The organism is Pedococcus soli (assembly GCF_054782575.1).
On the sequence record NZ_BAAGSF010000006.1, the window covers coordinates 683,230 to 796,345 of the forward strand.

Annotated in this window: 105 protein-coding genes (2 of these 105 running past the window's edge); 42 read left to right on the forward strand and 63 right to left on the reverse strand. The window is 70.9% G+C overall.

The window, feature by feature from the left end:
- On the reverse strand, positions 1 to 484 hold the start of the coding sequence (locus tag ACYVKF_RS18540) for a cytochrome P450 (RefSeq protein ID WP_460968400.1). Its footprint begins 722 nt before the window's first position; 484 of the gene's 1,206 nt are visible here — the first part of the coding sequence; its start codon is at positions 482 to 484; the stop codon falls past the left edge of the window.
- A 151-nt stretch (positions 485 to 635) separates the two neighbouring features.
- Positions 636 to 1,310 (reverse strand): YdeI/OmpD-associated family protein, encoded by a 675-nt coding sequence (locus ACYVKF_RS18545; RefSeq protein ID WP_460968402.1) that lies wholly within the window; start codon positions 1,308 to 1,310, stop codon positions 636 to 638.
- Positions 1,311 to 1,955: 645 nt separating this feature from the next.
- Here ACYVKF_RS18545 and ACYVKF_RS18550 point away from each other — a divergent pair.
- Entirely contained in the window at positions 1,956 to 2,288 is a 333-nt protein-coding gene (locus ACYVKF_RS18550) for a hypothetical protein (protein WP_460968404.1), read from the forward strand.
- 284 nt (positions 2,289 to 2,572) lie between these two features.
- A complete protein-coding gene (locus ACYVKF_RS18555; protein WP_460968406.1) occupies positions 2,573 to 4,048 on the forward strand; it encodes a hypothetical protein in 1,476 nt (491 codons plus the stop codon).
- A gap of 388 nt (positions 4,049 to 4,436) precedes the next feature.
- On the opposite strand, the gene ACYVKF_RS18560 is transcribed toward ACYVKF_RS18555, so the two are convergent.
- A complete protein-coding gene (locus ACYVKF_RS18560; protein ID WP_460968407.1) occupies positions 4,437 to 4,865 on the reverse strand; it encodes a DUF1810 domain-containing protein in 429 nt (142 codons plus the stop codon).
- A gap of 145 nt (positions 4,866 to 5,010) precedes the next feature.
- Between ACYVKF_RS18560 and ACYVKF_RS18565 the strand changes: the two genes are divergently transcribed.
- Positions 5,011 to 6,138: a hypothetical protein gene (locus ACYVKF_RS18565; RefSeq protein ID WP_460968409.1), complete on the forward strand. Its 1,128-nt coding sequence runs from the start codon at positions 5,011 to 5,013 to the stop codon at positions 6,136 to 6,138.
- Between the two features lie 592 nt (positions 6,139 to 6,730).
- On the opposite strand, the gene ACYVKF_RS18570 is transcribed toward ACYVKF_RS18565, so the two are convergent.
- The 4 genes from ACYVKF_RS18570 to ACYVKF_RS18585 all read right to left on the reverse strand — a co-directional run bounded on the left by ACYVKF_RS18570 (position 6,731) and on the right by ACYVKF_RS18585 (position 10,820).
- Positions 6,731 to 7,945, reverse strand: a complete 1,215-nt coding sequence (locus ACYVKF_RS18570; protein ID WP_460968411.1) for a GAF domain-containing sensor histidine kinase — start codon at positions 7,943 to 7,945, stop codon at positions 6,731 to 6,733.
- Between the two features lie 166 nt (positions 7,946 to 8,111).
- A complete protein-coding gene (locus tag ACYVKF_RS18575) occupies positions 8,112 to 8,813 on the reverse strand; it encodes a histidine kinase dimerization/phospho-acceptor domain-containing protein (protein ID WP_460968413.1) in 702 nt (233 codons plus the stop codon).
- Between the two features lie 611 nt (positions 8,814 to 9,424).
- Complete coding sequence (locus ACYVKF_RS18580) at positions 9,425 to 9,853, reverse strand: nuclear transport factor 2 family protein (RefSeq protein ID WP_460968415.1); 429 nt, start codon at positions 9,851 to 9,853, stop codon at positions 9,425 to 9,427.
- Between the two features lie 184 nt (positions 9,854 to 10,037).
- Positions 10,038 to 10,820, reverse strand: coding sequence for an alpha/beta fold hydrolase (locus ACYVKF_RS18585; protein WP_460968416.1), 783 nt, complete (start codon positions 10,818 to 10,820; stop codon positions 10,038 to 10,040).
- 184 nt (positions 10,821 to 11,004) lie between these two features.
- Between ACYVKF_RS18585 and cysM the strand changes: the two genes are divergently transcribed.
- Positions 11,005 to 11,919 (forward strand): cysteine synthase CysM, encoded by a 915-nt coding sequence (cysM, locus tag ACYVKF_RS18590; RefSeq protein WP_460968418.1) that lies wholly within the window; start codon positions 11,005 to 11,007, stop codon positions 11,917 to 11,919.
- A gap of 91 nt (positions 11,920 to 12,010) precedes the next feature.
- Here the strand turns inward: cysM and ACYVKF_RS18595 are convergent, their stop codons facing one another.
- Positions 12,011 to 12,376 (reverse strand): hypothetical protein, encoded by a 366-nt coding sequence (locus tag ACYVKF_RS18595; protein ID WP_460968420.1) that lies wholly within the window; start codon positions 12,374 to 12,376, stop codon positions 12,011 to 12,013.
- A gap of 277 nt (positions 12,377 to 12,653) precedes the next feature.
- Here ACYVKF_RS18595 and ACYVKF_RS18600 point away from each other — a divergent pair, with 277 nt between their 5' ends.
- The 4 genes from ACYVKF_RS18600 to ACYVKF_RS18615 all read left to right on the forward strand — a co-directional run bounded on the left by ACYVKF_RS18600 (position 12,654) and on the right by ACYVKF_RS18615 (position 17,148).
- Positions 12,654 to 13,268, forward strand: a complete 615-nt coding sequence (locus ACYVKF_RS18600) for a hypothetical protein (RefSeq protein WP_056918015.1) — start codon at positions 12,654 to 12,656, stop codon at positions 13,266 to 13,268.
- Positions 13,269 to 13,515: 247 nt separating this feature from the next.
- Positions 13,516 to 14,685: a low temperature requirement protein A gene (locus ACYVKF_RS18605; protein WP_460968422.1), complete on the forward strand. Its 1,170-nt coding sequence runs from the start codon at positions 13,516 to 13,518 to the stop codon at positions 14,683 to 14,685.
- Between the two features lie 1,057 nt (positions 14,686 to 15,742).
- A complete protein-coding gene (locus tag ACYVKF_RS18610; protein ID WP_460968424.1) occupies positions 15,743 to 16,381 on the forward strand; it encodes a DUF6308 family protein in 639 nt (212 codons plus the stop codon).
- Between the two features lie 176 nt (positions 16,382 to 16,557).
- On the forward strand, positions 16,558 to 17,148 hold the full coding sequence (locus ACYVKF_RS18615) for a DUF6642 family protein (RefSeq protein WP_460968426.1): 591 nt from the start codon (positions 16,558 to 16,560) through the stop codon (positions 17,146 to 17,148).
- A 194-nt stretch (positions 17,149 to 17,342) separates the two neighbouring features.
- Here ACYVKF_RS18615 and ACYVKF_RS18620 read toward each other — a convergent pair whose 3' ends face one another.
- Positions 17,343 to 18,890 (reverse strand): hypothetical protein, encoded by a 1,548-nt coding sequence (locus ACYVKF_RS18620; RefSeq protein ID WP_460968428.1) that lies wholly within the window; start codon positions 18,888 to 18,890, stop codon positions 17,343 to 17,345.
- 532 nt (positions 18,891 to 19,422) lie between these two features.
- On the opposite strand from ACYVKF_RS18620, the gene ACYVKF_RS18625 reads away from it, so the two are divergent.
- Positions 19,423 to 21,270, forward strand: coding sequence for a hypothetical protein (locus tag ACYVKF_RS18625; RefSeq protein WP_460968430.1), 1,848 nt, complete (start codon positions 19,423 to 19,425; stop codon positions 21,268 to 21,270).
- Between the two features lie 262 nt (positions 21,271 to 21,532).
- Here the strand turns inward: ACYVKF_RS18625 and ACYVKF_RS18630 are convergent, their stop codons facing one another.
- Positions 21,533 to 21,928: a hypothetical protein gene (locus ACYVKF_RS18630; RefSeq protein ID WP_235529028.1), complete on the reverse strand. Its 396-nt coding sequence runs from the start codon at positions 21,926 to 21,928 to the stop codon at positions 21,533 to 21,535.
- 204 nt (positions 21,929 to 22,132) lie between these two features.
- Positions 22,133 to 23,371, reverse strand: coding sequence for a sigma-54-dependent transcriptional regulator family protein (locus ACYVKF_RS18635; protein ID WP_460968432.1), 1,239 nt, complete (start codon positions 23,369 to 23,371; stop codon positions 22,133 to 22,135).
- Positions 23,372 to 23,504: 133 nt separating this feature from the next.
- Between ACYVKF_RS18635 and ACYVKF_RS18640 the strand changes: the two genes are divergently transcribed.
- Positions 23,505 to 25,295 carry an NAD(P)-binding domain-containing protein gene (locus tag ACYVKF_RS18640; protein ID WP_460968434.1) on the forward strand — a complete coding sequence of 597 codons (1,791 nt, stop codon included), beginning with the start codon at positions 23,505 to 23,507 and terminating at the stop codon, positions 25,293 to 25,295.
- A 106-nt stretch (positions 25,296 to 25,401) separates the two neighbouring features.
- Here ACYVKF_RS18640 and ACYVKF_RS18645 read toward each other — a convergent pair whose 3' ends face one another.
- Positions 25,402 to 26,361, reverse strand: coding sequence for an SDR family NAD(P)-dependent oxidoreductase (locus ACYVKF_RS18645; RefSeq protein ID WP_460968436.1), 960 nt, complete (start codon positions 26,359 to 26,361; stop codon positions 25,402 to 25,404).
- 61 nt (positions 26,362 to 26,422) lie between these two features.
- Here ACYVKF_RS18645 and ACYVKF_RS18650 point away from each other — a divergent pair, with 61 nt between their 5' ends.
- The 3 genes from ACYVKF_RS18650 to ACYVKF_RS18660 all read left to right on the forward strand — a co-directional run bounded on the left by ACYVKF_RS18650 (position 26,423) and on the right by ACYVKF_RS18660 (position 28,857).
- Positions 26,423 to 26,767: a nucleoside triphosphate pyrophosphohydrolase gene (locus ACYVKF_RS18650; protein ID WP_460968437.1), complete on the forward strand. Its 345-nt coding sequence runs from the start codon at positions 26,423 to 26,425 to the stop codon at positions 26,765 to 26,767.
- Between the two features lie 25 nt (positions 26,768 to 26,792).
- Positions 26,793 to 27,356 carry a DinB family protein gene (locus ACYVKF_RS18655; RefSeq protein ID WP_460968438.1) on the forward strand — a complete coding sequence of 188 codons (564 nt, stop codon included), beginning with the start codon at positions 26,793 to 26,795 and terminating at the stop codon, positions 27,354 to 27,356.
- Positions 27,357 to 27,471: 115 nt separating this feature from the next.
- Entirely contained in the window at positions 27,472 to 28,857 is a 1,386-nt protein-coding gene (locus tag ACYVKF_RS18660) for an HNH endonuclease signature motif containing protein (protein ID WP_460968440.1), read from the forward strand.
- Between the two features lie 89 nt (positions 28,858 to 28,946).
- On the opposite strand, the gene ACYVKF_RS18665 is transcribed toward ACYVKF_RS18660, so the two are convergent.
- The 6 genes from ACYVKF_RS18665 to ACYVKF_RS18690 all read right to left on the reverse strand — a co-directional run bounded on the left by ACYVKF_RS18665 (position 28,947) and on the right by ACYVKF_RS18690 (position 37,742).
- Complete coding sequence (locus tag ACYVKF_RS18665; protein WP_460968442.1) at positions 28,947 to 29,666, reverse strand: hypothetical protein; 720 nt, start codon at positions 29,664 to 29,666, stop codon at positions 28,947 to 28,949.
- Between the two features lie 126 nt (positions 29,667 to 29,792).
- The gene (gene acnA, locus ACYVKF_RS18670) at positions 29,793 to 32,585 is read right to left on the reverse strand and encodes an aconitate hydratase AcnA (protein ID WP_460968444.1); all 2,793 of its coding nucleotides are present in this window, start codon (positions 32,583 to 32,585) and stop codon (positions 29,793 to 29,795) included.
- A 104-nt stretch (positions 32,586 to 32,689) separates the two neighbouring features.
- Entirely contained in the window at positions 32,690 to 33,244 is a 555-nt protein-coding gene (locus ACYVKF_RS18675) for an acyl-CoA thioesterase (protein ID WP_460968447.1), read from the reverse strand.
- A gap of 81 nt (positions 33,245 to 33,325) precedes the next feature.
- Positions 33,326 to 34,441 (reverse strand): MFS transporter, encoded by a 1,116-nt coding sequence (locus tag ACYVKF_RS18680; RefSeq protein WP_460968449.1) that lies wholly within the window; start codon positions 34,439 to 34,441, stop codon positions 33,326 to 33,328.
- A 50-nt stretch (positions 34,442 to 34,491) separates the two neighbouring features.
- A complete protein-coding gene (locus tag ACYVKF_RS18685; RefSeq protein WP_460968451.1) occupies positions 34,492 to 35,787 on the reverse strand; it encodes a class I SAM-dependent RNA methyltransferase in 1,296 nt (431 codons plus the stop codon).
- Positions 35,784 to 37,742, reverse strand: a complete 1,959-nt coding sequence (locus ACYVKF_RS18690) for an APC family permease (RefSeq protein ID WP_157581555.1) — start codon at positions 37,740 to 37,742, stop codon at positions 35,784 to 35,786. Before ACYVKF_RS18690 ends, ACYVKF_RS18685 begins: the two co-directional genes overlap by 4 nt.
- A gap of 151 nt (positions 37,743 to 37,893) precedes the next feature.
- On the opposite strand from ACYVKF_RS18690, the gene ACYVKF_RS18695 reads away from it, so the two are divergent.
- Positions 37,894 to 38,562, forward strand: a complete 669-nt coding sequence (locus ACYVKF_RS18695; RefSeq protein ID WP_056917145.1) for a potassium channel family protein — start codon at positions 37,894 to 37,896, stop codon at positions 38,560 to 38,562.
- Between the two features lie 14 nt (positions 38,563 to 38,576).
- Positions 38,577 to 39,260 carry a potassium channel family protein gene (locus ACYVKF_RS18700; RefSeq protein ID WP_460968453.1) on the forward strand — a complete coding sequence of 228 codons (684 nt, stop codon included), beginning with the start codon at positions 38,577 to 38,579 and terminating at the stop codon, positions 39,258 to 39,260.
- Positions 39,261 to 39,262: 2 nt separating this feature from the next.
- Here the strand turns inward: ACYVKF_RS18700 and ACYVKF_RS18705 are convergent, their stop codons facing one another.
- From ACYVKF_RS18705 to ACYVKF_RS18725, 5 genes are read right to left on the reverse strand one after another with little or no spacing between them, the layout of a single operon-like run.
- Positions 39,263 to 39,997 (reverse strand): DUF3159 domain-containing protein, encoded by a 735-nt coding sequence (locus ACYVKF_RS18705; RefSeq protein ID WP_460968455.1) that lies wholly within the window; start codon positions 39,995 to 39,997, stop codon positions 39,263 to 39,265.
- Positions 39,987 to 40,415, reverse strand: coding sequence for an OB-fold nucleic acid binding domain-containing protein (locus ACYVKF_RS18710; RefSeq protein WP_460968457.1), 429 nt, complete (start codon positions 40,413 to 40,415; stop codon positions 39,987 to 39,989). The genes ACYVKF_RS18705 and ACYVKF_RS18710 overlap by 11 nt, the downstream gene beginning before the upstream one ends.
- A gap of 5 nt (positions 40,416 to 40,420) precedes the next feature.
- Entirely contained in the window at positions 40,421 to 41,263 is an 843-nt protein-coding gene (locus ACYVKF_RS18715) for a DUF3710 domain-containing protein (protein WP_460968459.1), read from the reverse strand.
- Positions 41,264 to 41,271: 8 nt separating this feature from the next.
- On the reverse strand, positions 41,272 to 41,751 hold the full coding sequence (gene dut, locus ACYVKF_RS18720; protein ID WP_157581557.1) for a dUTP diphosphatase: 480 nt from the start codon (positions 41,749 to 41,751) through the stop codon (positions 41,272 to 41,274).
- A 32-nt stretch (positions 41,752 to 41,783) separates the two neighbouring features.
- A complete protein-coding gene (locus tag ACYVKF_RS18725; protein WP_056883993.1) occupies positions 41,784 to 42,083 on the reverse strand; it encodes a DUF4193 domain-containing protein in 300 nt (99 codons plus the stop codon).
- A gap of 433 nt (positions 42,084 to 42,516) precedes the next feature.
- Between ACYVKF_RS18725 and ACYVKF_RS18730 the strand changes: the two genes are divergently transcribed.
- Complete coding sequence (locus tag ACYVKF_RS18730) at positions 42,517 to 42,702, forward strand: hypothetical protein (protein ID WP_056914835.1); 186 nt, start codon at positions 42,517 to 42,519, stop codon at positions 42,700 to 42,702.
- Between the two features lie 126 nt (positions 42,703 to 42,828).
- Here the strand turns inward: ACYVKF_RS18730 and ACYVKF_RS18735 are convergent, their stop codons facing one another.
- From ACYVKF_RS18735 to ACYVKF_RS18745, 3 genes are read right to left on the reverse strand one after another with little or no spacing between them, the layout of a single operon-like run.
- Positions 42,829 to 43,689 (reverse strand): inositol monophosphatase family protein, encoded by an 861-nt coding sequence (locus ACYVKF_RS18735; protein WP_460968461.1) that lies wholly within the window; start codon positions 43,687 to 43,689, stop codon positions 42,829 to 42,831.
- A gap of 2 nt (positions 43,690 to 43,691) precedes the next feature.
- A complete protein-coding gene (locus ACYVKF_RS18740) occupies positions 43,692 to 44,843 on the reverse strand; it encodes a ferrochelatase (protein ID WP_235529030.1) in 1,152 nt (383 codons plus the stop codon).
- Positions 44,840 to 45,475, reverse strand: a complete 636-nt coding sequence (locus tag ACYVKF_RS18745) for a trimeric intracellular cation channel family protein (protein WP_056914837.1) — start codon at positions 45,473 to 45,475, stop codon at positions 44,840 to 44,842. The genes ACYVKF_RS18740 and ACYVKF_RS18745 overlap by 4 nt, the downstream gene beginning before the upstream one ends.
- 94 nt (positions 45,476 to 45,569) lie before the next feature.
- On the opposite strand from ACYVKF_RS18745, the gene sepH reads away from it, so the two are divergent.
- Complete coding sequence (gene sepH / locus ACYVKF_RS18750) at positions 45,570 to 46,886, forward strand: septation protein SepH (protein ID WP_460968464.1); 1,317 nt, start codon at positions 45,570 to 45,572, stop codon at positions 46,884 to 46,886.
- Positions 46,887 to 46,891: 5 nt separating this feature from the next.
- Here sepH and ACYVKF_RS18755 read toward each other — a convergent pair whose 3' ends face one another.
- The 6 genes from ACYVKF_RS18755 to ACYVKF_RS18780 all read right to left on the reverse strand — a co-directional run bounded on the left by ACYVKF_RS18755 (position 46,892) and on the right by ACYVKF_RS18780 (position 54,237).
- Positions 46,892 to 47,566: a thymidine kinase gene (locus ACYVKF_RS18755; RefSeq protein WP_056914839.1), complete on the reverse strand. Its 675-nt coding sequence runs from the start codon at positions 47,564 to 47,566 to the stop codon at positions 46,892 to 46,894.
- Positions 47,567 to 47,577: 11 nt separating this feature from the next.
- Entirely contained in the window at positions 47,578 to 48,798 is a 1,221-nt protein-coding gene (locus tag ACYVKF_RS18760; protein ID WP_460968466.1) for an alkaline phosphatase family protein, read from the reverse strand.
- 66 nt (positions 48,799 to 48,864) lie between these two features.
- Positions 48,865 to 49,467 carry a DUF5998 family protein gene (locus ACYVKF_RS18765; protein WP_056914841.1) on the reverse strand — a complete coding sequence of 201 codons (603 nt, stop codon included), beginning with the start codon at positions 49,465 to 49,467 and terminating at the stop codon, positions 48,865 to 48,867.
- Positions 49,468 to 49,552: 85 nt separating this feature from the next.
- Positions 49,553 to 52,219 (reverse strand): bifunctional acetate--CoA ligase family protein/GNAT family N-acetyltransferase, encoded by a 2,667-nt coding sequence (locus ACYVKF_RS18770; protein WP_056918032.1) that lies wholly within the window; start codon positions 52,217 to 52,219, stop codon positions 49,553 to 49,555.
- Positions 52,220 to 52,288: 69 nt separating this feature from the next.
- A complete protein-coding gene (locus ACYVKF_RS18775) occupies positions 52,289 to 53,719 on the reverse strand; it encodes a WD40/YVTN/BNR-like repeat-containing protein (RefSeq protein WP_460968469.1) in 1,431 nt (476 codons plus the stop codon).
- On the reverse strand, positions 53,716 to 54,237 hold the full coding sequence (locus tag ACYVKF_RS18780) for an RNA polymerase sigma factor (protein ID WP_200947694.1): 522 nt from the start codon (positions 54,235 to 54,237) through the stop codon (positions 53,716 to 53,718). The genes ACYVKF_RS18775 and ACYVKF_RS18780 overlap by 4 nt, the downstream gene beginning before the upstream one ends.
- A gap of 99 nt (positions 54,238 to 54,336) precedes the next feature.
- On the opposite strand from ACYVKF_RS18780, the gene ACYVKF_RS18785 reads away from it, so the two are divergent.
- The 8 genes from ACYVKF_RS18785 to ACYVKF_RS18820 all read left to right on the forward strand — a co-directional run bounded on the left by ACYVKF_RS18785 (position 54,337) and on the right by ACYVKF_RS18820 (position 63,520).
- Complete coding sequence (locus ACYVKF_RS18785; RefSeq protein WP_460968472.1) at positions 54,337 to 54,984, forward strand: nitroreductase family protein; 648 nt, start codon at positions 54,337 to 54,339, stop codon at positions 54,982 to 54,984.
- Positions 54,985 to 55,049: 65 nt separating this feature from the next.
- Positions 55,050 to 57,494 (forward strand): DNA gyrase/topoisomerase IV subunit A, encoded by a 2,445-nt coding sequence (locus tag ACYVKF_RS18790; RefSeq protein WP_460968474.1) that lies wholly within the window; start codon positions 55,050 to 55,052, stop codon positions 57,492 to 57,494.
- A gap of 131 nt (positions 57,495 to 57,625) precedes the next feature.
- Positions 57,626 to 58,555: a sucrase ferredoxin gene (locus ACYVKF_RS18795; protein WP_460968476.1), complete on the forward strand. Its 930-nt coding sequence runs from the start codon at positions 57,626 to 57,628 to the stop codon at positions 58,553 to 58,555.
- A 174-nt stretch (positions 58,556 to 58,729) separates the two neighbouring features.
- Positions 58,730 to 59,998 carry an ABC transporter substrate-binding protein gene (locus ACYVKF_RS18800; RefSeq protein ID WP_056918036.1) on the forward strand — a complete coding sequence of 423 codons (1,269 nt, stop codon included), beginning with the start codon at positions 58,730 to 58,732 and terminating at the stop codon, positions 59,996 to 59,998.
- 155 nt (positions 59,999 to 60,153) lie between these two features.
- Positions 60,154 to 61,239, forward strand: a complete 1,086-nt coding sequence (locus tag ACYVKF_RS18805) for a carbohydrate ABC transporter permease (protein ID WP_082552796.1) — start codon at positions 60,154 to 60,156, stop codon at positions 61,237 to 61,239.
- A gap of 1 nt (position 61,240) precedes the next feature.
- Entirely contained in the window at positions 61,241 to 62,155 is a 915-nt protein-coding gene (locus tag ACYVKF_RS18810; protein ID WP_056914849.1) for a carbohydrate ABC transporter permease, read from the forward strand.
- 27 nt (positions 62,156 to 62,182) lie between these two features.
- Positions 62,183 to 62,407, forward strand: coding sequence for a hypothetical protein (locus tag ACYVKF_RS18815; protein ID WP_056914850.1), 225 nt, complete (start codon positions 62,183 to 62,185; stop codon positions 62,405 to 62,407).
- A gap of 18 nt (positions 62,408 to 62,425) precedes the next feature.
- Complete coding sequence (locus ACYVKF_RS18820; RefSeq protein WP_082580559.1) at positions 62,426 to 63,520, forward strand: LacI family DNA-binding transcriptional regulator; 1,095 nt, start codon at positions 62,426 to 62,428, stop codon at positions 63,518 to 63,520.
- 48 nt (positions 63,521 to 63,568) lie between these two features.
- Here ACYVKF_RS18820 and ACYVKF_RS18825 read toward each other — a convergent pair whose 3' ends face one another.
- Entirely contained in the window at positions 63,569 to 65,005 is a 1,437-nt protein-coding gene (locus ACYVKF_RS18825) for an APC family permease (RefSeq protein WP_460968479.1), read from the reverse strand.
- Positions 65,006 to 65,110: 105 nt separating this feature from the next.
- On the reverse strand, positions 65,111 to 67,258 hold the full coding sequence (locus ACYVKF_RS18830) for a DNA gyrase/topoisomerase IV subunit B (protein WP_056914852.1): 2,148 nt from the start codon (positions 67,256 to 67,258) through the stop codon (positions 65,111 to 65,113).
- A gap of 381 nt (positions 67,259 to 67,639) precedes the next feature.
- On the opposite strand from ACYVKF_RS18830, the gene ACYVKF_RS18835 reads away from it, so the two are divergent.
- Positions 67,640 to 67,861, forward strand: a complete 222-nt coding sequence (locus ACYVKF_RS18835) for a DUF7455 domain-containing protein (protein WP_056914853.1) — start codon at positions 67,640 to 67,642, stop codon at positions 67,859 to 67,861.
- A 23-nt stretch (positions 67,862 to 67,884) separates the two neighbouring features.
- Positions 67,885 to 68,367, forward strand: a complete 483-nt coding sequence (locus ACYVKF_RS18840; RefSeq protein WP_460968482.1) for a DUF456 domain-containing protein — start codon at positions 67,885 to 67,887, stop codon at positions 68,365 to 68,367.
- Positions 68,368 to 68,370: 3 nt separating this feature from the next.
- Here the strand turns inward: ACYVKF_RS18840 and ACYVKF_RS18845 are convergent, their stop codons facing one another.
- The 6 genes from ACYVKF_RS18845 to ACYVKF_RS18870 form a co-directional block, all read right to left on the reverse strand.
- Entirely contained in the window at positions 68,371 to 68,805 is a 435-nt protein-coding gene (locus ACYVKF_RS18845; protein ID WP_460968483.1) for a DUF3040 domain-containing protein, read from the reverse strand.
- 191 nt (positions 68,806 to 68,996) lie between these two features.
- Complete coding sequence (dinB, locus tag ACYVKF_RS18850) at positions 68,997 to 70,274, reverse strand: DNA polymerase IV (RefSeq protein WP_460968485.1); 1,278 nt, start codon at positions 70,272 to 70,274, stop codon at positions 68,997 to 68,999.
- The gene (locus tag ACYVKF_RS18855) at positions 70,271 to 71,098 is read right to left on the reverse strand and encodes a methyltransferase domain-containing protein (RefSeq protein WP_460968487.1); all 828 of its coding nucleotides are present in this window, start codon (positions 71,096 to 71,098) and stop codon (positions 70,271 to 70,273) included. The genes dinB and ACYVKF_RS18855 overlap by 4 nt, the downstream gene beginning before the upstream one ends.
- A 1-nt stretch (position 71,099) precedes the next feature.
- Positions 71,100 to 75,230, reverse strand: coding sequence for a DNA polymerase III subunit alpha (locus ACYVKF_RS18860; protein WP_460968489.1), 4,131 nt, complete (start codon positions 75,228 to 75,230; stop codon positions 71,100 to 71,102).
- On the reverse strand, positions 75,227 to 75,712 hold the full coding sequence (locus tag ACYVKF_RS18865) for an SAV_6107 family HEPN domain-containing protein (protein ID WP_162246802.1): 486 nt from the start codon (positions 75,710 to 75,712) through the stop codon (positions 75,227 to 75,229). Before ACYVKF_RS18865 ends, ACYVKF_RS18860 begins: the two co-directional genes overlap by 4 nt.
- 1 nt (position 75,713) lies before the next feature.
- The gene (locus ACYVKF_RS18870) at positions 75,714 to 76,094 is read right to left on the reverse strand and encodes a DUF6504 family protein (RefSeq protein WP_082552798.1); all 381 of its coding nucleotides are present in this window, start codon (positions 76,092 to 76,094) and stop codon (positions 75,714 to 75,716) included.
- A gap of 312 nt (positions 76,095 to 76,406) precedes the next feature.
- Between ACYVKF_RS18870 and ACYVKF_RS18875 the strand changes: the two genes are divergently transcribed.
- On the forward strand, positions 76,407 to 76,943 hold the full coding sequence (locus tag ACYVKF_RS18875) for a YbaK/EbsC family protein (protein ID WP_056914858.1): 537 nt from the start codon (positions 76,407 to 76,409) through the stop codon (positions 76,941 to 76,943).
- 34 nt (positions 76,944 to 76,977) lie between these two features.
- On the opposite strand, the gene ACYVKF_RS18880 is transcribed toward ACYVKF_RS18875, so the two are convergent.
- On the reverse strand, positions 76,978 to 77,367 hold the full coding sequence (locus ACYVKF_RS18880) for a VOC family protein (RefSeq protein WP_157581320.1): 390 nt from the start codon (positions 77,365 to 77,367) through the stop codon (positions 76,978 to 76,980).
- A 95-nt stretch (positions 77,368 to 77,462) separates the two neighbouring features.
- On the opposite strand from ACYVKF_RS18880, the gene ACYVKF_RS18885 reads away from it, so the two are divergent.
- Positions 77,463 to 78,272 (forward strand): HAD-IIA family hydrolase, encoded by an 810-nt coding sequence (locus ACYVKF_RS18885; RefSeq protein ID WP_056917152.1) that lies wholly within the window; start codon positions 77,463 to 77,465, stop codon positions 78,270 to 78,272.
- Here the strand turns inward: ACYVKF_RS18885 and ACYVKF_RS18890 are convergent.
- Entirely contained in the window at positions 78,269 to 78,637 is a 369-nt protein-coding gene (locus tag ACYVKF_RS18890) for an ArsR/SmtB family transcription factor (RefSeq protein WP_460968493.1), read from the reverse strand. The genes ACYVKF_RS18885 and ACYVKF_RS18890 overlap by 4 nt on opposite strands.
- 117 nt (positions 78,638 to 78,754) lie before the next feature.
- Here ACYVKF_RS18890 and ACYVKF_RS18895 point away from each other — a divergent pair, with 117 nt between their 5' ends.
- Positions 78,755 to 80,023, forward strand: coding sequence for an MFS transporter (locus ACYVKF_RS18895; protein WP_460968495.1), 1,269 nt, complete (start codon positions 78,755 to 78,757; stop codon positions 80,021 to 80,023).
- Between the two features lie 156 nt (positions 80,024 to 80,179).
- Here the strand turns inward: ACYVKF_RS18895 and metF are convergent, their stop codons facing one another.
- A complete protein-coding gene (metF, locus tag ACYVKF_RS18900) occupies positions 80,180 to 81,097 on the reverse strand; it encodes a methylenetetrahydrofolate reductase [NAD(P)H] (protein WP_056914860.1) in 918 nt (305 codons plus the stop codon).
- 82 nt (positions 81,098 to 81,179) lie between these two features.
- Between metF and ACYVKF_RS18905 the strand changes: the two genes are divergently transcribed.
- Positions 81,180 to 82,265, forward strand: coding sequence for a polyprenyl synthetase family protein (locus tag ACYVKF_RS18905; RefSeq protein ID WP_056917154.1), 1,086 nt, complete (start codon positions 81,180 to 81,182; stop codon positions 82,263 to 82,265).
- Positions 82,266 to 82,346: 81 nt separating this feature from the next.
- On the opposite strand, the gene ACYVKF_RS18910 is transcribed toward ACYVKF_RS18905, so the two are convergent.
- Entirely contained in the window at positions 82,347 to 82,730 is a 384-nt protein-coding gene (locus tag ACYVKF_RS18910; RefSeq protein ID WP_056914861.1) for an Rv2175c family DNA-binding protein, read from the reverse strand.
- Between the two features lie 174 nt (positions 82,731 to 82,904).
- On the opposite strand from ACYVKF_RS18910, the gene ACYVKF_RS18915 reads away from it, so the two are divergent.
- From ACYVKF_RS18915 to ACYVKF_RS18925, 3 genes are all read left to right on the forward strand, one after another.
- A complete protein-coding gene (locus ACYVKF_RS18915; RefSeq protein ID WP_460968498.1) occupies positions 82,905 to 84,224 on the forward strand; it encodes a LysM peptidoglycan-binding domain-containing protein in 1,320 nt (439 codons plus the stop codon).
- A 69-nt stretch (positions 84,225 to 84,293) separates the two neighbouring features.
- A complete protein-coding gene (gene pknB, locus ACYVKF_RS18920; RefSeq protein ID WP_460968500.1) occupies positions 84,294 to 86,264 on the forward strand; it encodes a Stk1 family PASTA domain-containing Ser/Thr kinase in 1,971 nt (656 codons plus the stop codon).
- Between the two features lie 51 nt (positions 86,265 to 86,315).
- Positions 86,316 to 87,230 carry a DMT family transporter gene (locus tag ACYVKF_RS18925; protein WP_056914865.1) on the forward strand — a complete coding sequence of 305 codons (915 nt, stop codon included), beginning with the start codon at positions 86,316 to 86,318 and terminating at the stop codon, positions 87,228 to 87,230.
- 48 nt (positions 87,231 to 87,278) lie between these two features.
- Here the strand turns inward: ACYVKF_RS18925 and ACYVKF_RS18930 are convergent, their stop codons facing one another.
- On the reverse strand, positions 87,279 to 87,665 hold the full coding sequence (locus tag ACYVKF_RS18930) for a VOC family protein (RefSeq protein ID WP_369818748.1): 387 nt from the start codon (positions 87,663 to 87,665) through the stop codon (positions 87,279 to 87,281).
- 111 nt (positions 87,666 to 87,776) lie between these two features.
- Here ACYVKF_RS18930 and ACYVKF_RS18935 point away from each other — a divergent pair, with 111 nt between their 5' ends.
- The gene (locus ACYVKF_RS18935) at positions 87,777 to 88,244 is read left to right on the forward strand and encodes a methyltransferase family protein (RefSeq protein WP_460968503.1); all 468 of its coding nucleotides are present in this window, start codon (positions 87,777 to 87,779) and stop codon (positions 88,242 to 88,244) included.
- Positions 88,245 to 88,264: 20 nt separating this feature from the next.
- On the opposite strand, the gene ACYVKF_RS18940 is transcribed toward ACYVKF_RS18935, so the two are convergent.
- From ACYVKF_RS18940 to ACYVKF_RS18960, 5 genes are read right to left on the reverse strand one after another with little or no spacing between them, the layout of a single operon-like run.
- Entirely contained in the window at positions 88,265 to 89,326 is a 1,062-nt protein-coding gene (locus tag ACYVKF_RS18940) for a threonine aldolase family protein (RefSeq protein WP_460968505.1), read from the reverse strand.
- A gap of 8 nt (positions 89,327 to 89,334) precedes the next feature.
- Positions 89,335 to 90,732 carry a class II 3-deoxy-7-phosphoheptulonate synthase gene (locus ACYVKF_RS18945; protein WP_082580563.1) on the reverse strand — a complete coding sequence of 466 codons (1,398 nt, stop codon included), beginning with the start codon at positions 90,730 to 90,732 and terminating at the stop codon, positions 89,335 to 89,337.
- A 34-nt stretch (positions 90,733 to 90,766) separates the two neighbouring features.
- Complete coding sequence (locus ACYVKF_RS18950) at positions 90,767 to 91,462, reverse strand: response regulator (protein ID WP_056914869.1); 696 nt, start codon at positions 91,460 to 91,462, stop codon at positions 90,767 to 90,769.
- On the reverse strand, positions 91,459 to 92,658 hold the full coding sequence (gene macS, locus ACYVKF_RS18955) for a MacS family sensor histidine kinase (protein ID WP_460968508.1): 1,200 nt from the start codon (positions 92,656 to 92,658) through the stop codon (positions 91,459 to 91,461). The genes ACYVKF_RS18950 and macS overlap by 4 nt, the downstream gene beginning before the upstream one ends.
- A 22-nt stretch (positions 92,659 to 92,680) precedes the next feature.
- The gene (locus ACYVKF_RS18960) at positions 92,681 to 93,589 is read right to left on the reverse strand and encodes a lysophospholipid acyltransferase family protein (RefSeq protein ID WP_082552801.1); all 909 of its coding nucleotides are present in this window, start codon (positions 93,587 to 93,589) and stop codon (positions 92,681 to 92,683) included.
- Between the two features lie 112 nt (positions 93,590 to 93,701).
- On the opposite strand from ACYVKF_RS18960, the gene ACYVKF_RS18965 reads away from it, so the two are divergent.
- Both ACYVKF_RS18965 and ACYVKF_RS18970 read left to right on the forward strand, forming a co-directional pair.
- Positions 93,702 to 94,457 carry an alpha/beta hydrolase gene (locus tag ACYVKF_RS18965; protein WP_200947695.1) on the forward strand — a complete coding sequence of 252 codons (756 nt, stop codon included), beginning with the start codon at positions 93,702 to 93,704 and terminating at the stop codon, positions 94,455 to 94,457.
- Positions 94,458 to 94,492: 35 nt separating this feature from the next.
- On the forward strand, positions 94,493 to 94,984 hold the full coding sequence (locus ACYVKF_RS18970) for a hypothetical protein (protein WP_056914872.1): 492 nt from the start codon (positions 94,493 to 94,495) through the stop codon (positions 94,982 to 94,984).
- A 42-nt stretch (positions 94,985 to 95,026) separates the two neighbouring features.
- On the opposite strand, the gene ACYVKF_RS18975 is transcribed toward ACYVKF_RS18970, so the two are convergent.
- From ACYVKF_RS18975 to ACYVKF_RS19005, 7 genes are read right to left on the reverse strand one after another with little or no spacing between them, the layout of a single operon-like run.
- Positions 95,027 to 95,728: an endonuclease/exonuclease/phosphatase family protein gene (locus ACYVKF_RS18975; protein ID WP_460968511.1), complete on the reverse strand. Its 702-nt coding sequence runs from the start codon at positions 95,726 to 95,728 to the stop codon at positions 95,027 to 95,029.
- Positions 95,725 to 96,690, reverse strand: coding sequence for an ROK family glucokinase (locus ACYVKF_RS18980; protein WP_460968513.1), 966 nt, complete (start codon positions 96,688 to 96,690; stop codon positions 95,725 to 95,727). The genes ACYVKF_RS18975 and ACYVKF_RS18980 overlap by 4 nt, the downstream gene beginning before the upstream one ends.
- On the reverse strand, positions 96,687 to 97,643 hold the full coding sequence (locus ACYVKF_RS18985) for an ROK family glucokinase (protein WP_056914875.1): 957 nt from the start codon (positions 97,641 to 97,643) through the stop codon (positions 96,687 to 96,689). Before ACYVKF_RS18985 ends, ACYVKF_RS18980 begins: the two co-directional genes overlap by 4 nt.
- Entirely contained in the window at positions 97,640 to 98,173 is a 534-nt protein-coding gene (locus ACYVKF_RS18990) for a hypothetical protein (RefSeq protein WP_460968515.1), read from the reverse strand. Before ACYVKF_RS18990 ends, ACYVKF_RS18985 begins: the two co-directional genes overlap by 4 nt.
- Positions 98,166 to 99,401, reverse strand: coding sequence for an ArsA family ATPase (locus ACYVKF_RS18995; protein ID WP_460968517.1), 1,236 nt, complete (start codon positions 99,399 to 99,401; stop codon positions 98,166 to 98,168). The genes ACYVKF_RS18990 and ACYVKF_RS18995 overlap by 8 nt, the downstream gene beginning before the upstream one ends.
- Positions 99,402 to 99,425: 24 nt before the next feature.
- Positions 99,426 to 99,872 (reverse strand): SRPBCC family protein, encoded by a 447-nt coding sequence (locus tag ACYVKF_RS19000; RefSeq protein WP_056914878.1) that lies wholly within the window; start codon positions 99,870 to 99,872, stop codon positions 99,426 to 99,428.
- Between the two features lie 10 nt (positions 99,873 to 99,882).
- The gene (locus tag ACYVKF_RS19005) at positions 99,883 to 100,233 is read right to left on the reverse strand and encodes a hypothetical protein (RefSeq protein ID WP_460968519.1); all 351 of its coding nucleotides are present in this window, start codon (positions 100,231 to 100,233) and stop codon (positions 99,883 to 99,885) included.
- A gap of 130 nt (positions 100,234 to 100,363) precedes the next feature.
- Here ACYVKF_RS19005 and ACYVKF_RS19010 point away from each other — a divergent pair, with 130 nt between their 5' ends.
- Both ACYVKF_RS19010 and ACYVKF_RS19015 read left to right on the forward strand, forming a co-directional pair.
- Complete coding sequence (locus tag ACYVKF_RS19010) at positions 100,364 to 102,163, forward strand: AMP-dependent synthetase/ligase (protein WP_460968521.1); 1,800 nt, start codon at positions 100,364 to 100,366, stop codon at positions 102,161 to 102,163.
- Positions 102,164 to 102,179: 16 nt separating this feature from the next.
- Positions 102,180 to 103,556, forward strand: coding sequence for a hypothetical protein (locus ACYVKF_RS19015; protein ID WP_460968523.1), 1,377 nt, complete (start codon positions 102,180 to 102,182; stop codon positions 103,554 to 103,556).
- Between the two features lie 3 nt (positions 103,557 to 103,559).
- On the opposite strand, the gene ACYVKF_RS19020 is transcribed toward ACYVKF_RS19015, so the two are convergent.
- From ACYVKF_RS19020 to ACYVKF_RS19035, 4 genes are all read right to left on the reverse strand, one after another.
- Positions 103,560 to 104,249, reverse strand: coding sequence for a snapalysin family zinc-dependent metalloprotease (locus ACYVKF_RS19020; RefSeq protein WP_056914882.1), 690 nt, complete (start codon positions 104,247 to 104,249; stop codon positions 103,560 to 103,562).
- Positions 104,250 to 104,417: 168 nt separating this feature from the next.
- Positions 104,418 to 104,933 (reverse strand): NUDIX hydrolase, encoded by a 516-nt coding sequence (locus ACYVKF_RS19025; protein ID WP_056914883.1) that lies wholly within the window; start codon positions 104,931 to 104,933, stop codon positions 104,418 to 104,420.
- Positions 104,930 to 106,141, reverse strand: coding sequence for a hypothetical protein (locus ACYVKF_RS19030; protein WP_460968526.1), 1,212 nt, complete (start codon positions 106,139 to 106,141; stop codon positions 104,930 to 104,932). The genes ACYVKF_RS19025 and ACYVKF_RS19030 overlap by 4 nt, the downstream gene beginning before the upstream one ends.
- A 189-nt stretch (positions 106,142 to 106,330) precedes the next feature.
- Positions 106,331 to 106,552 (reverse strand): hypothetical protein, encoded by a 222-nt coding sequence (locus ACYVKF_RS19035; RefSeq protein WP_056917156.1) that lies wholly within the window; start codon positions 106,550 to 106,552, stop codon positions 106,331 to 106,333.
- Between the two features lie 196 nt (positions 106,553 to 106,748).
- On the opposite strand from ACYVKF_RS19035, the gene ACYVKF_RS19040 reads away from it, so the two are divergent.
- The 3 genes from ACYVKF_RS19040 to ACYVKF_RS19050 all read left to right on the forward strand — a co-directional run bounded on the left by ACYVKF_RS19040 (position 106,749) and on the right by ACYVKF_RS19050 (position 111,788).
- Positions 106,749 to 108,464: a DEDD exonuclease domain-containing protein gene (locus ACYVKF_RS19040; RefSeq protein WP_056914886.1), complete on the forward strand. Its 1,716-nt coding sequence runs from the start codon at positions 106,749 to 106,751 to the stop codon at positions 108,462 to 108,464.
- Positions 108,465 to 108,499: 35 nt separating this feature from the next.
- Positions 108,500 to 108,784 (forward strand): Lrp/AsnC family transcriptional regulator, encoded by a 285-nt coding sequence (locus ACYVKF_RS19045; RefSeq protein ID WP_056914887.1) that lies wholly within the window; start codon positions 108,500 to 108,502, stop codon positions 108,782 to 108,784.
- 160 nt (positions 108,785 to 108,944) lie between these two features.
- The gene (locus ACYVKF_RS19050) at positions 108,945 to 111,788 is read left to right on the forward strand and encodes an SCO7613 C-terminal domain-containing membrane protein (protein ID WP_460968528.1); all 2,844 of its coding nucleotides are present in this window, start codon (positions 108,945 to 108,947) and stop codon (positions 111,786 to 111,788) included.
- Between the two features lie 33 nt (positions 111,789 to 111,821).
- Here ACYVKF_RS19050 and trpD read toward each other — a convergent pair whose 3' ends face one another.
- Positions 111,822 to 112,880 carry an anthranilate phosphoribosyltransferase gene (trpD, locus tag ACYVKF_RS19055; protein ID WP_200956851.1) on the reverse strand — a complete coding sequence of 353 codons (1,059 nt, stop codon included), beginning with the start codon at positions 112,878 to 112,880 and terminating at the stop codon, positions 111,822 to 111,824.
- A 5-nt stretch (positions 112,881 to 112,885) separates the two neighbouring features.
- Positions 112,886 to 113,116, reverse strand: partial view of a response regulator transcription factor gene (locus tag ACYVKF_RS19060; protein WP_056914889.1) — the 3' portion only. Its footprint extends 222 nt past the window's final position; the window shows 231 of its 453 coding nt (coding positions 223–453); its start codon lies off the right edge, out of view; its stop codon occupies positions 112,886 to 112,888.

Below are 113,116 nucleotides of genomic sequence, written 5' to 3' on the forward strand. Positions count from 1 at the left end.
CTCGACCGAACGTGTCCATGCGTTCGGCCAACCAGGGCTGCTGGCTTTTCGGCACGCCAAGGATCTGACAGATGACGGCGAACGGGAGGGGGTGAGCGAACGTGGTCACGATGTCCACTGGCCCGGTGGCTGGCAGAGCCTCGAGCAGCTCGGCGGCGGTGGCTTGGATCTGTGCGCGGTACCGCTCAACTCGTCGTGGCGAGAACAGGCCGCTGAACGCCTTTCGAGACGCCGTGTGACGCTCGCCGTCGACGCGCGACATGAACCGTGCGGCGACCTGGAACATCAGATCCTCCGACGGGGGTATGGGTGTCGCCATCAGCCGCCGGTCGTGGAGTGCCTCCGTCACGAAGGCATAACTGCATCCGGCCACCGGCACCGAACGCGCCGTGGCCGCCGGGTCGCTCCGTCCGTCCGGGCTGAAGAGCGCACCCATGAGCGCCCTCTCAGCTTCGAGGGCCGGGTCCTGCACCTCATCGCTCACACTCCGATGGTGGAACGGCGGATCCCTCAGTGCAACGACCACCTGAGTCAGCAGCAGAGATCGACGCTGGAGGGTCCGCCCTCCAGGCGTACCCCCCTAGCGGCGACGTGACGCAGGCCGACCTGAACTCACTCGCCGCGGCTTCCGCCAGCTACCTCGAATCGACGTCGTCAGGAATTTCCGCTCGGTCATGGGCGACCCCATCGACGGGCGTCACGTGTTGGCCTGCCCGCCCGGGGTGACCTGCCTTCTGCGGATGGAGCGACTCGCCGCGCGCCAGCATTTCCACCATCTCGGTGATCTTGCGGGTGCGGCTCTCAGGGCGCTTCATGCTCTCGACGCGATGGATCAGCGCGAACCGGTTGGCGCTCGTGAGCACGTCGAACATCGCCTGCGCGTCCGGCGCCGCCGCTATCGCCTTCGCTAGGTCGTCTGGCGCCCGGCGGGTCGCCGGTCCGGCGTACGCCGCGTCCCACCGCCCATCGGTGCGCGCGGCCTCGACCACCGCGCGACCGGCGTCGGTCATCCGTCCCTGCTCCTCGAGCTTCGTCACGAGCGCGACGTTTCGCTGGGACCAGCTGCCCTTGGACCGGCGCGGAGTGATGCGCACGGTGTAGCTGTGCTCGTCGCGCTTGCCAGTCTGGCCATCGATCCAGCCAAAGCAGAGCAACTCCTCGACCGCGCTCGCCCACGTGATCGTGGTGTCCGAGCCGCCCTTCTTGGTCAGCACCAACCGCACGCCGAGCGAAGTCGCGTGGTGTTCTTCCAGCCATGCTCGCAACGCGGCCCGGTCAGTCACGAGCAGCTCGGGCAGCAGGGTTGCCATGCGCAACACGCTAACCGTGTCCGCCGACACCTGCGTCGCTCAGATGGCGAACCGGGAGGCGGCCAGGTGGGTGATGGGAAATGCACCGCCCACTTGGCCCAGGACGGTCCGCTCGCGGCGGAGAGACGCACGCCTGAGCAGGGCTGATCGGATATGCGAGAGGGACATTGCTCCATTCCCACTGTGGGGGCCAGAGCCAGTACCAGCTGCGATTACGCCTCTGGTGCGTCACGTTTGACGGTTCTACGATGGCGAGCAAGGAGGGGTCATGGGTCCAGATCGAATGACTTCAGCACGTCGCCTAGGGCTAGCCTCCTTCCTGCTCGCCGGCGTGTTCGAAGCCACCGCGCGGTACGTGGACAGCGAATTCTGGAGCGCCGTTTCGCATTTTGCCGCCGCTGTGGCTTTGCTGATCGCGGCCCTGGCGCTGATGGCGATCTCAATTCTGGCTCTAGGGAGACTCGGACGAGCTCTCGCACGCGTCGCGGCTACCGGAGGCTTGAGCCTTCTGAGGTCCGACGATGACCTCGAGTCGCTCTCGAGAGAACCGGCACCGACCTCATGGAGGGCGATCCTCAGTTCCGGTGGTCTCAGCCTTCTGCGCGACGAGCCCATGGGGACACTGGCTATCGCTGAGGACCGCGCGTGATGGCGCGTGTTGCTGAGGGCAACACATTGGCACCCCCGTTGGTGTTCCTGTGGGGCTGTTTGGGCGGGCTCTTGGCTTACATCGTGCTGTTCGCGTTGCCGGAACTGCTGCGGGCGTACTACACAACAAAGGCCAACAAGACCCCCCTCAGAAAAGTCGTGATAGCGGGTCTCATCGGGCTGTTCTTCATTGCCCTTGGAGGCGGAACGGCCCTTCTTCTCGGAGACGTCAATGGGGCACAAGAAGCCATCGCCTACGGACTTGCCGGCGAGGGCCTGATTGCCGGAGGCTTCAAGGGCATCGTCGACAGCGTTCGCCCGCATGTGTGAGGGCATGGCCGTCCGGGGGGCTCTGGCTTGCTCCGCGTTTGGACTCCAGTGATCGGTCAGAGCCTCAGGACGAGACCCGTGACCGGGGCTCGCTCATATGCATGGGCGGTCCTGATCGGTCCCCGCCTCGCGGCGGTAAGGGTCATGACCGTCAGGTCGTAGATCGATCCGTGCGGGTGCTCGTTGTTGAACAAGGGAACCGCCACGAAGAACGAGCCGCGACGAAGTCTCGGGCAGGCCTGGGAAGGCTCATTTGGCCGCTTCTGTCTGTGTAGGTTCTGGCTGTGTCCTCTCATCCCGGAGCGTCCGCCCTATCTGCGCTGCAACAGTGTCGTGAGTTCTGCGGGACCGACGGACCCGATCTGGCCCGGGCTGTTGAGGGCCTCCCGCTCGACGCCGTCGACCGGCTCGCCGAGGGGATCGTCGGGGAGGCGGCACGGGTTGCTGGCCAGGCTGAGCAGACGCGCCCCGGCCAGGCTGACCGTCCGGAGAACGAGCTGTGGCCCCTGGTGAACGCGCGGGCATCGATGCTTTCGCGGGGAGCGGGCGCCGGAGGGATGGCTACTGCCGTGCAGGGCGCTGGTCCGTCTGGGGTCAACATCATGGCGGCGATGAGTCCGCGAGACATCGGCGGCAACACGTTCTCAGCGGGCGTGATGCGAGCGTTGCTGTACAGCCACGGGCTAGTGCTGGAGGACCCGCTGGCGATGGCAGCTGAGCTGCATCATTTGGCGCCTCGCGAGACCAGGCCGTACTCACAGCTGTTCGTGCACGCGGCGTTGACGTCGCTGCTCGAGATAGCGGAGTTGCTTGATGCCGGCGTGGTGGAGACCTACTTCGTGCCGACAGACGTGCGGCGCCAGACCCGCCTCGCCGAGGTGATGCGGGCCGGCTTGGACGAGGGTCCACTCAGCGTCGACGACGTGTGGGACGCGTTCGAGGCCAACTACATCGAAGGACTCAAGCCGTCGTTGCGCGAGTTGTGGCGACGCATCCGCAGTGGGGACCGCAACCCGGACAGGGGAATAACTGAGCAGGCGGCGCGCGAGGACGCGGACATGCTGCGCATCTTCGTCGACGTGGTGTCGTCGATTCGGCCCGCGGCCGTCATCGACAACACGGTGGCGATTGTGGCCTCCGCTCTCGAAGACGTGGGCATGCTCAGGGGTCGCGCGGACGTGCTGTGCAACTCCCGGCTCCATGCGCAGTTGCTGTACCTGGGGACCGACGACCCGGTAGTACGCCAACGCGTCGAGGAGTTGGCCGCCGTTCAGGTCCCGCGCCTGGATGGCTTGGCGGTCAGCGACGTGGTGAAGATTCGTCGCCTCAGCGACGCCTTCGAGCAGTGGCGAACCGACTTGAGCCTGGGTCTGGACCGGGCGCACACGATGCGAGCCGAATTGGGCGACGGCGTCGAGGTGGCACCCCTGGTCGCCGAGACGCTGCGAGTGGCGCGACGTGGACTCACCGACGAGGCCAAGCACCTGAGGCCCCAGGGGTCCGGATTGGTGGCGTTCGCAGCAGGAGCACTCGGCGGTGCCGTCGGCGGCCTGCTCGACGGAGCGATGGGCGCAGCAGTTGGGGGAGCAGGCAGTATCGCAGCCAGCGTGGTCGCGCACGCCGGCGATGCAGCAGTGGGCGCTTGGGGAAGCGGGGCCGGTTCGAAGGACGCGCGCGGGGTCTTGCGCCGGCACTACGTGGTGTTCGATCGGGTGGGAGTGGCGGACGAGTCGGCACAGGCGGGCCGATCCTGGTCTTGAGGTAGCGCTGCGAGACGACCTGGAACAAGTGTGGAGGCGGCTTCGCCGGGAACTGCACGGCCGGTCGACCGGGACGGGTAGCGGCGGTAAGACGCACGGTCGCCTCGGGAGCGTGGGTCCCCTGAGTTGATCCCCTGGCGCGGCTCCGTGGATGGCTCGGCCCGTGGTCGGGACGAGTGACGGGTATCGGTCGAAGTAACTGTCGACCATCACCCGAACTGTCAGGCTTTGACTAGAGACCAATGTCCAGCATCCGGCGAAGTCAGACAACGTGGCGGTGCTCGACAGATTCAACCTGCCGACCACCTGCTTCAAGTTTCCGAATCAGGCTCCGAGTCGACCTGGATTGCTTTGCGACGCAATGGGTTTCATGCTGAACCAACGAACCTCAAAGTCGGCTGACCGTTTCCGGGTCTTCGTGGCCACCGAAGTACTGCTCGAGGACAGCGCAGAACACCGCGCGTTCCTCATCGCTTTCCGCTGCATGCTTGAAGAGGGTCATCGATGAACGGAGCTTCTGGGCGTCGACGTCGCCCAGGACCACTGAGGGATCGTCGCCGGGTAGGTCCCGCAGCGCGTTGGCGCACTCGACCAGCCGTGGGCCCAGGACCGCGTGATCGAGGTAGGCCCGGGCCTGGTCGAGTCCTGAGATCGCGTAGAACTGCGACGTCGGGCTGTTGCCGAGCCCGGCGATCTGTGGAAAGACGAACCACATCCAATGACTGCGCTTGCGCCCCGCGCGCAGTTCAGCCAGCGCCGTCGGGTAGGTGCTGCGTTCGTCGTGGGCGGTCAGGAAGCGACTCGGATCCAAAGCCATCCCCACATGCTGCACGATCCGGTATCTGTGCGCTGACTGTTCACCCGCCGCACTAGTAGTGGTCTGAGTGGATGTCTCCCGCGTTGACGCATTGCTATCTTCCGAAGGACAGACGTCACCTAGGAGGGGTTGCGGGATGGGGCCGATGGAGCACCAACGCTCTTATCAACCGCGAGCGGCGCCGCTGTCCGAGGACGATCCGGTGGTGCAGTGGCTGCTGCGGGGCGATCCAGCGATCCGCTGGCAGGTGCTGCGTGACCTCGTGGATGCCTCCGAGACCGTGGTGGCGACCGAGCGCGCGCGTGTCGGGCACGAGGGCTGGGGCGCCCGGCTGCTGGCCTTGCGGGCACCTGATGGCCAGTGGGCGAACGGGGCATGCTTTCCCGGTACCGCGACATTCGCAGAGGCCACCGCGCAGGCCCTGGCTGCCGGTGAGCCGCCGCCGCCCTTCCCGTCCACCGACGCGGAGCCGGCCGAGGTACCGAGCGATGGGTCGGGTGCCGAGCCGGGCCAGCCTTGGACCGCGACGTACCCGGTGCTTCTCGACCTGTGCCACCTGGGCGCACCACCCAGCAGTCCGGTGATGCAGGAGACCGCGCGCTTGGTGGCTCGTAACTGCCGCTGGGAGTATGACGGGCTGCCGTTCTTCGACGGTGAGGTGGACTGCTGCATCAACGCCGGCACGATCCTGATCGGTACCTACCTGCGCGTCAACATCGACCGGCCGGTGCATCGGCTCGTGGCTGACCAGATGCCTGATGGTGGCTGGAACTGCTGGCCCACGACGCGCACATCGCCGTCATCTTTCGCCAGCACCCTGGATGTGATCGACGCTCTGCTGCGGTGGGAGCGCCAGACGGGCGGATCCGAAGAGGTCCGTCGAGCTCGCCAGGCGGGAGAGGAGTACCTGCTCCGGCGCAACCTCCTCCGGTCATTGCGCACGGGCGAGGTGGTCAACCCGCAGTGGGGACTGTTCTCCTACCCCCCACGCTGGTACTACGATCTGCTCAAGGCCACGGAGTACTTCGCGCGGCGTGGGGGCACTCCGGATCCGCGGGTGGACGAAGCGGTCGAACACGTCCGCGCCAAGCGCCAGCCCGACGGGCGTTGGCTGCTCGAGAACACCCATCCCGGCGAAGTCCACTTCCGGTTCGAGGAACCCGACGGCGGACCTAGCCGGTGGAACACCTTGAGGGCGCTGCGGGTGCTGCGCTGGTACGACGCGTCCGCCCACTCTGTCAGCGCGGGCCCCCCTTCACACCGCAGACACTGATGCCTCGCTGGTGAGATACCAACGCTTCTCGTACCCGGGTGATCCGTCAAGAGGCGGGCGACACCACTTCCTTGACTGACCTGCTGCCGTGGTTCTCGCCGAGCTCGTTCCTGAGCATGACCGCCCCTCCTTGGGAATCGGATCTTCTCCTCCCCCGATCAGTTCATCGTGCGAATCGAAACGAATGGACCCTGTCATCGCGGGCTCGTGGCCCTTCCCAGTCGGCCTGCTCGGGGGAATCTCGGGTCGTACCCCGGAGGTGCGCATGATCTCGCACCCGCAGCCTTCTGCTCCTGACATCCCTACAGACACGTGCGAGGTGACCCGGCGTCGGGCTGTGGTCATGGCTGCCGCGCTGGCTGCTGTGATGATGGTCAGCGGTTGCGCAGGGAACGACCCTTCCAGCGGTCGCGAACGTCCGAGCCGTCTTGGTCACCGTCGAAGGGAAGCCGCTGGTGCAGCTGTACCGCTCCAGCACCCCGGCGCAGGCGCATCTCGAGCGAAGCGATCGATCCCGACGTCATCAACGCCGACAAGGTGCCGGTGACCGAGTTGCCGGGGGGCTCCCCTCGCGCCCTCAAACGCTGACCAGCTAGTCCGGCAGCTCGAACCACGCCGTGGTGCCACCCCACGGAGAAGGCTTCACACCGATCCGACCTCCGTGCGCCTCGACGATGCGCCGACACGTCGTCAGACCGATCCCCGAACCCTCAACGTCAGGATCGACCCGCGCCAGCGGCTCGAAGACCCGTTCGCGATCTGCCTCCGCGATCCCCGGTCCACGATCGGACACCTCGACCCGCCACCCACCGGCGATTCGATGGGCAGCGACCTCCACGTTCGCCTTCTCCCCAGGCCGGGTGAACTTGGCCGCGTTCGCCACCAGATTCTGTACCACGGCCCCCAACTGAACAGGGTCACCGGTGACCCTGGGGAGGTCACGCACCTCGACCGTAGCGCCCATCAAGGCGACCGCCAGGTCTTCGACCACCCCCCTCGCCACCGCAGAAAGATCGACCGGGACCCGGACGAGTTCACCCCCCAGACGAGCGAAGGCCAGCAGGTCGTCGATCAGGCGCTTCATCCTGTTCGAGCCGCTGATCGCGCGATGCAGTAACCACCCGATGTCTTGGAGGGCGTCGCCTGCAAGCCCATCGCTGCCGATTGCCTCATCGATCATTCGCAGCGCCATCGACACCGCTGTCAACGGATTGCGCAGGTCGTGGCTCACCTGGCCCGCGAAGGCGGTCAGCCGCTCGTTCGAGCGGCGCAGTTCCGCCTGAGCCGACTCGAGCTCTGCCACCGTTTCGCTCAGCCTGCGGGTGCGCAAATCCAGTTCGAGCAGGTCGACCACCCGCTCAGCCAAGCCTCCCAGGGCCTGCGCCTGCTCGCCGCTCATGGTGCGCGGCTTCGTATCGAAGACGCACAACGCCCCGATCGTGACCCCCTGCGGGGTGATCAGCGGATGGGCGGCATAGAACCGGACTGCACCGGTGGTGCCGTCGACGTTGGGACTGTTCTTGAAACGCTCGTCCTTACTGGCATCCGGCACGACCACCGGGTGCTCGAGATCCAGCAGCACGTTGCACATCGAGTTCTCCCGGGCGCCGGACCCGGCGGCGTAGCCGTGCGTCGCGACCGGATGTTCCTCGATGTCGGTGAACAGGTTGATTGCCGCCATCGGCATGTCGGCCATCTGCGCCGCCACCTCGACCACGGCAACCAGGTCGCTGCGAGCTGGCTGTTCGATCACCTTGTAGTTCGCGAGCTCGGCGACTCGGGCGTGGTCCTGCTCCAACGTCGTCACTGTGCAGCCTTCCTTGCTAATGCGACCACGACATCGCGCGGGGGGTGGGATGGTGGGAGCGGCCTTGACGTACCCGCGACACGGCCGGTGGGGAGCCATCATTTCTCTCGATGACGAGCCATGTCCGTCGGGTCTCGCCTTAGTGTCGATGGCGCGGGTGTCGGGACTACGGGTGCACCTTTCGATCCACGTACTCGGCGAAGTCGACTGCTTCGCCCTCGCCCTCAGATGGGTAGGCGAGGTCGATCCATTCGGAGATCGAGGTCACCACGTCTTTGAGGTGGTGACCCGCCCGCCACACCGCCTCAAGGGAACGAGCGGCTCCCGGGGGGAATTCGTCCTGCTGGTCGATCAGCAACTCGGCGTGACCCAGGATCGTGGTCAGTGGTGTCCGAAGGTTGTGGTTCACGGTCTCGGCCATGGACCGGTTCAGCTCTCCGCGGGCGGCCGCCACCAGGCTGGTGACGTCGGTGATGACCGCCCAAGCGCCCTGCTGCTCGCCGTCGAGCCCCACTATCGGCGTGGCGTTGACCCGAAGGTGACGGACCGGCTGCCCCGGAGCCCTCACCGTGACGGTGGCGTCTTCGACCACCTCTCCTCTCGAGGCCCGCACGATCGGCACCTCATGCGGTTGGAGGACCCGGTCACCGCCCTCGGTGTAGAGGTGGAACACCTCCGCCAACGACTCGGCCCGCACGGCTGCGAACGGCTGATGCAGCAGGTGCTCGAGGCCCGGACTCAGCATCGACAACCATCCGGCACCGCCGAGGACTGCGACAGCAAGCCCGGAGCGGCACATCAGCGCCTGAAGAGCGGCTGGGTCGACCGGTTGGGCTGAGGCAGGAAGGCTGTCCTGGGTCGACCTCATGGTGCGTTCTGCCTCCGTTGTGGTTCGGGCTCCTCACCGAGCGAGCGCCCCGGGCCCCCGGGTCTGAGGACCGACGCTCCAGCGGTCCTTGTGGTTTGGAGCGCCCACGAAGGGCGTCCCCCCACCGTGCCGGTGGCGCCGTGCTCATTTCGACCGGTTTGGCGGGGCATCTCTCGACCTCCTAGCCGAAGCATGGCCGCCTCCCCGACGAATGCGACCCAGTCGGCCAGAGAGCTTCGCAGTCTGGATACAAACGTGCGCTGAGCGGTCACCAGGACGCCCAGGTCGCCATGACCCGGCGCAGCTGCCCCAGCTCAGGTGTTGGAGCATTAGCCATCAGGCTAACGACGCAGTCGGTGCCCGACCGGGCGACCGATCGGGCACCGACTGCCGCGCTGAGTCAGGAGCGGGTGCTCTTGATGGCGTTGAGGATGAGGTTCGTGACGACCACCGGGTGGCTGATCATCGCGACGTGCGAGCTTCTGATCTCGACGGTGTGCGCCCTTGCCCTGGCGGCCATCGCGCGCTCGGCCTCAGGCGGGATGGCGCACCGCACGATCGCGGCAGTCGCTGCCCTACCCAGCTGAATCGCCTTGCAGGTGGATTCCGGCTCAGTCCTGCAGTTGAGGGCGGTGGCCCGACTGGGCCTGCACCGAGTCGTTGATGTCGGCTCCACCCTTCTCGACGAGCTCCGCGAAGAGCCGCCCACGCACGACGAGACCTTCCCGCACCGTGAACTGAGTGATCGCGCGCAGGTCGAACGGCTCACCCTGCTCGGTCGTGCCCCACCAGTGCCACTCACTCCACACCACATCGCCGTCCTGCACCGAAGCCGGAACCTCGGCGCGCAGATCCGGTACCCCAGTGAGAATCGCACCCCAGTTCGCCTTCATCTGCGCCCGTCCGCCGAAGCCTCGGGCCGGATGAAAGGGCTGCTCGCTCTGGTAGTCCTCATGGATCAGTGCCGCCATGCCCTCGAGGTCGTGGGCGTTGGTCCGCTCGACCATCTGCCGGATGACCTCCATACCGGTTGCTGCCACGTCCCTCTCCTCAGCCTTCCCCCGCCCTGACAAGCGTCGCACGGCCGACCCAGCCAAACCACACCCCAGGGCACGGAGTTGACCGGTGCGACGAACGGTGGCGCGGTGCCACAGTCACAGCGATGGCCGCCGCGCCATCCGCCTACGGCAACGGATGTCGCCTGGCTGGGGAGAGCAACTGCTCTCAGCTGGTGCTGTCGAGAATGAGTCGCACCGCTTCGTGCGGTGCATCCCATTGCGGAAAGTGACCGCACCGCTCGAACCAGTGCAGCACCGCGTCGGGAAACAGCTCCGTGGCGCGTGCGGCTTGTCTCGGCACGGTCACCAAGTCACGGCGCCCCCACCCGATCGTGACCCGGCCGGGCACTGTGCCAGCCGGGGCGCCCCGTTGCTTGGGCCCCTTCGTCAGGGCGTCCATGGCCGCTGCGGTCGCCGGGGAGTCGGCCAGGCCGCGCACGTCTGGCAGCACCGTGTCGCGCGAGAGCGCCCAGGGCCGCGCCGACAGCTGCGCCAGCAGCACGGTCCTGGCGACCGGGTTGCCGAGCAGTGACGGCAGCACGCCCCGCAGCGCCCTGACCAGAGCGATCGACGGCCGCAGGGTGGCACCGAAGGCCACCAGCTCGCGGTCGCTCCAGAAGCCGCCCGGGTCCAACGCCACGGTGTCGCCGCCGACTCCCCGCCGCGCGAGCTCGAGCACGATGCGGCCGCCCATCGACTGGCCCACGGTGGAGACCCCGTCAAGCCCCTGTTCCCGGATGAAGTCCGCGACGGAGTCGGTCAAGGTCGTGATCGATACCTCACCGGTCAGCGAAGGTGTCTCACCGAACCCCGGAAGGTCGACGGCGATGACCTCACGGTGCTCGGCCAGGTCGTCGATGATCGGAGCCCAGGACTGCCACCCTGCTCCCAGACCGTGCACGAGTAGCAACGGACTTCCGCTTCCGCGTCGAACATGGTTCAGCGTCACCCCGCGACGCTATACCAAGCGGATCCGGCGGGTTTGGCCACCACAAGCCGATCGTCCGAAGGGAAGGAAGAATCCGCCGATCGTTTCACGGCATCCGCGGCGGAAAGACGCAGGTTCACCTCGAGCCGGGGTCGAGCAGTTGGCTTGCGGCTCTTCGGCTCTGCGCCGCCGTAGACTCCGGCGCGTGAGCAACCCTCCGGCGTACCCCACGATGGAGGACGTCATCGGCGACACCCCGCTCGTGCGTCTGCAGCGTCTGCCCGGACCGGAGAACGAACGTCGCGGCAATGTGCTGCTCGCCAAGCTCGAGGGGAACAACCCGGCCGGCTCGGTGAAGGACCGGCCAGCGATCGCCATGATCCGGGGCGCTGAGTTGCGAGGGGATATCTCCCCCGGCGACACCCTGCTGGAAGCCACCTCGGGCAACACCGGGATCGCCTTGGCGATGGCGGCGGCGATCAGCGGCTACCCCTTGGTCATCGTCATGCCCGAGGACGCCTCCACCGAGCGGATCCAGACGATGAAGGCGTACGGAGCCGACCTCGTCCTCACCCCGGCAGATGGCGGCATGGAAGAGGCTCGCGATGTCGTGACGCGGATGGAACGGGATGGTCGCGGCCGGGTCCTGGACCAGTTCGGCAACCCGGACAACCCCCGTTCCCACGAGGACGGGACGGGCCCGGAGCTCTGGCGTCAGACTGATGGACGGATCACGCACTTCGTGTCCGCGATGGGCACCACCGGCACGATCACCGGGGTCTCGCGGTTCCTGAAGTCTCGCAACCCCGACGTCCAGATCGTTGGGGCACAGCCCGCAGAGGGCTCCAAGATTCCCGGGATCCGCGCCTGGCCCCCGGAGTACGTGCCGAAGATCTTCGACCCGTCGGCGGTGGACCGGACCATGGAGGTCACCCAGACCGACGCCGAGGAGACGGCCCGCCGGCTGGCCCGCGAGGAGGGCATCTTCGGCGGTGTTTCCGCGGCCGGCGCCTGCTGGACCGCCCTGCAGGTCGCCCAAGAGGTCGAGGGGGCGACGATCGTCTTCGTGGTCTGCGACCGCGGCGACCGGTACCTCTCCAGCGGCGTGTTCCCCACCTGAGATCTGGCGCACCGGGCGATCTGGCGCCTTGCCCAGCGCTGCGTTCATTGGCTCTTCCTGCGGGAGGATCCCCGCGGTTCCCACTGCGGGGTCAGTGAGACGAGCGGAGGCTCTGGGGGTGACCTTGGGAAGTCCGCAATAGGTACACGCTGAGCGCGACGACGAACAGGATCAGGGACACGGGACCGGCTATCGCGAGAACCCAACCCCTGAGCACAATTTCGATTGCCCTCAGCGTGCAGAGTGCTGCGACGCCGAGCGCGGTCCGTCGCAGCCAGGACGGGCCGAGAAGCCCGCGAGCGCACGCCGCAGCGAACCAGGCAATGGTCAGAAACAGCACCACGTCGACCATGTCGGAGAGCAGTGCCAACGTGTCGATCAGGGCTGCGGACGCGCTCGAGGCGGCCACGCACAACCACAGCGGTGGGACGGCCGTCAGGACGGCGGCAGTTGCCATCGTCAAACCGGCAGCCCTGAGCTGGCGACCAACGCCGACCAGTGTGGATCGCGCCAGGAACGGACGCCCGGTCGCGGCCAGCCGGGCATCGGGTACGGCGCTCCACTGTCCAACTCCAGTCAGAGGGCAGCGGCAAGTTGGAGAGTCGCGCCCGGGCACGACCGGCACGGCTCCGGTCATCCCCCGTACCGGGGATGACAGGCGGGCCGCCCGACCGGCACGCTGAAGTCTCCCCCCCGGCCAGCGGTCGGGATCGTCACCGGGAGTCGAGATGCATGTGCGATCCACCCTGATCACGGCCGACCCCGCACGGCTCGAGGATGCCGTCCATTTCATCGAGACCGACGCACGCAAAATCGTCGAGGACCTGGCCGGCAATCTCGGCATGTCGCTGAAGGTGAACCGTGCGCTCGGAGTCGCGGTGGTGAACAGCTTCTGGGTGTCAGCCGACGCGATGCGGGAGAGTGACAAGCATGTGCGTTCGACCCGGGAGACCGCTGTCCACCGCGCGAGCGGCACGGTCTCCGCTGAGACCTACCGGGTTGCGAGCGTGGTGCGGGTGGCCCCTTGGGTGTCGGGGGCCGCGGTCCGGGTGACCCGAGCTGACGCGGACCCGTCCCGGCTCGACTCGGTGGTCGCCGCCTACGAGGACACCGCCGTCCCGTGGCTCACCGAGACTGCGGGCTTCTGCGGAGCGCTCTTCGTCGCGCAGCAGCGCACGGGCCGCACCGTCAGCGAGACGATATGGAGCGACGAGGCCGCGCTGGCCGAGAGCCGGAGCGTGGCGGCTGCCATCAGGGTCGACACCGCAGCCGCCGCCGACCTGGCCGTACGAGGGCTCGAGGAGTACTCCCTCCTGTTCGGCACGGTGCGGCCCGCCCCCGCCGAGTGACCCTTATCTCCCGGGCGCCTACTCGACGGGCCCCCGGTCCCCTGATCGAAGGGGTTCGTCGAGCGCGTGCAACGTTGTGGTGCCCGAGCTGCAGGAGGCGGCATGTCGGCAGCGATGCTTGGCGATTGCGACGTCCAACTCGGCCACGCCCCGACAAGGACGCTTTCGACCTGGGCCGACCTGGAGTAGCCCGGCTCACCGGGTGCGCAACGAAGCTGGTGCTGTCCGATCCGTCAGGGGATTGCCAATGGACGTAAATGCCGAGCCGGGCATCGACCAGGACGACCGGACCACAGACACCCTCGAGTTGTTCTTCGACCTGGTCTTCGTGTTTGCGATGTCCGAGGTGACCCAGTTGATGCTCGCCGAGGGCTCGTGGCTTGGACTCGGACGAGGCGCGTTGGCGCTGACTGCGGTGTGGTGGGCCTGGGTCTGCTACGCGTGGTTGACCAACACCACCGCAGATGCCGGAGTGGCGGCACGGATTCTGACCCTTGCCGCGATGGCAGCGATGCTGGTCGCGGCCACCGCGCTGCCAGATGCGTTCGGTTCTCGGGCCCTGCTGTTTGCAGTCGCCTACTTGTGTGTGCGGCTCGTGCATCTGGTGCTTCTGCTTCTTGATACGGGGCAAAACCGCGAGCAGCGTTCAGCCGCCATGCGTTTGCTGCCCACCCTGCTGGCCGGCGCCTGCCTTCTCGTGATCGCAGCGTTCCTCGACACCCCCTACCGTGAGTGGGCGTGGGTCCTCGCGGCGCTCATCGACCTAGGCGGCCCGCTGGTGCTCGGGGTCGGAGGACTTCGCGTACTACCGCGCTACTTCGTCGACCGGCACGGATCGATCATCATCATCGCCCTCGGCGAGACCATCCTCCAGGTCGGGACAGGAGCCCACCCACACCTCAGCGACGCTGGTGTGATCACAGCGGTCGTCCTGGCGTTGCTCATCGCTGGCCAACTCTGGTGGTCCTACTTCGGCCTCACCGACGCAGCCCAAGCACGACTCGTGTCCACTCCCGGACTAGCGCAGACCCGGCTGGCCCGCGACGCCTACAGCTACCTACACCTGCTCATCGTGGCCGGAATCGTGTTCTTCGCGCTGGGACTCCATCGGGCAATTGACAAGGTCTTCGATCCGCTCCCGCTGCTCCACGCCGTCGCCCTGACCGGGGGAGTTGCCCTTGCCTACGTAGGCGACGTCGCCTACCGCTGGCGCGACCACCACCGGCTAGCCGCAGATCGACTCATCGCCGCCGCAGCTTCGGGTGTCATCGTTGCTCCCGCCCTCTTCGCACCAGCCGTATTGACTCTTGCCGCATTGGTCGCCATCGGTGCGGTGCGCATCGTGTGGGAGGCGCGAGACCGCCTCGCTGCCACAGCCGAGCCCCAATCGAGTGAATACATGCCGCCACCGATCTAGTCGAGACCCGTGCGGTTGCAGAACGCCGACCGACTCAGGCGCGGGCGGGGGCACACCCTCTGGCGCGTTTTCGTAGGGCCGGACCGGTGCGGGCTTCCAGCAGGGTCCCTCTGGCAGCAACGTGCAGCTCGGCAACCACGATCGATGGACTCGCGAAGAACCGCTGCAATACGCGCCCGCCGGGTCTGTCGAGCCTATGGGGCGAGCCGACGCGGCGATGTGACGCAGTCAGCCAAGAGACTCAGTCATCTGCCTTCAGTCTGGCTGCAAGGTGGTGATGCCTCCGCGGAAACGAGCCGTGCCGGACACCTGACCGCAGCCGCGCGCGGTCGCTAGGAATCGGTTGCCCCCTCTTCGATCGGGCCAGAGCTGGACCTGCACGTCGGCGATGTCGTCGAAGACTCGGCGGGACCAGTGACTGTGCCAACTGCGTTCAAATGCTTGGCGGCCGGATGACCGGGCGCGTTCGGCACGAGCTGTGAGGACGAGGGCAGTATCGCTGCGGCGGGCTAGTTCTCGAAGCCAGCGGCCATGAGATATGGCTGAGCCGCGATTTGGCCATGCCCCAGGCCGAAGCATCTCATCAAGGCAGTCAATGATCAGGAGGTCGTAAGTAGCGCCGAACCAAGTGAGCTCAGCCGAGCGGTAGTCCGGAAGCGGAACCCAGGAAGCGATGTCGATTTGCCCCGAAGGAGAATGCAGTCGATCACGTAGCAGGTGAGTAGCCAAGTGGTCGTTCGCCAAGGCAACTCGCGCACGCTTTCCGACGGTGGCGGCCATCGCCGAGAGCAGACTCGTCACTCCCACTCCGGCCGGACCTGCAGCCGTCCAAACGGCGCCTGGCGCGAGCCCGCCGCCAGTGAGCTGGTCCAGCGCGGCGAAACCACACGGATGCACCGGCAGTGGGTCTAGGAGAGACAACTCCGCCAGCGTGTAGCCAGATCCGCCGGCAATCATCTGCCCATCTCGGTGGAGGAACTCAGCGGAGGGTTCTGGCATGGGGCGCACCCTCCCACCTCCCGGTGACACCCACTGTGCAGGTGCATACTCGCCGAGCATGACCTTCCAACTGCCCCCAAGCTTGCAACACGAGACCAACGACTTCGCTCTGTCGCAGCTGCGTGGGTACTACAAGCCGGCCTTCGATGCCTCAGACTACTTCACCGGCGCTGCCTTCGACTCTTGGGACAGCACAGGAGCAAAGTTTGACGACGTGAACCGGTTCACCGCCGATGATCTGGTGGCGGTCACGTTCCTGTCAGTCGGAGTCGGGCCTCGGGCAGCACACCGCCTCTTGACGAGCAGGGCCGATCGGTTCAACGAACTTCTCGAGGCTGTTGGTCCGGACCGCGACTTCGTAGATATCGCACCGACGGATATCACGCCCGACTTTCCGGCCTGGCAGTTAGAGACTGCCTTGCGGGAACTCCCTGACGTTGGGCGGACGATTGCAAGCAAGCTCATGGCACGCAAACGTCCACGCTTGGTGCCGATCTACGACAAGGTACTTCGGCAAGTCATGGGGCTCGAGAAGTCGCACTGGGCGCCCTTGAACACCGCCCTGCGAGCGGATGGACAGGCACTCCACCACCGCCTGTTGGCGCTGCGCGACGAGGCTGGACTCCCAGAGACGGTAAGCCCGCTACGTGTTCTCGATGTCATCGCATGGCGCGACGGCAAGAACCTCGGCTACTGATCTACTCCTAGGTCCACCCGCCGCCGACGCCACCATGCGGCGCAATCGGCGGCGGAAGGACCCAGGCTAGGTAGAGCTCGCACGGCCACGCCGAGGCGCATACGAGCCTCCTGCTGCGATCGGCGACAGACTGGCACTATCGGATCGGGGGCAGACTGAGGGAGTGGAGGGCGCGAGTGACCGCGAATGGGGTGTTCTGCCTTGAGGGCGAATGGAATGCGGATCTCCGTAAGCGAGCGACTGTGTTGCCTGTTCTCGAACTGCTGGAGCGACTCGGGGAGATCAAGGCCATACATCGCGATGTGGCCACGCTTCCCGAGTTGGAGCACTACCTGAAAGCCTGGGGGCAGCCGCGGTATAGGGACTTCTATGTGCTCTATCTATCCACTCACGGTGACAAGGGCCTGCTCCAATGGTCTCGGGGTAACCAGACGAGCTTGGAGGAACTGGCGGCGCTACTGGGCGACTCGGCAAAGGGTTGCTATGTCTACCTTGGATCGTGCCTGACTCTGTTCAACGAGCGCGAGGCTCGTGCGTTCGTCGAGACGACGGGCGTGGAGGCGTTGGTCGGATACCGCAAAGAAGTGGATTGGCTGGAAGGGGCTGCGTTGGAGGTCATCCTCGTCGCGTGGCTCGCCAACCATTACGGGCGCCCTTCCACCCTTTTCAAGCAACTCATGAAGCGCCATGGTCAGCTCGCAAAGTTGTACAAACTCGTCATGGTGACCAAGTCGGAGACGCTTCGGAGCCAATCTTTCGCCAGCTAGAGCTGATGGGTAGGCGTCGGCCTAGGCGGCGGTGTGACGCACTCAGTTGCGCCTTGCGGCCGTTTCGCCGACGGCTGCCGGCGCCACACCTGACGATATGCGTATGGAGGGATACGGCCTTGAGGTTGTCGGCTACGACCATGGAACCGGGTCAGGACGCGAGCTGGGGCCAGCCCCACTACACGGACGCTACGTTAAGGCGCCACATCGTCGAGCCCATGAAGCAGCGGGTAAGCCGCCCACGCTTGTTCGAGGATCGGGTTTCGATGTGCTGGATCGTCCTTGAGAGCGCTTCCCAGGCTCCAGGTGGAGCGCTCCGGATCTGCCGTGACGGCGACTAGTTGACGTTCGATCTCGGCGACAGGCATTGTCACCAGCCGCTCAACCTCACGCGTTGACGCCACCAGGGTTGGAAAGCCAGCCGCGGACACCATCTGACGCATGAACTGACTATTGCTCAGGTAGTGAGGCTCGGCGGTGACCATGACGCCGATACGTGGACGGTCAGTTGGTATTCGAGCAAGCTCGGGATTTCCAGCGTCGAGGGCGTCAGATGTTCGCTGCAGTTGGTCGTTGGCTTTTGTGATGAGGTTCCGGCTGCGTTCCTCGAATCCAAGCAGACCTGCCTTTTCGAGAATTCCGAACCGAGCGGACTTGACCTCGAACATGACCACGACTGACGGGAGCACCAGAAACCAGTCGATAGACTTGACGTTCTCGGGTCCGTAGACCACTTCGGGGAATACCGACGCTTCGGGTTCAAGAAGCCGCAACTGGCGGCCGACGTATGCCTCCGTTAGTTCCCCGAGATCTCGCGGGAACGGCGCGCCGAGTGAATCCTTACCGACCTGGAAGAGACCGCCAGGCGTGATGGTTCGAAGGATCAAACGGGGCTGCGGGGCGAGGTACCTGCCGTCAGGCATAAGGATGAACGGTCGTCGCGTCAACGGATTGTACGCGTATCGTTCGAGGCCGGCCGGGGGTTTCGGCATTCGCGCGTAGTCCTGTTTGAACTCAGCGAAGGTCGAGGAAAGATCCGACATCCGTTGCTCGATCGCCGCCCTTGGCCAGTGCTGCAATACCTCGGAGAAGTTGCTCTGGTTCAGCCAGGTCGGGTCGTACCACCCCGCGTTGACGTTGGCCGCAACTTGGAGGAAGAACGTGACGCCGACCGCCATGCCGAGGTCCATTCCGAGCATTCGCGTCCAAGCGTCGGCGTCGCTGAGCACTTCGAGAGGGGTCCCCGTTGGGTAGTCGACCATCATGGCGTGGGAGCGGGTGACCTCCTCGAAGATCGACTCACCGTAGGGAAACTGCTCGTACGTGACGCGCGTCAGCAATCCGAGGACTGCTTGCGAGACGGCAGGGTGGTCTCCCTCGTAGAGGTTGTTGTGTGAGTTGAACAGGACGCGCAGGTCGTCACCGTCGAGTTCTCCGGAACCGCGGTGTTCGTTGCTCCAGAGGATTGACTCTCGAGCGGCCAAGGCAACAGCCCATGGCGGACAGGCTTCGACAAACTTGGGCCTGTCGAATGGCTCTCCGGAACTGAGAGTGAGTGCTGCCAGCGCTGGCAAAAGCACTGACGGCCGGTGACGCCGCACTAGCTGCCGGAACTCGTCGAACTTCACGGCGCCCCGATCAACGACCCCGCTGGTGAACTTCCGCCTGGCAAGCATCTCGAAGTAACTGCCTGTTGCAGCCCTGGTGCGTTGCTCGGCGGCGAGTCGTAGTGGGTCGTCCATGTCGCTGAAGAGGTCGGGTGCTCCATGATGCGCACGTAAGAGAAACACAGCAAATGGTTTCCGAGCGCATCCCGCTTCGTCGACAGCGGTTACAACTACTGGGCCAGACCTCCTGACTCGGAGGAGCAGCGACGAACAGGTCAGTTTCAGGAGCCAGACGCTTACAGTTGCCGCTTGAGATAGAGCCAGAGGAGCGACAGTCTTGTCTGTTCACAGCAGCACGCATGTCGAAGGGGCGGTTCGTCTACGGCCCGTTCGGCTAGGGGTGATCACGGGTTGCGTTTCCGTCTCGGAGCTGGGTCATGTCCTCGACCAGCTCACCTCACGTTGGGGTGGATGCTATTGCCCAGTCCTTCCCAGCTCGCTCAGCACGCCGCGGATCCAAGGCGCATTTCGGGCCTACGAGTTGGATGCCCTATGGGACACCACGGCTGAGAAGGGGGGTTCCGAAGAACTACGCGAACTGCACCTTCTCTGGCGCGGTTGGGACGAATATGGCCCGTTCTCGAGCAAGACTCGGTACTCCCACGGCATGTTGCCTTGGCGCTCTATCGAGGGCACTTCCGGGCTGATTGAGGATGATCCTCTTTTGAGTTGGTTCAGAGCGAGCGGCCCACAGAATCCATTTATGGGCCAGAAAATGGCGGATTTGCCTGCGGCTTTCGCCACTCGCTCAAGCACCTTCGGCGTCCCGGTTGTCCTAGCAGTCGACAGAACCGAACCTGAGCACATGCGTTGGGCTTGGAACGTCCGGTCGCTTGGCGTGCCTATTGCCCTTATTGATCAGGCAATGACTCCTCCCTCGGAGGAGCAATGGGGCGATATTCTGTCGACTTTCGATCTCACGGCCGAAGATGCGGGAGGCACGGCGGTCCTCGTATGTTGGGATCTGACAGCCGATAGTTCCGAAGCGCCCTATGACTTGGCCAAGGCGGTCGCATATAGGTCCGATTCTGTCCAGGTCAACTACATGGTGGGCCTCGAACCTCCGCCTCTACGCCAGTGCACCGTCACGACCCCTTTTGAGGAGCCGTTTCAGGTGAGCCTGCCCTACGGGGCAATGCGTACGTCTCTCTCACTTCCCGCCATCCCACTCGCTGCGCGCCCCAACCACCCGCTTCTCGAGTTTCATACAGTGGCGGCGGAAGTTCAGATCGAGCGTGTCGTTGGCTCAGATCCTCGGCTGGTTGGTCGCGTCCCAGCGGACCCCGCATTCAGCGACCTGCTTGAACATGTGACCGATGACATGCCGCGCGCCCTTCGCCCAACTGAGGATGGATATGTAGCCGGCGTTCGTGCCTCTACTCGAAGAATGCGTTTGCAACTCCATCGCAAGGCCGACGTCTTCTCGCGCCTGTTTGTTGATGGGTGCGACGTGAGCCAGTCGGACGATGGGCTCTTCCAGACACGAGCTGGCGAACTCCTGGGGGGGTCGGCTTCGGGGGCGTTGAGTCAGCCCGGCATGGCTGCGGCCCTCCGGCTCCTCGCGGGGCACCCAACTGGCGTCCCGCCTCAGCGCATCAAGAATGAGATCGCTGGCAACCTGGGTTCGTGGCCGGGCGACCTCTGGCGCGCCACCGATGAAGACTACGCGGACGATGTCTTCAATCACTTGATGCGAAGCGGGATGATTAACGCCGTACTCAAGGCCAAGTGCCTGTATTGCAGGGCTTGGATGTACCTAGAACCGCAAGCGTTGGCCCATGAGGTGCACTGTGACTTTTGTGGCCAAGACGTGAAGCTTGCTCCAATCTTGGCGTCACGCGCACATACTTGGCAGCTCCGGCTCGCAGGGCACCTTGGTCAGGCGCAGGTACAGGCAATGATCCCCGTCCTCGCGACAGTGGGACAGTTGGCCCACCTGACTCAAGTTGAAGGCGGCTTGGATTGCCACGACCTGGGCCTGATGGTTATGAAGGGTTCGCGCCGTGCCGAGGCGGACGTGGTTGCGATCCTGCCGGGCGTGGAGCCCGCATTGGTTCTCGGCGAGGTGAAGAGTCGGAACCGTGTTGATGCCAAAGATGTTGGGAATCTCGAATGGTTACGGGACAATGTGCGTCTCGACAGCATGCGTACACAACTGCTCTTCGCGACGACTAAGGACGACTTCGGCGACGAGGAACGCGCGTTGCTTCGTGACCACTGTCAAAGGCAGGCCGTGCGCGAAGACGAGTTCGGGAGACCGACAGTGGCATTTCCGCTGCTATTGACGGGTCGCGATCTCTTCTTGCCGTGGATGGACGACGACAACATCTGGAGGGCCGGCCCCGGCCGGGGACTCAGCGGAATTGCCGAGGAATCGTGTCGTCGCAGACTCGGCTTGGACTGGTGGCGTCCCGACCTCGACTCGCGTGAGCCTGTGTTCAGTTGGGCAGATTGACCAGGGTAATCACAGCACCAACCGGGGTGGGGTCGAACTGGGGGTTTCAGGACCAAAGTGCTTGCGCACCCAAAGATGGGCGCCCCCGTCGGAATGTCCTCCAGAAGAGGGCCCCTAGCACCTCGCTCGCACACAGGCCCCAGCCTCCGGCAGTGCCGGCGAGCCTGCGGACGGCTGGGGCATTCTGGGCGGGATGGGGCAGGTTCTCGAGAGAGTGCGCTTGTTCAGACGTGCTGCAGGCCGAACCGAGAACGCGGCTGGCTCACAACCGAGGGACGTAGCGCTTGCCCTGGAGGGCGTCGTACACGAGCCCGGCGCTGCGGCGGGCCGCCAACAGCCGTACCCCTTCCGCCTCCAGGTCCGCGAGCACCTGGGTCAGCCCCTCGCTGGTGAGGTGGTCGCCGAGCTCGACGCGCACCTCGCGGTACGCCTGTCTCATCGCCACCAGCTGGGCGTCGATGTGCCGCGTCGCCACCCAGGCGAGGGCCACCGGCTGGCGGCGCCACCCCGCGTAGGAGCGGTAGTCCGACGGGCAGTGGTCGAGCAGCCACGAGACGGCCGGCACCTGCCACCCGGGGCTCTCCGGCGGCGGCACGAGCGGCGGCCAGCCCGGCGGGACCGCCCCGAGGACCTCAGCCCGGCGGGCGCGGCTCGGCACGACCAGCTCCGGGCGGCGTGGCGGACGACCGGGTGTGGGAGTCGCCGCGTTCGAACATGTGTTCGAGTCTAGGTCATGCCGGGCTGTGCCGACAGCCACTCGCGACCGTTCGTGGCTCCGCGGCCACGGATGGTGCTCAGCGAGGGCGACCCACGACCATTCCTGGCTCCGGGGCCATGAAGGGTGGCGCCGACAAGCCTTACCTCAGCGCAACGTCGCGTCGAGCCGGGCCAGCCGCGCGGCATACAGGGAGCTGGCGAGGCTGCCCACGGGCAGCGCCGCGAGCAGCGCCTCGAGGGCGGCCACGTCGTCCGCTCCCCCACCGTCCACCCACCGTGCCAGCAGCCCGGCGCCCCCCGACCGCAGCACCGCCCCGCGCAGCGTCTCGTGCAGCTCGGCCCGCAGGAGGGCCACCTCCAGCGATCCGGAGCCGGGGCGCAGCGGCCCGGCATACCGCTCCAGGGCGCGGGTCAGGTCGCCGGCGGCCAGCGCCCGGCGCACGCTCCACACGTCGACGGACACCCCGTCACCGCCGAGGCGGTAGGGCGAGGACTCCAGCCGCGGGCCGAGCACCTCGCGCAGGCGGTGCACCTCGGCCCGGACCGACGAGGGCACCCCGCGGTCGCCGTACAGCGCACCGGCGAGCTCGTCGGCGCTCCAGCCCGGCTCGCGCGACGTCAGCAGGGCGAGGATGTCGGCGCGGCGCGGGGTCAGCTCGTGCACCACCCCGCCAACGCGCACCGTGGGCCTGGCGCCGAGCAGGTTCACCCCGATCTGGGCCACGGCCCGCAGCGCCGGCTGGGACTGCGCCCGTCGCCGCAGCGCGTCGCCACGCATCATCTCCTCGATCAGCCGGGCCGCGGTGCGCACCAACGCCCCTGCGGCGACAGGCTCGAGCCCGACCGGCGCCGACACGTCGAGCACGGCGACCATGTCACCGGTGCCGGGGTCGGTGATCGGGGCAGCCGAGCAGAGCCAGCCGTGGTGGGAGTGCACGAGGTGCTGCCCCCCGACGAGGTCCACCGCCGAACCCGTCACGAGGCACTGGCTGATCGCGTTGGTGCCGATCCCGCCCTCCGACCAGTTCGCCCCCTCGACGAACTCGATCGACTCCGCCACCCGCAGCGCTGCCGCCGAACCGATCCGCCACAGCACCTCCCCCGAGACGTCGGTGACCACGACGAGGTGGTCGTCGCTGATCGAGGAGTCCCCGAGCAGGCCCGTGACGACGGGGATGTATGGCGCGAGCGGGTGCTCGGCACGCAGCCGCACCGTGTCGTCGACCTCGTGGAACCGGCGGGGGCGTTGGCGTTCGGGGTCGATGCCCTGCGCCACCGCCCGCCGCCACGAGGCGGCGATCTGGTCGCTGACGCGCGCGTCGTCCTCCCCCGCGAGGACCCGGTCGTGCGCCTCGCGGAGCCCCGCGACGCTGCGTCGGCCCATGGCTGCACTCTCGCACGCACACGCCGGTTTCGGGAGTCCCGCGCGTCCCCCTCACGCCTCACCAGGGCTCCGTGCAACGCCGGTGCAACGCACCGTGTCGTGGACTGGCCTCCCCGGATGCAAAGGAGCAACCATGGGTACCTCCCCCAGCGACGTCGCCGAGGCGTGGCTCACGTCGTTCGACCAGGCCCTGCAGTCCCAGGACGTCGGCGCCGTGACGGACCTGTTCGCGGACGAGTGCTACTGGCGCGACCTCGTGGCCTTCACCTGGAACATCAGGACCATGGAGGGCCGGGAGCAGATCGCCGACATGCTGACGGCGACGCTCGGCCGCGTGCAACCCAAGGGCTGGGCGCTCGCCGAACCGGCGACCGAGGCCGACGGGACCGTCGAGGCGTGGATCGACTTCGAGACGGCCGACGCCCGGGGCCACGGCCACCTGCGCCTCGTGGACGGCAAGGCGTTCACGCTGCTCACGACGATGACCGAGCTCAAGGGCTTCGAGGAGCCGGGTGGTCCGCGGCGGGTCAAGGGCGTCGAGCACGAGATCCACCAGGGTCGGCAGAGCTGGCTGGAGAAGAAGACCGCCGACGAAGCCGCCCTCGGCGACACGGAGCAGCCGTACGTCGTGGTGGTCGGCGGCGGCCAGGGCGGCATCGGTCTCGGCGCCCGCCTCAAGCGGCACGGCATACCGACCGTGATCCTGGAGAAGAACGACCGCCCGGGTGACTCGTGGCGCAAGCGGTACAAGTCGCTGCACCTGCACGACCCGGTCTGGTACGACCACCTCCCCTACCTCAAGTTCCCCGACCACTGGCCGGTCTTCGCCGCCAAGGACAAGATCGGCGACTGGCTCGAGCACTACACCGCGCTCATGGAGCTGAACTACTGGACGAGGTCGGAATGCCTTCGGGCGCAATGGGATGAGGCTGCCGGCGAGTGGGAGGTCAAGGTCAACCGTGACGGCAAGGACGTCACGCTGCGGCCGAAGCACCTCGTCATCGCGCTCGGCGTGAGCGGGTACCCGTTCATCCCCGCCTTCCCCGGCGCGGACACGTTCCGCGGCGAGCAGCACCACTCCTCCCAGCACCCCGGTGGCGACGCGTATGCCGGCAAGGACGTCGTCGTCATCGGTTCCAACAACAGCGCGCACGACATCTGTGCCTCCCTCTGGGAGGTCGGCGCGAGGCCGACGATGGTGCAGCGGTCGAGCACCCACATCGTGCGCAGCGAGTCGCTCATGGACCTCGCCCTGGGCGACCTCTACTCCGAGCGCGCCCTGGCCAACGGCGTGACGACGGAGAAGGCTGACCTGGTCTTCGCCTCACTCCCCTACCGGATCATGCCCGGCGTCCTGAAGCCGGCGTACGACGAGATGCAGGTCCGCGACAAGGACTACTACGACGCGTTGCGCGAGGCCGGGTTCGACCTCGACTTCGGCGTCGACGGGTCCGGGCTGTTCATGAAGTACCTGCGACGGGGCTCCGGCTACTACATCGACGTCGGCGCCTCCCAGCTCGTCATCGACGGCCGGATCCCCGTGGTCAACGGCCAGGTCGACCACCTCACGGAGAGCTCCGTCGTCCTCGCCGACGGCACCGAGCTCCCGGCGGACGTGGTCGTCTACGCCACCGGCTACCAGTCGATGAACGGCTGGCTCGAGACGCTCATCTCCCCCGAGGTCGCCGACCGCGTCGGCAAGGTGTGGGGCTTCGGCTCCGACACCCCCAAGGACCCGGGCCCGTGGGAGGGCGAGCTGCGCAACATGTGGAAGCCGACCAACGTCGACCACCTGTGGATCCACGGCGGCAACCTGCACCAGTCACGCCACTACAGCCAGTTCCTCGCCCTCCAGCTCCGGGCGCGGTACGAGGGTCTCGAGACCCCCGTCTACGGGCTGCAGGAGTCGCACCACCCGCGCTGACGCGCGATGATTCTGGCAGCAGCAGGGCTGGCCACGGCGCGCGCGGCCAGCCCTGCTGCATACCCCTTTGACGCTCGCCCGTCTGCCGCGTGGCCGGCCCCCGCGCTCAGGCCAGGTTCTCGCCGGTGGCTCCGACGACGAACTCCCAGAACCGTTGGCGCTGTGGGGCGGTCTCGACCCCGACCGGTGCGTAGTGGGTGGGCCGACGGCTGCGGTCGTGCCAGAAGCCACCAGTGCCGATCGGGTCGTCGGTCGCGACGAGCCAGGTGACCGTGTCGGCCCCCTCTGACGGTGAGCGCAGCAGCGGGCCCATGACCTTGTTGAACCCGGGCAGGGACTCGGTGACGCCCGGGGTGTCGGCCCAGCCCGGGTGCATGCTGTGGACGGACACGCGGCCGCGCAGCCGGTCGGCCCACTGCTCGGTGATGACGAGCTGCATGCGCTTGGTGCGCGCGTAGGCCGTGACCCCGGAGTAGTCGCCCTCGGCGTACTCGAGGTCGTCGACCGCGAGCTTCTGCCCGTAGGCGCCGCCGGAGGACACGACCACGACCCGTCCGCCGCGCAGGCTGTCGGCGAGCAGGGCGGTCATCAGGTGCGGGCCCAGCACGTGGGTGGCGAGGGTGAGCTCGTGCCCCTGCGCGGTCGTGCGGCGCTCGGGCGGAAGGACGCCGGCGTTGTGCACGAGGGCGTGGAGCTCCGGCACCCGCTTGGTGAAGTCAGCGCAGAACTCGCGCACCGCGTCGAGGTCGCTGAGGTCGCAGGGCGCGATCTCCACACGGGCCGAGGGCTCGGCCGCCACCAGCTCGACACGAGCCGACTTCAGGCGTTCGGCGTTGCGCCCCAACAGGTGCACGGTCGCGCCCAGGCCGGCGAGCTGTTGGGCCGCGGCCAGGCCGAGCCCGCCGCTGGCACCCGTCACGAGGACGTGCCGGCCGGCGAGGCAGGCGGGGCGCGGGTCCGCGGGCCACCACGAGCGACGGATCCGTGGTCCCAGCCGCGTGTAGCCGAGGACCAGGGACTTGTCCATGGCCCAGTCGAGGGCACGGGCAGCGGGGTTGGGGGGCATGGGATCACGGTACGGGCGACCGGTGGGCAGCAGCGCGTCGGGCAGGACCTAGGGTGTTCCCATGCACGAGAAGCGCCACCGGAAGCTCGTCCGCGACCGGGTCCCCGCCATCATCCGATCGAAGGGCGAGGAGGCGCAGACCACGGTGCTCGCGCCGGCCGAGTTCACCCCGGCCCTCCTCGACAAGCTCGTCGAGGAGAGCGTGGAGCTGCGCATGGCGCCGACCCGCGGGCAGCTCGACGAGCTCGCGGACGTCTGGGAGGTGCTGACCACGGTGGTGACCGAGCTGGGGTTCACCCTCGACGAGGTCGAGCAGGCCGCCTCGTTCAAGCGCATCGTGCGCGGTGGATTCTCCGAGCGGGTGTGGCTCGAGTCGACCTCGGAGGTCCAAGCGGTCAGGAACTGACCGCTTCCCTTCCTACGCTGGCGTCATGACCACGACACCAGAGTCCAGCACCCAGCAGTCCGCCTCCAGCCGTGAGCGCGCCGACCTCGTGCAGGCACTGCGCAGGCACCGCGACTTCCTGCGCTTCGCCGTGCGAGGGATCGACGACGAGCAGGCCCGGCAGCGCACCACGGTCAGCGAGCTCACCCTTGGCGGCCTCGTGAAGCACGTGGCCGACACCGAGGTCCAGTGGGCGACCTTCATGACGGAGGGCGCCGGGAGCGCCCCGGACATCGACTGGGAGTCGATCGACTGGAGCAACCCGCCGGCGGAGATCGCCGCCTACGCCGACTCCCACCGGCTCAAGGACGACGAGACCCTCGCGGGACAGCTCGCGCGCTACGACGAGATCGCCCGTCACACCGACGAGCTCGTCCAGACCCTGGACCTCGACACGGACCACGAGCTGCCCAAGGCGCCGTGGTTCGAGCCGGGAGCACGCTGGTCCGTGCGCCGCGCCGTCCTGCACCTGCTGGCCGAGACCTCCCAGCACGCCGGCCACGCCGACATCATCCGTGAGTCGCTGGACGGCCAGAAGACGATGGGCTGAGGCCCTGCACATCGGGGAACAGACCTCGCGCGTCACACGAATGCTGTTGTGCACCAACGGTTTCAGACGTATCTGGCACTGAGGCACTGTCAGTGGTCGCACCTACAGTGAGTTCATGGCAGTTGCACCGCAGGAGCATGCCGGGCAGCGCGGGGACCACCCCGCCCGGCCGGTCCTCGGCGCCCTGTCCTCAGCCCTCGTCGCGTTGACGGACTCCCAGCCGGAACGGCTGTGGGCGCTGTCCGAGGGTGAGGTGGTCGAGGCGGTCCGGGCGCTCGGGGAGCTGTCGGCAACAGTGGACGCGCACCTGGTCGCCGTTCTCGCCGAAGCCAAGGCCCGCGGCCTCGGCACGGGTGATGGCTGGGGGCCGGTGGACTGGGCCCGGTCCCTGGCCCCGCTGCTGCCGCTGCGCACGCTGACCGACGCCGACACCGTGGCCCGAGCTGCTCGGGACCCACGGCTCGGTCCGGTCGTCGAGGCCGCCACGGCAGCCGCGGCCAGGGAAATCGGCGACAGCGACACGGCGACCGGGGTGCTTCCGGTCGGCAAGGCGGCCCAGCTCGTCCGGTTCCACCGGTCCGTCGCCGGGCTGGCAGATCCCGACCAGCTCGACGACGCCCTCGGCACGCTCCTGGACGGTGCCACCGGCTCTCGTGGCCTGAGCGAGCGCGACCTGGCCATCTGCGTGCGCCGCACGGGTGACCTGCTGCGCCCCGACGAGCTCGTCGAGCGCGACGCCGACACGGTCCGGGCGCACCGCTCCCTCACCAAGGCCCGCGGTCCCGTCGGGCTCTCCCGCTACACCCTCCTGCTCGACGACGAGGGCGCCGCTGTCGTCGACGCGGCCGTCGAGGCCCTTGCCCGGCCCCACCGCGACGAGGACACCGGCGAGCTCGACCACCGAACTCCTGCCGCGCGACGCGCCGATGCCCTGGTCGACCTGGTGACCCGCGCCGTGTCGGCCCCTGACGGGCTGCCGCGCCAGGCCAGGACCACGATGCTCGTGACCGTCCCGCTCGAGGTGCTGCAGCGGCGGGCTCGGGGCGCCGGCCTCACCCTCACCGGTGACGTCCTGACCACCGACGCCGTCCGGCGACTGGCGTGCGACGCCGAGGTCGTCCCGGTCGTGCTCGGCAGTCGCGGAGAGGTCCTCGACCAGGGCACCGCCGTGCGGCTGTTCACGACCGCCCAGATCCGCCACCTGTGGCTGCGCGACCGGCACTGCACCTTCCCGGGGTGCAGCAAGCCCGCCCGGTGGACCGACGCGCACCATCTCGTGCACTGGGCCGACGGCGGACGCACCGACATCGACAACGCAGCCCTGCTCTGCCGGGCGCACCACACGGTCGTCCACCGGGAACGGCTGCGTGGCGCCGTGGTCGACACCCGACGCGGACCGACCGTCGTCTGGGACCTGGCGCCCGGCTCCTACGACACCCGGCGCACCCCGAGCCCGGGCGCTCGCGCCCTGCAGGGCCCACCGGACCCCGACCGACCCTGACCCCGCCCCACACCCCGCCCCGGCGGGGTCACAGGCGCGCAACGACGCGTCGAACTTCGCGGTCGATGCCTTCCCGATGGCGGAGTGGGTCAATGGTCCAGCACGAGAGGCTGCTTGTCGACGTAGGCCTTGCCGGCCAACGGCAGGAACGTCGAGAGCCCGAACCGGCCGCAGGTCTGCGCGTCCGCACCGGGCCTCGGGGGCCCGGCCTGACGGACCGCTGCCTGCTCCGCGCGGTCGGTGAGACCCACCGCCTCGCTCAGCCCCTTGAGCTCGACGAGGAGCGCGCTGATCCTGGCCATCATCAGCATCGGCCCCGACGGGGTCGACGACCGGAACAGCACTGGGCCGGTGTCCACGGGCAGCCACCACTGAGCACCCTTGAGGAGACTGGGGAACCGCTTCGGCGCCTTCGCCGCTTCGACGAACGCCGGCGCCGACGTGAAGTCGCGCGGGTCGTCGGTGCGTCCGCGACGCAGGAACCCACCGCCACGACCCGGGGCCAGGTCCGGTTGCTCGACGTAGGACGCGAGCAGGACCAGTCCGCCATAACCGTCCCAGTCGGGCTTGTCCGTCCAGTACGGCAGCTCTGTCCCCTCGCGCCACGCCGGGCCACAGGGCAACGCCGCGCACAGCTCGTCCCGCCACGTGGCAGCGGCCGTCGCCGCGTCCTCCGGTGAGAGCCGGCTGCCCTCCGGACGCACCACCTCGACGTGGTGGCCGGCCGCTGCCCCCACCTGTTGCACCAAGGTCAACCAGTCGCCGGACAGGTAGCGCGACAACGGACCGACGTACACGTCCATACCCATGGGCGCAGGGTGGCACAAGCGGACCGCCCGCGCGCGGTGTTCGGGTCGATGCAGACCGAACGAGGGGTATGCCGCGTGGTGACCACGCGGCATACCCCTCGGTCGTGTTGCGCGAGAGAACCGAACTCAGCTGTTGACGAGCGACCTCAGGACGTACTGGAGGATGCCGCCGTTGCGGTAGTAGTCCGCCTCGCCGGGGGTGTCGATGCGGACGACCGCGTCGAACTCGACCGGGTCGGCACCGTCGCGGGTGGCGGTGACCTTGACCGTCTTCGGCGTCGTGCCCTCGTTGAGGGCGGTGATGCCGGAGACCGCGAAGGTCTCGGTGCCGTCGAGGCCGAGCGAGTCGGCGTTCTCGCCGGCCGGGTACTGCAGCGGGATGACACCCATGCCGATGAGGTTCGAGCGGTGGATGCGCTCGTACGACTCGGCGATGACGGCCTTCACACCCAGCAGCCGCGTGCCCTTGGCCGCCCAGTCGCGCGACGAGCCCGAGCCGTACTCCTTGCCCGACAGGATGACGAGCGGGACACCGGCCTCCTGGTAGGCGGCGGACGCCTCGAAGATCGTCGTCTGCTCGCCGCCGGACAGGAAGTTCCGGGTGAACCCGCCCTCGACACCGTCGAGCAGCAGGTTCTTCAGGCGGATGTTGGCGAAGGTGCCACGGATCATGACCTCGTGGTTGCCGCGCCGCGAACCGTAGGAGTTGAAGTCCTTGCGGTCCACGCCGTGCTCGGCGAGGTACTTGCCCGCCGGGCTGTCGGCCTTGATCGAACCTGCCGGGCTGATGTGGTCGGTCGTGACCGAGTCACCCAGCTTGGCGAGGACGCGCGCTCCTGTGATGTCCTCGACGGGTGTGGTGTCCATGGACATGCCGTCGAAGTACGGGGGCTTGCGGACGTAGGTCGACTCGGCGTCCCAGTCGAAGGTCTTGCCCTCGGGCGTCGGCAGCGACTGCCAGCGCTCGTCACCGGCGAAGACGTCGGCGTAGTCGGACGTGAACATCTCCTGGTTGATCGAGGAGGCGATGGTCCGCTCGACGTCGTCCGGGGTCGGCCAGATGTCCTTGAGGAACACCTCGTTGCCCGACGTGTCGGTGCCCAGCGCCTGGGTCTCGAAGTCGAAGTCCATCGTGCCGGCCAGCGCGTACGCGATGACGAGGGGCGGCGACGCCAGGTAGTTCATCTTCACGTCGGGGTTGATGCGCCCCTCGAAGTTGCGGTTGCCCGACAGCACCGACACGACCGCGAGGTCGTTGTCGTTGATGGCCTTGGAGATCTCGTCGCTCAGCGGGCCGGAGTTGCCGATGCAGGTGGTGCAGCCGTAGCCCACGAGGTGGAAGCCGAGCTTCTCCAGGTAGGGCCACATGCCGGCCTTCTCGTAGTAGTCGGTGACGACCTTGGAGCCGGGAGCCATCGAGGTCTTCACCCACGGCGCCACGGCGAGGCCGCGGTCGACGGCGTTCTTGGCCAGCATGGCCGCCGCCATCATCACCGACGGGTTCGAGGTGTTGGTGCACGAGGTGATCGACGCGATGGACACGATGCCGTGGTCGATCTCGAAGGTCGTGCCCTCGGCCGAGGTCACCGAGACCCTGCGGGACGGGCGACCGGCGCCGTCACCCTGGTCGGCCGGCTTGTCGCCACCGTTGGTGCCGTCGGTCGCGCCCTGCGGCGACGGGTCGCTGGCGGGGAAGCTGCTGGCGACACCGGCGTCGCCCTCGTCGTGGGAGACGTAGGTGGGCAGGACCTTGCGGAACGAGGTCTTGGCGTCGGTGAGCGCGATGCGGTCCTGCGGGCGCTTCGGCCCGGCGATGGACGGCACGACGGTGGACAGGTCGAGCTCGAGGTACTCCGAGTAGCGCGCCTCGGGCTGGTCGGGGCCGGCCTTGAGCCACATGCCCTGCTCCTTGGCGTAGGCCTCGACGAGCGCGACCGACTGCTCCGAGCGACCGGTGAGGCGCAGGTACTCCAGCGTCACGTCGTCGATCGGGAAGATCGCGCAGGTGGAGCCGAACTCCGGGCTCATGTTGCCGATGGTGGCGCGGTTGGCCAGCGGCACCTGGGCGACGCCCTCGCCGTAGAACTCGACGAACTTGCCGACCACGCCGTGCTTGCGCAGCTGCTCGGTGATGGTGAGGACCACGTCGGTCGCGGTGGCACCGGACGGGATCGAGCCGGACAGCTTGAAGCCGACGACGCGCGGGATGAGCATCGACACGGGCTGGCCGAGCATGGCCGCCTCGGCCTCGATGCCGCCGACGCCCCAGCCGAGCACGCCGAGGCCGTTGACCATCGTCGTGTGCGAGTCGGTGCCGACACAGGTGTCGGGGTACGCCACGCCGTCGCGGACCATGACGGTGCGGGCGAGGTGCTCGATGTTGACCTGGTGGACGATGCCGGTGCCCGGGGGCACGACCTTGAAGTCCTCGAACGCGGTCTGGCCCCAGCGCAGGAACTGGTAGCGCTCGCCGTTGCGCTGGTACTCGATCTCGACGTTGCGCTCGAAGGCGTCCTTGCGCCCGAACACGTCGATGATCACGGAGTGGTCGATGACCATCTCGGCAGGGCTGAGCGGGTTGATCTTGGCCGGGTCGCCACCGAGGTCGCTGACCGCCTCGCGCATGGTCGCGAGGTCGACGATGCACGGGACACCGGTGAAGTCCTGCATGAGGACGCGCGCCGGCGTGAACTGGATCTCGGTGTCGGGCTCGGCGTTCGCGTCCCAGCCACCGAGGGCACGGATGTGGTCGGCCGTGATGTTGGCGCCGTCCTCGGTGCGCAGGAGGTTCTCCAGGAGCACCTTCAGGCTGTACGGGAGGGTCTCGCTGCCCTCGACCGTGGACAGTCGGTAGACCTCGTAGGACTGGTCGCCGACCGTGAGTTCACCGTGGGCGTTGAAGCTGTTCGTGCTGGCCACTGCCTGCTCCTTCGATGCTCAGTTGTGTGCGTCGTTGCACTCTGATGTCGATCTCGATTTATCTTGACGTCAAGATATCACGTCGGCCGTGCGTGGTCGCGTGGTCAGGCTCGGACTCGATCCTCGTCCAATGCGCTGCGCAGCGAAAGTGGCAGCTCCCGTTTGGTCCGCTCGGCGAGACCGGCCGCGACGTACGTGATCGTCAGGACGGCGCAGAGCATGCCGTCGGAGGCACGGTGGATCTCGTGCCGCAGGGTGAAGCTCGTCGTGCCCACCCGCACCGGCCGCACGACGATGTCCGCCCGGTCCCCCGCCGACAGGCTCGCCAGCCACTCGATGTCGGCGTGCCGCACGAGCGGCAGGGCGTCGGCCGCACGGGCCTGCTCCAACCCGTACCCACGGGAGGCGAGGTAGGCCAACCGCGCGTCGTCGCACCACGCGAGGTACCACGCGTTGAACACCACCCCGACCTGGTCCACCTCGTAGAAGTGCACCTCCACGTGGTGGGTGAAGGCGGCGGGCTCGCCCCGGGACCCACTCGCAGGTTGGGTCGGGGGCTCGCCCTGGGGCTCGCTCAGGGGTTGGATCTGGGACTCACGCTGGGACTCACCCTGGGACTCACGCTGGGACTCGGTCTGGGGCTCAGGCGGGATCGACACGACGAGCGAGCCTAGGTCACCTACCCCCACGGCCCGGCACCGCAGGGGCAGGTGTGGAGGCGGGCCTGGTCGCTGCGACCGTCACCGACGGGACGGCACGCAGAGCAGGAGCGCGGCGAGACAGACGGCTGCGGGGAACAGCAGCCCGGCCGGGAACCCGGCCGCCGTGGCGATCGCCCCCACCAGGACCGCACCGACGGCCGTCCCACCGTCGAACCCGACGTTCCAGCCGGCACTGGCCACCGGGATGTGCGCCGGGTCCACCCGGGCGAAGGCGACCACGAGGGTGAGGTTCTGCAGGGCCCCGTAGGCGACGCCGACCAGTGCGGCACCGGGGAGCAGGAACGCCAGGTCTCCCCCGTTGGCGGCCCCCCAGGCGCAGACGGCAAGCCCAGCCGCCCCGGTGAGGAGCAGCGGCGCGAGGAAGCGCTCGGCGCCATACCGGTCGGAGAGGTGACCGGCGCCCCAGCGGCAGGCGGCCGTCCCCACGCCGAGGACGAGCAGGACGGCAGCCGAGGCGGTGCCCGACCGGACGATCTGGGGCACGAAGGTGAGCAACCCTCCCCCGGCCATGGTCACGGCGAACAGCACGCCGGTGGGGCGGGCGACCGCGACGACACCCGCGCGGTCGAGCCGCGGCGCCTGCTCGGTGACCCGGTCGAGCGGGCCCAGCGCCCGGGCCACGGCGAAGGCGAAGGGCGCGGCGAGGACGGGCAGGGCGCCGAGGGCGAACACCCACCCGAAGCCCCACCGGTCGGCGACGGCGACGGAGGCGGGTAGGAGCACGAGGTTCGGCACGGCCACGGCGAGGCCGTAGGCGCCGATGGCCGCGCCCCTCCGGTGGGCCGGCACGAGGTGGGCGGCCACCGCCGACCCGGTGACCGTGAGGATGCCGAACCCCGCACCCCGCACCGCGGACAGGGCGAGGACGGACCAGAGGGCGTCCGACAGCAGGTAGAGCGGCGAGGCCACCCCCATGAGCACCACGCCGACCGCGATGACCGGGCCGTGCCCGAACCGGCGCAGCAACGCGGGCACGGCGAACTGCGTGAGGACGGTGGCTGCGAGCAGGACACCGTTGACCAGCCCCGATCCGGCCTCGTCGGCGCCGCCGCGGACGGCCCACAGCGGGGCGACGGAGAGCAGGGCGGCGTACCCGCTGAAGCCCAGGACGGACAGCATCCCGAGCGCCGGCATGCCCGGCAACCGCCACACCGACCCCGTGGTGGCGTGAGGTGCGCTCCCGCTCACCGTTCGAACAGGGCGACGCACTCGACGTGGTGCGTCATCGGGAACGCGTCGAAGGCGCGCAGCTCCCTCAGCTCGTAGCCGGCCTCGCGCAGGTAGGACGTGTCACGGGCCAGCGCCGCCGGGTCGCACGCGACGTAGGCGATGGCGCGCGGGGACAACCGGGTCACCTGGCCGACGACGTCCTTGCCCGCACCCGTCCGTGGCGGGTCGAGGACGACGAGGTCGGCGGTGAGCGGCAGGAGGGGGTGGCGACGCAGCTTGCGTGACCGCTGGCCGCGACGGCCGGCAGGACCCGACTTCGTCGCTCGAGGCACCCCGAACGCGTCGTCGACCCGGGCCCGCACCGCCAGGACCGACGGGTATGCCGCGAGGTTGCCGGCCGCGGCGGCGACGGCACCCGCGTCGGACTCGACCGCGACGACCTTGCCCTGCGGGCCGACGGCCCGCCCGAGGGCGGCGGCGAACAGGCCGACCCCCGAGTAGAGGTCGAGGGCGATCTCGCCCTCGCGCGGGCCGAGCATGCCGAGCACGGTCTCGACGAAGGTCGCTGCGGCACCGGGGTGGACCTGCCAGAACCCCCGGGCCGACACCTCGAAGTCGGCGACGAACGACGCGGCCTCGACGTGCTCGACGACGGTCGGGGCGTCGGCCTCGCCGGACGGCACGCGGACGACGACGGCCTCCCCTCGCGAGGGGGCGACGACGTCGACCGCGTCCTCACCGTCCCAGTGCCCACGCAGCACCTCGGTCGCGAGGATGCGCTCGTCCGCGATGAGGCAGGTGTCGACCGGGACGACGTCGTGGGACCGGTGCTGGCGCAGGCCGGCCCGGCCCACCTCGTCGACGGCGAACTCGACGCGGGTGCGCCACCCGAGCCCGTCGTGGTCGCCGGGCACCCGCTCGACGACGACCTCGACGTCGAGCTTGGCGATGCGGGAGAACTGTTCGCGGACCACGGTGGCCTTGAGGTCGCGCTGGTGCGCGACCCGGACGTGCTGGAAGTCGCAGCCGCCGCACAGGCCGGGCGCGGCATACGGGCAGGGGGCGGCGACGCGGTGCTCGCTGGCGTCGAGGACCTCGACGCAGTCGGCGCGGACGAACCGCTGGCCGTCCCGAGCCTCGGTGACCCGCACCCGGACCCGCTCGCCGGGCAGCGCGTGCCGGACGAAGACGACACGTCCCTCGTGGCGGGCGATGCAGAAGCCGCCGTGGGCGATCGGGCCGACCTCGACCTCGACCTCGTCGCCGACCCGCAGGTCGGCCTGCCCTGAAGCCTGCTCGGTGACGGTCACTGGCCGAGCCGGACCGAACCGGCGGTGGGCCCGTCGAACCGCTCCTCCTGGCCCTCGGAGGACGCGAGCTGCCACGGCACGCTCGCGACCATGACCCCGGGGGTGAACAACAGCCGGCCCTTGAGGCGCAACGCACTCTGGTTGTGCAGGACCTGCTCGTACCACTTGCCCAGGACGTACTCGGGGATGTAGACGACCACGACGTCGCGGGGGTGGCCGGAGCGCAGCGACTTCACGTAGTCGACGACGGGACGGGTGATCTCGCGGTAGGGCGAGTCGAGCGCCTTGAGCGGCACCGGGATGTCGCGGCGGTCCCACTCGTCCTGCAGCGCCTTGGTCTCGTCGGGCTCGACGTTGACGGTGATGGCCTCGAGCTTGGAGGGACGGGTGGCCCGCGCGTAGGCCAAGGCCCGCAGCGTCGGCTTGTGGATCTTGGAGACCAGCACGATCGCGTGCACCCGGCTGGGGAGCATCTGCGCGTCGACGTCGTCGTCGGAGACCCGCAGCTCGGCACGGACCCGCTCGTAGTGCTTGTGGATACCGAGCATGAGGAAGAACAGGACGACCATCGCGGCGATGGCGTAACCGGCGCCGTGGGTGAACTTCGTCAGCAGCACGACGACCAGGACGATGCCGGACATGGTGGCGCCGACGGCGTTGATGACGCGGCTGCGCTTCATCCGCGACCGCTCGGAGGCGTCGCGCTCGAGGCGCAGGTGGCGGTTCCAGTGGCGGATCATCCCCGTCTGGCTGAGCGTGAAGGACACGAAGACACCGACGATGTACAGCTGGATCAGCTTCGTGACCTCGGCGTTGTACAGGACGATGAGGAAGGCAGCCGCCCCGGCGAGGATGAGGATGCCGTTGGAGAAGGCGAGCCGGTCACCACGGGTGTGCAGTTGGCGCGGGAGGTAGCCGTCCTTGGCCAGGATCGAGCCGAGCACCGGGAAGCCGTTGAAGGCCGTGTTGGCGGCGAGGATGAGGATCAGGCCCGCGACGATCGACACGAGGATCACGCCGGGGTGGAAACCCTGGAAGACCGCCTTGGCGACCTGGCCCATGATCGTGTCCTGCACGTACCCGGGGCCGACCGGCTTGCCGTCGCGGAGCAGCTGGGTCGCCGGGTCCTCGGCGTACTTGATGCCGGTCCACTTCGCGAGGGTGAGCATCGACATGAGCATGGTGATGGCGATGACGCCCATGAGCAGCAGCGTGCTGGCGGCGTTGCGGCTCTTGGGCTTCTTGAACGCCGGCACACCGTTGGAGATGGCCTCGACCCCGGTGAGGGCGGCACAGCCGGACGAGAACGCGCGCAGCAGGAGGAACAGCATCGCGAAGCTGCCGAGCTGCCCGTACCCGTCCTCCGGCACGAGGGTCAGCCCCGCGCTCTCGGCCTGCGGCAGGTTGCCGGTGACCTCGCGGACGACGCCGACGATGCCCATGCCGATGACGCTGAGCATGAACAGGTAGACCGGGACGGCGAACGCCTGCCCCGACTCGCGCACCCCGCGGAGGTTCATCGCCGTGAGGAGGACCACGAGCCCGACGGCGACGATCACCTCGTGGCCTCGGATGAACGGCAGTGCAGCAGCGGCGTTCTGGACACCGGAGGAGATCGACACCGCGACCGTGAGGACGTAGTCGACGAGCAGCGCCGAGGCCACCGTCAGGCCGGCCTTGGGACCGAGGTTGGTGTTGGCCACCTCGTAGTCGCCACCACCCGAGGGGTAGGCGTGGACGTTCTGGCGGTAGGACGCGACGACGACGAGCATGACCGCGACGACGCACAACCCGATCTGCCACGAGTGCGTCAGCGCGAGCGCACCACCGGCGAGGCCGAGGGTCAGGAAGATCTCGTCCGGCGCGTACGCCACGGACGACAACGCGTCGCTGGCGAAGATGGGCAGCGCCAGCTTCTTGGGGAGCAGGGTGTCGCCGAGGCGGTCGCTGCGCATCGCGCGACCGACAAGCACACGCTTGAGGACGCGTCCGGGAGTTGCCACGGCGAACACTCTAGGCGGCGCACGGGGTCGCTGTGCGAGACCCTGCCGCGGACCTGCGCGGCAGCGTGCACGAGGGGGTATGCCGCGGTGTAGCGTCACCGTCGTGCACTTCGTGATCATGGGCTGCGGCCGAGTGGGCTCGTCCCTCGCGCTGAGCCTCGAGAGCCAGGGCCACGACGTCGCGGTGATCGACCAGGAGGAGTCCGCGTTCCGACGCCTGGGCTCCGCGTTCGAGGGTCGCCGGGTCACCGGTGTCGGTTTCGACCGCGACACCCTGGCCGAGGCCGGCATCTCCGACGCGTACGCCTTCGCCGCCGTGTCCAGTGGTGACAACTCCAACATCCTCGCGGCCCGGGTGGCCCGCGAGACCTTCGGCGTCGAGCACGTCGTGGCGCGCATCTACGACCCCGGCCGCGCCGAGGTCTACCAGCGCCTCGGCATACCCACCGTCGCCACCGTGAAGTGGACGTCCGACCAGATGCTGCGCCGCCTGCTCCCCCAGGGCCACGTGCCCGAGCTGGTGGACCCGTCGGGCAAGGTCGTCATCGCCGAGGTCACCGTGAACCCCGGGTGGGTCGGACGGCTCGTCAGCGAGCTCGAGAGCGTCACCGGCACGCGCACCGCCTACCTGACGCGACTCGGCTCCGGCATCCTGCCGACCGCCGAGACCGTGTTCCAGGAGGGCGACCTGCTGCACGTCGCCGCCCTCGCGTCCGAGCTCCCGGCCGCGGAGCGCACCCTCGACGCCCCGCCCGCCCCGTCCGGGCACTGAGCAGAAGGAACCACATGCGCGTCGTCATCGCCGGGGCCGGGAGCGTCGGGCGCTCCATCGCCCGGGAGCTGCTGCACAACGGCCACCAGGTCCTCCTCATGGACAAGGACCGCAAGGACATCCAGTCCAGCCGCGTCCCCGAGGCCAACTGGCTGCTGGCGGACGCGTGCGAGATCACGGCCCTGCACGAGGCCGGCCTGGCCGAGTGCGACGTCGTCGTCGCCTCGACCGGTGACGACAAGGTCAACCTCGTCGTCTCCCTGCTGGCCAAGACCGAGTTCGGTGTGCCCCGCACGGTGGCCCGCGTCAACAACCCCAAGAACGAGTGGATGTTCGACGAGGCCTGGGGTGTCGACGTGGCCGTCTCGACCCCGCGCCTGATGACCGCCCTCGTCGAGGAGGCCGTCAGCGTCGGCGACCTCGTGCGCATCTTCCAGTTCCAGCAGGGCAAGGCGACGATGGTCGAGCTGACCCTGCCGCCGGACAGCCCCTACGCCGGCAAGCGGGTCGGCGACGTCGACTTCCCCGGCGAGACCGTCCTGGTCGGCATCATCCGCGAGGACCACCCGATCGCCCCCAGCCGCGACGACTCGCTGGAGCCGCACGACGAGCTGCTCTTCATCTCGACGCCGGAGTTCGAGGACGAGCTCGAGGCGATGCTCAGCCCCGGCGACCGCAACCCCCGCGGCGAGGCCTGAGCTCAGCCGCTCTCGGCGGTGGACCCCTCCAGGTCCTGCGGCGTCTGGCCGCGCACGAGCATCAGCCCCATCACGGCGAGCCCGGCGAGCCACAACGGCCAGCCCAGCGCCACCTTGGCCACACCGAGCCAAGCCACCTCACCCGCGAAGTAGAGCGGGAGCATGATGGCCACGCGCACGGCATACATCACGACGAGCACCATCGTCAGGCGCTGGCAGACGCGGACCAGGCCCCGGTCGCGGTGCCAGGAGAAGGGGTCCTCGGCAGCGCGGGGGTCGCCGGCGCCGACCATGAACCCGACCAGCGGCCACCGGCTGACGACCGAGACGAGGGCGGCGACACCCCATGCCGCGCTCGTGAGGATGCCCGGCAGGAACGCGTCCTGGGCCCGGCCGCTGCGCAGCGCGAAGAACGCGGCGATCGCCGTGGCCAGGGCGGCCGACCCGACGAACTGCAGGCTCTGGCGCTGGGCCAGCCGCACCACGGCGAGCACGACGATGACGGCCGCGGCAGCGATGACGGCCGTCCGCACGTCCTTGGTCGCGGTCCACACCACGACGAACGCGACGGTCGGCAGGGCCGTCTCGAGCGACCCGCGCCACCCGCCGAGGGCCTTGGAGAGCCGTTGGCGGATGACCTCCTCGACGGTCGCGGGCGCAACCGGCGCCCCGGTCGGCGCGGGTTCGTCCACCCCGGTCACACCGTCGTGGGCTCCGAGCTCGCGGTCAGTGGGCACGCAGCGGGACGATCTCGTAGGACGGGTTGAAGATCGTGGGGATGCCCCGGTAGTAGGTCACCCGGCCCTGGGCCCGCAGGTAGGTGCCCGGCTCGATCCCGGCGATCGACCGTCGGCCCAGCCAGACGAGGTTGATGGTGCGGCTGCCGTCGTAGAGGTCGATGACCAGGGCCGGCACGTTGACGCGCGGGCGCAGCGTCACGGCGCGGACGGTGCCGGACACGGTGGCCTGCTGACGGTCGAGCAGGTCGCACATCGGGGTGCAGCCCAGGCGGGCCGCGTCCTCGCGCAGCTCGTCGGCCTCCATCTGGGTGACCGACTTGGTGAGGCGCTCACCGAGCCGCGCGATCGCCGACTTGTGGTGTCCCTGAGGACCCTTGGTGCCGCGGGGCGGGGTGGTCTGCACGTCGTGGGCCATGGTGGTTACCGGACCTCGGTGATCTCGGGGCCACGCTCGAACGGCTTGAGGTCGTCGGTGTGGACGGTGGTGTCGGCGTCCTCGGACGCCTCGGGGTCGACGTCGCCGTCGGACTCTGCGTCGGGCTGGACCGGCAGCGTGAGCGTGAGCATCTCCCGTGGGGCCATCGCGTTGTCACCGCGGACGACGACCACGCTCCGGACGACCTCGAGCAGCGGGGCCGCTGCCTCGTCGTCGATCGCGGCGCGACCGGAGAACACGGCCCGCAGGAACCAGCGCGGTCCGTCGACGCCGGCGAACCGGGCGGGGGCGAAGACCGTGCGGCCGTCAGGTCCGGCGGACGGCATCCGGGTGCGCAGCTCGGTGCCGAGGGCGCCGTGCACCTCGTCGGCGGTGCCGCCCTGGGTGAGGATGGACTCGGCGATCTCCGAACGGATCTCGTCCCAGATGCCCATCGTCTTCGGTGCGGCGAAGGCCTGCAGCTGGACGGCCGAGTCGCCGATCACGGCAGTGGCGCCGACAACCTGGTCAGCCGCCTCGTCCACCTCGAGCCGCAGCTCCATGCCGGCGACGCCGCGGATGCGCAGCGCACCGAGGTCGAGCCTGCCGTCGTCGGTGGTGTCGACCTCGGAGCTGTCGTGCGGGCCGTTGCCCTCACGGTCGACCGGGGCCGCCTTGGCAGCCGGGGCCGCGGCGGTGTCGTCAACCGCGCCGTCGGTCGAGCCGGACCCGTCGGCGTTCGCTGCATCGGTCGGCTCGTCGAGCTCGGTCGCGTCGAGCGCCGGGTCGAGGGTCTTGTCGACCTCGTCGGTCTGCTCGGACTTCTTGCCTCGTCGGAAGATGGCCACTGGAGTGTTCAGTCCTTCGTTGTCTGGGGGTGGTTGCCGAAGCCGCCACTGGCACCATGACCAGTGTCCCCCCGGGAGGTGTCCTCGAGCGAATCCACCTCGAGGAAGTCGGCGACGGCGACCTGCTGCACCACGAGCTGGGCGATCCGGTCGCCGCGGTGGACGGTGAACTCCTCGCGCGGGTCGAGGTTGACGAGGTTCACGAGAACCTCTCCGCGGTAGCCCGCATCGACCGTGCCCGGGGCGTTGACGATGGTGATGCCGTGCCGGGCCGCGAGGCCGGACCGCGGGTGCACCAGGCCGACGTAGCCGTCGGGCAGGGCCAGGGCGACGCCGGTGGGGACCAGGGCCCGCTCCCCCGGTGCGAGGGTCACGTCGGTCGCGGCGTGCAGGTCGGCCCCGGCGTCACCGGGGTGCGCGTAGGACGGGACCGGCAGGTCTGGGTCGAGCCGGCGCAAGGGGACGGAGACGCGGATAGGGCCAGTCACGTGGACTGACCCTATCGGTGGTTGGTGCGTGCTCAGGCTGCGCACTCCCGGCACACCATCTGCCCGTTGACCTCCTTGGCCAGCTGGCTGCGGTGGTGCACGAGGAAGCAGCGCGAACAGGTGAACTCGTCGTACTGGCGCGGGATCACCCGCACCGACAGCTCCTCGCCGGACAGGTCTGCACCGGGGAGCTCGAAGCCCTCGGCCTGCTCCGTCTCGTCGACGTCGACGCTCGAAGCGCTCTTGTCGACCCGGCGGGACTTCAGTTCCTCGATCGAGTCCTCGGACAGCTCGTCATCGGTCTTGCGCGGCGCGTCGTAGTCAGTCGCCATAGTCGCTGTCGCTCTCCCTCTTCAGTCGCATCTGTGCCCGCTCGATGATCGAGAAGGCAAGTCGCCGGTGTTAACGCTGATCGTCGTGGTTTTGTGCCCACCGCCGGCGGGGATTGTGCCCTATCTCGCTGGCGCCGTCACCATCGCGTCCACCACAGCGTCCGCAGCGCCTCCCCAGACCGTCGGCAACCGGCCCAAACCGGCGCCGTGCCGGCCCAAGAACCGGTCTCGGTTCATCCAAGGTTCACCCAAGGGACGCAACCCCGAGTGGGCTCCGGGGCGTCTGCCACCGTAGAGTCCTGTCTCCGCCCGACCCGGGACCGAGGGTGCGCGAGCACCTCGGAGCCCCCGAGACACAGGACCCCGGCCCGACCCGGATCCACCTGGATCCACCCGAACCGACTCGTGACACGACTCAGAGAGGGGTGCAGCAATGACCGAGTTCCACACCGAGATCACCCGCCGCGCCAGCCGCGCAGTGCAGTCCCTGCGGACCGCGCAGGAGGCCGGCGACGACTACCTGGCCTCTGTCCGCGAGGCCGAGCTGGAGAACCTGGCCCGCCTCGCCGACGAGCACGGCCTGCGCATCCCCGACCTCGCGGGGTACCACGCAGCCTGACGCCGCCTGACCCAGCCCGACGCCACGAACGGCGCGACCGCCACCGCGGTCGCGCCGTTCTCGCTGGGACGTGCGACCGGCCGACTCCGCGCCGATCTGCTGCGCGCCGGCCCACTCCGAGCCGGCCTACTCCGCGCCGACCGACTCCACAGCCCGCCGGACGAGCGGCTCGAGCTCGGCGTGCAGCGCGGGCGCCGCCCCCACGACCATGTCCTGGTCGGGAGCGAGGTCGCCCAGCCCGGTGAAGACCCCGCCGGACTCGGTGAGCACCAGCCACGCGGCCGCCATGTCCCACGGGTTGAGGCCGCGCTCGAAGTAGCAGTCGAGGGTGCCTGCGGCCACGGCGCAGATGTCCAGCGCCGCGCTGCCGATCCGGCGGATGTCGCGCAGGTGCGGCAGCACCTGCACGAGCAGAGTGGCCTGCCACAGCCGACGACGGGTGTCGTAGCCGAAGCCCGTGCCCGCGAGCGCGTGGCCGAGTCCGGGCGGGTCGGCGATGACGAGCCGGCGGGCGTCGCCGTCGCCTCGTCGCAGCCGGGCACCCCCACCGAGGCGGGCGTGGAAGAGCTCCCCCGTGACCGGGTTCACGACGGCACCCGCGACCGGGCGCCACGCCCCCGGGGTCGTGGGGTCGCCGACGACGGCGGCGACGGACACGGCATACGAGGGGATGCCGTAGAGGTAGTTGACCGTCCCGTCGATGGGGTCGACGACCCACGTGATCTCGGACTCGCGGTCGGTGCCGCCCTCCTCCTCGCCGAGGAAGCCGTCGCCCGGGCGGGCGGCCTGCAGCCGCGAGCGCAGGAGGTCCTGGGAGCGCTGGTCCATCACGGTCACGACGTCGGTGGCCGTGCTCTTGGTCTTGGAGACCCCGAGGTCGGCGGGCCGGTCGTCGACGATGAGGCGACCGGCCTCGAGGGCGACCTCGACGGCGACGCGTTCGAGCTCGACGAGGACCGCGGCGTCCGGGACGGTCAGCGCGGACACGGTCAGTCCTGCCCGCACAACGCCGGCTTGGCGACCCGGAGGTTCGGGCAGCACCCCGGCGCGCACGTCGACCGCAACGGGTCGCGACCCGGCCAGGACGGCTGGACCGGCTGCTCCCCCCGGGCCACGGCGGCGCGCTCCTCGACGAGGTCGACCAGGCCGGAGACGAACTCCGGGTCGATGCCGACCGTGGGGACGCGCACCAGCTGGATGCCCAGCTTCTCCGCCGTGGCAGCCGCCTCGGTGTCGAGGTCGTAGACCACCTCCATGTGGTCGGAGACGAACCCGATCGGCGACACGACGACGACCTGCGCGCCCTCGGCCGCCAGCTCCTCGAGCCGGTCGTTGACGTCGGGCTCGAGCCACGGCTGGCTCGGCGGACCCGACCGCGAGCAGAACACGAGCTCACCGGACAGGTCCGTGTCGAGCGTGGCGTTGACCTCGTCGGTGATCGCCGCACCGAGGGCGATGTGCTGGCGGCTGTAGGCGCTGCCGTCCTCGTCACCCGGGCCGGACGTCTCGTCCATGGCGGTGGGGATGGAGTGGGTGACGAACAGGAGCCGTATGGCGCCCGCGTCCGTCCCGCCGCGCAGCACCTCCCGCACGGACTCGGTGACGAGCCGGCTGTTGGTGCGCGAGAACCCCGGGTGGTTGGCGTAGGTGCGGATCTTGTCGATGGCGATGTCGATGCCGGCCTCGGCGACCTCCGCCTGCGCCCCGGCGAGGTCCTCGCGGTACTGGCGGCAGGAGGAGTAGCAGGAGTAGGCGCTGGTCATCACCGTGACGAGCCGCGACAGGCCCTGGTCGTGGGCCTCGCGCAGCGCCTCCGGGACGAACGGCGTGAAGTTGCGGTTGCCCCAGATGACCGGCGTCGTGATGCCCCGACGGTCGAGCTCGCCGCGCAGCGCCGCGATGAGGGCACGGTTCTGGTCGTTGATCGGGCTGCGGCCGCCGAACCCGTAGTAGTGCTCACCGACCTCCTCGAGCCGCTCGTCGGGGATGTTCTTGCCCGCGGTGACCGTCCGCAGGAACGGCAGGACGTCCTCCGGCTTCTCCGGGCCGCCGAAGGACAGCAGCAGGATCCCGTCGTAGGGCTCCAGCGGCGAGGCCTCCGGGCTGTTGTCGGCAGTGGGGTCGGGGTGGGGGGTGCTCACGTGAGTTCTCCGGTTCGCAGGGGCTTGGGGGCGTGCACATCGAGGACGACGGCGATCATGCGCACGGCGAAGACCAGGGCGACGCAGCCCCAGATCACCACCGGGCCGACCCGGTCGAAGTGGTGGGCGGTGACGACCAGGGCGGACCCCAGGAGGGCGGGCAGCGCATACATCTCCCGGCGCAGCACCTCGGGCACCTGCCCGGCGAGGACGTCGCGGACGATGCCGCCGCCGACGGCGGTGATGCCGCCGACGATCACGGCCGTGAGGGGGTCCATCCCCGCACCGAGGGCCTTGAGCGACCCGCCGATCGCGAACACGGCCAGCCCGGCCGCGTCGAGCACCCGGACGAACCGCGAGATGCGTTCGATCCCGGGGTGGTAGACGAACGTCACGAGCCCGGCGACCAGGGCGCTGGTGAGGAGTCGCCAGTCGGAGATGCCCACCGGGGGCAGCGCACCGATGAGGACGTCCCGCATCACCCCACCGCCGAGGGCGGCCGCACCGGACAGCACGAGGACCCCGAACAGGTCGAGCCGCTTCTTCACCGCGACGAGTCCACCGGACAACGCGAAGGCGAAGACGCCGACCAGGTCGAGGGCCAGTTGGAGGTGGGGGTCGAAGGTGAGCATCGCGAGGTCAAAACTACCCTCGCGGCGTGGTCGCTTCCTCGGCGAGGCCCGTGGTGGCAGAGTCGACCACGATGTGGCGATACGGGAGAAGGCAATGCGCAACCTGCGGCTGATCGGTGTCCATGAGGACGGTCAGCAGCTGCTGCTGTCCGATTCCGGGGGCGAGCAGTTCAGCGTCCCCCTCGACGAGCCCCTGCGAGCGGCGGTCCGACGCGACCGTCCGCGCCTCGGCCAGCTCCAGATCGAGATCGACGGAGGCATGCGGCCCCGCGAGGTCCAGGCGATGATCCGCGCCGGCCTGAGTGCCGACGACGTCGCCGACCGCTCCGGGTGGACGGTGGAGAAGGTCCGTCGTTACGAGGGCCCGATCCTCGCCGAGCGCGAGTACGTCGCCGGCCTCGCCCGCGCCGTCAGGCTCCGCGGTCGCGCCGGTGCGGGGTCGACCACCCCCACCCTCTCGGCGCGCGTCAGCGCCCGGCTCTCCGGCCGTGGCGTCGACCCCGCGGCAGCGCTGTGGGACTCCGCCCGCAACGAGGCCGGCGAGTGGACGGTCCTCGTCACGTTCCCGGCCGGCGGCCGCGAGCGCGAGGCGCGCTGGCACTTCGACGTGCCGGCCCGCACCGTCACCGCGGCCGACGACGAGGCGCGCTGGCTGAGCGAGGAGGACACCGGCAGCGGCGCCTCCCCCCTGCCGACCCCGCACCTCGCGACCCCGCCCGTCCGCGCCACGACCGTGTATGACGTGGAGGCCGAGGGCGGCGTGCAGGCCACCCCGCGCCGCGCTGCTCCCCAGCGCACCGAGGAGCCCCTCGACCTCATGACCGCGATGCGCGAGCGCGCGTCGCACCGGGGTCGCCCGCGCCGCCGCAAGGCGTCGGCGACGCAGACCCCCGGCGACGACGCCCCTCGTGAGGACGCGCTCCCCCTGGAGGACCTCGCCTACGACCCCGAGACGATGCCGCCGCCGCCCGCGGCGCGGGGCCCGCACCCGCTCGACCCCGTCGAGGAGTCCGCCGGGTCACGCGACGACGCGGTGGTCCTCGAGGCACCCGACGAGGTCGTCCCCGACCCGGGGGTGGAGCCCTCGCTCGAGGCCGAGGCCGAGGTGGAGGTCGAGGACGTCGCCACGGTCACCGACCCCGCAGTCGAGACCGCTGCCGCCCCCGAGCCGACTCCGGAACCCACTCCTGCGCCCGAACCCGCGGCCCAGCCCGAACCGGCCCAGCAGGTCGACCGCCTGGGCGCCGTCGAGGCCGGGGCCGACGACCGGCACGAGGACGTCGGGCCTGCCGCGGAGAAGGCCGACCAGGACGACGCGCCTGCGGCGAAGCCGCGCCCGGCGAAGAAGGCCGGCCGACGCAGCGTCCCGAGCTGGGACGACGTCATGTTCGGGGCCAGGACCCGGGACTGACTGGACTACTGCTGCGGCACCGGGCACAGGTCGAGGTCGAACGGCAGCACGTCGGGCGACTCTGCTGCGGCCCGGGCCGCGGCGGAGTTCATCCGCCGCATGAAGTGGCGCCGGCACAGCACCTCGTACTCCACGAGCGTCTCGCTGCCCGGCTTGGTGTCACCGACCACGACCTGCTCGCCCTCGACGACCATGACGCCGTCCACGACGCGCGCGTTGTGCGTGGCGCGCTTCCCGCACCAGCACAGCGCCTCGACCTGGAGCACCTGCACCTTGTCGGCGAGCTCGATCATGCGGCGCGAACCCGGGAACAGCTGGGTGCGGAAGTCGGCGGTGATGCCGAACGCGAACACGTCGATCGCCATCTCGTCGACGAGGCGGGCGAGCTGCTCCACCTGCACCGGTGTGTAGAACTGCACCTCGTCGCAGATGAGGTAGTCCACCCGCACGCCGTTCGTGGCGTGCTCGACGACCGCGTCCCAGAAGTCGAGGTCGTCGCCCACCTCGTGGGCCGCCGTGGAGAGACCGAGCCGCGACGAGAGCACGTCGGTCCCGGCGCGGTCCATCTTCGTGTAGATCAGGCCGGACCGGCCGCGGGCCTGGTGGTTGTGGTCCATCTGGAGGGCAAGGGTCGACTTACCGCAGTCCATGGTCCCGGAGAAGAAGACGAGCTCAGCCACGAGGGAACACCCTAGGCGGTGTCCCGGGCCGGCACGTGGAAGAGGGGTATGGCGGACTCGTCCGCCGTGAGCGAACCGTGCAGTCCCACCAGCGCGAGCAGCTCTGGCCGCGCCCGCCGGGAGTCCACGATGGCGAAGTTGTCACGCATGGCGACGACGACGTCACCGATGCGGGCCAGGTTCTCGCCGCTGACCGGTCCGAACCACCCTTCGCGGATCGCCTCCTCCCGTGACCTGATCCAGGCCCGCTCGCGCACGCGCTCGACCCAGACCTGCTCGACGTCGGCCGCCGCGCCGTCCTCGCAGTAGAGCTGCAGGGCCCGGGCCTCGCCCCCGACGTGGCGCACCCCGGCTGCCAGCTCGGGGTCGTGGGCCAGGTCGATGCGCAGGGCGTGCGGGGCGTCCACCATGCCGTGGTCGGCGGTGACGTAGACGGCGGTGTCCGACGGGACGGAGCGGCACAGGCGGGCCAGCTCGGCGTCGATCGCCTCGAGCTCGTCGCCCCACTCCCACGACTGGCACCCGTGCACGTGCCCGACCTTGTCGAGCTCACCCCAGTACAGGTAGACCAGCGAGCGCTTCGACGCCCGCACGGCCGCCACCGAGGCGTCCACCCGCGACTCGAGCGTGTCGGCCGCCTTGAACCGGCCGCCGCGCAGCGCCGCCCGGGTCAGGCCGGACCCGTCGAAGAACCCGGGACCGATGCGGGTGACCGACACCCCCGCCCGCTCGACCTGCTCGAACACGGTCGGCTGCGGCTGCCAGGTCATCGGGTCGGGTCCGTCCTCCCACGACAGCTGGTTGACGAGGCGGTCCTCCCCAGGGACCAGCACCTCGTACCCGAGCAGCCCGTGGCTGCCCGGTGGGAGCCCGGTGCCGAACGTCCCCATCGACGTCGCCGTCGTCGACGGGAACCCCGCCGTGATCCGGTATGCCGCGGGGAGCAGGGACCGCAGGAACGGTGCGTGACCTCCGCGGCGACGGATCAGCTCGTACCCGAGCCCGTCGACGAGGACGACCACGGCACGGCGCGACGGGCCGAAGGCCAGGCCGGAGTTGCCGGCCTCGTCCAGCCCGTCCGGGCCGGTGCTGGCAGGGCCGGTCGGCTGCGTCGAGCTGCCGGCCAGGGCACCGGCGAACCGGTCCACTCCGAGCGTCGCCGCCACCGCCGGCAGGACTCCTGCGAGTCCCGCCGCGTCGTAGCGCGGGTGGAGCAGACCTTCGTGGGGCACGGCCTACGCCGTCGCCGTCAGGGAGACCGGCCGGCGGCGGGGCACGGACGTGGGAGGAGGCACGGGTCAGCTGCCGATGCTCGTCGACAGCGCCTGGGCGAAGTCCAGTGCCTGCTGGAGGGCGACCTCACCCTCGGCGTCGGCGCTGATCCGCAGGGAGATGTCGTCCGAGGCGACGCTGCCCTCGTAGCCGTGGTCGGCGTCGCAGTCGGGGTCGGCGCAGGAGGCGGGCATCAGGTCGATGCGGCTCACCGCTCCCCAGCCGAGGGTGAGCGTGATCTCGCGACCGAGCGACCCGGGCTGGTAGTCCTGGGGGCGCGCGACGACGTGGGTGACCATGACTCCACGGACCGCGCTCAGCGGGACGCTCTCGGTGGTCGCCGTCGCCACGTCCTCCTGGCCCGGCCCGCCGTCGGTGTGGTCGTCCGCGTGGGCGATGACCAGGCGGCTCATGGTCAGGGCCAGGACCGTGATGTGGCGGCGCACCACGTCGTGGTCGAAGGTCGTCTCCTGGTGCACGAGGTGCGACACGACCTCGTCCCCACCGAGGGCCGCGCGGACGACGTCACCGACGAGGGCCGGGTAGTAGCCGGCCTGCTGGATCGCTCGGGTGAGGTCGTCGGGGAGAGCCAGCGGCGGCGGTGCGGGGTGGGAGGAGGTGGAGCCCATAACGCCCATCCTGCCCTAGTACGCGGCCCCCTGCCGGTGGCCGGCCCGTGCCGGGGGTCCCGCACCAGCGTGACCTGCGGTGATGTCAGGTCAGGGTGCGTCGGCCCGGGTCCTTGCGCCGGGGCGTGGGGGCCACCACGGCCTCGGCGCCGAGCACGTCGACCCCGGAGGGGTGGGCGTTGACCGGGTTGAGCACGAGGCTCGAGACCTCGGGCAGGTTGTCCGCGAGCACCGAGACGCGGGCGATGAGGTCGGCGAGCGCCGCGCGGTGGACCGGGGTCGACCCCCGGTGGCCGTGCAGCATCGGCGAGGACTTGACCGAGGAGATGAGGTCGGAGACGTCGACGTCGGTGAGCGGCGGGATGCGGTGGCCGATGTCGCCGAGCAGGTCGGTGGGCGGCCCTGCGATGCTGAACGACACGACGGGCCCGAACAGCGGGTCCTCGTCAGAGCGCACCACGCAGGAGACGCCGGGGGTGGCCATCCGCTGGACGACGAACGAGTTGGCGGACAGCGGCGCGAGCCGTTCGGTGAGACCGGCGAAGGCCTCGCGCACCTGGCCCTCGGTGCGCAGGTCGACCCTGATCCCCGACAGGCCCGGCTGGTGGCGCATGAGGGGGGCGACCGACTTGATCACCACGGGGTAGCCGACGGCCTCGGCCGCCGCCACCGCGTCGTCGACGGTGCGGGCCGGCACGCTCCCCCACAGGTCGACGCCGTAGGCCGACAGCAACGAGGTGACCTCGGCATGGGTGAGGCGGCGCCCCTCGGGCGACTCGGTGAGGACGCGTTCGACCAGGGCCTCGGCCGCCTCGCGGTCGATCCCGACGGGGTTGACCTGCACCCCCCGGTCCTTGGAGCGCCACTCGGAGTACCGGGTGGCTGCGGCCAGGGCCCGCACCGCGTCCTCGGGCATCGCATAGGCCGGGACGACCTCGACCCGTCCTGCGCCCGGCTGGTCGGACAACCGGTCGAGCACACCCCGCATCCCTAGGAACGTTGCGAGACAGGGCTTGTCGGAGGCGATCGCCGCATCGCGCACCGCCGCGGCCACCTCGGCGTCCTCGGTGACCAGGGGCGGGATGAAGCAGGTGAGGACGCTGTCGACCTCTGGGTCGCCGAACGCGTCGGCCAGGGCGGCGGCGAAGTGCTCACCCCTGGCGTCGCTGGGCAACGACACCGGTCCGTGCGCCACCTCGAGCCCCCAGCTCACGCAGGCCTCGGCGGTGAGCGCGCCCAGGGCGTCGGAGTTGCCGACGATCGCGACCCGGTTGCCCTGGGGCAGGGGTTGGTGCACCACGAGCTGGGCCACGTCGAACATCTGGTGGACGTTCTCGACCCGGATGACACCGGCCTGGCGCAGCATCGCGTCGAACGCCTCGGGGCGCACCCGGGTGGGCCGCGCCCGGTGGCCGGGTGGCACGCCATACGACGACACCCCGGACTTGACGACGATGACCGGCTTGGTCGTGGCGAGCCGGCGCGCGATGCGCGAGAACTTGCGCGGGTTGCCCATGGACTCGAGGTAGAGCCCCACGGCGTCGGTGTCGTCGTCGTCGATCCAGTACTGCATGAAGTCGTTGCCGGAGACGTCGACGCGGTTGCCGGCGGAGGCGAACACCGAGATCCCGAGCCCGCGGCGGGCGGCGGACGCGAGGACGGCGATGCCGAGCGCCCCGCTCTGCGCGAAGAGCCCGAGTCGTCCGGCCGGGGGCAGCTCGGGGGCGAGGGAGGCGTTGAGGCGCACGCTCGGGTGGTTGTTGATGACGCCGAAGGAGTTGGGTCCGAGGACCCGCATGCCCGCGGCCCGCGCGGTGGCCAGCAGCTCGCGCTGCAGCTCCTCCCCCGCCGGTCCTGCCTCGGCGAACCCGGCCGACACCACGAGCAGCGTCTTCACGCCCGCCTCGGCGCAGTCCGCGACGACGTCGAGGACCTCCTCGGCGGGCACGGCGACCACGGCCAGGTCGACCTCGTCGGGGATCTCGGAGACACGGGCGTGCGCGTGCAGCCCGAGCACCTCCATGGCCTCGCGGTTGACGGCGTACACCGCGCCGTTGAAGCCGGCCGACTGGATGTTGGACAGGATGTGGTGGCCGATCGAGTCGCTGCGCCGGCTCGCGCCGACCACGGCGATGGTGTCGGGGAAGAGCACCGAACGCATGCTCACCGACTCCGCGCGGTGCTCCCGCGACAGCCGCACGGCCTCGGACCGTTCGGTGGGCCGGATCTGGAACCGCACCGAGACCACGCCGTCCTCGAAGCGCCGGCTGACCTCGTACCCCGCCTCGCTGAAGACCGAGATCATCTTGCGGTTCTGCGGGAGCACCTCGGCGGTGAACTCCTCGATGCCCGACTCCCAGGCGATCACCGCGAGGTGTTCGAGCAGGACCGAGCCGATCCCCTTGCCCTGGAAGGAGTCGGAGATGTTGAAGGCCACCTCCGCGCTCGTCGCGGTGATCTTGTCGTAACGACCGATGCCGATGATCGCGCCACGCACGGTGGCGACGAGGGCAACACGGTCGTGGTAGTCCACGTTGGTGAACCGCGTGACGTCGCGGTCGCTGAGCTTGCGCAGCGGCGCGAAGAACCGCATGTAGATCGACTCGTCGGACTGCCCCGCGTGGAACCGGTGCACGGCCTCGACGTCGGACGGCGTGATCGGCCGCAGGTGGGCGACCGAGCCGTCGCGGAGCACGACGTCGGCCTCCCACTGCGTCGGGTACCCGACAGGGCGCCCTGCGGCCTCGGTCATGCGGCCTCGCTCGCGGCCCGACTCATGCACGAAGCATGGCACGAGCCTGCACCCGGGTGGGTGACCGGCTCAGCGCCGCAGCGGCACCGTCTCGAAGGTCGAGCCGGCGTCGGTGCTGAGCCAGTACGAACCACCTCCGCTGAAGGCGTAGACCAGCCCGCCCCCGGCCGCCCCGGCCCACGCGGTGTCCGTCGAACCACCCGGTGCGACCGGCGCCCATGCGGCGCCACCGGTGCTGCTCGCGAGCATCGTCGTCGGCGACGGCACCTCCCCGGTGCTCGCCGGGAGGGCCTGTCGCACGGCGACGAGGTGGGTGGCATCGGTCGCGGTCAACCACACCCCCGCCCGGGTGGGGGTGCCCAGCCCGGGCGCCGGCCGCGAGCGCCAGGAGCCGCCCCGGTCGGTGGACGTCACGACGGTCCAGCGGCTGTCGGGGGCGTCGGCGGACGGGCACAGGCCGACGAGGGTGCCACGGGTGTTGGCCGTGGCCGCCAGCGTCAGTCCCTGCGACTGGTCGCAGCCCTCGGGTACGGGCAGCGCCGTGGGCGTGCCCGAGACGCGGATGGCGGGCAGTGGCTGCTGGGCGCCGGTGGACGTGCCGTTGAGGTAGGCGTCCGGTCCGTCCATCGCGATCCAGGCGTTCTCGACGGCCTTGGCGAGCCCGTCGACCCGGACCGCCGTCGTGGTCCGGTCGGTGACCGACCCGGTGCGGACCTGCAGGTCCGAGCACCCGAGCGTGGCCGCCGCACCCTGGTGGGTGCAGCGGGCCGCGGTGGCCATCCAGACCCGCGAGCCGTCGGTCTCCAGCGACAGCACGGTGCGCCCACCCACGTCGACGGGGGTCCAGCTCCGTCCGCCGTCGGTGGTGCGCCGGACCTCGGTGCCGAAGACGTACCCGACCTGCGGGTTCGCGAACCGCACGCCCACGAGCTGGTGCGGTCCTGCCGGGGTGACGAGTGGTCCGCGGGTCGTGAGGTCGGTGAAGGAGGCGCGGGTCGACCAGGTCCGCCCGTTGTCGTCGGAGCCGACGACGGCGGTGCAGTCGCCCGTGGCGCAGACCCCCGCCCCGAGGGCGTAGAGGTGACCACCGCCCGCGTTGGTCATCGAGGCCAGGCCGAAGCCGACCGGCACGGGCAGGATCTTTGTGGCCGGTGAGGTACGGCTCGGGGACGACGTCGTGGCCTCGCCGGTGGCGGGCGGGCCGGGCTGGACGGTCCGGGTCACGGTCACCGTGGGCTGCGGGGTCCCGGAGGTCGTGGCGACGGTCCTCGTCGGGGTGTCCGACGCCGTCTGCAGGTCCGGGACGTTCCCGGTGCCGACGACGACGGAGCCGGCGACCACCACAGCGGCAGCGGCGGCACCGAGCCAGACGAGGGCGCCGCGGCGGTGCGGGCGGCGCGACTCGGCCACCATCGCCTCCCAGCGCTCCTCGCCTGCGGGGAGCTCGCGGACGTCGGCGCGTTCGCGCGCGAAGAAGTCCTCGAGGGGGTCGCGGTTCATCTCGTCTCTCCCAGGATCTTCGCCATGCGCTGGCGTGCGTCGAACAGGTCCCGCTTCACGGTGCCCTCGGACTTCTCGAGCTGTCTGGCCACGGTGGCCACGGGCAGGTCGGCGAAGTAGTGCAGGAGCACGACCACCCGCAGCCGGTCCGGCAGCTGCTGGACGGCGTCGCGGACGGTGAGCGCGGTCGCCAGGTCGGGGGCCGGGGTGAAGTCGTCGCGACCGGCCTGGTGCCGCTCGTACGCCACCGCCTCGCGGCCGCGCTTGCGCCAGTGGTCGCGCACGAGGTTGGCGGCCACGGTGTAGAGCCACGCCCTGGGGTCGTCGACCTTGCCGAACTCCCGGAACAGCTTGAGGAACGCCTCCGTGGCCACGTCGTGCCCGAGGTCGGTGTCGCCCACCAACCGGGCCGTCCACCCCGCGAGGCGGCCGTAGTGGACGTCGTAGACCTCGCGGACGGCAGCCTCGACGTCGACCCGGTCCCGCGTCGCCACTGCCACCCCTCCCCTGAGAGCCACGGCGGTCATCGTCGTCATGCCTGGTGGACGCCGCACCCCCGCGCGTGGTTGGGCCCATCCTGTCAGCGTCTCGTCGGCCGTTCGCGACAGGATGGGGTCATGGAGCTCTCGCAGGTGGTCCGTCGCCGTCGGATGGTGCGTCGCTTCGACCGCGACCGCCCGGTCCCGGGGGACGTCCTCGAGCGGATCCTGTATGCCGCGCAGCGGGCTCCCAGCGCCGGGTTCAGCCAGGGGTGGGACTTCGTCGTGCTCGAGGGACCGTCGCAGACCGAGGCCTTCTGGGCCGCCACCCGCGACGGTGATCGCGAGCCGGACGCGTGGCTGCAGGGCGTCTCGGCGGCCCCCGTCCTCGTCCTCTGCCTGTCCGACCCAACTGCCTACCTCGACCGCTACGCCGAGCCCGACAAGGGCTGGACCGACCGCGACCCGGCTCGCTGGCCGGTGCCCTACTGGGACGTCGACACCGGCATGGCGGCGATGCTCATGCTGCTCACGGCGGTCGACGAGGGCCTCGGCGCCCTCTTCTTCGGGGTGCCCCCGGACCGGCACCCGCAGGTGAGGCGGGCCCACGGCATACCGCAGGACCGGCGGCTCGTCGGGGTGGTCGCGCTGGGGCACGAGCGGGGGCGGACCACGTCCCCGTCGCTGCGGCGCGGCCGGCGCAGCGAGCAGGAGGTCGTGCACCGGGGTCGCTTCGGGGGTGGTCGGGGAACCGGCCCCGGCGAGTCGGCGACCGAGCCCGTCTAGCCGTGGTCCAAGATTGGGACGACCCCCGCGCCCCGCGGGACGACTGCTAGGAGTGGCACCCAGGTATGGCCCGCAAGACCCCGTCAGCACCCGTGGACGAGCCGTTCGTCGAGCGGATCGTCGACATCGACGTCCGCGAGGAGATGCAGGGGGCGTTCCTCGAGTACGCCGTCTCCGTCATCCACTCGCGCGCCCTGCCCGACGCCCGTGACGGCCTCAAGCCGGTCCAGCGACGGATCCTGTACTCCATGAACGAGATGGGCCTGCGCCCCGAGCGCGGCCACGTCAAGTCCTCCCGCGTCGTCGGCGACGTCATGGGCAAGTACCACCCGCACGGCGACACGGCCATCTACGACGCCCTCGTCCGCATGGCGCAGCCGTTCACGATGCGCCTGCCCCTCGTCGACGGGCACGGCAACTTCGGCTCGCTCGACGACGGGCCGGCCGCCTCCCGGTACACCGAGGCCCGTCCCGCTCCTGCCGCCGTCCTCATGACGACCGGGCTCGACGAGGAGACGGTCGAGTTCGTCCCCAACTACGACGACCAGCTCCTGCAGCCCGAGGTGATGCCGGCGGCGTTCCCCAACCTGCTCGTCAACGGCGCCAGCGGCATCGCGGTGGGCATGGCGACCAACATGGCCCCGCACAACCTCGTCGAGGTCATCGGCGCGGCCCGCAACCTCATCGCCAACCCCACCTGCTCGCTGGACGACCTGATGAAGTTCGTCCCCGGTCCGGACCTGCCCGCGGGCGGGCGCATCGTCGGGCTCGACGGCATCCGCGACGCGTACCTCACCGGCCGCGGCAGCTTCAAGACCCGCGCCACCACCCGCATCGAGAAGACCTCGCCGCGCAGGATGGGCATCGTCGTCACCGAGCTGCCCTACCTCGTGGGCCCCGAGAAGGTCATCGAGAAGATCAAGGACGCCGTCCAGTCCAAGAAGCTCCAGGGCATCTCGGACGTCAAGGACCTCACCGACCGCAAGCACGGCCTGCAGCTGGTCATCGAGGTGAAGAACGGCTTCAACCCCGACGCCGTCCTCGAGCAGCTCTACAAGCTGACCCCCATGGAGGACTCGTTCTCCATCAACAACGTCGCCCTCGTCGGTGGTCAGCCGCGCACCCTCGGGCTCAAGGACCTGCTCAAGGTCTACGTCGACTTCCGCACCGACGTGGTCCGGCGTCGCACCGAGTACCGGCTCGGCAAGCGCAAGGACCGCCTGCACCTGGTCGAGGGACTGCTCATCGCGATCCTCGACATCGACGAGGTCATCCAGGTGATCCGGACCTCCGACGACGGCAACACCGCCAAGGCACGCCTCATGGACGTCTTCGACCTCACCGACCCGCAGGCGACCTACATCCTCGACCTGCAGCTGCGCCGGCTCACGAAGTTCTCGCGCATGGAGCTCGAGACCGAGAAGTCCGACCTCGAGCGCCAGATCGAGGAGCTCGAGGCCATCCTGGGCGACGAGAAGCTGCTCCTGAGGACGGTGTCGACCGAGCTCGCCGACGTCGCCAAGGCCCACGGCACGCCCCGCCGCACGGTCCTGCTCGAGTCGGCCGGCGTCCCCGCCACCACGGCGTCGCCGCTGGAGGTGGCCGACGACCCGTGCTGGGTCCTGCTCTCCTCCACCGGGCTGATGGCGCGCACCAACGGCGCCGACCCCATCCCCGCCGACGCCGCGCGCAGCAAGCACGACGCCCTCGTCGGAGCGGTCCGCACCACCGCGCGCGGCGAGGTCGGGCTGGTCACGTCCCGTGGCCGGCTCATCCGCCTCTCGGCCCTGGAGCTGCCGACGCTGCCCCCGACCAACGGGGCCCCCTCGCTGTCCGGCGGTGCGCCCCTCGCGGCATACGTCGACCTGCCGCCCGGTGAGGAACCCCTGACCATCGTCAGCCTCGTGGCCGACGCCCCGGGCATCGCCCTCGGCACGGCCCAGGGCGTGGTCAAGCGCGTCACGACCGACTACCCCAGCCGCACCGACTTCGAGCTCATCTCGCTCAAGGACGGCGACCAGGTCGTCGGCGCCGTGGGCCTGACCAGCGGTGACGAGGACCTCGTCTTCATCACCACCGACGCCCAGCTGCTGCGGTTCGGCGCCTCGGCGGTGCGCCCCCAGGGACGTGCCGCCGGCGGGATGGCCGGCATCAAGCTCGCTGCCGGCGCCACCGTCGCCTTCTTCGGCGCCGTGCCGCAGGGCGCCGACGCCGTCGTCGTCACGTCCTCCGGCTCCTCCGGCGCCCTCCCCGGCACCGAGCCCGGCTCGATCAAGGCCACGCCCTACTCGGAGTACCCGCCCAAGGGTCGGGCGACCGGCGGCGTGCGCTGCCACCGGTTCCTGCGCGGCGAGGACACGCTGGTCCTCGCCTGGGCCGGGCCGTTGCCCGCCAAGGCCTCCGGCGCCAACGGCGTCGCCCTCGAGCTCCCGGAGCCGACCGGTCGCCGCGACGGCTCCGGCGTCCCCGCCCCGGCCGCCATCGCCCGCATCGCGGGTCCCCCGCAGTGACCCCGACGGGTTCAAGGTCAACCTCAGGGTCAGGGTCAGGGCACGGGACCCTGGCTCCCGACGCCTGCTCGGTCGGGTTCGACCGGGCCGGCGTCTCCGCCTACGGCACCGCAGCCCGGGCGGACTTCTTCGTGGCGCTCGAGCAGCCGGGCCCCTGGGGCCGCGACGCCGCCACCCAGTCGCACCTCCCTGCCGACCTCGGGTCGGCCCTCGCCGAGGCCTGCAGCAGCAGGGGCGGGCGGCTCAGCCTGATCCGACGCCCGGGCCGCCACCCCGACGACTCGCACGACCCGGCGCCGGCCGGCCACACGGCATACCTCGCCTGGGCGGGTGAGCAGCCGTGGCTGCTCACCGGACGCGTCGCCGACCCCTCCGTCCTCCTCGACGTCGACCTCGACGCCCTGGCCCGCGGCGACCGAGACGCCGTGACGCGGTCCCTGCCCGGTATGGCGCCGTGCCCGCCGGTGCTCCTCGTCTGCACCAACGGGCGGCGCGACGTCTGCTGCGCCGTACGAGGGCGACCGGTCGCCCTCGACGCAGCCGCCGAGGCGCCTGGCCGGGTCTGGGAGGCCTCGCACACCGGCGGCCACCGGTTCGCCCCGACCGGCGTGCTGCTCCCCCACGGCGCGACGCTGGCGCGCCTCGACGCGACGCTGGCCGGGGAGGTCCTGGCCGCGGCCGGGCACGGGGCCCTCCCGCTCGGCCTGCTCGGCCCCGCCCACGACCGTGGGCGCAGCGCCCTCGCACCCGGCGCCCAGGCGGCGGAGTCGCACGTGCGCCACCTCGTCTCGGAGGTCTCGCTCACCGCGTTCACCGTGACCGAGCTGGCGCGGGTCTCGGCACCCCCCGCAGGCACCCACGCAGACACCCCCTTGGACACCCCCGACGGCACCCCGCAGGCAGCGGTCGGCACGGTCGGAAGCACCTTCGAGGTGGTCCACGAGGACGGCCGGAGCTGGGTCGTGCACTGCGAAAGACTGCTGCTCGCAGGGGAATTGCCCGAGTCGTGCGGCAAGCACCCTGTCCACGTGTCGGTCTGGGACACCCGCGTCGCCTCCTGAGCGACGGTCGTCCACGCTCGGTTTCCCGGCAGTTACGCAATCGTTACCGCCTTGTCCTCATGAAGCGATTGCCACAGGCGAGCGCAAACGTTTACATGGGGCCGTTACCTCAGCGCTGAGGCACGTCCGCCTCAGCACGACGCGAGAAATGGAGGCGGGCGCATGGCCCTCCGAATGAACAAGCGGCACACCTTCACGGTGCTTGCCGGTGCAGTGTCCGTTGCGCTCGTCGCAGCGGCCTGTGGTGGCGGCGGCGGCGGCGGCAACGCTGCTGCGTCCTCCGGGGCTGACGCCCGCGGCCCCATCACCTACGTCCAGGGCAAGGACAACAGCAACCTGCTCGCTCCGCAGGCGGCCCGCTGGAACGCGGCCCACCCGACCGAGAAGGTCACGATCAAGGAGCAGTCCGACCAGGCCGACCAGCAGCACGACGACCTGGTGCAGAACTTCCAGGCCAAGAGCACGGCGTACGACGTGGTCTCGGTCGACGTCGTCTGGACCGCGGAGTTCGCCGCCAAGGGCTGGCTGACCCCCCTCAAGGACAAGTTCGCCCTGCCGACCACCGGATTCCTGGCCCCGACCGTCAAGGCCGCCACGTACAACAACACGCTGTACGCGGCACCCACCTCCTCCGACGGCGCGATGCTCTACTACCGCTCCGACCTCGTGAAGACGCCGCCGAAGACGTTCGACGAGATGTGGTCGATGTGCTCCATCGCCAAGCAGAACGGCATGGACTGCTACGCGGGCCAGTTCGCCAAGTACGAGGGCGGCACCTGCAACGCGACCGAGTGGATGAACGCCTACGGCGCCAAGGTCGTCGACGACGCCGGCAAGCCGACCGTCGACTCCCCCGAGGCGGCTGCCGGCCTGAAGGCCCTGGCCGACCACTACAAGAACGGTGACATCCCCAAGCAGGCCATCACCTACCAGGAGGAGCAGAGCCGCGCTGCGTTCCAGGACGGCAAGCTGCTGTTCCTGCGCAACTGGCCCTACGTCTACAACCTGGCCAGCACCGACGCCTCCTCGAAGGTCAAGGGCAAGTTCGCCGTCGCCCCGCTGCCCGGCGTGGACGGCCCCGGCACCTCGACCCTCGGTGGCCACATGGCCGCGATCAGCGCCTTCTCGAAGAACAAGGCCACGGCCCTGGACTTCCTGAAGTTCCTGACCAGCCCCGAGGAGCAGAAGACCAACATGGAGAAGGGTTCGCTGGCTCCGGTCATCGAGTCGATCTACACCGACCAGGCCCTCGTCGCCAAGTACCCGTACCTGCCGACGCTCAAGGAGTCCATCTCCAACGCGGTGTCGCGTCCCGTCACCCCGTTCTACCCGGCCGTGAGCAAGGCCATCCAGGAGAACTTCTACGCAGCCATCCAGGGTCAGAAGACCCCCGAGGCCGCCGTGAAGGACATGCAGGCCGCCATGCAGGCCGCCTCCGGCTGATCCACGCCGCCTGACCCGAGTCGTGGGGACGGTTCCTCCGGGAACCGTCCCCACGGCCGGGCCGCACCATCGTCGAGTACGTCGTCGCACCGAACGTCGCCGAGCGCGAAACACATCACGGTCTTTCCACCATCGCTTCCGGGCAAGGAGCAGGCATGAGCGCAGTCGCACAGTCGACGCAGGGGTCGACGAAGAAATCGCCCCCCACCAAGAAGCCCAAGGGGCTCAACGACGCCCAGAGACGTCAAGGCCTCCTGCTGGTCCTGCCGACCTTGGCCTTCCTCGCAGCCGTCATCCTCTATCCCCTGGTCCGAGCGGTGTTCGACTCCTTCAAGAAGGACGAAGGACTCGACCCGGCCACCGGCCTGTTCGTCCAGGGCGGCAGTGCCGGCGTCTCCAACTACACCCACTGGCTGCTGCAGCAGTGTGGCAACGTCGACTGCCCGCCCGGCACCCTCGGCGCACAGTTCTACAGCGCCTTCTGGGTCACCCTCTTCTTCACCGTCGTCAGCGTCGTGGTCGAGATCGGCCTCGGCATGTGGTTCGCGATGATCATGAACCGCGACTTCAAGGGCCGTGGCCTCGTCCGCGCCGCCATCCTCGTGCCGTGGGCCATCCCCACCGCTGTGACCGCCAAGCTCTGGTTCTTCATCTTCGCCTTCGACGGCATCGCCAACAAGCTCCTCGGCTTCGTCGGGATCCCGGCCCAGCTGTGGACGAGCGACCCGACGGCGGCCAAGTTCGCCATCATCATCGCCGACGTCTGGAAGACCACGCCGTTCATGGCGCTGCTCATCCTCGCCGGCCTGCAGCTCATCCCCGGCGACGTCTACGAGGCCGCCCAGATCGACGGCGCCACCAAGTGGCAGACGTTCGTGCGCATCACCCTCCCGCTGGTCAAGGTGCCGCTCATGGTGGCCGTGCTGTTCCGCACCCTGGACGTGCTGCGCATCTACGACCTGCCGGCGATCCTCACCAACGGCGGTGGAGGCACGACCTCCCTGTCGATGCTCGTGATCGACCAGATCCGCCAGGGCGGGTTCAACAACGCCTCCGCCCTCTCGACGATCATCTTCCTGCTGATCGCCATCGTCGCCTTCCTCTTCATCCGGTTCGGCGGGGCCGACGTCATCCAGCGACCGCCGACCTCGAAGAAGAAGGACGACGACGCTCCGACCCGCGGCCAGGCTGCCCAGGTGGGCAACCCCGTCGCCGCCAACGCGACCTCGACGGGAGCCTGACATGACCGCGGCAACCACCACCTCGACCACGGCACCCCCCACCAGCGGGCGCACCGAGGCCCAGGAGATCCACTTCAAGAGCAACCGCAACGCCAAGATCCGGATGTACATCGGACTCGCGGCGCTGGTGATCTGGGGTCTGGCCCCGTTCTACTGGATGGTCGTCACGGCCTTCCGCGACGTGGGCTACACGTTCGACACCAGCCCGTGGCCGACCCACGTGACGCTGGACAACTTCCGGACGGCGTTCTCCACCGGCCGTGGCAACCACTTCGGTGCCGCGCTGGTGCACTCCGTCATCATCGGCGTCGTCACCACCGTGGTCGCCATGCTCGTCGGCGTCTTCGCGTCCTACGCGCTGGCCCGGCTCAACTTCCCGGGCAAGTACGTCGTCCTCGGTGTCATCCTCGGGTCCTCCATGTTCCCGGGTGTGGCCCTGGTGACGCCGCTGTTCCAGCTCTTCACGAACCTCGGCTGGCGCGACGGCGCCAACTACCAGGCCCTGATCATCCCGAACATCTCGTTCGCGCTACCGCTGACGATCTACACGCTGACGGCGTTCTTGGCAGAGATGCCGTGGGAACTCGAGGAATCGGCGCGCATCGACGGCTGCACCCCGGGCCAGGCCTTCCGCAAGATCATGCTGCCGCTCGCGGCGCCGGGTCTGTTCACGACGGCGATCCTGGCCTTCATCGCCAGCTGGAACGAGTTCCTCCTGGCCTCGCAGTTCTCCACGGCGCAGACGCAGACGGTGACGGTGGCCATCGCCCAGTTCACCGGCTCCCAGCCCCACCAGGAGCCCTACACCGCCGTCATGGCGGCAGGAACCATCGTCACCGTGCCGCTCATCATCATGGTGCTGATCTTCCAGCGGGCCATCGTGTCCGGTCTGACGGCCGGAGGTGTGAAGGGCTAGGCCCTGCGCCTATCCCCCACATCTGCAATGGGACTGTTCAACCCAGGTAGCGGCACTGGCGGTCAGCGGGCCAGGGCCCAACGACTCGACACGCTGCTCGGCATCATCGGGGTCTTCACCTTCATGGCCGTCGTGCAGACGGTCGTCCTGGAGGTGCGCGGGGAGCCGGCGGGAACATCCGCCGTGCTCCTCGCGGTCCTCCTCGCGATCCTGTACGCGGTCTGGCGAGCACGGAAGAACACCGGAGTCTGAGCCTCCAGGACGGGTGTCATGACAACCATCGGCGACGTTGCCAAGGCCGCGGGAGTGTCCGTGGCGACGGTCTCGCGCGCGCTGCGCGGCGTCGACCGCGTCAGCCCGCGCACCCGGGACCGCGTGCTCGCGGCGGCCACCGAGCTGCACTACGTCGCCTCCCCCGCCGCCACCTCCTTGGTCTCGGGGCGGACGCGGGGCATCGGGGTCATCACGCCGTACTTCAACCGGTGGTTCTTCGCCACCGTCGTGACCGGCATCGAGAAGGCGCTGCGCGACGAGGGGCACCACGTGCTGCTGTGCGACCTCGAGAGCCACACCTTCGACGCCCGCCTGCCCATCACCCAGAACATGCTCTGGAAACGGGTCGACGGGGTCATCATCCTCAACGTGCCGCCCGACCCGCAGGAGCGCGACCTGCTCGACCGGCTGGGCCTGCCCGTCGTCACCGTCGGCAACCGCCAGCCGGGGTGGCCGTCCGTCCGCATCGACGACCGGGCCGCGATGGCGATGGCCGTCGAGTACGTCGTGGGGCTCGGGCACCGCGAGATCGCGTATGCCGGGACGGTGCCGGCCTCGGTGTCTCACCTGCAGACCCCGTTCGACCGCCGGGAGGCGTTCGACGAGGTGCTGGCCCGGCACGGCATACCGAACCGTCCGGAGTGGACCCTGCGGTGCGACTGGACCGCTGACGGTGCCGCCGAGCACGCCGATCGGTTGTTCGCCGCCGCGGAGCGACCCACCTGCGTCGTCGCCGCCTCCGACGAGATGGCCTTCGGGGTGATCAGTGCCGCCCGTCGGCGCGGCCTGCAGGTCCCCGGCGACGTGTCGGTCATCGGCATCGACGACCACGTCCACTCCCGCATCCACGACCTCACGACGGTGCGCCAGGACGTCGAGGCGCAGGGCCGGCACGCCGGCTCGCTCATGCTCTCGGCGCTGCACGGCCACGACGTGAGCAGCACGCACGACGAGGTCCTCGGGGTCGAGCTCGTGGTCCGTGGCTCGACGGCACCGCCCTCGCGCTCCCGGGCGAAGCGGACCGACCGCCCGACGCGGGCGCGCACGGCACCGAGGTCCGGTGCCCTCGGTGCCGTGCAGGCGCCTGCCTGAGCCCTGGTCGGCCCAGCGCGGGCCTTCTCGGGCCCGTCCGGCCGTCGTCTAGTTGACCGAGCCCTCGCGCTCGCCGAGCTCCTCCGGGTCGCGGATGTAGGTCTTCTTGGCCCGCAGCGCCCGGTTGGCGAACCAGGTGATCGCCCAGAGCACCACGCCGATGGCCAGCAGGATCCCGGCGATCTTGTACTGCTCCCCCGCTCGGCCGGTGACCGGCAGCACGAAGAAGAAGCAGAGCAGGGCGCCGACGACCGGCAGCACGGTCGGTGCGACGAAGTGCTTGCGGTCGATGGTGTCCTTGCGGAGCACGAGGACGCAGATGTTGACGATCGTGAAGACGCCGAGCAGCAGCAGGGACGTCGTCCCACCGAGCGTCTCCGTGGCCGAGGTGCTCGCCCCGGAGACGTAGGTGATCAGGCCGAAGGCGAGCAGCGTCGTGAAGATGATCGCCGCCCACGGCGTCTGCCGCGACGAGTGGACCTTGCCCAGGAAGGGCGGCAGCACCTCCTGGCGGGCCATGCCGTAGAGCAGCCGGCTCGCCATGAGCATGTTGATCAGCGCCGAGTTGGCCACGGCGAACATCGAGATGAAGGGCAGCAGGGTGTCGATCGGCACGCCGGGCGCGGCCCGCTCGACGACGGTCACCAGCGGGGTCTCGCTGTCCCCGAGGATGCCGACGGGCACGATGGCCACCGAGAAGAGCGCGACGAGCACGTAGATGACCCCGGTGACGCTGATGCCGGTGATCATCATCTTGGGGAAGTTCTTGACCGGGTCCTTGGTCTCCTCGGCCATGTTGACCGAGTCCTCGAAGCCGACCATCGCGAAGAACGCGAGGGACGTCGCCGCCGTGACGGCCAGGAACGCGCTCTTGTCGCTCGGGCTGTCGAACACCATGGTCCGGCTGAAGTCGGTCTTGCCGGCGAACAGGGCGTAGAACCCGACGAGGATGACGAGCAGCAGACCGGACAGCTCGACGAGGGTGAGCACGATGTTGGCGCGCACGCTCTCACCGACGCCACGGAAGTTCACGACCGCGACGAGGGCCATGAACGCCAACGCCACGACGAGGATCAGCGAGGTGTTGGCGCTGTCGAGCCCGAACCCCTTGGCCATGTTGGACGCGAACGCCCTCGACGCGGTCGAGGCGCTCGTGATGCCGGAACACATCACGGTGAAGGCGACGATGAACGTCAGGAAGTGCACCCCGAACGCCTTGTGCGTGTAGAGCGCCGCCCCGGCAGCCTGCGGGTACTTCGTCACGAGCTCGAGGTAGGAGAACGCGGTGATCATGGCGATGCCGAAGGCCACGATGAACGGCACCCACGCCGCCCCACCGACCTCCTGGGCCACCTTGCCGGTGAGGGCGTAGACACCGGTGCCGAGGATGTCGCCCACGATGAACAGCAGCAGGAGCTTGGGACCCATCACCCGCTTGAGCTCGGTCTGTTCTTCCCCGGTGTCGACGTTCATGGTCGTGGACATGCAGAACCTCCTGGTCGCGGAGGCCGCCCTTCACGACCCCTGCAGGGCCCCACACTGACGCAGTTCGCCCACCTCGGCAACGAGCAACGCTGGTGGGCGGCGCCGTCAGGCGTCGATGCGCTCCCGGTCGAGCTCGGCTGCCGACTCGACGATGAAGTCCTTCCGGGGACCCACGTCGTTGCCCATGAGGAGGTCGAACACGTTCTCGGCCATCTCGGCGTCCGCGAGCGTCACGCGCCGCAGGGTCCGGTGCCGCGGGTCCATCGTGGTCTCCGCGAGCTGGTCGGCATCCATCTCGCCGAGGCCCTTGTAGCGCTGCAGCGGCTGCTTGATGTTCTTCCCGCGCTTGCCGAGGGAGGCGACCGTCGTCCGCATCTCCTTCTCGGAGTAGGTGTAGATGAGGTCGTTCTTCTTGGCACCGTTGTTGACGACCTCGATCCGGTGCAACGGGGGCACGGCGGCATACACCCTCCCGGCCTCGACCAGCGGGCGCATGTAGCGGAAGAAGAGGGTGAGCAGGAGCGTCCGGATGTGGGCGCCGTCGACGTCCGCGTCGGTCATGATGATGACCTTGCCGTAGCGCGCCGCGTCGAGGTCGAACGAGCGCCCGGAACCGGCCCCGATCACCTGGATGATCGCGGCGCACTCGGCGTTCTTGAGCATGTCCGAGACGGAGGCCTTCTGGACGTTGAGGATCTTGCCGCGGATCGGCAGCAGCGCCTGGTAGTCGCTGGAGCGGGCGAGCTTGGCGGTGCCGAGGGCGCTGTCGCCCTCGACGATGAACAGCTCGGACTTCTCGACCTCGGACGACCGGCAGTCGGCGAGCTTGGCAGGCAGCGTCGACGACTCGAGGGCGTTCTTGCGACGCTGGGTCTCCTTGTGCAGCCGGGCGCTGATCCGCGACTTCATCTCGGAGACGACCTTCTCCAGCAGCAGGGCCGCCTGGGCCTTCTCGCCCCGCTTCGTGGAGGTCAGGAGGCTGGTGAGCTCCTGCTCGACGACCTTGGAGACGATCGCGCGGACCGCGTTGGTCCCGAGGACCTCCTTGGTCTGCCCCTCGAACTGCGGCTCGGCCAAGCGGACCGTGACCACGGCGGTGAGGCCGGCGAGGACGTCGTCCTTCTCGGGCTTGTCGCTGCCGACCTTGAGGCGACGGCTGTTCACCTCGAGCTGCTTGCGGAACACCTTGAGCAGCGCCTGCTCGAAGCCGGCGATGTGGGTGCCGCCCTTGGGCGTGGCGATGATGTTGACGAAGGAGCTGACCTTCGCGTCGTACCCGGTGCCCCACCGGACCGCGATGTCGACGCCGCACTCGCGCTCGACGGCGGTCGGGGTCATGTGCCCCTTGCCGTCCAGGACCGGCACCGTCTCGGTGAAGGTGCCCGTGCCCTGCAGCCGCCACACCTCGGTCACCGCGGTGTCGGGGGCGAGGAACTCGGCGAACTCGGAGATGCCGCCGTCGTGGACGAAGGTCTCCTCGTGCGGCCCGTCGGCCCCCGGGGTGCCGGGAAGCCCACGCTCGTCGCGGATGACGATGGTGAGCCCCGGGACCAGGAACGAGGTCTGGCGCGCGCGCGAGACCAGGCTGGGGTAGTCGAACGCCGCGTCCTTGAGGAAGATCTGCTCGTCGGCCCAGTAACGCACCCGGGTGCCGGTGACGCCCCGCCTGGCCTTGCCGACGACGGCCAGCTCGCTGGAGCGCTCGTAGGGCGTGAAGGCGTGGTCCGGCGCCTTGTCGGCGGTCGCCACGTCCGGGAAGTACCCGGGCTCGCCGCGGCGGAAGCTCATCGCATAGGTCTTGCCGGTCCGGTCGACCTCGACGTCGAGGCGTGCCGAGAGGGCGTTGACCACGGACGCACCGACGCCGTGCAGACCACCGGACGCGGTGTAGGAACCGCCGCCGAACTTGCCCCCCGCGTGCAGCTTGGTGAAGACGACCTCGACCCCGGTGAGGCCGGTGCGCGGCTCGATGTCGACCGGGATGCCACGACCGTTGTCGCGGACCTCCACCGACCCGTCGCGGTAGAGGATCACCTCGATGCGGTCGCAGTGACCGCCGAGCGCCTCGTCCACCGCGTTGTCGATGATCTCCCACAGGCAGTGCATGAGGCCGCGGCCGTCGGTCGACCCGATGTACATGCCGGGACGCTTGCGCACGGCCTCGAGGCCCTCGAGGACCTGCAGGTGGTGGGCGCTGTAGTCCGACGTGGACTTCGTCGTCGCGGCCTTCTTCGCGGTGGTGGCTTCAGCCACGGGGTTCCCTTCTCGGTGCTCTGGCGGCCAGGTCGCTGACCGGTCCCCGCAGGGTAACCCGCGGCGCGGACAGGGCCGCGCAGGCACGCGGCACGTCCCGGGGTCGGTGGGCGTTGGTCCCATCGCGGGGCGACGGACCTGGCCCAGGGCCCCGTCCGGACCGATCTGGACCCGTCCGGACCCATCCACCGGACACCTGACCTACGAATCACCTGTTGCGACATGACATGACCCACATGGTGACCCAATACGAGCCGGGAAGAACGTGGCGTGCTTGACTGTTCTAACCGGCGCCGGACCCGGAAAGTTGTCTCACCCCTGTGACAACCCCGAACCGGCGGAGGACGTCTCATGGAGACAGACGAATGAAGGAAGGCTGACGTGACCACTGCACTGGCACCCTCTCTGAACGCGGCCGACCGCTGCGACCGCTGCGGCGCCCAGGCCTACGTGCGCGCTCGCCTTCACGCTGGTGGGGAACTGCTGTTCTGCGCCCACCACGGACGCGAGCACCTGCCGAAGCTGCGCGAGCACGCCGACATCCAGGACGAGAGCGAGCGGCTCCACGAGACGCCCGCGACCGTGCCGGACGAGGACCGGTAGACCGGCCGCTCCACCCCTCCCTCGTGGAGGCCACCCTGTGGGTCCCCGCCGTCCTGATCGTGATCGGGCTGGTGGGGATCGTCGTCCCCGTGCTGCCCGGGCTGCTGCTCGTGCTCGCGGCCGTGCTCATCTGGGCCTTCGACACGGGTACGACCGCCGGCTGGTGGGTCTTCGCGCTCTGTGCGGCCCTCTACGTGGCCGGCATGGCCCTGCAGTACGCCCTCCCCGGTCGGCGCATGCGCGCGGCCGGGGTCCGTCGTTCGACGCTGCTGCTGGCGGTCCTGCTCGCCATCGTCGGGTTCTTCGTCATCCCGGTGGTGGGCGCCGCGGTGGGGTTTGTGGGCGGGATCTACCTCGTCGAGCTGGGCCACTCCCGCGACAGGTATGCCGCGTGGGCCTCGACCAGGGCCGCCCTCGGGGCGGTCTTCCTGTCGATCGGCATCGAGCTGTTGGCCGGGCTGGCGATCGCGACCACGTGGGTGGTCGCCGTGCTCGTCACGACCTGACGGCTAGTACCCGCCTGCGCCGCCGTCCTTGCGACGGTCCCAGCGCTCTTCCATCCGGTCCATGAACGACCCGGCGGTCCGACGAGACCTGGGGCCCTTGCCCTGACCGGCCTTGGGCCGGGCCATCGTGTGGCGGACGGTTCCGTCCGGCTGGACCGCGCCGAGGGCCGCCTTGCCGCGCCGGGGCGGGGTCAGGGCGAAGGCCACGGCGGCGACCATGATGGCGAAGCCGATGGCCCCGATCCACATCGTGGTGTTGACCCCCACGAGCACGAGGGCGAGGCCGAGGACCACACCGACCACGCCGATGGCCACCCGTCGTCGGGCAGCCGCACGAGCACCGGCACCCTGCATCTGCGACGCGAACTTGGGGTCCTCGGCATACAGAGCCTGCTCCATCTGCTCGAGCAGCTGCTGTTCGTGCTCTGAGAGCGGCACAGTGACCTCCTGGCAATCGGCGTGCATGTGCTCCAACGCGCCAGGCCGCCGATTCGTTGCGCCTGCGAAGGAGCATCTTTGCCGGTCGGTGGCGTGGCGCCGACACCATCAGGATATGTCGCGCAGCGGTGTTGCACCATCCGTTCGCCGGCACCCGTCGAGGTGATCTGCGTCAGGGACCAAGGACCCGGTCAACGACCCGTCGCAGGGGGGTCACTGGGACGTCCCGGAGCACGTCGGTCGCGGTCCTTGTCGCTGATCAGGGCCGCCGGGCGGACGCTGCCGGCGCCGAACCGGGCACTGGCCCGGTCCACCGCCCGGTCCGCCTCCCGCCAGCCGTGGTCGGGCTCGTCGAGCAGGCCCTGGATGGGGGCACCCGCGCTGTCCACCAGGCCCTCCATCCGCACCCCGACGAGGCGGATGCGGGCGCGCTGCAGGCCCAGCGCGTCATACAGGCCGCGCGCGGTCTCGTAGATCTCGCGGCTGACGTCGGTGGGGTCGCGCAGGGTCTTGCTTCGGGTGATCGTCGTGAAGTCCGAGAACCGCACGCGGACGGTCACGGTGCGTCCGAGCATGCCGGCGGAGCGGACCCGGGCCGCGGTGCGGTCGCTCAGCTTGAGCAGGTGGCGGTGGATCTGCACCGGGTCGTCGATGTCGAACTCGAACGTCTCGTCCGAACCGATGCTGCGCTCGCGGCGGACCGGTTCGACCCCTCGGGGGTCCCGACCCCACGACAGGTCGTGCAGGTGCGGGCCGGCCGACTCCCCCAGGGCCCGGCGCAGGGTGTCGAGGGGGGTGTGCGCGATGTCGGCGACGGTGTGCAGCCCGAGCCGCAGCAGCGTCTCCTCGGTCTTGTCGCCGACGCCCCACAGCGCGCCGACGGGGAGCTGCTGCACGAAGCTGACCACCTCGTCGCGGGGGACGACGACCAGGCCGTCGGGCTTGGCGAGGCCGGAGGCGAGCTTGGCGACGAACTTCGTCGGGGCGACGCCGACCGAGCAGGTGATGCCCTGCTCGTCGTGGATCGTGTCGCGGACCAGCTGGCCGATCCGCGCCGGGTTGCCGAGCCGACGGACCGAGCCCGCGACGTCGAGGAAGGCCTCGTCGAGCGAGAGGGGTTCGACGATGGGGGTGATGGTGTCGAAGGTGGCCATCACGGCGGCCGAGATCTGGCTGTAGAGCGCGTGGTCGGGGGCGATCACGGTGGCCTGCGGGCACAGGCGGCGGGCCCGCGACATCGGCATGGCCGATGCGACCCCGAAACGGCGGGCCTCGTAGGTCGCCGACAGCACCACGCCACGGTTGCCGCCCCCGCCGATGATGACCGGGGTGCCGACGAGGTCGGGACGACTGAGCAGGGATGCGGACGCGTAGAAGGCGTCCATGTCGACGTGCAGGACGGTGCACCCGGTGTCGTCGGGCGGCCGGTCCGCACTGCGCGACGGCAGGGTGAACTGGCGACGGCTCACGTGCGGGCGAGGACGTGGACCGCGGCGCCGAGCTGCCCGAGGAACGCGAACTCGGGGTGCCGGCTGGCGGCCGCCTCGAGCTCGAGCAGCGCGGCACGGTCGGCGTCGGAGTCGATGAGCGCGGAGGGCACCAGGTCGCTGAACAGGCGGACCCCGTGGACGTCCTCCACGACGAGGCCGGTCTGCTCGACCATCGACCGGAGGGTGCTGGCGTCGAACCGCCGCGGCAGCGGGTCGGCTGCTCCCCAGCGCCCGTCCTCGCTGACGAGGGCCTGGTGGGCCTGGGTGAACTGGCCGGCGAGCACGCGGGCCAGGACGACGGCGAGGCGCTGCGCCGCGACGATGCTCAGGTGTCCACCGGGGGCGACCACCCCGGCGAGGGCGGTGAGGGTGGCCTGGGGGTCGTCGACGACCTCGAGCGTGCCGTGGCAGCAGACGAGGTCGACCAGTCGGTCGCCGACGATGGCGGCGAGGGAGTCGGCGTCGCCCTGCACGGCGGTGACGCGGTCGGCCACCCCGCGCTCGGCGCTGCGGCGGGACAGCGACGCCAGGGCGTCGGGGCTGGGGTCGACGACGACGACCTGGTGGCCGAGCTCGGCGAGCGGGACGGCGAGGCCGCCGGTGCCGCCACCGAGGTCGAGGACCCGCAACGGCTGGACGTCACCGTCGGCGCGGGCAGCCTGCTGGGCGGCGAGCAGACCGGTCACCGCGGTCCACACCGCGGAGGTCCGCAATGCCGTCTCGACGCCACCGCGTCGGGTCCGCCACTGCTCGTCGGCCACCGCGGCCACCTCCTGTGCTTCCTGCTGGATCGTCCTGCTCACCCTAGTGGCCGGAGCTGCCGGGGCTGGAGTGCCACAGCTTGCGTGGTGCGGCGAGCTGTCCCAGGCCGGTGTCGTCGGGCACCTCGGCGCCCTGGGCCAGCGCCCGTGACCCGCGGACGTCCCCACCGGCCGGCTTGATGTCGGCGTAGGGCGACTGCTTGAAGCCCGACGCGTGCACCAGCACCCGGCGTCCTGCGGGACCTGCGGCGCGCTGGACCTCCTCGGCAGCCTCGGCCTGCTCCGTGGCGCTGCGTTCGCTGTCCTCCATCGCGGCATGCACGGCCTCGATCCCCCCGCGGGTCCAGGCCTCCCACAGCGGCGTCAGCTCCCACGCACCCGTGGCCCGCAGCGAGATCCCCCGTGGTCCGGTACGCCGGACCACCCCCCGCACGAGCATCATCCAGGAGTGGAACACGGTCGCGGCGTAGGGCCCCTGGACGTCCTCGAAGAAGGTCGCGTCGACCGGTCCCGTGGAGTCGTCGAGGGTGAGGAACACGACCCGTCGCCCCGACCGGATCGGTGGCGTCTGGGTGGCGACCTTGACCCCGCACACCCAGACCGTGGACCGGCTGCGGGATCGCAGCAGGTCACGGCTGCGGGTCACCCCGAGCGCCTCGAGCAGCGGCGCGTAGAAGTCGACGACGTGGGCGCTGGCGTCCAGGCCGAGGATGTCGAGCTCGGCGCGGACGCGTTCGGGACCGGTGAGCTCCGGGAGCCCGGTGCCCGAGGTGAGCTCCGGCCGGTCGCCGAGGTCGAGGGTGAGCTGGGTCGGCTGATCCGCGGCCGCCGTCACCGGCAGGGCGGCCTGCGACTGTCCCGCGGCGAGGGCCCGCACGCCCGACCCGTCGCTCACTCCCGCCTCCGGGGACCGTCCCCCCACCGGTATGCCGCGGGTCCCCCGGCCGCGCCGAGGGGCCGCCCGCTTGGCCGACCGGTCCAGCGCCCGGCCGTAGCGGTCGAGCTCGGCGACGTGCAGGAGCAGGTCACGGCGGGTCGTGCGCCCGCGGCGCCCGAGGCCGCCACTGCCCATGCCGCGTGATCCCACGGCACCGCCTCCTCCACCCCAGGCACCGCCGCCTCCTGCCCTCGGCACTCCCCCGGGACCACCCAGCGGACCCATGCCGTAGAGCGCGTCGAACCCACCGGCGAGGACGAGCCGCTCCGCGACCGGTCGGGAGACGTGCGCGCGGTGCCAGAAGTCGGCGAGCCCGGCGTAGGGCTGGCCCGCGACGATGCGGGCGACCTCGGCGTCGCTGATGCCCCGGACGTCGGACAGGGACAACCGGATGCCGTAACCGCGGGCGTCGGGCAGGTCGGGGTCGGGTCGCTCGGGGTCGAACGACCCGTGCCCGACCCCCTCGAAGGCCACGGACGGCTCGTCGAAGTCCTGCACCTGCACGTCGGTGGCGAGGTCGTCGAGGCGTTCGACCCGGTAGGCACCGGTCGAGGCGTTGACGTCGAGCCCGAGCACCGCGATGCCGAGCGACCGGGCGTCGTCGAGGATGAGCCGCTTGGGGTACATGCCGGGGTCGTGGGTGAGCACCCCGGACAGGAACGCCGCCGGGTGGTGGGTCTTGAGCCACGCCGAGTGGTAGGTCGGCAGGGCGAAGGCCGCCGCGTGGGCCTTGCAGAAACCGAACGACGCGAACGCCTTGAGCACCTCCCAGATCCGGTCGACGTCGGCCGGGTCGTAGCCGCGGGCCAGGGCCGCAGGTCGCCACCAGGCCTCGATCTCCACCTGACCTCGAGGGGTGCCCAGGGTGCGGCGCACCTCGTCGGCCTGGGCGAGGGACACCCCGGTCGTCTCGGCGACGATCATCAGCACCTGTTCGTGGAAGACGACGACCCCCTCGGTCTCCCGGAGCGCCTCGATGAGGGTGGGGTGCAGGTAGCTGGGCTCCTTCCACCCGTGCCTGGCCTCGAGGAACGGCGTGATCATGTCGGACTTCACCGGTCCGGGCCGGAACAGCGAGATGTCGATGACGAGGTCCTCGAAGCGCTCCGGCCCGAACTTGCCGATCAGCTCGCGCTGGCCGGGACTCTCGATCTGGAAGCAGCCGAGCGTGTGGCTCGTGCGGATCAGCCGGAACGTCGCCTCGTCGTCGAGCGGCACCTGCCGCTGGTCGTCGAGGTCCACCTCCACGGCGTCGACCCGCTGCACCTCCTGCAGCGCGTGGGCCATCGCCGACTGCATGCGGATCCCCAGCACGTCGAGCTTGAGCAGGCCCAGGGCCTCGACGTCGTCCTTGTCGAACTGGCTCATCGGGAACCCCAGCCAGCTCGCCTCCACCGGGGTCCGGTCGAGCAGCCCGCCGTCGGACAGCACCACCCCGCAGGGGTGCAGCGCGATGTGGCGAGGGAGCCCGTCGAGGCGCTCGACGAGGTCGAACAGCACCCGCATCCGGGGACTGTCCAGCCCGCGCGAGCGCAGCTCGGGCAGCTCGGCGATGGCGCTGCGTGCGTCCCGGGCCCGGATGTGCGGGAAGGCCTTGGCGATCTCGTCGATCTCCGTCGGCGGGAGGCCGAGCGCCGCGCCCACGTCCCGGATCGCGTGGCGCACCTTGTAGGTGTCCATCATCGAGACGCAGGTGACACGCTCACCGCCGAACCGGTCGAGGATGCGCTCGTAGACCTCGGTACGGCGGGCGGACTCCACGTCGATGTCGATGTCGGGCAGCTCGGCCCGCAGCGGCGAGCAGAACCGTTCCATGAGCAGGTTGTAGCGGATCGGGTCGACCCCGCTGATGCCGAGCAGGTAGTTGACCAGCGACCCCGCCCCCGACCCGCGCGCGGCGACGCGGACCCCCATCTCCCGGATGAGGTCGACGACCTCGGCGACCGTGAGGAAGTAGGTGGGGTAGCCCAGCTCGGCGATGACCTTGAGCTCCTCGGTGAGCCGGCGCTCGACCGCGGCGAACTCCTTCTCCCCGATGCCGGGGTAGCGGCCCCCGACGGCTGCGCGGCAGCGCTGCTCCAGCCTGGCCTGCGGGCTCTCCCCCGGCTCGATCTTCAACGTATGGGGCTCGGGCAGGTGGACCGAGCCGATGCCGAGGTCGTGCCGGGCGCTCTGGGCGCACGACAGCCCCACGGCCAGGGTGCGCTGGAGCAGCTCGTCGGCGCGACCACGGTCGCCGCCGGTGACCTCGAGGGCGACGGCATGCATGCTCGGGGTCGCGGCGAGGTGGGCGGCGTCGGTGACCCGGTCGAGGTGACGGGTGTCGAGGGCGACCAGCCGCCGCGCCGCGTCGAGCAGGTCGACCACGGCCGACTCCCCCGGGTCGACGTGGCGCACCGCGGCGGTGAGCACCGCGGGGACACCCTGCTCGTCGGCGAGGCCGAGCAGCCGGCGGGCGTGGCTGCGGGACGCCGGGGTGCCCTCGGGGCCGCCGTGGCAGACCACCTCGATCGCGACCGCGCCCGCCGGCAGCCGTCGTCGCCACGCGTCGAGCAGGACCCGCGCCCGGTCGACGCGCTTGACCAGCAGCGCCCGGCCCACGTCGGAGTCGGGTCCGAGCAGGACCAGCAGCGGGCTGGCGTGGTCCCGGCTGGACCGGGGGTCGCCGCCACGCCAGCAGCCTGCGGCGACGACCGCGGCCGAGGTCACCGGCACCCCTCGCTCCCCGCGCAGGTGGGTCTCGGTCACCAACCGGCACAGCGCCGCCCACCCGACTCCTGCCGGGACCCCGCCGGCCCGGCCCCGGGCCAGCACGGTGACCCGCGGGTGGCGGGGGTCGCGGTCGGCGCCACCCCGGGCGGGGGTGCGCGGCGGACGGCTCGGCTGCTGCGGTGGCTGCTGCAGTGGCTGTTGGGCGGAGGAGGGGGCGGCGGACCGGGAGGAGTATGCGGCGTGGTCGCGTCGTCCCTCACCCGCCCCACCGTGGTCGCCCGGGGCGTCCGGCCCCACGGCGAGGTCGACGCCGAGGACCGGGGCGATCCCCGCCGCGGTGGCGGCCTGGACGAACCGGACCGCGCCGTAGAGGCCGTCGCGGTCGGTGAGCGCGAGGACCGGCTGCCGGTGCTGGGCGGCGCGCTCGACCAGCGCCTCGGGGGTGGAGGTGCCGTAGCGCATCGAGAACCCCGAGGCGACGTGCAGGTGCACGAACTCCGCCGCCGGGCCGGCACCGCCGCTCATGGCGCTGCGCGCGTCGAGCCGGCAGAGCTCGAGCCGGCGGAGGTCGTCGCGAGGGCGGTGGGTACGAGCACCTCGTCGTGGCTGCCCGGCTGGACCGGCAGCCCGAGGCTGCGGCAGACCAGGTCGAGGAACACCTCGGACTGCCGGATCAGGTCGTCGGCCTCCCGGGCGCTGTGGGGCTGGCCGCGCCGGGCCGTCACGAGCTCGAAGAACTCGGCCCACTCCGCGAGCTCCGGGGCCACCGTCGGCAGCAGCTCCCACAGGGAGCGCGGCCCGCAGTGGCCGTCCGGGGTGGCGCGGGCGGCGACGAGGGCGGCAGCGGCGCGCAACGCACCGAGCTGGGCCTGCAGGTAGCGCTGGGACACCTCCCGGCTCTGGCACGCCTCGAGCAGGGAGTGCCGGGACCGGTCGAGCAGGTCGAGGCTGGCGCCCGCGCTGTGCCTGGTGCCGGTCGCGGAGGCGTCCACGGTGATGGTCGCCATCTCAGTCCGCCACGCGCAGCAGCCGCCAGCGCAGGCCGCGGTCCTGGTGGTCCGCACCGAGGTCGTAGACACCGACCGCGGCGCACCGGCCGGCACTGGCCTCCACCCGCCACACCTGGCGCTCCCGGGCGTCGGTGAGGACGTCGTTGCTGCCCTGCTCGCGCGCCTCGCGCCACCACGGCCGACGCTCCTGCCAGCGGTCGAGGACCGCCCGCACGACGTAGAGCCGACCCCGCCACACGAACGCCTCGGGTCCCGGGGTCGTGGGACCGTCCTCGACGGGGACACCGTGGACGCCTTCGGGACCGGGGGCACCGGGAGCACCGGGGGCACCGGTCGCCGTCTGGCGGACCTCGATGGGTTCTTCGTACCGGCGCACCACGAGCAGGCTCCTTCGTCAGGGCAGGGTGGAATGGTGTTGCTCTGGCCCTGCAGGGGACGGGGTCGAGGCGCCCGCTGCGGGCCAGAGCCCCACGGTGGTCCCTGGGCGCGGACGGCAGGTGGCGGGAGTCGTCCGCCCTGCTGGTCGCCCGGTCCTTCGGTGGAACCATTCGAACAGATGTTCGATATGAAGAACCGTACACCTGCCCTCGGACAGCTCGTCAAGAGCGACGGCGCGTCGTCGCCACCCGGGCGCGTCGCCGTCGACGCTCCAGCGCTGGTGGCCGTCGGCAGCCACCCCTAGGCTCCGGACATGAGCCCGCCCGAGCCGGTCGCTCCACCCCCCGCCGAGGTCCGCGACCTCACCGGCCACCCCGCCGTGCAGCGGGTCCTGGCCACGCTCGCCGTGCACAGCGTCGACCCCGAGCTGGTCAGCCTGCCCGACGCCGTCCGCACCGCCGCCGCGGCCGCCGCGGCCATCGGCGTCACCCCGGCCGAGATCGCGAACTCACTGATCTTCCGCGCCCACGACGAGCAGGGCACGATCACCCCGCTGCTCGTGCTCACCTCGGGTGCCCACCAGGTCGACCTCGTCAAGGTCGCCGAGCTGCTCGACGGCGTGGACCACGTCGACCGCGCCGACGCCGACTTCGTCCGCGCCGCGACCGGGTTCGCCATCGGCGGCGTCGCCCCGGTCGGCCACCCGGCCCCGATCCGCACCGTCGTCGACGTGTCGCTGAGCCGCTACCGCCACGTCTGGGCCGCCGCCGGCCACAGCCACACCGTCTACCGCACCACCTACGAGGAGCTGCTGCGCGTCACCGCCGGGCACGCCATGGAAGTGGCCTGACCGCGCCATACCGCCGACGGGCGCGCCCGGCCGCTCAGGTGCGGTGCGCCTCGTGGATGCACAGGACGTTCCCGTCGGGGTCGACGAACCACGCGGCCCGCTCCCCCGCGAAGTCCGCGATGTGGTCCTGCGTCTGCAACCCCGGGAGGTCGTAGTCCTCGAACACCACGCCCTTGCCCTCGAGCTCGGCGATCTCGGCTGCGACGTCCGGGACCTCCCACGTCAGGGCGGTGCTCGGGTTCTGCGAGCCGGTCTCCCGAGGCAGCAGCATGAGCACCGTGCCGCCGCTGAGCTCGTACATCAGGCTGCCCTCGGCGTTCGTCCCCTGGAACGGCAGGCCCAGCCGGTCGGAGTAGAACTCCTTCGCGCGATCGGTGTCCGTGACGGGAAGCATCGTCGCAACTGCACTCATGGCCAGTGACATGACCAGCACCTCCTTCAGGCACCTCCCAGCGTCCTCCCCGTCCGAGCCCTGGCGATCCACCAAAGTGGTGATCGCTCTGCGCCAGAATGGGCGACATGACCAGACCCAGGCCCGTCGAGTGCTGGCTCACCGACATGGACGGGGTGCTCGTCCACGAGGAGAGCGCCATCCCGGGGGCCGCCGAGTTCCTCGCCGCCCTCACCGAGCACGGGCGCCGGTTCCTCGTGCTGACCAACAACTCGATCTTCACCCCGCGCGACCTCCGGGCCAGGCTGCTGGCCAGCGGCATCGACGTGCCCGAGGAGTCGATCTGGACCTCGGCCCTGGCCACCGCACAGTTCCTCGACGACCAGCGACCCCGCGGGAGCGCGTTCGTCGTGGGCGAGTCCGGCCTGACGAACGCGCTCTACGACGTCGGCTACACGACCACCGAGCGCAACCCCGACTACGTCGTCCTCGGCGAGACCCGCACCTACTCGTTCGAGGCCATCACCAAGGCGATCCGGCTGATCGAGGGCGGGGCACGGTTCATCGCGACCAACCCCGACGTCAGCGGGCCGAGCCCGCAGGGCTCCCTGCCCGCGACGGGTTCGGTGGCCGCCCTGATCAGCGCCGCCACCGGCCGCCAGCCGTACTACATCGGCAAGCCCAACCCGCTGATGATGCGCAGCGCCCTCAACCGGATCGACGCGCACTCCGAGTCGACGGTGATGGTCGGCGACCGGATGGACACCGATGTCATCAGCGGCCTCGAGGCCGGCCTGCGGACGGTCCTCGTCCTGACGGGATCGACCCAGCGGCACCAGGTGGACCAGTTCCCCTACCAGCCGACGCGCGTCGTCGACTCGGTCGCCGACATCGTCCCGCTCGTGGCCGAGCTGCGCCCGCTCGACGGACCGTCCTAGCGGAGCCTGCTCGACGGACCGTCTTGACGGAGCCTGCTCGACGGACCGTCCTGGCGGGGGCCGAGGACGCTGTCGAGCAGCCCCGGGAAGGCCGCGTCCACCTCGTCGCGGCGCAGGGACACCAGCCGCTGTCGACCGTGGGGCTCGTTGCGGATCAGCCCGGCCTCGCGCAGCACCTTCATGAGGTGGGACTTGGTCGACTTGGGCAGGGCCGGGTTGGTCGCCCCGCACTGGGCCATCTCGAGGGGCCCGTCGACGAGGTCACGCACGATCTGCAGCCGGGCGGGGTCGCTCAGCGCGAAGAGCACGTCGGTCAGCGCGACGTCACCGAGGTCGGGGTGCACCAGCTCTGGCGTTCCACTCATGGTTCGACAATACTCGAACTGATTTCGCGCGATCGGGAATGCCCCACCTGCTGACACCGTTCGACAATTGTCGAACCAATGTCAGTCCCCCGAGTGTCGTCCCGAGAGGTTGCCGTCATGGCCGAGCGCACCACCCCCACCACGCTCCTGCCCGCCACGACACCCGCCGCGCCGTCGCGCCGGGAGCGTCGAGCGCGCCGACCCCACCGACCGGGCCGACTGGGTCGCGGCCCCGCCTTCACCACCGCCGTCGGTGCCGTCGCAGCCCTCATGGTCGGCGCCAGCGCCCCCTCCCCCTTCTACCCCGTCCTGCAGGCCCAGATCGGCTTCTCTGCCGGCACGATGACGACGATCTTCGGCGTCTACGCCCTCACCCTGCTCGCGACCCTGCTCGTCACCGGGTCGCTGTCCGACCACGTCGGCCGTCGTCCGGTCCTGGCCGTCGGCTTCGTCGTCCTCGCGGTGAGCATGCTCGGCTTCTGGCACGCCGACGACGTCACGACGCTGATGGTGTCCCGTGCCGTGCAGGGAGTCGCCGCCGGCCTGCTCATGTCGACGGTCTCCGCCGCCGCGGTCGACCTCGAACCCCCGACCCGTCCCGGGCTCGCCGCCACCGTCAACGGCGTGACCCCGATGGTGGGCCTGGCCGCGGGCGCCCTCGCCGCGGGTGCCGCCCTCGACTGGTCCCCCAGCGCACTGCCCGTCGTCTTCGGGACCCTCACCGCGGCCTACCTCGTCCTCGCGCTCGTCACCCTGGCCCTGCCGGAGACCTCACCCCGCCACGACGGCTGGCTGCGTTCCCTGCGGCCGCAGGTCGGCATCCCCGTCTCCGCGCGAAAAGCCTTCAACCGCAGCGCTTCCGCGCTCGTCGCCGGCTGGGCCACCGGTGGCCTCTACCTCTCGCTCGGCGCCCCGCTCGTCGCCTCGCTCGGTGGCCGTGACCACATCGCGCAGGGCGCGGCGGTCACGCTGCTCACCGGCACCGGCGGCCTCAGCTCCTACCTCGCGCGAGCCCGCTCCGCGCGGGCCGTCACCCTCTACGGCACCGTCATGCTCGCGGTCGGCACGGCGCTGACCCTGGTCGCGATGCACCTCGGGTCGCTGGTCGGGTTCCTGCTCGCCGTCGTCGTGGCGGGATCCGGCTTCGGCACGTCGTTCCTCGGGATCATGCGCTCGGTCACCCCCACCGTGGGCCCGGACCAGCGCGGCGAGCTCTTCTCCTCGGTCTTCGTCGTGAGCTACCTCGCCTTCGGGCTCCCTGCCGTGGCAGCGGGTTTCGCGGTGCCGCACCTCGGCCTCGAGACGACCGCGACCGTGTATGGCGTCGTCGTCGCCGTGCTCTCCGCCGCGGCGGCGCTCCTGCGCCGCTTCACCACGCGGGACTGACCACCGCGATCTGAGTACGGGTACGGATGCCGGACCCTGCCGGTCGACGGCAGGCTCGACGCGTCGCAGTCGGGGGAATGCGACAGCGCGGGGTACGAGCCGCGGGCGCAGTCAGGAGGGGAGGCCGCGTCGGGCTCGTGCCCCGTCAGATCCGGGTCAGTGCAGGCCGAGGTTGCGGTGCACCTCGAGGGTCGCCGTCGAGCGGTTCATGGTGATGAAGTGCAGCCCGGGCGCGCCCTCGCCGAGCATGCGGTTGGCCAGCTCGGTGGCGATCTGGACGCCCACCTCACGGGTGGCGGCAGGATCCCCCGACACCGCCTCCAACCGTGACACGACCGTCTCGGGCAGCGGCGTCCCCATGAGCTGGGACATCCGGGCGACCTGCTTGAAGTTCGTGACGGGCATGAGCCCGGGGGTGATCGGCAGGTCCGGGCGACGGGCTGCGACGGCGTCCCGCAGGCGCAGGTAGCTCTCGGCGTCGAAGACCATCTGGGTGATCGCGAAGCTCGCGCCCGCGTCGGCCTTGCGCACCATCACCTCGACGTCGTGCTCGAAGCTCGGCGAGGCCGGGTGGACGTCGGGGAACGCAGCCACACCGATGGTGAAGTCTCCCAACGACTTCACCAGCCCGACCAGGTCGGTGGCGTGGTTGAGGCCCTCGGGGTGGGGCACCCACTGCCCGCCGGGGTCGCCCGGCGGGTCACCGCGCAGGGCGAGGATGTTGCGCACACCCGAGGCGGCATACAGGCCCACGACCTGGCGCAGGGCGGCCACGGACGCACCGACGCACGTGAGGTGGGCCAACGGCGTCAGGGTCGTCTCCCGGGCGATCCGCTCGGTGACCCGCACGGTGCGGTCCTGGTTGGTGCCGCCGGCGCCGTAGGTCACGGACACGAAGTCCGGGCGCACCGACTCGAGCCGACGGATCGCGTCCCAGAGGACCGCCTCGCTCGCATCGTCCTTCGGGGGGAAGAACTCGAAGCTCATCGACGGCGCCGGCGAGGAGAGCATGCCGGGGATCGACCGGGTCAGCTGCGCCGGACGTTCGAGACGAGAGGGCTGCCCCAGTGCCATGGCGGTGAGACTAGTCGAGCACCCACACCGTAGGCTCAGGACCAGCACACGGTGAGACGACAGGGCACAGGAGGAGCGCGTGGTGGTCAGCCCCCTCGATGCCGCGCAGCTGCGCGAGCGCGTGCAGCGGTGCGTCGATGACGTGCTCGCCCACCAGTCCGGCGTCCTGGCCGAGGTCGGCCCGGACGCGCAGGAGCTGCTCGCAGCGGTGGCCCGCCTCCTCACCGGCGGCAAGCGCCTGCGCGCAGCCTTCCTCTACTGGGGCTACCGCGGTGCGGGCCAGCCCGACTCGGACGCCCTGGTGCGGGTGGCGACCGCCATGGAGTTCTTCCAGGCCGCCGCCCTGATCCACGACGACGTCATGGACGACAGCGACACCCGGCGCGGCATGCCTGCCGCCCACCGCTCGCTCGCCGCGCGCCACGAGGAGGAGTCGTGGTCCGGTGACGCCGGACGGTTCGGCGTGGCCGGTGCGATCCTCGCCGGCAACCTCTGCCTCAACTGGACCGAGGAGCTGTACGCCACCTCGGGCCTGGACGCGACCCACCTGGCCCGTGGTCGTGGTGTGTTCGACCTGATGCGCACCCAGCTCATGGGCGGGCAGTTCCTCGACGTGGTCGAGTCGGTCCGCTCCTGGGACGGCGTGCCGACGGCGGAGCGCATCGAACGGGCCGAGCGCGTCATCCGGTTCAAGAGCGCCAAGTACACGGTCGAGCACCCCCTGCTCATCGGGGCCAGCGCCGGTGGCGCGGACGGTGACGACCTGGCGGCCCTGTCGCGCTACGGCCTCGACCTCGGACAGGCGTTCCAGCTGCGCGACGACCTGCTCGGGGTGTTCGGCGACCCCGTGGCCACCGGCAAGCCCGCCGGCGACGACCTGCGCGAGGGCAAGCGGACCGTGCTCGTCGCCCACGCCCTCGCCGGGGCCGACGAGGCCGGGGTCGCCCTCGTCGAGGCGCACCTCGGCGACGCCGACCTGGACGGCGCGACGGTCGACCGGCTGCGTGAGGTCATCACGGCCAGCGGGGCCGTGGACGCCGTGGAGGCCGACATCGCCCGCCTCGCCGACTCGGCCCGGATGGCGCTGAAGTCGACGCGCGGCCTCGACCCCGAGGCCGTCGCGGTGCTCGACCAGCTGATCGACAGCGCCACCACCCGCGAGCACTGAGCGCCATACCCGGCCCCGACCGGCCAGGCGCGGACGGACGCCACGGCGGGGCACCACCGCGGGCCCCGCGCGAGACGGCGACTAGAAGGCCTGCTCCATGGCGCGGCGACGCACCTCGGTCTTGAACCCGGCGGCCAGGTTGTCGACGGGCGTGCCGGGCACCCGCAGGGTCTCGTCGGGGGTGAACAACCAGGTGAGGATCTCCTCGTCGTCCATGCCACCGTCCGTCAGCACGGTGAAGGTGCCACGGAGGTAGGGGTACACCGACTCCAGGAGGAACTGCTCGGGCACCGCCACGACGCGGCGCTCGCCGATCCGGGCACTGATCAGCTCGCGCTCCTCGATCAGCCGCCGCACGCTGGACAGGGGGATGCCGAGGCGTTCGGCGATGTCGGGGACGGTCAGCCAGGACCCGACGAGGTCCTCCAGGGACGTCTCGGGCGATGCGGGGGTCTGGTCGGTCACGGGGACAGCCTGCCAGCACGCGGGAGCATTGCAAATTACATCGATGTAAGTCGATATGGGACCGGTTGCGTGGTGTACCTTTCACTCTCGTCACAGTCGCCCCACCCCCCACTTGAGCACCTCCCCCCACTGCAGCACCGCTCCGCACGCGGTGGGCACCCCGAAAGGCACCCGATGTCCCCAGTGATCGCTCCCGCGGCGCTCCCTTCGGCGTCGACCCACGTCGTCACCGCGGTCGTCCAGAAGGCCAAGCCCGCTCCCCACGGCTGGACCTCCTACACCGTGCGCAGCGGCGACACCCTCGCCGCCATCGCCGACCGCCTCGGCACGACGACCGGCGTGCTCGTGTCCCGCAACCGCCTCTCCGGCGGGGGCAGCCACCTGTCGATCGGCCAGCACCTGTCCGTCCCCAAGTCCGCCGCGCAGGCCCGCTCCGAGGCCGCCCGCGCCCGCGCGGCAGCCAAGGCGCGTGCGGCCGCCATCGCCCGCAGCACGTACGTCGTGCGGTCCGGCGACACCCTCGGCGGCATCGCCGCCCGCAAGGGCGTCTCCCTGGCGGCGCTGCTCAAGACCAACCACCTGTCCAGCCGGTCCGTGCTCCAGATCGGCCAGAAGGTGCGGATCCCCGGAGCCGGGGCCGCGAGCGCCCACCGACCCTCGGGTGGTGGCAGGACGATGTCGACGACGCGCTACACCGTGCGCAGCGGCGACACCCTCAGCGCCATCGCCAGCCGCACCCGTACCCCCCTGGCCAAGCTCTACTCGCTGAACCACCTGAACAGCCGCAGCACCATCTACCCCGGGCAGAAGCTCAAGGTCCGTGGCACGACCGCCGTCTCGCGCACCTCGACCTCCGGGTACACCGTGCGCAGCGGCGACACCCTCAGCGGCATCGCCACCCGCCACGGCGTCTCGCTCGCCGCGCTGCTCAAGGCGAACCGGCTCGCGAACGCCAACCACCTCAGCGTCGGCCAGAAGCTGCGCCTCCCCGGCCGCAAGGCCTCGACGGCGAGCAGCGCCAACACCTTCGCCGGACGCACCTACCCGAGCTCGACCGTCGGCGCGGCGAACCGCAACCGCGACACCCTCGCCCGCTCCTCGGTGCCCACGCGCGACCAGACGCGGGCGATGATCATCGCGACGGCCCGCCGCCACGGCGTCGACCCGCGCCTCGCCCTCGCCGTCGCGTGGCAGGAGTCCGGCTGGAGCCAGCGCCAGGTCTCGGTCGCGAACGCCATCGGCGTCATGCAGGTCATCCCGTCCTCCGGCGAGTGGGCCTCGCAGATGAGCGGCCGCAGGCTGAACCTCATGCGCACCCAGGACAACATCACCGCCGGGGTCGTCATCCTGCGCTCCCTGACCCGGTCGGCGAAGAACGTCGACCAGGCCATCGCGGGCTACTACCAGGGCCTCTACTCGGTCCAGCACCACGGGATGTACGCCGACACGAAGGTCTACGTGAAGGCCGTGAAGGCGCACCGCGCCCGCTTCTGAGGGGGTTCGTGAGGCCTCCCCCGGACCCGCCTGCATCAGTTGACCGGCTCGACCTCCTACACTTTGCGGGTGTCTTCCGGTGTCACCGAGTCCTTGCTCGGCCGTGTGCTCGACGGGCGTTACCGCGTCCAGTCGCACATCGCCGACGGCGGAATGGCGTCGGTGTACCTCGCTCTGGACACCCGCCTCGACCGTGACGTCGCCCTCAAGGTGCTGCGCAGGGACCTCGCCCAGGACGAGGCGTTCGTCAGCCGGTTCCGGCGCGAGGCGCGGTCCGCGGCCCGCCTGTCGCACCCCAACGTCGTGTCGGTGTTCGACCAGGGCGACGACGACGGCCACATGTTCCTCGCGATGGAGTACGTCCCCGGGCAGACCCTCCGCGAGGTGATGAAGGCCGAGGGCCCACTCACCCCGAGGGCAGCCCTGGACATCATGGCGCCGGTCCTGCAGGCGCTCGGCGCCGCCCACCGCGCCGGTATCATCCACCGCGACGTCAAGCCCGAGAACATCATCCTGCGCGAGGACGACGGCACCGTGAAGGTCGCCGACTTCGGCCTGGCCCGCGCCGTGAGCAACCAGACGTCGCACTCCCAGACCGGCGTGCTCCTCGGCACGGTCGCCTACCTGTCCCCGGAGCAGGTCGAGCGCGGCATCGCCGACGCCCGCAGCGACGTGTATGCCGCCGGCCTGATCCTGTTCGAGATGCTCACCGGCTCGAAGGCGTTCACCGGCGACACCCCCATCCACATCGCCTACCAGCACGTGCACAGCTCGGTGCCCGCGCCGTCCTCGCGGGTCACCACGGTGCCGGCCGAGCTCGACGCGCTCGTCGCCCTGGCGACCTCCCGCGACCCCGACCAGCGCCCCGCCGACGCCGCGGACTTCCTGGCCGAGGTGCGCAGGTCCCGGGCCATGCTCACGCCCACCGAGCTCGACCGCCGACCGGAGGGTCCGTCGGCCCTGGGCCCGGGGGCGAGCACCGTCGCGGTCGAACGCACCAGCGCGCTGCCCGTCGAGGCCTCGCACGAGCCCCGCCAGTCACGCCCGGTCGGCCCGGTGGCCCTGCCGATCGACCACACCCCCACCGTCCCCCCGGGCCCCGACCCCTACGCCTCGGACGGTCGCGCCCTCGAGGGCCGGGTGGTGGGCGCGCGTCGCGGCGCCCCGTGGGGCTGGGTCGTCGCCGCCCTCGCGGTCCTGGCGATCGCCGGCATCGCGGCGTGGTGGTTCCTCGCCGGCCCCGGCTCACCGACGACGGTCCCCCGCGTGACCGGCCAGCAGTACACCCAGGCGCAGAGCGCCCTGCAGACCGCGCACCTGACCGCCAAGCGGGTCGACGCCTTCGACGAGACCATCCCCAAGGGCGTGGTCATGTCCACCGACCCGGGTGCCGGCACCGAGCTGCGCCGCAGCCAGGACGTCACCGTGACCGTGTCCAAGGGTCCGGAGCGGTATGCCGTGCCCCAGGTCGTGGGGGCCAGCGCCAACGAGGCGACGGCGAGGATCACCGCCGAGAAGCTCGTCGTCGGCGACACCAAGCAGGCCTTCGACGAGACCGTGGCCGCCGGCCTGGTGATCAGCGTGGATCCCAAGGAGGGCACCTCCCTCAAGCGCGGCACGAAGGTCACCATCACCGTGAGCAAGGGCCGCCAGCCGATCGAGGTCACCGACTTCACCGGCAAGCCCGCCGACGACGCCGTGAAGGACCTGACGGGCAAGGGCCTCGAGGTCGACGCGACGCAGCAGAAGAACGACGACACGGTGCCCAAGGGCTCCGTCATCTCCCAGACCCCCTCCAGCGGCAACCTCTTCAAGGGCGACAAGGTCACCCTCGTGGTCTCCAAGGGACCCGAGCTGGTCAAGGTCCCCGACGTGCAGGGCAAGCAGGAGGCCGAGGCCGTCCAGATGCTCAAGGACGCGGGTTTCCAGGTCAAGGTCGACCGGTTCATGGGTGGGATCTTCGGCACCGTCCGCAGCCAGAACCCCGCCGCCGGCACCGAGCAGCCGAAGAACAGCACCGTCACGCTCGTCATCGTCTGACGCTCTCTCGCCGACGACCGAGCCGACGACCGACCACCCCCGGGGCACCCTGTGCGAAACCTGTCTGCGAGCCGTCTCGCCACCCTTCTGCTCCTCTCCGTCACGGCGGTCTGGGGCTCGACGTTCTTCCTCATCCGCGACCTCGTGCAGCACGTCCCGTCGGCCGACTTCCTCGCCGTGCGGTTCGCGATCGCGGCCGTCGTCATGGCCGTGGTGTTCCGTCGCCAGACGCTGGCGCTCACCCGACGCGAGGTCGGGATCGGGGTCGGTCTCGGCGTCCTCTACGGGCTCGCCCAGCTGCTGCAGACCGTCGGGCTGGAGCACACCGACGCGTCGGTCTCGGGCTTCGTCACGGGCACCTACGTCGTGCTCACGCCGGTCCTCGGCGCGGTGCTGCTCCGCGACCGCATACCGCTGTCCACCTGGCTGGCCGTCGCCCTGGCGACGATCGGACTGGGGGTCCTGTCCTTGCGGGGGATGTCGGTGGGGTTCGGTGAGGCGGTGACCCTGGCCGCCGCCGTCCTCTACGCCCTGCACATCATCGGCCTCGGTCGCTTCTCCACCGCGGGCTCGGCCACCGGGCTGGCGACGGTGCAGGCGTTCGTCATCACGGCCGTGGCGCTGGTCGGGGCCGTCCCCGGCGGGATCACGCTGCCGCAGGGCGGCGGCCAGTGGGCATCCTTGCTCTACATGGCCCTGGTCGCGGGTGCCGTCGCGCTGTGGGCGCAGACCTGGGCGCAGTCCCACCTGCCGGCGACGCGGGCGGCGATCGTCATGACGATGGAGCCGGTGTTCGCGGCGTTGTTCGCGGTGCTGCTCGGGGGCGAGTCCCTCACGGCGCGCATGCTCGTCGGTGGCGGGCTCGTCCTGGTCGCCATGTACGTCGTGGAGATCCTCGGCAGGCGGTCCCCCGGCGCCACCGCCGAGCAGGACCGCCCGGCCGAGCTGCTGCACCACGAGGTCTGACCCGACTGCGCGGGAGGGGTGCCCGCAGGCACCAGAGGAAAGGCGCTCCTAGAAGGTGTCACCCCTGCGCCAGGTCATCTCCTGCAGCTCGAACCCGTTGCCGTCGGGGTCGGTGAAGTCCGCGCCCCTGACCCCGCCCCCGAAGTCATGGATCTCGCCGACCTCCACACCCCGGCCGACGAGCTCGGCCCGGGCGGCGTCGAGGTCCTCCACCACCAGGTGCAGGCCACGCATGCTGCCCGGCTCACCGTCGTACACGGGCAGGCCCGTCCCGAAACCGATCGAGCAGCCCGAACCGTCGGGCGTCACCTGCACGATGCGCATACCCGGGGCGGGCTCGACGTCGACGTCCTTGGTGAAGCCGAGCCGCTCGGTGTAGAAGGCGATCGAGCGCTCCACGTCGGAGACGGGGACGGGGATCAGTTCGAGCTTCATCTGCATCGGGGTCGTGCCTTCCCTGGGGCGGTCATCGTCCGCGCGAGCATCCCACACGACGCCGACACCGCACTGCTGGTCGGCGGTGGCAGCGCGCACGACAATGACGACATGGGCGGCGCACAGGACGTGGTGGCCTTCCGGCTCTGGCCGCCGGTCGCCATCGGTGCACCCCTGCTCGTGGGGTGGCTCGCGACGGCGCGGTGGGGCGACCCGGTCGACCTCGGCGGGTGGCGGGTGCCGGTCGGCTGGGCCCTCGTGGTGTTCTTCCTGGGGTGGAACGGCTGGTCGCTGTGGCTGTTCGGTCGCCACGGGACCGGGCTGCTCCCCGGCCAGGAGACGCACGCGATGATCGTCGAGGGTCCCTACCGGCTCTCCCGCAACCCCCTGTACGTCGGGCTCCTCGCGCTGTACCTCGCGCTGGCCCTGCTGGGGTCGACCACCTGGGGGCTGGTCCTGTTCCCCGTCGCGGTGCTGCTCGTGCGCTGGGGCGCCATCGCCCCCGAGGAGCGGTTCCTGCGCGCGCGTTTCGGCGCGCAGTACGACGACTACGCCCGACGGGTGCGGCGCTGGGTCTGAGGGTCCGGCGCGGCGGGTGGTCAGGCCGCGGAGGGGCCCTGCTCGAGCAGGGGCACCAGCGCATCGGTCGCACGGGCGGTGCCGGCGTCGTCGACGTCGAGGTGCCAGACGAGCCGGACCCCGGTGGCGCTCACCGGATAGAGGCGTATGCCGCGACGGCCCGCCTCCTCGACGAAGGCGGCCGAGCTCCACCCCGCGACCGACACGTCGAGCACGACGATGTTGGTCTGAACCGTGGCCGGGTCGATCGACCCCGGGACCGCCTGAGCCGCCGCGGTCGCGAAGCGGTGCGCCCGCGCGTGGTCGTCGGCGAGCCGTTCGACGTGGTGGTCGAGGGCGTGCAGGCCGGCCGCGGCGAGGATGCCCACCTGCCGCATGCCGCCACCGAACCGCTTGCGCCAGATGCGCGCCGCGGCCATCCGGTCCCGCGACCCCACGAGCACCGAACCCACGGGGGCGCCGAGGCCCTTGGAGAGGCAGACGCTGACGGTGTCGAAGTGCCGGCCGTAGTCGGACAGCGCGACGCCGGTGGCCACGTGGGCGTTCCAGAGGCGGGCCCCGTCGAGGTGCATGGCGACGCCGCGCGGCTGGGTGCCCGCGCGCAGCGCCACGATCTGGTCGAGCGGCTGGACCGTGCCCCCGCCGAAGTTGTGGGTGTTCTCCACGACCACGAGCCGCGTGTTGACCTGGTAGGTGCCGCCGTCCGGGATCATCAGGGCGAGCGGGTCCGCCGCGTCGAGCAGGCCGCGCTCGGCCACCCACGACCGCGACGACAGCCCGGACAGTGCGGCGGCGGCGCCCATCTCGGCACGCAGCACATGCGCGAGGGAGTCGGCCACGAGCTCCTCGCCGGGGTTGACGTGCAGGCGCAGCCCCAGCTGGTTGGCCATCGAGCCCGAGGGCGTGAAGAGCGCGTCCTCGTGGCCGAGGAGCCCGGCGACGCGCTCCTCGAGCTCGCGGACGGTGGGGTCCTCGCCGAACACGTCGTCACCGACGGCGGCGGTGGCCATGGCGTGGCGCATCGCCTCCGTCGGCCGCGTCAGGGTGTCGGACAGCAGGTCGACGTCGACAGGGGTGCTCATCAGCGCGGTCAGTCCTTGGCCAGCATCTCGGCGACGAGGAACGCCAGCTCCAGGCTCTGCTGGTGGTTGAGGCGGGGGTCGCAGACCGTCTCGTAGCGCTTGTTGAGGTCGGCGTCGAGGATCTTCTCGGCGCCGCCGATGCACTCGGTGACGTCGTTGCCGGTGAGCTCGACGTGGATGCCGCCGGGAACGGTGCCGAGCCCACGGTGCACCTCGAAGAACCCGCGCACCTCCTCGACGACGTCCTCGAAGTCACGCGTCTTGTACCCGCTGGCCGACTCGAAGGTGTTGCCGTGCATCGGGTCGCAGATCCAGGTGACCTGCGCGCCCGAGGCGGTGATCTTCTCGACCAGGGTCGGCAGCGCCTCACGGACGGTCTTGGCGCCCATCCGGGTGATGAACGTCAGGCGCCCCGGCTCGCGGTCGGGGTCGACCTTGTCGATGAGGCGCAGGACGTCGTCGACCTCCGCCTTCGCCGACAGCTTCACGCCGATCGGGTTGAGCACCTTGGAGACGAAGTCCACGTGTGCGCCGTCGAGGTCGCGGGTGCGCTCCCCGACCCAGATGAAGTGGCCGCTGGTGTCGTAGAGCTCGCCGGTGCGGCTGTCGACGCGGGTCAGCGGACGCTCGTAGTCGAGCAGCAGCGCCTCGTGGGCGGAGAAGAACTCGGTCGTGCGCATGGCGTCGAAGTCGGCGCCACAGGCCGACATGAACTTCATCGCCTTGTCGATGTCCTTGGCCAGGTGCTCGTAGCGGCTGTTGGCCGAGTTGGAGACGAAGCCCTTGTTCCAGTCGTGGACGTGGCGCAGGTCGGCGAAGCCACCCATGGTGAAGGCACGCACGAGGTTCAGCGTCGCCGAGCTCGCGTGGTAGGCCTTGACGAGGCGCTGCGGGTCGGGCGTGCGCGACTCGAGGGTGAACTCGAAGTCGTTGACCATGTCACCGCGGTAGGCCGGCAGGGTCACGCCCTCGCGCGTCTCGTCACCGCTGCTGCGCGGCTTGGCGTACTGACCGGCCATCCGGCCGACCTTGACCACCGGAACGGAAGCGCCGTAGGTGAGGACGGCAGCCATCTGCAGGATCGTCTTGACGCGGTCGCGGATGTTGTCGGCGGTCGCGGCGGCGAACGTCTCGGCGCAGTCGCCGCCCTGGAGGACGAACGCCTCGCCGCGGGCGGCAGCAGCCATCCGCGACTTCAGGACGTCGCACTCACCGGCGAACACCAGGGGCGGATACGACGCGAGCTCGGCGACGGCGCTGGAGAGGCGGGCGGCGTCGGGCCAGACCGGCTGCTGGGCAGCGGGGAGGTCGGCGCCGGCCGCGAGGCTGGCGAGGGCGTCCTGGTGCGTGGTGCTCACCCGCCAAGGATAGGTGCGCGCCGGACCGCCCCGTCCCCCAGCCCGCATCGCGGTCACCGACGGCCGCGGTATGGCGCCCGCCTCAGGCTTCGGGGGTGTCCAGTCCCCGGGCGATGGCGAACCGGACGAGCTCGATCCGGTTGTGCATCTGGAGCTTGCCCAAAGTGTTCTGCACGTGGTTCTGCACGGTGCGGTGGGAGATGAAAAGCTCTGCCGCGATCTCCTTGTAGGACATGCCGGTGGCGACCAGCTTGAGCACCTCGGTCTCCCGCTCTGTGAGCTCGGGGATCGGTCGCGAGGGGTCGGCCTGCGGCTGGGTCGACATCTTGCGGAACTCCCCCAGCACCAGCCCGGCGAGTCCCGGGGTGAAGACCGCCTCCCCGCGGGCGGTGGCCTCCACCGCGGCCACGATCTGCTCCCGGGTCGCCGACTTCACGAGGTACCCGGTGGCCCCGGCCTTGACCGCCTCGAGGACGTCCTGCTGCTCCCCCGACGCCGACAGGACCAGCACGCGGGTCTCCAGCGACCCGAGGGCGGCACACACCTCGTGGCCGCGCAGCCCCGGCAGGTTGAGGTCGAGCACCAGCACGTCCGGACGGGTCGCCTTGGTCCGGTTGACGGCGGACGGCCCGTCGTCGGCGGTGGCGAGCACCGTCATCCCGGCCTCGGCGAGGTCGCGGGCGACCGCGTCCCTCCACAGCGGGTGGTCGTCGGCGACGACCACCCTGAGCGGGTCCGACGTCCCGGTGACCGCTGCGGACTCCTGCTGGTCGTTCATGCGACTCCTCCACCCGGGGCACCCGTCCTGGGTGCCCGCATCGTCACCGTCGTCCCCGAGCCCTCCCGGCCCGAGTACACCGCTTCTCCCCCGAGGTCGGCCAGCCGTCCGCGGATGCTCGACGAGGCACCGAGGCGTCCTGCCGCGGCGGCCTCTGCGAGGCGACCCGGCGGCATACCGGCGCCGTTGTCGCGCACCGTCAGGGCCACGGTCTCCCCCTCGTCCTCGACCAGGACCCACGCCTGGGCGTCGTCGCCGGCGTGCTGGCGCACGTTGTCCAGCGCGGCACCGACCGCGGCCACGAGCTCTCCCGCGACGCGGGGTGGCACGAGCACGGGATCGGCCGGGGCGACGAGGTGGACCCGGCCCTCGGCGTACCGCCCGAGCTGCTGGCGAAGGTCGACGTCCCCGTGCACGGCGCTGGCCGACTCGTCGGGCGTCGCACCGCTGACCAGGGCCCGCAGGAGGCGCTCCTGGTCTGCTGCCATCTCGCCGAGCTGCATGGCCTCGCCCCCGAGCTGGGCCCCGCGCCGGTTGATGAAGGCCAGGGTCTGCAGGACCCCGTCATGGACCGTGCGGGCGAGGCGTTCGCGCTCGCGCACCTGGGCCTCGAGGGCGATGGCCTCACGCAGCCTCGCGTGCCCCTCCCTGGCGAGGTCGACGGCGTAGCCGATGAGGGTGCCGATGAGCAGCAGCAGGACGATGTTGTTGATCGTGTTGGGCGTGGCCCGTCCCACCTCGACGAGGTCGACGAGGCCGATGAGGACCGAGGCGGCCAGTCCGCCCCTGCGGCCGAACAGCACCGCGGCCGAGACGACGCCGGCGGCAGGCCAGAACGTCGGCAGGGTCCGCGAACCCGCCTCGATCGACGCGGCCGAGTCCACCAGCCGGGTCGCGAGGATCGCCCCCGCACCGAGCAGCAGCTCCACCACCACGAGCGAGAGGCGACGTCGCCGGTAGAGGACGAGGAACACCGTCCAGACGGCGAGGACGCCCAGGACCGTCCAGGCCAGGGCGGGACGCACCAGGTCCTGGGGCCGGTCCCACAGCGAGTACGCGGCATACGCGAGCGCGATGGGGCGGAAGACGTCGATGCCCTTCCAGAACGCCGACACGACGGCGGGCTCGGAGTCGGGCACGGCCACCGGCCACACCCGGCGACCCGCTCCGCGCACGCCGCGCTCCCCCGCTGCCACGCCCTCCCCCGACGTCAACGGCTCAGCTGGCCTCGCGCCGGCGGCGGCGCCCGCGCGGTTCGTCCTCGTCGCCGACCTCGGGGCCGCCACCGCGCTCGGTGGTCTCGTCGATGTCGGCAGCGGCGTCGTCCACGCGGCGGCGGGCCCGACGGATCGCCTCGTCGTCGTGCGCGTCGAGGGCCTCCTCGAGCTCCTTCGCAGCCGACCCCGGCAGGGCTGCCTCCTGCAGCTCACGGGCCTTGGTCTTGGCGGCGGCCAGGATGCGGTCCTTCATCGACGTCGCGTACATGTCGACGTACTCCTGGCCGGACAGCAGCATGAGCTCGTACATGATCTCGTCGGTGATGGAGCGCAGAACGAAGCGGTCGTCCTCCATGCCCTCGTACCGCGAGAAGTCGAGCGGCTTGCCGATCTTCACGCCGATCCGCATGAGCTTGGGGATCTTCTTGCCGGTCGGCTGGGCCTTGTCGGTGCCGATCATCGCGACGGGCAGGACGACGACACCACCCTCGAGGGCCATCCGGGCCACACCGGTGCGGCCGCGGTAGAGCCGGCCGTCGGGGCTGCGGGTGCCCTCGGGGTAGATGCCGAGCATCTCGCCACGACGCAGGACCCGCAGTCCGGAGCGCAGCGCGGCCTCACCCGCGCGACCCCCGGAACGGTCGACGGGCAGCTGCCCCACACCGCGGAAGAAGGCCGCCGTGAGGCGGCCCTTGATCCCCCGTCCGGTGAAGTAGTCCGACTTCGCCAGGAACGTCATCCGCCGGGGCACGACGAGCGGCAGGAAGATGGAGTCCGAGAACGACAGGTGGTTGCTCGCGAAGATGACGGGCCCCTCCTCGGGGATGTTCTCCTCGCCCTCGACCCACGGGCGGAACAACAGCTTGAGGATCGGGCCGAGCACGACCGTCTTCAGAACCCAGTAGAACAACCGTTCACCTCCATGTGACGCGGTGAACTCTACGGCACTCTGTACGCCCGTCGTGGTGCGTGCGAGGATGCGCGCCAACGTCCGTCCGTGGCCCGCCCTAGGAGCGCCCCTCTTGTCCGTCCGACCCGGTGCAGAGCCCTACTCCCACGACGGGACGGGCGACCTCGGCCGCACCGGCGTCGTCCTCGCCCACGGGTTCACGGGGAGCCCCGCGAGCATGCGCCCCTGGGGCCAGTTCCTCGCCGACGCCGGCCACACCGTGCGCGTCCCCCGGCTGCCCGGCCACGGCACGACGTGGCAGGAGATGAACCGCACCAGGTGGCAGGACTGGTATGCCGCGGTGGACCGTGCCTTCCGCGAGCTGCACGAGCAGTGCGACCAGGTGTTCGTGGGCGGCCTCTCCATGGGTGGTGCCCTCGCCACCCGGCTCGCCCAGGAGCACGGCCCGCGGGTGAAGGGCCTGATGCTCGTCAACCCCGCGTACAAGGTGGAGGACGTCCGCCTCAAGGCCCTGCCGGTCCTGCAGGCCGTCCTGCCGTCGCTGCCGGGGATCGGCAACGACATCAAGAAGCCGGGCGAGGACGAGATCTGCTACGACCGCATCCCGCTCAAGGCGCTCTACTCCCAGACCCAGCTGTGGGCGACGGTGGTCCGCGACCTGCCCGAGGTGACCCAGCCGGTGGTGCTCTGGCACAGCGCCGACGACCACGTCGTGCCCGCCTCGAGCTCCGAGCTGTTCCTCTCGCGCACGTCGAGCACCGACGTCACCGAGCACGTCCTGCACGACAGCTTCCACGTGGCTACCCTCGACCACGACGCGCCACGTATCTTTGAGGAGTCGGTGCAGTTCATCGAGCGGCTCAGCTGATCGCGCAGCCCTCCCCAGCAGGAAGCAGGACCGTCATGGGCGACAAGGACGTCGACGCACAGTTCGCGGACATCGTCGCGCACTGGGACGACGTCGAGTCGCTGCCGGACAAGCCGCACCACAGCGGCGTCAACCCGCCGCTCGAGCCCGACACCCACGTCAACCCGCCGCCGACCCGTCCGTTCGTCGTGTGGCGCGGCGCCGAGGTCGAGCCGCCTCCCGTCACCCCGGAGCCCGAGCAGGACACCCCACCGGCCGAGCTCGTCGACCTCGACGACGAGGAGCACTTCGAGCCCGGCCCCACCGCCCCCCTGCCTCCGCAGGAGGACCTGCACTTCTGGGGCATCGTCGTCGGGCTGGTCGTCGGACCGCTGCTCGTGCTCTGGCTGGTGCTGTTCCGCCCCCAGGTCAGTGGCTGGTGGACCCTCGCAGCCGTCGTGCTGACCGTGGGTGGTTTCGTCCTGCTCGTCCTGCGCCAGCCGCACGACCGCGACGAGCACGACCCCGACAACGGGGCCCGCGTCTGACCGAGGCGCTCGCCACGCCTCCCTTCCCTGCCTCGCCCTGCCTCAGGCCGGGTCGGGCACCTGGCTCGGGTCCGGGTCCAGCTCGAGGTCGACCCAGGTCGGTCGGTGGTCGCTGGCCGCGACGAGGTCGGCCTCGTCCAGCGGCACCGCACGGTGCGGAAGGACCGTCACGTCGCGGGAGGCGAACACCACGTCGAGCAGCGTGCGGGGAGCCTTGGCCGGGTAGGTGGGTGCCGTCGGCGAGACGAGGCGCAGCGGCGCGGCGAAGAGCTGCCACGCGCGACCGGTCTCTCCCTCGTTGAGGTCTCCGGCGAGCAGGACCGGGCCACCGCCGGACACCCCCTCGAGGATCACCCCGGCGTGCCGCTCGCGCTCGGCCGCGTCGAGGCTGAGGTGGACCGACGCGACCACGAGCGGCTCGTGACCCGCGGGCGCGACGCGCGCCACGGCATACCCACGGGTGCGTTGCAGCGCGGCCACCCGCAACCGGTGGTGCCGCGACTCCCGGACGTCGACGCGCAGGGAGGTGAGGATGGTGGTGCCGCCGCTGCCACGGTGACGCCCCGACCAGTACAGGCCGCACTCGGCCGCGAAGGACGACACCTGCCACGACCCGAACAGGCGACGCGGCACCTCCTGCAGGCACAGCACGTCGGGGTCGATCGCCCGGATGACGCGGGCGGCCGCGTGCCGGTCGAGGGTGAGGTCCTTGAGGTTGTAGGACGCCACCCGCATCGTGGTCATGCGTCGCGACGGGCCAGGTCGGCCGCCCCGATCAGGCCCGCGTCGTTGCCGAGCTGGGCGGCGACGATGCGCGCCTCCGGCCGGTAGCCGCGACCGGTGAGGTGGCGACGGAACGTCGTGCGCGCCGGGTCGAGCAGGAGGTCGCCCGCTGCGCTGACGCCACCACCGATGACGAACGTCCCGGGGTCGAAGGCCGCGGCCAGGTTGGCGATGCCGACACCGAGCCAGGTGCCGATCTCCCCGAGCAGCTCGGTCGCCGTCGGGTCCCCCTCCTGGGCGGCCTCGGTGATGAGCGGGCCGGTGAGGGCCAGCGGGTCACCCTCGACCCGGGCCAGCAGGTCGGAGGCCACCGGGCTGTTCGCGGTCATCAGCGAACGCGCCTCCCGGACGAGGGCGTTCCCGGAGGCGTACTGCTCCCAGCAGCCGCGGTTGCCGCACTCGCAGCGCTGGCCGCCCGGCACGACCTGCATGTGGCCGAACTCCCCGGCGATGCCGTACTTGCCGCGCACGACCTGTCCGTCGAACAGCAGCGCGCCGCCGATCCCGGTGCCGAGCGTGATCATCATCAGGTGGGTCTCGCCCTGCGCCGCACCGAACCGCCACTCCGCCCAGGCCGCCGCGTTGGCGTCGTTGTCGACGGAGATCGGCACGGGGACCCGGCGCTGCAGGTTCGCCTCGAGCGGCTCCCCGCGCCAGGACAGGTGGGGGGCGAAGACGACGGTCGCCCGGTCGGCCGCGACGAAGCCCGCAGCACCGATGCCGACCGCGACGACCTCGTCCCGCGCCAGGTCGAGCAGCTCGGTGACGACCTCGACGATGGTGTTCTCGACGACCCCGGGGCTCTTGGAGCGGTGCGGGGTGTCGCGCCGGGCACGGGCGACGATCGTGCCGTCCTCGGCCACGAGGCCGCCGGCGACCTTGGTGCCACCGATGTCGATGCCGACCGCGAGCCGTTCGCTCATGAACCGATCCCCTCCGCCGCGAGCGCCGCGGCGCCGATGAGACCCGCGTCGTTGCCGAGCGCGGCCGGGACGAACTCTGCCACCGGTCGGTGCCCGCGGCCCGTCAGCTGCCTCCCGTATGCCGCCCGCGCCGGCTCCATGAGCAGGTCGCCCGCGGCGACGACGCCCCCACCGATGACGATGAGCTCCGGGTCGAGGATCGCGGAGACCGAGGCGGCGCCCTCCCCCAGCCAGCGCCCGAGGTCGGCGAGCAGCTCGACGGCCGCCGCGTCCCCGGCCTGCGCGACGGTGGTGACGTCGTGGCCGCGCAGGGCCGCCGGGTCGCCGCCGCAGGCCTCGGAGAGAGCGGCACCGTGCGGCGTCCCGGACGCCACCAGCTCGCGGGCCTCGCGGACCAGGGCGTTGCCCGAGGCATAGACCTCCCAGCAGCCGCGGTTGCCGCAGCCGCACCTGATGCCGTCGGGCACGACCCGCATGTGGCCGAGCTCGCCGCCCACGCCGTACGCACCGCGCAGCAGCCGCGAGTCGACGACCACGCCGCCACCGATCCCGGTGCCGACGGTGACCAGCACCATGTCGTCGGCCTCGTGGGCGGCGCCGTACCGGAACTCGCCCCACGCGGCCGCGTTGGCGTCGTTCTCGATGATGACGGGGAACTCCACGAGCGCCTCGAGCCGACGCTTGAGCGGCTCGTCGCGCCACGCCAGGTTCGGGGCGAAGAGGACCGTCGAGCCGGTGCGGTCGACGAAGCCGGCGCACGCCACCCCCACGGCGACGACGTCACCGCGCGGCCCGGCGAGCTCGGTGACGAGGTCGGCCACGTCGTGCGCGATCTGGTCGGGGTCCTGCGCGGGGGTGTCGCGGCGGGCCCTCGCGAGGATCTCGCCGGTCGCCGAGACGACACCGGCCGCGATCTTCGTGCCGCCGATGTCCACGCCGATCGTCACGCTCATCGCGTCGCGCTCCCTTGGTCCTCGTCCTCGATGGTGATGTCCTGCACCCGCGTGCCGCGGGCCCGCGGGTCGTGCGGTGGCGGCGCGCCGTCGGTCGCCCCACCCGCGCCGCGGGTGTGGCCGGCGACGTCACGCAGGGCGCTGGCCAGCGCTCCCGCGAGGTCAGCGAGGCGCTCGACCGTCTCCGGCCGCACCGAGCGCAGCAGGCCGATGCCCTGGCACACGGGGCACCACTGGCAGGTGAGCGCCTGACCGGTTCCGTTGGCGGCACCGCACTGGTCGCAGTGGCCGACCGGGTGCGACGGCGCATCCTCCGGCGGCACCGGTCCCGGCGCCCCGTCGGAGGGGTCGTCAGGGCCACCCGCCCCGGTCGGGGCAGAGGCGCGGGGCGGCCCGGCGGCACGCGGTGGTCCGGCGGCATACCCGCTCGTGCTCACCCAGCCCCCCAGGGCGTCGAGCAGCCGAGCGGCCTCGTCCGCGACCGAACCCACCGGGGGACGGCCGTCCTCGTGCTCGGTCCGGTCAGCCACGGGGCCACACCTCCTCGTCGGGGACGAAGCGGATCCGCAGCAGCCCGTCACGCACGGAGGCTCCGTCGACCACGCATCGTTGCAGAGCCGCGGGGAGGGTGAGGACCCGGCGGTGCTCGCCCACGGCGACGAGCAGCTCGTCGCCGCGCCGCTGGAGGCCGAGGTCGCGGGCGTGCGCGAGGGGCAGCGGCAGGGTCAGGGTGAAGCCCTCGTCGGTGCGCTCGACGGTCATGCCGCGGTGGGTGACGGGCGCGAGCAGGTCCCGGGCGTCGTCCGTGCCGTCGCCGTGGGACCGGCCGAGCGCGGCGAGCGCCTCGACGCCGATGGGCTCGGCAGCCAGGTAGGGCGCGACGACGACAGGCAGGCCGGCGAACGACTCGCGGACCTCGACCAGACCGGCCTGCTGGGCGGTGTTCCAGCCACTGCGCCACGGGTCGGGGACGGTGTCGGTCGAGGTCCGTTCCGGCACCCCCGCGTCCGGGAACACGCGGTTGACCACGACGGCGTCGACGACGAACCCGTACAACGACAAGGACGTCCACGTCCGGCGCGACTCGGCGATGACGACGCGCTCGGGGGTCAGCACCAGGCGCACGGACGTCTCTTCGCCGGTGAGGATCCGGTGGACCTGGCGCATCTGGCGCTGCCACCCGGTGACCGCCTCGATGACCTCGGGGGCAGGCAGCGGGACCCCGGCTGCCGCTGCCGCCGCGGGGCGCAGGGTCCGGATCAGGCCCCGCTGCGCGGGCAGCAGGCGGTCGAGGTGCCACGCGAGCGCCTCGGGGAGGGCGAGCAGTCGCAACGTCTCGGCCGTGGGCGCGCAGTCGACGACGACGAGGTCCCAGGGGCCGGAGTCGACCTGGGCCCGCATCTCGAGCAGCGCCGCGACCTCCTCGGCGCCGGGCAGGCGGGTCAGCTCCTCCGCGACGACGGTGTCGATGCCGAGGGTGCCGAGGACCGACAGGAGGTAGTCCTGCACGACCCGCCACGACTCACCCAGCAGGTGCGGTGGGCTGATCTGCAGGGCCGACAGCCCGGGCTCCACCTCGACCGGCTGGCCGGCTTCGGCCGCCCCGAGCGGGACCCCGAGCGCGTCACCGAGGGAGTGCGCGGCGTCGGTCGACATGACGAGGGTCTTGACGCCGCCGCGGGCCGCGCGGACGGCCGTCGCCGCGGCGGTCGTGGTCTTGCCCACCCCGCCCTTGCCGGTGAAGAGGATGACGCGCATGGGTGTGCCCCGGCTGGCGCCGGGTCAGCCCTCGACGCGCTTCTTGAGCTCCTTGAGCGCGGTGTCGATGATGACCTTCTCGGCCTTGCGCTTGAGCATCCCGAGCATGGGGATCTTCACGTCGACGGCGAGGCGGTACGTCACCGTCGTACCCGTCTTCCCTTGCGCTGCAAGGGTGTACGAGCCGTTCATGGCCTTGAGGACGTTGGCCTCGACCAGCGACCAGGACACGACCCCGGTGCCGTCCTTGGTCACGTCCCACTCGTAGTCGAGGACGTAGGTGTCCTTGATCGCGCCGGCGTCCAGGGTGAACTGCACCTGGTCGGCCCAGCCGTCGCCCTCCTCGGTGAGGACGCTGACCTTCTTCACCTCGGTGGCCCACTCCGGGTAGCTCTCGAAGTCGGCGATGACGTCCAGGACCTCGCCGGGGGTGGCGGCGATGTCGATGCTGGATTCGGTGCGGTCGGCCATGCGCCGAAGGCTACAACGAGTTCCCCTCGAGCCCGTCCTTCAGTCCGTGCACGGCCCGCTTCCACCGCAGCGTGTGGCGCGTGGCCACGTCACGGGGTGCACCGGGCTGGCGGTGGCCGCGCAGGTAGTGGTGGACGATGGCGCCGTCCCACCAGGGCTCGATCCACACCTCCATCTCACCGGAGACCTGACCCGTCACGGCCCAGCGGATGCCCTTGACGCCCCGGTCGCGGACGACCTCGCGCCGGACGTGCGGCCAGACCTGCTGCGCCCACGCCTCGTCGCCGACCCGTTGACGGATGACGGCCGGCGGGGCGTCGACGAAGGTCTCGTCCACGACGTCGATGCGCGAGTCCTTCACGCCGCCAGTGTTCCGCACCTCACGTGACTCGTCACGACGCGCCCTCCCCACGGCAGCTACCCATCGGTAGGCTGTGGTCCTGAGGGCCCTGGCCCCTCAGGCCAGTGATGCCGCCGTCAAAGGAGACTCCGTGCAGGAACACGTCGCGCCCCCACTCGTCGAGCCCACCACGGAGGGCAGCCTTGCCGACCTGCCCGCCCGCAACGCGGCCAACAACCCCCAGAACGTCGCGTTCTCCCGCAAGGAGGGCTCCGGCTGGGTCGAGGTCACGGCGGGTGAGTTCAACGACGACGTGCGGGCGGTGGCCAAGGGCCTGATCGCCTCGGGCATCACGCCCGGCGACCGCGTCGCCATCATGTGCAAGACGCGCTACGAGTGGACGCTCACCGACTTCGCCGTCTGGACCGCCGGTGGCGTGACCGTCCCCATCTACGAGACGTCGTCGGCCGAGCAGGTGGCGTGGATCCTCGCCGACTCCGGCGCCCGCGCCATCATGCTGGAGACGCCGTCGCACCAGGCCACCCTCGACGAGGTCCGCGGTGACCTGCCCGGCCTCGACCACGTCTGGCAAGTGGACGCGGGCGCGATCGCCGACCTGAAGAAGGCCGGGAGCGACGTCGGCGACGACACGCTCGCCGCGGCGACGGCGGGGGTCAACCGCGCCAGCACCGCCACGATCATCTACACCTCGGGCACCACCGGCCGCCCCAAGGGCGTCCAGCTCACCCACGACAACTTCATGGCGCTCGCCGACAACGCGATCACCAAGCTCAAGGAGGTCGTCAAGGCCGACAACGCCTCGACGCTGCTGTTCCTCCCCCTCGCGCACGTCTTCGCGCGCTTCATCCAGGTCCTCTGCGTCACCGGCGAGGCCAAGATGGGCCACAGCGCCGACATCAAGAACCTGCTCGAGGACTTCGGCGAGTTCAAGCCGACCTTCATCCTCTCCGTGCCGCGCGTCTTCGAGAAGATCTACAACTCCGCCGAGGCCAAGGCGACCGCCGACGGCAAGGGCAAGATCTTCGCGACCGCCGCCGACACCGCCATCGCCTGGTCGACCGCGCAGGACACCGGTGGCGCGGGCCTGGCCCTCAAGGTCAGGCACGGGGTGTTCGACAAGCTCGTCTACGGCAAGCTCCGTGCGGCGATGGGCGGCCAGGTCATGTATGCCGTGTCCGGTGGCGCCCCGCTCGGCACCCGGCTCGGCCACTTCTTCCGCGGCATCGGCGTCACCGTCCTCGAGGGCTACGGCCTGACCGAGACCACGGCTCCCGCGACCGTGAACGTCCCGGACCGCGTCAAGATCGGCACGGTCGGCGCGCCGCTGCCCGGGGTCGGCATCCGCATCGCCGACGACGGCGAGATCCTCATCCGTGGCAACAACGTCTTCGCCAGCTACCACAACAACGACGAGGCGACCTCGGGCGCCATGCAGGACGGCTGGTTCCACACCGGCGACATCGGCGAGCTCGACGAGGACGGCTACCTCAAGATCACCGGTCGCAAGAAGGAGCTGCTCGTCACCGCCGGCGGCAAGAACGTCGCCCCTGCCGCCCTCGAGGACCGGCTCCGGGCCCACCCCCTGGTGTCGCAGTGCATCGTCGTGGGCGACCAGAAGCCGTTCATCGCCGCGCTCATCACCCTGGACGAGGAGATGTACCCCGCCTGGGCCAAGAACAACGGCATCCCCGGGGTGACCTTCGAGCAGGCCCGCACCGACGAGACCGTGCTCAAGGCCCTGCAGGACGCCGTGGACGACGCCAACAAGTCGGTCTCCAAGGCGGAGTCGATCCGGAAGTTCGCCGTCCTGGAGGGCGACTTCACCGAGGACAACGGCTACCTGACCCCGAGCCTGAAGCTCAAGCGCAACATCGTCATGAAGGACTTCCACGACCAGGTGGAGGGCCTGTACTCCGGCGCACGGGAGTGACCTCTACGGTCTAGGCATGCCCTCCGGCACCCGCACGCGCCCGTCCAGCCGGGCCACCGTCCTCGCGGTGGCCTGGCTGGTGTTCTTCACGGTCCTGCAGTGGAGCGTCGTGCGCTACCGCATCCCGATCGTCGCCACGCTCACGCTGGCCACCGTCGCCCTGGCGCTGTGGCAGTGGCGCGGCTGGCAGGTGCGCCTGACCGGGCCGGCTGTCGCCCTCGCCCTCAGTGGCGCCGCGCTGGCGACACTGGCGGTCCCGCTGTTCAGCTACCTCGCCCCCACCGGCCTCGCCGTCGCGACCAGCGCGCTCGTGGCCGGACCCCTTGTGTGCGCGGCGCTGCTGTGGTCCCGTGGCCGCGGCGCGGTGCGCGCCGCGCGGGCGGCCGGGGCCACCGCGGTCCTCGCGTATGTCGTCGCCGCCGCGACCGCCGTCATCTCCTCACCGCGCCCGCGCATCGACGTCTGGATCACCCTCCAGCAGGCCAGCGACGGCATCGCCAGGGGCGAGAACTTCTATGCCATGAACTGGACCGGCTCCCCCGGCATCCAGGACGCCTTCACCTACCTGCCGTGGACGGCGGTGCTGCTCGCCCCCGGCCGCTGGATCGCCGGCGACGTCCGCTGGGCCCTGGCCGTCTGGACCCTGGTCGGCGTCACGGGGGTCTGGCTGCTGGCGCGCCATACCTGGACCGCGGCGGCGGCGACCGCCCTGCTGCTCCTGGCCCCGGGCACCCTCACCCAGCTCGACCAGGCCTGGACCGAACCGCTGCTGCTCACCGGGATCGTGTGGTGGGCCGTCCTCGTGCAGCGCGACAAGGCGTGGTGGGCGGTCGTCCCCCTGGCGCTGGCGTGCGCGAGCAAGCAGCACCTCGCGCTGCTGCTCCCCGTGCTGCTCGTGTGGCGGCCGTTCGGCTGGCAGCGGACCCTCGCGACGGGCGCGCTGACGGGGGTCCTCATCGCGCCGTGGTTCCTCGCGAGCCCTCCCGACTTCGTGCACGACACCATCACGCTGCTGCTGTCGTTCCACCCCATCAAGTTCGCGAACACGCTGTACCTGTTGGCGCTGAACACCTTTGGTGTGACCCTGCCGTTCTACGTCACGGGCGTGGTCGTCCTCGGCACCCTCGCCGCCGTGGTCTGGACGGTACGGCGGCGCCAGCCCGACCTCGGTCAGGTGCTGCGCTGGCTGGCCCTGGTGCTGCTCGTGGCGAACCTCGTCAACAAACAGGCCTTCTACAACCAGTTCTGGCTGGTCGGCGCGCTGGTCGTGGTCTCACTCGCCGTGCGCGTGCCTGCAGCGGCCACGGTGCCGGGCGACGGGGCGCAGCAGGGCGCGCCCGCCCACGTGGGTGGGGGGCGCGCCCGGTCGTCGCGAGAGGCCGCGGCTCCCTGAGGGTCAGCCGACCTTCGCGAAGGTCCCCACGGCGGCGAAGCCGTTGGCCCAGAGGGTGTTCACCTCGGACGCCTCGACGGAGTCCGGGTAGGGGTTGGTGCACGACGGGCCGGGGCCACCGCCGGACATGAGCTTGGAGCACGGCTGCGTGTAGCGGTCGGGCAGGCCGAGCGCGTGACCGGTCTCGTGCGTGACGATGCGCTGCGGCGCGTAGGTGTTCGCCTGGTCGTAGTCGAGGAAGATGTAGCCGCTCCCGTGGCCGTCGCCGGAGTAGTAGGAGCCGCTCGGGTCGCTGCCCTCGTAGTAGGCGAGGCTGGCGTTCGAGGAGTTGCCCTGGACGAGTCGGACGTTGCTGACGCGGGAGTTCCAGATCGCCGCGCCCTGGTCGATGAGGGAGTTGAAGGACGGGGCGTTCGCGTCGTCGTAGTAGATCGTCGTCACGGCGGAGGCGGCGGACTGACGGCCGGCGGCCTTGTCCTTGGCCGCCTTGGCGATCGCGGCGTCGAGGTTCCTCTGGAGCCGCTCGTTCTGCGCCTTCTCACGCTCGTTCGGCAGGTAGCTGCTCGACCGGGCGACGGTGGCCGCGCCGTCAGGGGCCGCTGCTGCACCGACCGGGGCCGGCGCCGCGGCGAACGCGGTTCCGGAGGCGAGTGCGGCGGCTGCCGCGGCGAGGGTGAGGCGGTACTTCGACATGTCCAGGCTCCTGGTGGGATCGGTGTCAGGTCGGTGTCGTCGGCCGGTTGCCGGCGGCACTCCTCCATTCCTAACCGGCGGGAGTTCGGCTGCCCGAAATGTCCGGGTCAAGGCTTGGCCAGAGCCCGACAGATCGACGTATGCCGCGTGTGCGGCAGGTCTGGAAGGTCAGGAGCGCGTCGCCGCGGCCTCGATGACGTCCTCCACCAGCTGCTCCAGGATCACGGGGTAGACCGCCTCACCTGCGGCCCTGGTCTGCGCCGGCTCGATCCAGTCGATCCGGATCGTCGAGCGCACCTCGAGCTCCTCGAGCGCCGACGGCTCCGCGGGGAACCGCTCGGTCACCCAGCCGTAGAAGACCTGCTCCTGGTGGATGGTGCGCCCCTCGAACGAGAAGGTGCCCCGGTCGGCGTGCACCGGCCCGAGGAGGTCGTCACCGGTGATGGTGGCTCCGGTCTCCTCCCAGACCTCCCGGACCGCCGCCTGCCGGTCGCTCTCCCCCGGCTCGACGCCCCCGCCCACGGTGTACCAGTACGGGTCCTCCGGGCGGTGCGGGTCGAACCCCTTGATCATCAGGACGTACCCGTCGGCATCCACGACGACGACCCGCGCGGCACGCCGGTGCACCACCTCCGCCACGTCGTCGTCCCCGGCCCGGTCGGTGCCGACGTGCTCGCGGGTCACGACGCGGCCAGGCGGCGCAGGTACGCCAGCCAGTCGCGGGTGAAGGCGGGCTCGGTGGTCCGCAGGATGGTCGTGAAGGCCACCCGCGCGTCGGCGTCGGGGTCGACCGAGGTGTTCGTCGAGCCGCTCGCGGCTCCGGGAACGGTCGCCACGTCGAGGTAGAACCGCACCAGCCCGGCCTCGCCGTGCCGGTCGACGATGCGGCACACCGCGAGCCACGCGGCGTTGTAGCTCGGGGCGATCGTGGAACGTCCGGGGTCGAAGTCACCGGCGGTGGGCAGCGCGGTCGGCCCGGTGCCGGCCCGGACCTTCTGCAGGAGCGCTGCAGCGATCCGTTGTCGGGTGGCGTCGACGTCGCGGTACCCGACGTAGTCCGCCATCCCCTCGGAGAGCCACAGGGGCACCTGCCTGGTCGTCGTCGCCCGGATGGCCACGTGCGTGGCCTCGTGGGTGGTGACGACCTGCTGGCCCGTCCGCTCGAGCGTCGCGAACGCCTCCGGGTTGATGACCACCCGGTCGGTCCCCGTCCGCCCCGTCGGGTCGAAGGGGCCGTCGGTGACGGCAGCCACCTGGGCCACCGCCGTGGGGTCCTGTCCGACCTGCTCGGCCATCTGGCCGGAGGTCGCCGGGACCACGAGGACCAGTCGGGCGTTCCAGCGGGGCGTCCAGACCGCGCGCACGCCCGCCACCGCGCGGTCCCCGAGCTGGAGGTAGGGCCGCAACCGGCTGGCCGGCCCCGACCCGATGACCAGCGTCGTCGCGCTGCGCGCCACCGCGAGGTCCGGCAGGTCCCACACCTGCACCTGGGTGCCACCGTCGGTGTCGTCGACCAGCTTCCACCCGCCAGCCCGCCGGACCACGGTGAAGTAGGACTCGAACTCCCTGGTGCCGGTGTCGAACCCGGCCAGGCTGTAGCGCCCGCCGACCCTGGAGACCCAGGCATCGGGACCGAGCTGGGCGACGCGGTCGGTCGACAGCGGCGGCGCGGGCTCGGGGGTGCCGTACCGGAAGGTCCCGAGCGGCAGCTTCGTGAGCGCGTCGAACTGTTGCAGCTGTCGCAGCCCGAACCCCGAGGCCGGGTCGTCGAGGGTGGCCCGGAAGGCTGCGCGGTCGTGCTCCCTGACGGCGCGCGCCCGACGGTCGAGGAGGGCGGCGAGCGCCTCCTCGCGGTCGACCGTCGGGGTGCCCGAACCCTGCTGGGTGGTCACCCCCGACGCAGACGGCGCAGAAGACGCGGACGAGGACCCGGAGGAGCGGGGCCCGTCGTCCGAGCAGGACGAGAGCGTCAGGATCAGGCAGGTCACACAGGTCAGGCCGGTCGCCACCGAGGCGACTCGCCGCTGTCCCGCCCTGGTCCGCACCGGCCCATCGTAGGCAGGACGGCGGGACGGGATCGCTCAGCCGACGGCGCGGACGTGGGCGGCCCACGGCTCGCGCCGAGCGCTGACGTCGCCGGCCTCGTGCGCCGACACCAGCCCGGCCGCCGCGAACCGCGTCACGGCCAGCCGCTCGGCGGCGTCGAGCGGCAGCTCCGCGCTCGAGGGGGTGAGCAGCGCCGTGACCATGCAGTCGTCGCAGTGCAGGTCACGCACGGGGCAGCTCTGGCAGTCGATGATCATCGCGATCACCCCTTCTTCGTCGTCAGCTGTCGGTGTACCCGGTGGACCACTTCCACCTGACGACGACGCTACGAGACGCCACCGACAGCGCCCTCCGACGCCATCCGGGCTGCTCTCCCCGTCGCCCCCGACGCCGCACCGTCCGGACCCGCGCGCCTGCGTCGGGCTGTCACACCACCGGCATACCGTCGGGGACATGCAGATGGTCCAGGGCACCTTCGACGACTTGGGCACGGCGTTGGCCGATGTCACGTTCGTCGTCGTCGACCTCGAGACCACCGGTGGCAGCCCGGCCGACTCCGCGATCACCGAGATCGGGGCGGTGAAGGTCCGCGGCGGCGAGGTGCTCGGCGAGTTCCAGACCCTGGTCAACCCGCACCTGCCCATCCCCCCCTTCATCCAGGCGCTCACCGGCATCACGACGGCGATGGTGGCCGACGCCCCGCGCATCGAGTCGGCCCTGCCCGCGTTCATGGAGTTCGCCGCCGGCACCGTGCTGGTGGCGCACAACGCGCGCTTCGACATCGGGTTCCTCAAGATGGCCGCGTCCCTGCAGGGCATCGAGTGGCCCCGCCACACGGTCCTCGACACCGTCCACCTGGCGCGTCAGCTGGTCCCCCGCGACGAGGCCCGCAACCACAAGCTGTCCACGCTCGCGGCGCTGTTCGGCGCGCAGACCACCCCCGACCACCGGGCGCTGCACGACGCGCGCGCCACCGTGGACGTCCTGCACGCCCTCATCGGCCGGGTCGGCAGCCTCGGGGTCCACACCCTCGAGGAGCTCTCGAGCTACACCTCCAGGGTCAGCCCGGCGCAGCGCCGCAAGCGCTGGCTCGCCGACGGGCTGCCCGACCAACCGGGGGTCTACCTGTTCAAGGACGGCGCCGGCCGCGTCCTCTACGTCGGCACCTCCGTCAACATCCGGACCCGGGTGCGCAGCTACTTCACGGCGTCCGAGCACCGCTCACGGATGGCCGAGATGGTGCGCCTCGCCGAGAGCGTCACCCCGGTCGTGTGCGCCACGACCCTCGAGGCCGAGGTCCGCGAGCTGCGCCTCATCGCCGAGCACAAGCCGCGCTACAACCGGCGATCGAAGACCCCCGAGCGCGCCACCTGGGTGAAGCTCACCGTCGAGGCCTTCCCCCGCCTGTCGATCGTGCGCGAGGTCCGGGCCGACGGCGCGAAGTACATCGGCCCCTTCGGCAGCCGTTCCTCCGCCGAGGCGGCCGTCGCCGCCGTCCACGAGGTGATCCCGTTGCGGCAGTGCGTCCAGCGGCTCTCCCCCACGAGGTTCGTCGGGTCGTGCGCCCTCGCCGACATGGGCCGTTGCGGCGCGCCCTGCACCGGCGCCCAGTCCGTCCAGCAGTACGACGTGGTCGTCCAGGACGCCGTGCACGCCCTCGTCGGCGACTCCCGGGACGTGGTCACCGCCCTGCGCGGCCGGATGGGCTCCCTCGCCGAGCAGGAGCGGTACGAGGACGCCGGCACCCTGCGTGACCGCCTCCTCGCGCTCGTCCGCGGTATGGCGCGGGCGCAGCGCATCGCGCCCCTCGCCGCCAGCCCGGAGATCGTCGCCGCCCGCCGGGCCGCCGCGGGCGGGTGGGAGCTGGTCGTGGTCCGTCACGGACGCCTCGCCGCCTCCACGATCTCCCCGCGCGGCGCCGACCCGATGCCCTACGTCGAGGCGATGCGCCAGGCGGCCGAGGTGGTCCTGCCCGCACCGTGGCCGGCACCGGCCGCGATCCCCGAGGAGACCGAGAAGATCCTGCGCTGGCTCGAGCAGCCCGGAGTCAGGGTCGTCGACGTCGACGGCGAGTGGACCTGCCCCGTCGGTGGCGCAGCCGGTGCCCGCGCCGCGCTTGAGGGGACGGCCGAACGGTCCCAGCGCTCCGCCTTCGTCGCCGCATCCTGACGCCGCGGACCCGCGCCCGCCGATACAGTGGGCAGGTGATCTCCGCCATCGTCCTCATCAACGCCGAAGTCGACCGGATCCCCGAGGTCGCCCAGGCGATCGCCGAGCTCGACGGGGTCAGCGAGGTCTACTCGGTGGCCGGCGACGCCGACCTCATCGCGCTGGTGCGGGTCCGCGCGCACGAGGAGCTGCACGACGTCATCGCCGGACGGCTCAACAAGGTCGAGGGCGTCACGGGCACCAACACGCACATCGCGTTCCGCACGTACTCCAAGCACGACCTCGAGGCGGCGTTCAGCCTCGGCCTGGACGGCGACTGAGCCCACGGGCCATCCCGGTCGTCAGGGGGCCGTCCGCGCGACCACCCGGGAGTACGGACACCCGTCCGGCTGATCTGAGTAGCAGAACCCATCCGGCGGCAGGGCGCACCCTCCACACTCGTGCCACCGCGCACGGTGCGCGCCCTTCCCTGGAGGACCGATGCCCCCGATCCCCTGTCCGTCCTGCGGCGCCCCGCTCCCGGCCCAGCCGGTCCAGTGCCCCGCCTGCCGACTGCCCCTGATCGGACCCGACGCCGCGCGGCTGTGGGAGCTCGACCAGCGCCTCGCAGCCCTGCGGACCGAACGAGCACAGGTCCTGCTGGCGCTGCGCACCACGGGCGTGCTCGAGGCAGGGAGCGTCGCCACGGCGGCGGGCTCCGGAGCAGACGTCCTCGCCTCGAGCTCGCCCACCCCTGCCCGTCCGACACCGACGACCGCCGCCGCACCACCCGTCACCGCACCACCCGCCGCCATCGCACCGCCCGCCGCACCACCAGCGGCCGCCGCACCGCGTCGGCGCTGGACCACTCAGCAGACCCTGCTCGGAGTGGGCGTCCTGCTCGTCCTGGTGGCCTCGTCCATCGCCCTCGCCGTCGCCTGGTTCCTCATCGGCCCCTACGGCCAGATGGTCGTCATGGGCGGCCTCACCGCGGTGGCGGCGGGCGTCTCCCTGCGGCTCTCCCGGCGCGGCCTGTCCAGCACCGCCGAGGCGCTCGCGCTCGTGGCCGGCGGCCTGCTGCTGCTGGACACGACCGCTGCTCGCCGGTTCGGGCTGCTGGGCCTGGCCAGCCTCGACTCGCGCCCGTACGCCACGGTCACCGGCCTGCTCGTCGCCGGCCTGCTCGCGGCGCTGCACCGCCGCGACCGCAGGATCGCGGCCTTCGCCCTCCTGTCGCTCACCTCGGCCTCGATCGCGTGGGCCGGTGTCGTCGCCCTGGCCGACGACCCCGCTCCCGTGGCAGCCCTCTCCCTCCTCGGTGCGGCAGTCTTCGGCGGAGCACGACTGCTGTTGCCCGAGTCGCTGGGACTGACGAGGCGAGCCGCCACGGGGCCCGCGTCCGGCTGGGTCGTGCTGGCGTTCCTCGCTGCCGCGGCCGGTGCCCTCGCCGGGGCCGAGCCGGGAGGCCCTGCCTCGGTGACCTTCTCGGGCGCGGCCAGCGTGGGCCTGCTCCTGCTCGTCTGCGCCGCGGGCGCAGAGGTCGTCCGCCGGGTCGTCGCTGCCCGTGCGGCCGTCCTCGGTTCGCGGGCTGCCGTGCGCGCCGACTGGTCGGCCCGGGCGCTCACCGGCGACTGGCGCGCGCTCGGCGTGGTGGCCGTCACCGCCACCCTGGCCGCGCCGACCGCGGTGCTGTCGTTCGGCCTCCAGGTCGGCGCGACCGGCACGGCCGTGCTCGCCGTGCTCGTCGCGGCGGTCGGCGCCGGCCTGCTCGTCCTGCGACGCCCCAGCCGGTCCCTCGGGGACCTGTGGCTCCTCGGCGAGCTGGGCCTCGCGCAGCTGCTCCTCGTCGTCGTCGGCGCGGCCCACGGGGCCGACGTCGCCACGACCATCACCCTCCTGGCGGTCGCCTCCGTCGCCACGACCGCGGCTGCCCGCCGTCCCGCCTGGCGGGCCGTCGCCTCGGGCGTCGCAGCACTGGCCCTGCTGGGGGCGGTCGCGCTGGCCTCGGGTCTGGGCTCCCCCGTGGTGCAGGTGTTCGCGCTGACCGCGCTCGGGCTGGCCCTGACCGCAACCGCGCTGGCCCGCCCCGCCCGGGCCGAGGAGGTCCCGGTGGCCGCCGTCGCCGTCCTGGCCTTCGCCCTCGCCCTGGCCGGCGCGACCGGTCAGCGGCTGCCCGACGGGGTCACCGCCACCGTCCTGGCCGCGGTCACCGTGGCAGCCACCGCCACCGCCGTCCTGCGCCCCCGCGGGCGGTCCGTCGCCTCGGGTGTCGGCGCGCTCGCCCTCCTCGGCGCCGTGGCGCTGGCCTCCGGACTCGTCTCGCCCACCACCCAGGCCCTGGCCGTCACAGCGCTCGCCGTCGTCCTGGCCTCGGCGGCCCTGGCCCGTCCGCACCGGGCCGAGGAGCTGCCGGTGGCCGCCGTCGCCGGCCTCGGCTTCGTCCTGGCCCTCGTCACGTCAGCGGGCCAGCAGCTGCCGGAGGCGGTCACCGCGACCGTCCTGGCCGCCCTCGCCGCCACCGCTGCGGTCGCCGCGGTCCTGCGTCCCGCGGTGCGACCGGCGGCCGAGGGCCTGGCCGCCGTCAGCGGCACCGCAGCGGTCTGGTTGGCCGGCGGACTCGTCTCCCCCGAGGTGCAGTGGACCCTGCTGGCCCTGACGGCCACCGCCCTGGCAGCGCTGTCCGCCTGGCGCCGCGGCGCCCTCGACGAGCTCGTGCTGGGGTCCGGCGCGGTGCTCACGTCGTTCGCCGCCGTGGCCGTCGCCCTCGACCACGGCTGGCCGCACGCAGCGGCGGGTGCCGCCGCGGCATACGGTCTCGTCGCGGTGGGGTATGCCGCCCTCCCGCACCGCCGCGGTGTCGTCACCGCCGCCGTCCTCGGGCTCACCACCGCGGTGTGGCTGGAGCTCCTCGAGGCGGAGGTGACCCGGCTGGAGGCGTACACGGTGCCCCTGGCCCTGGTGCTGCTCGCTGCCGGGTTGTGGTCGCACCGCGAGCTGGGTGACCGGTCCTGGGCCGTCGCCGGACCGGCGCTGGCCGTCGGGCTGCTGCCGTCGGCACTGGCCACGGCCGTCGGCGACGACCTCGCCCGTGCCCTGGTCACCGTCACGCTGGGCGCCGCCGTCCTCGCCCTCGGCGCGTGGCGCCGCTGGCAGGCGCTGGTGGTGCTCGGCGCCGCCGCCGCAGCGCTGGTGGCGGTGACCCAGCTCGGGCCGGTGACCCTGCACGCACCGCGGTACCTCACCCTCGGCACCGTCGGGGTCGCGCTGCTCCTCGTGGGCGCCCGCTACGAGCAGAGCCGGGCAGGAGCCCGTCAGGCCGTCAGCTGGCTGAGCCAGATGTCCTGACGCGCCCGAGCGCCCACGCGAGGGGGCGGACGGTCAGGCGGTCGTGGCTGCGGCCCAGGCGGCGAGCTTCTCCGCCGCCGCACCGGAGTCCAGGGCCTGCTCGGCGCGATCCATCCCTGTGCGGATGCCCGCGAGGAAGTCCGCGTCGGAGGTGCCACGGTCGGGCTCGGTGAGCGCCAGCGCGATGCCCGCGTTGAGGACCACAGCGTCCCGGACCGCCCCACGGCTGCCGTCGAAGAGCTCACGGGCGACCCGGGCGTTGAAGGCCGCGTCGGCGCCGCGGAGGGCCTCGATCGGCTGCCGTTCGAGCCCGAGGTCGAGGGGGTCCAGGGTGCGCTGGGTGACCGTGCCCCCGCGGACCCACCACACCGTGGACGTGGTGCTGAGCGTCAGCTCGTCGAGGCCGTCGTCACCGCGGAAGACCGCCGCGTCCTTGCCGCGGTCGGCGAACACCCCGGCCATCAGCGTCGCGAGCCGCGGGTCGGCGACACCGACGGCGGCATACGTGGGCTGCGCGGGGTTGGTCAGCGGACCCAGGGCGTTGAACGTCGTGCCCACACCGAGACCGCTGCGCGCCGCGGCGGCGTGCCTCATCGCCGGGTGGAAGGTCTGGGCGAAGCAGAAGGTGATGCCGGCCTCGCCCGCCACCTGCTGCACGCGTTCGGGCGAGAGCGTCAGGCTCACGCCGAGGGCCTCGAGGACGTCGGCCGACCCCGACGACGAGGACGCGGCCCGGTTGCCGTGCTTGACGACGCGGATGCCGCTGGCGGCGATGACGACCGACGCCATCGTCGAGATGTTGACCGTGTGCGAACGGTCGCCACCCGTGCCGACGATGTCGAGGCTGGGCTCGGGGACGACGATGCGGTTGGCGTGGGCGAGCATCATGTCGGCGAGGCCGCGCAGCTCCTCGACCGTCTCCCCCTTGGCGCGCAGGGCGATGAGGAAGCCGGCGACCTGGACCGCCGAGGCCTCACCGCTCATCACCTGGTCCATCGCCCAGGACGCCTGGTCACCGGTGAGGTGCTCACCCGCGAGGAGCAGGGTGAGCAGGTCCGGCCAGGTGTACGCGGACCCGACCTGTGAGGACACGGCGGTCAGGACGCGCTCGGGCGCCCGCGTCGACCGAGCTCCGCCACGGCACCGGCCAGGGCGATCGGGTCGAGCGGGTGCGGGACGGCCAGGTCGGCCAGGGACCACGTCGCGAGCCAGCCGTCCTGCGGGCGTCCGGTGAGGACCAGCACGGGCGGGCAGTCGAAGATCTCGCTCTTGAGCTGGCGGCACAGGCCCAGCCCACCGATCGGCGAGGTCTCGCCGTCGAGGACCAG

What these genes read in the sequence shown, in the direction of transcription:
- ACYVKF_RS18545 (WP_460968402.1), bottom strand. Translation starts at nt 1,310, where the DNA reads ATGGCAACCCTGCTGCCCGAGCTGCTCGTGACTGACCGGGCCGCGTTG.
- ACYVKF_RS18560 (WP_460968407.1), bottom strand. Translation starts at nt 4,865, where the DNA reads ATGGCTTTGGATCCGAGTCGCTTCCTGACCGCCCACGACGAACGCAGC.
- ACYVKF_RS18565 (WP_460968409.1), top strand. Translation starts at nt 5,011, where the DNA reads ATGGAGCACCAACGCTCTTATCAACCGCGAGCGGCGCCGCTGTCCGAG.
- ACYVKF_RS18575 (WP_460968413.1), bottom strand. Translation starts at nt 8,813, where the DNA reads ATGAGGTCGACCCAGGACAGCCTTCCTGCCTCAGCCCAACCGGTCGAC.
- ACYVKF_RS18595 (WP_460968420.1), bottom strand. Translation starts at nt 12,376, where the DNA reads ATGGCAACTGCCGCCGTCCTGACGGCCGTCCCACCGCTGTGGTTGTGC.
- ACYVKF_RS18605 (WP_460968422.1), top strand. Translation starts at nt 13,516, where the DNA reads ATGGACGTAAATGCCGAGCCGGGCATCGACCAGGACGACCGGACCACA.
- ACYVKF_RS18610 (WP_460968424.1), top strand. Translation starts at nt 15,743, where the DNA reads ATGACCTTCCAACTGCCCCCAAGCTTGCAACACGAGACCAACGACTTC.
- ACYVKF_RS18620 (WP_460968428.1), bottom strand. Translation starts at nt 18,890, where the DNA reads ATGGACGACCCACTACGACTCGCCGCCGAGCAACGCACCAGGGCTGCA.
- ACYVKF_RS18625 (WP_460968430.1), top strand. Translation starts at nt 19,423, where the DNA reads ATGTTGCCTTGGCGCTCTATCGAGGGCACTTCCGGGCTGATTGAGGAT.
- ACYVKF_RS18635 (WP_460968432.1), bottom strand. Translation starts at nt 23,371, where the DNA reads ATGGGCCGACGCAGCGTCGCGGGGCTCCGCGAGGCGCACGACCGGGTC.
- ACYVKF_RS18640 (WP_460968434.1), top strand. Translation starts at nt 23,505, where the DNA reads ATGGGTACCTCCCCCAGCGACGTCGCCGAGGCGTGGCTCACGTCGTTC.
- ACYVKF_RS18645 (WP_460968436.1), bottom strand. Translation starts at nt 26,361, where the DNA reads ATGCCCCCCAACCCCGCTGCCCGTGCCCTCGACTGGGCCATGGACAAG.
- ACYVKF_RS18650 (WP_460968437.1), top strand. Translation starts at nt 26,423, where the DNA reads ATGCACGAGAAGCGCCACCGGAAGCTCGTCCGCGACCGGGTCCCCGCC.
- ACYVKF_RS18655 (WP_460968438.1), top strand. Translation starts at nt 26,793, where the DNA reads ATGACCACGACACCAGAGTCCAGCACCCAGCAGTCCGCCTCCAGCCGT.
- ACYVKF_RS18660 (WP_460968440.1), top strand. Translation starts at nt 27,472, where the DNA reads ATGGCAGTTGCACCGCAGGAGCATGCCGGGCAGCGCGGGGACCACCCC.
- ACYVKF_RS18665 (WP_460968442.1), bottom strand. Translation starts at nt 29,666, where the DNA reads ATGGGTATGGACGTGTACGTCGGTCCGTTGTCGCGCTACCTGTCCGGC.
- ACYVKF_RS18680 (WP_460968449.1), bottom strand. Translation starts at nt 34,441, where the DNA reads ATGCCGGCGCTCGGGATGCTGTCCGTCCTGGGCTTCAGCGGGTACGCC.
- ACYVKF_RS18690 (WP_157581555.1), bottom strand. Translation starts at nt 37,742, where the DNA reads ATGCGCAGCGACCGCCTCGGCGACACCCTGCTCCCCAAGAAGCTGGCG.
- ACYVKF_RS18700 (WP_460968453.1), top strand. Translation starts at nt 38,577, where the DNA reads ATGCGCGTCGTCATCGCCGGGGCCGGGAGCGTCGGGCGCTCCATCGCC.
- ACYVKF_RS18710 (WP_460968457.1), bottom strand. Translation starts at nt 40,415, where the DNA reads ATGGCCCACGACGTGCAGACCACCCCGCCCCGCGGCACCAAGGGTCCT.
- ACYVKF_RS18725 (WP_056883993.1), bottom strand. Translation starts at nt 42,083, where the DNA reads ATGGCGACTGACTACGACGCGCCGCGCAAGACCGATGACGAGCTGTCC.
- ACYVKF_RS18730 (WP_056914835.1), top strand. Translation starts at nt 42,517, where the DNA reads ATGACCGAGTTCCACACCGAGATCACCCGCCGCGCCAGCCGCGCAGTG.
- ACYVKF_RS18745 (WP_056914837.1), bottom strand. Translation starts at nt 45,475, where the DNA reads ATGCTCACCTTCGACCCCCACCTCCAACTGGCCCTCGACCTGGTCGGC.
- sepH (WP_460968464.1), top strand. Translation starts at nt 45,570, where the DNA reads ATGCGCAACCTGCGGCTGATCGGTGTCCATGAGGACGGTCAGCAGCTG.
- ACYVKF_RS18765 (WP_056914841.1), bottom strand. Translation starts at nt 49,467, where the DNA reads ATGGGCTCCACCTCCTCCCACCCCGCACCGCCGCCGCTGGCTCTCCCC.
- ACYVKF_RS18770 (WP_056918032.1), bottom strand. Translation starts at nt 52,219, where the DNA reads ATGACCGAGGCCGCAGGGCGCCCTGTCGGGTACCCGACGCAGTGGGAG.
- ACYVKF_RS18775 (WP_460968469.1), bottom strand. Translation starts at nt 53,719, where the DNA reads ATGAACCGCGACCCCCTCGAGGACTTCTTCGCGCGCGAACGCGCCGAC.
- ACYVKF_RS18785 (WP_460968472.1), top strand. Translation starts at nt 54,337, where the DNA reads ATGGAGCTCTCGCAGGTGGTCCGTCGCCGTCGGATGGTGCGTCGCTTC.
- ACYVKF_RS18790 (WP_460968474.1), top strand. Translation starts at nt 55,050, where the DNA reads ATGGCCCGCAAGACCCCGTCAGCACCCGTGGACGAGCCGTTCGTCGAG.
- ACYVKF_RS18800 (WP_056918036.1), top strand. Translation starts at nt 58,730, where the DNA reads ATGAACAAGCGGCACACCTTCACGGTGCTTGCCGGTGCAGTGTCCGTT.
- ACYVKF_RS18805 (WP_082552796.1), top strand. Translation starts at nt 60,154, where the DNA reads ATGAGCGCAGTCGCACAGTCGACGCAGGGGTCGACGAAGAAATCGCCC.
- ACYVKF_RS18810 (WP_056914849.1), top strand. Translation starts at nt 61,241, where the DNA reads ATGACCGCGGCAACCACCACCTCGACCACGGCACCCCCCACCAGCGGG.
- ACYVKF_RS18815 (WP_056914850.1), top strand. Translation starts at nt 62,183, where the DNA reads ATGGGACTGTTCAACCCAGGTAGCGGCACTGGCGGTCAGCGGGCCAGG.
- ACYVKF_RS18820 (WP_082580559.1), top strand. Translation starts at nt 62,426, where the DNA reads ATGACAACCATCGGCGACGTTGCCAAGGCCGCGGGAGTGTCCGTGGCG.
- ACYVKF_RS18825 (WP_460968479.1), bottom strand. Translation starts at nt 65,005, where the DNA reads ATGTCCACGACCATGAACGTCGACACCGGGGAAGAACAGACCGAGCTC.
- ACYVKF_RS18860 (WP_460968489.1), bottom strand. Translation starts at nt 75,230, where the DNA reads ATGAGCGGCGGTGCCGGCCCGGCGGCGGAGTTCGTGCACCTGCACGTC.
- ACYVKF_RS18865 (WP_162246802.1), bottom strand. Translation starts at nt 75,712, where the DNA reads ATGGCGACCATCACCGTGGACGCCTCCGCGACCGGCACCAGGCACAGC.
- ACYVKF_RS18875 (WP_056914858.1), top strand. Translation starts at nt 76,407, where the DNA reads ATGAGCCCGCCCGAGCCGGTCGCTCCACCCCCCGCCGAGGTCCGCGAC.
- ACYVKF_RS18880 (WP_157581320.1), bottom strand. Translation starts at nt 77,367, where the DNA reads ATGTCACTGGCCATGAGTGCAGTTGCGACGATGCTTCCCGTCACGGAC.
- ACYVKF_RS18885 (WP_056917152.1), top strand. Translation starts at nt 77,463, where the DNA reads ATGACCAGACCCAGGCCCGTCGAGTGCTGGCTCACCGACATGGACGGG.
- ACYVKF_RS18890 (WP_460968493.1), bottom strand. Translation starts at nt 78,637, where the DNA reads ATGAGTGGAACGCCAGAGCTGGTGCACCCCGACCTCGGTGACGTCGCG.
- ACYVKF_RS18895 (WP_460968495.1), top strand. Translation starts at nt 78,755, where the DNA reads ATGGCCGAGCGCACCACCCCCACCACGCTCCTGCCCGCCACGACACCC.
- metF (WP_056914860.1), bottom strand. Translation starts at nt 81,097, where the DNA reads ATGGCACTGGGGCAGCCCTCTCGTCTCGAACGTCCGGCGCAGCTGACC.
- ACYVKF_RS18915 (WP_460968498.1), top strand. Translation starts at nt 82,905, where the DNA reads ATGTCCCCAGTGATCGCTCCCGCGGCGCTCCCTTCGGCGTCGACCCAC.
- ACYVKF_RS18930 (WP_369818748.1), bottom strand. Translation starts at nt 87,665, where the DNA reads ATGAAGCTCGAACTGATCCCCGTCCCCGTCTCCGACGTGGAGCGCTCG.
- ACYVKF_RS18935 (WP_460968503.1), top strand. Translation starts at nt 87,777, where the DNA reads ATGGGCGGCGCACAGGACGTGGTGGCCTTCCGGCTCTGGCCGCCGGTC.
- ACYVKF_RS18940 (WP_460968505.1), bottom strand. Translation starts at nt 89,326, where the DNA reads ATGAGCACCCCTGTCGACGTCGACCTGCTGTCCGACACCCTGACGCGG.
- ACYVKF_RS18945 (WP_082580563.1), bottom strand. Translation starts at nt 90,732, where the DNA reads ATGCGGGCTGGGGGACGGGGCGGTCCGGCGCGCACCTATCCTTGGCGG.
- ACYVKF_RS18950 (WP_056914869.1), bottom strand. Translation starts at nt 91,462, where the DNA reads ATGAACGACCAGCAGGAGTCCGCAGCGGTCACCGGGACGTCGGACCCG.
- ACYVKF_RS18970 (WP_056914872.1), top strand. Translation starts at nt 94,493, where the DNA reads ATGGGCGACAAGGACGTCGACGCACAGTTCGCGGACATCGTCGCGCAC.
- ACYVKF_RS18975 (WP_460968511.1), bottom strand. Translation starts at nt 95,728, where the DNA reads ATGACCACGATGCGGGTGGCGTCCTACAACCTCAAGGACCTCACCCTC.
- ACYVKF_RS18980 (WP_460968513.1), bottom strand. Translation starts at nt 96,690, where the DNA reads ATGAGCGAACGGCTCGCGGTCGGCATCGACATCGGTGGCACCAAGGTC.
- ACYVKF_RS18985 (WP_056914875.1), bottom strand. Translation starts at nt 97,643, where the DNA reads ATGAGCGTGACGATCGGCGTGGACATCGGCGGCACGAAGATCGCGGCC.
- ACYVKF_RS18995 (WP_460968517.1), bottom strand. Translation starts at nt 99,401, where the DNA reads ATGCGCGTCATCCTCTTCACCGGCAAGGGCGGGGTGGGCAAGACCACG.
- ACYVKF_RS19000 (WP_056914878.1), bottom strand. Translation starts at nt 99,872, where the DNA reads ATGGCCGACCGCACCGAATCCAGCATCGACATCGCCGCCACCCCCGGC.
- ACYVKF_RS19015 (WP_460968523.1), top strand. Translation starts at nt 102,180, where the DNA reads ATGCCCTCCGGCACCCGCACGCGCCCGTCCAGCCGGGCCACCGTCCTC.
- ACYVKF_RS19020 (WP_056914882.1), bottom strand. Translation starts at nt 104,249, where the DNA reads ATGTCGAAGTACCGCCTCACCCTCGCCGCGGCAGCCGCCGCACTCGCC.
- ACYVKF_RS19035 (WP_056917156.1), bottom strand. Translation starts at nt 106,552, where the DNA reads ATGATCATCGACTGCCAGAGCTGCCCCGTGCGTGACCTGCACTGCGAC.
- ACYVKF_RS19040 (WP_056914886.1), top strand. Translation starts at nt 106,749, where the DNA reads ATGCAGATGGTCCAGGGCACCTTCGACGACTTGGGCACGGCGTTGGCC.
- ACYVKF_RS19050 (WP_460968528.1), top strand. Translation starts at nt 108,945, where the DNA reads ATGCCCCCGATCCCCTGTCCGTCCTGCGGCGCCCCGCTCCCGGCCCAG.